This is a genomic window from Hymenobacter fodinae (assembly GCF_004745825.1).
GTDB classification, from domain to species: Bacteria; Bacteroidota; Bacteroidia; order Cytophagales; family Hymenobacteraceae; genus Hymenobacter; species Hymenobacter fodinae.
This window is the reverse complement of record NZ_SRLA01000005.1, coordinates 341880-456307: the sequence shown is the minus strand read 5'-3', so window position 1 is coordinate 456307 and position 114428 is coordinate 341880. Positions and strand designations below refer to the sequence as shown.

99 protein-coding genes (1 of these 99 only partly in view) are annotated in these 114428 nt (G+C 58.1%); 28 read left to right on the top strand and 71 right to left on the bottom strand.

The features are described from left to right. From EU556_RS22285 to EU556_RS22240, 10 genes are all read right to left on the bottom strand, one after another. Window positions 1-1644, bottom strand: the 5' portion of a protein-coding gene (locus EU556_RS22285; protein ID WP_135436400.1) for a sensor histidine kinase. 126 nt of this gene lie to the left of the window's left edge; the window shows 1644 of its 1770 coding nt (coding positions 1-1644); its start codon is at window positions 1642-1644; the stop codon falls past the left edge of the window. 255 nt (window positions 1645-1899) lie between these two features. Continuing rightward, complete coding sequence (locus tag EU556_RS22280) at window positions 1900-3267, bottom strand: sigma-54-dependent transcriptional regulator (RefSeq protein WP_135436398.1); 1368 nt, start codon at window positions 3265-3267, stop codon at window positions 1900-1902. Between the two features lie 107 nt (window positions 3268-3374). Beyond that, window positions 3375-4079 carry a hypothetical protein gene (locus EU556_RS22275; RefSeq protein WP_135436396.1) on the bottom strand — a complete coding sequence of 235 codons (705 nt, stop codon included), beginning with the start codon at window positions 4077-4079 and terminating at the stop codon, window positions 3375-3377. Window positions 4080-4189: 110 nt separating this feature from the next. Continuing rightward, a complete protein-coding gene (locus tag EU556_RS22270; protein WP_135436394.1) occupies window positions 4190-5011 on the bottom strand; it encodes an ATP-binding cassette domain-containing protein in 822 nt (273 codons plus the stop codon). A gap of 248 nt (window positions 5012-5259) precedes the next feature. Continuing rightward, on the bottom strand, window positions 5260-6036 hold the full coding sequence (locus EU556_RS22265) for an ABC transporter permease (RefSeq protein ID WP_135436392.1): 777 nt from the start codon (window positions 6034-6036) through the stop codon (window positions 5260-5262). Window positions 6037-6195: 159 nt separating this feature from the next. After that, window positions 6196-7974, bottom strand: a complete 1779-nt coding sequence (locus tag EU556_RS22260; protein WP_135436390.1) for an OmpA family protein — start codon at window positions 7972-7974, stop codon at window positions 6196-6198. 234 nt (window positions 7975-8208) lie between these two features. After that, window positions 8209-9198 carry a PspA/IM30 family protein gene (locus EU556_RS22255; RefSeq protein ID WP_135436388.1) on the bottom strand — a complete coding sequence of 330 codons (990 nt, stop codon included), beginning with the start codon at window positions 9196-9198 and terminating at the stop codon, window positions 8209-8211. A gap of 4 nt (window positions 9199-9202) precedes the next feature. Continuing rightward, a complete protein-coding gene (locus EU556_RS22250) occupies window positions 9203-9934 on the bottom strand; it encodes a hypothetical protein (RefSeq protein WP_135436387.1) in 732 nt (243 codons plus the stop codon). Between the two features lie 270 nt (window positions 9935-10204). Beyond that, on the bottom strand, window positions 10205-10894 hold the full coding sequence (locus EU556_RS22245; protein WP_245327830.1) for a spheroidene monooxygenase: 690 nt from the start codon (window positions 10892-10894) through the stop codon (window positions 10205-10207). A 169-nt stretch (window positions 10895-11063) separates the two neighbouring features. Then, on the bottom strand, window positions 11064-11573 hold the full coding sequence (locus tag EU556_RS22240) for a pyridoxamine 5'-phosphate oxidase family protein (protein ID WP_135436385.1): 510 nt from the start codon (window positions 11571-11573) through the stop codon (window positions 11064-11066). A gap of 96 nt (window positions 11574-11669) precedes the next feature. Here EU556_RS22240 and EU556_RS22235 point away from each other — a divergent pair, with 96 nt between their 5' ends. Continuing rightward, window positions 11670-12308 (top strand): acyl carrier protein phosphodiesterase, encoded by a 639-nt coding sequence (locus EU556_RS22235; protein WP_135436383.1) that lies wholly within the window; start codon window positions 11670-11672, stop codon window positions 12306-12308. A gap of 48 nt (window positions 12309-12356) precedes the next feature. Then, a complete protein-coding gene (locus tag EU556_RS22230) occupies window positions 12357-12731 on the top strand; it encodes a hypothetical protein (RefSeq protein WP_135436382.1) in 375 nt (124 codons plus the stop codon). Window positions 12732-12814: 83 nt separating this feature from the next. Here EU556_RS22230 and EU556_RS22225 read toward each other — a convergent pair whose 3' ends face one another. Then, window positions 12815-13480: an FKBP-type peptidyl-prolyl cis-trans isomerase gene (locus EU556_RS22225; RefSeq protein ID WP_317128728.1), complete on the bottom strand. Its 666-nt coding sequence runs from the start codon at window positions 13478-13480 to the stop codon at window positions 12815-12817. 92 nt (window positions 13481-13572) lie between these two features. On the opposite strand from EU556_RS22225, the gene EU556_RS22220 reads away from it, so the two are divergent. After that, the gene (locus EU556_RS22220; protein WP_135436380.1) at window positions 13573-14712 is read left to right on the top strand and encodes an SMP-30/gluconolactonase/LRE family protein; all 1140 of its coding nucleotides are present in this window, start codon (window positions 13573-13575) and stop codon (window positions 14710-14712) included. Window positions 14713-14942: 230 nt separating this feature from the next. Here EU556_RS22220 and EU556_RS22215 read toward each other — a convergent pair whose 3' ends face one another. Then, window positions 14943-15872, bottom strand: a complete 930-nt coding sequence (locus EU556_RS22215; protein WP_135436378.1) for an isoaspartyl peptidase/L-asparaginase family protein — start codon at window positions 15870-15872, stop codon at window positions 14943-14945. Window positions 15873-16089: 217 nt separating this feature from the next. On the opposite strand from EU556_RS22215, the gene EU556_RS22210 reads away from it, so the two are divergent. Then, window positions 16090-16641, top strand: a complete 552-nt coding sequence (locus EU556_RS22210) for a hypothetical protein (RefSeq protein ID WP_135436377.1) — start codon at window positions 16090-16092, stop codon at window positions 16639-16641. 90 nt (window positions 16642-16731) lie between these two features. Here the strand turns inward: EU556_RS22210 and EU556_RS22205 are convergent, their stop codons facing one another. The 3 genes from EU556_RS22205 to EU556_RS22195 form a co-directional block, all read right to left on the bottom strand. Further along, window positions 16732-18714: an AAA domain-containing protein gene (locus tag EU556_RS22205; RefSeq protein WP_135436376.1), complete on the bottom strand. Its 1983-nt coding sequence runs from the start codon at window positions 18712-18714 to the stop codon at window positions 16732-16734. An 86-nt stretch (window positions 18715-18800) separates the two neighbouring features. Next, window positions 18801-19307: a hypothetical protein gene (locus EU556_RS22200; protein ID WP_135436374.1), complete on the bottom strand. Its 507-nt coding sequence runs from the start codon at window positions 19305-19307 to the stop codon at window positions 18801-18803. A 1624-nt stretch (window positions 19308-20931) separates the two neighbouring features. Further along, window positions 20932-21300 (bottom strand): VOC family protein, encoded by a 369-nt coding sequence (locus EU556_RS22195; protein ID WP_135436372.1) that lies wholly within the window; start codon window positions 21298-21300, stop codon window positions 20932-20934. A 148-nt stretch (window positions 21301-21448) separates the two neighbouring features. Here EU556_RS22195 and mgrA point away from each other — a divergent pair, with 148 nt between their 5' ends. Next, on the top strand, window positions 21449-22441 hold the full coding sequence (gene mgrA / locus EU556_RS22190) for an L-glyceraldehyde 3-phosphate reductase (RefSeq protein WP_135436370.1): 993 nt from the start codon (window positions 21449-21451) through the stop codon (window positions 22439-22441). Between the two features lie 68 nt (window positions 22442-22509). Here the strand turns inward: mgrA and EU556_RS22185 are convergent, their stop codons facing one another. The 3 genes from EU556_RS22185 to EU556_RS26555 are packed head-to-tail and all read right to left on the bottom strand — an operon-like array spanning window position 22510 to window position 24254. Further along, window positions 22510-23220 carry an SDR family NAD(P)-dependent oxidoreductase gene (locus EU556_RS22185; protein ID WP_135436369.1) on the bottom strand — a complete coding sequence of 237 codons (711 nt, stop codon included), beginning with the start codon at window positions 23218-23220 and terminating at the stop codon, window positions 22510-22512. Then, window positions 23121-23999: a hypothetical protein gene (locus EU556_RS26915; RefSeq protein WP_449404975.1), complete on the bottom strand. Its 879-nt coding sequence runs from the start codon at window positions 23997-23999 to the stop codon at window positions 23121-23123. The genes EU556_RS22185 and EU556_RS26915 overlap by 100 nt, the downstream gene beginning before the upstream one ends. A gap of 51 nt (window positions 24000-24050) precedes the next feature. Next, window positions 24051-24254 carry a hypothetical protein gene (locus tag EU556_RS26555; protein ID WP_245327829.1) on the bottom strand — a complete coding sequence of 68 codons (204 nt, stop codon included), beginning with the start codon at window positions 24252-24254 and terminating at the stop codon, window positions 24051-24053. Between the two features lie 157 nt (window positions 24255-24411). Between EU556_RS26555 and EU556_RS22175 the strand changes: the two genes are divergently transcribed. Continuing rightward, window positions 24412-24807, top strand: coding sequence for a cupin domain-containing protein (locus EU556_RS22175; RefSeq protein ID WP_135436367.1), 396 nt, complete (start codon window positions 24412-24414; stop codon window positions 24805-24807). 246 nt (window positions 24808-25053) lie between these two features. Here the strand turns inward: EU556_RS22175 and EU556_RS22170 are convergent, their stop codons facing one another. The 5 genes from EU556_RS22170 to EU556_RS22150 form a co-directional block, all read right to left on the bottom strand. After that, entirely contained in the window at window positions 25054-28389 is a 3336-nt protein-coding gene (locus EU556_RS22170; protein WP_135436365.1) for a UTP--glucose-1-phosphate uridylyltransferase, read from the bottom strand. A 192-nt stretch (window positions 28390-28581) separates the two neighbouring features. Continuing rightward, window positions 28582-29541 (bottom strand): UTP--glucose-1-phosphate uridylyltransferase, encoded by a 960-nt coding sequence (locus tag EU556_RS22165; RefSeq protein ID WP_245327828.1) that lies wholly within the window; start codon window positions 29539-29541, stop codon window positions 28582-28584. Between the two features lie 286 nt (window positions 29542-29827). Beyond that, entirely contained in the window at window positions 29828-31597 is a 1770-nt protein-coding gene (locus tag EU556_RS22160) for a S41 family peptidase (RefSeq protein WP_135436363.1), read from the bottom strand. 94 nt (window positions 31598-31691) lie between these two features. Next, window positions 31692-32804 carry a VWA domain-containing protein gene (locus tag EU556_RS22155; RefSeq protein ID WP_210116349.1) on the bottom strand — a complete coding sequence of 371 codons (1113 nt, stop codon included), beginning with the start codon at window positions 32802-32804 and terminating at the stop codon, window positions 31692-31694. A 35-nt stretch (window positions 32805-32839) separates the two neighbouring features. Then, entirely contained in the window at window positions 32840-33391 is a 552-nt protein-coding gene (locus EU556_RS22150) for a CbrC family protein (RefSeq protein ID WP_135436361.1), read from the bottom strand. A gap of 244 nt (window positions 33392-33635) precedes the next feature. Here EU556_RS22150 and EU556_RS22145 point away from each other — a divergent pair, with 244 nt between their 5' ends. Both EU556_RS22145 and EU556_RS22140 read left to right on the top strand, forming a co-directional pair. After that, window positions 33636-36071: a zinc-dependent metalloprotease gene (locus EU556_RS22145; RefSeq protein WP_245327827.1), complete on the top strand. Its 2436-nt coding sequence runs from the start codon at window positions 33636-33638 to the stop codon at window positions 36069-36071. Between the two features lie 41 nt (window positions 36072-36112). Then, complete coding sequence (locus EU556_RS22140; protein WP_167855682.1) at window positions 36113-36727, top strand: DUF4304 domain-containing protein; 615 nt, start codon at window positions 36113-36115, stop codon at window positions 36725-36727. 56 nt (window positions 36728-36783) lie between these two features. Here the strand turns inward: EU556_RS22140 and EU556_RS22135 are convergent, their stop codons facing one another. From EU556_RS22135 to pxpB, 7 genes are all read right to left on the bottom strand, one after another. After that, complete coding sequence (locus EU556_RS22135) at window positions 36784-37146, bottom strand: Imm51 family immunity protein (RefSeq protein WP_135436359.1); 363 nt, start codon at window positions 37144-37146, stop codon at window positions 36784-36786. Between the two features lie 209 nt (window positions 37147-37355). After that, on the bottom strand, window positions 37356-37892 hold the full coding sequence (locus tag EU556_RS22130; protein ID WP_135436357.1) for a peptide deformylase: 537 nt from the start codon (window positions 37890-37892) through the stop codon (window positions 37356-37358). A 40-nt stretch (window positions 37893-37932) separates the two neighbouring features. Continuing rightward, the gene (locus tag EU556_RS22125; RefSeq protein ID WP_135436355.1) at window positions 37933-39369 is read right to left on the bottom strand and encodes an amidohydrolase family protein; all 1437 of its coding nucleotides are present in this window, start codon (window positions 39367-39369) and stop codon (window positions 37933-37935) included. Window positions 39370-39440: 71 nt separating this feature from the next. Then, window positions 39441-40634 carry an NRAMP family divalent metal transporter gene (locus EU556_RS22120; RefSeq protein ID WP_135436353.1) on the bottom strand — a complete coding sequence of 398 codons (1194 nt, stop codon included), beginning with the start codon at window positions 40632-40634 and terminating at the stop codon, window positions 39441-39443. Further along, window positions 40631-41410, bottom strand: a complete 780-nt coding sequence (locus EU556_RS22115; RefSeq protein WP_317128727.1) for a LamB/YcsF family protein — start codon at window positions 41408-41410, stop codon at window positions 40631-40633. The genes EU556_RS22120 and EU556_RS22115 overlap by 4 nt, the downstream gene beginning before the upstream one ends. Then, window positions 41407-42417 (bottom strand): 5-oxoprolinase subunit C family protein, encoded by a 1011-nt coding sequence (locus EU556_RS22110; RefSeq protein ID WP_135436352.1) that lies wholly within the window; start codon window positions 42415-42417, stop codon window positions 41407-41409. Before EU556_RS22110 ends, EU556_RS22115 begins: the two co-directional genes overlap by 4 nt. Continuing rightward, on the bottom strand, window positions 42407-43150 hold the full coding sequence (gene pxpB, locus EU556_RS22105; protein ID WP_135436351.1) for a 5-oxoprolinase subunit PxpB: 744 nt from the start codon (window positions 43148-43150) through the stop codon (window positions 42407-42409). The genes EU556_RS22110 and pxpB overlap by 11 nt, the downstream gene beginning before the upstream one ends. Before the next feature lie 50 nt (window positions 43151-43200). On the opposite strand from pxpB, the gene EU556_RS22100 reads away from it, so the two are divergent. Then, window positions 43201-45819 carry a M1 family metallopeptidase gene (locus EU556_RS22100; RefSeq protein WP_135436349.1) on the top strand — a complete coding sequence of 873 codons (2619 nt, stop codon included), beginning with the start codon at window positions 43201-43203 and terminating at the stop codon, window positions 45817-45819. Between the two features lie 102 nt (window positions 45820-45921). Then, a complete protein-coding gene (locus EU556_RS22095; RefSeq protein ID WP_135436348.1) occupies window positions 45922-46335 on the top strand; it encodes a response regulator in 414 nt (137 codons plus the stop codon). Between the two features lie 167 nt (window positions 46336-46502). On the opposite strand, the gene EU556_RS22090 is transcribed toward EU556_RS22095, so the two are convergent. From EU556_RS22090 to EU556_RS21990, 21 genes are all read right to left on the bottom strand, one after another. Continuing rightward, the gene (locus EU556_RS22090; RefSeq protein WP_135436346.1) at window positions 46503-48827 is read right to left on the bottom strand and encodes a DUF5682 family protein; all 2325 of its coding nucleotides are present in this window, start codon (window positions 48825-48827) and stop codon (window positions 46503-46505) included. 29 nt (window positions 48828-48856) lie between these two features. Further along, window positions 48857-49348 carry a DUF6985 domain-containing protein gene (locus tag EU556_RS22085; protein WP_135436344.1) on the bottom strand — a complete coding sequence of 164 codons (492 nt, stop codon included), beginning with the start codon at window positions 49346-49348 and terminating at the stop codon, window positions 48857-48859. A gap of 7 nt (window positions 49349-49355) precedes the next feature. Continuing rightward, a complete protein-coding gene (locus EU556_RS22080; RefSeq protein ID WP_135436343.1) occupies window positions 49356-50006 on the bottom strand; it encodes an SMI1/KNR4 family protein in 651 nt (216 codons plus the stop codon). 95 nt (window positions 50007-50101) lie between these two features. Continuing rightward, the gene (locus tag EU556_RS22075; protein WP_135436342.1) at window positions 50102-50674 is read right to left on the bottom strand and encodes an SMI1/KNR4 family protein; all 573 of its coding nucleotides are present in this window, start codon (window positions 50672-50674) and stop codon (window positions 50102-50104) included. A gap of 38 nt (window positions 50675-50712) precedes the next feature. After that, the gene (locus tag EU556_RS22070) at window positions 50713-51210 is read right to left on the bottom strand and encodes a hypothetical protein (RefSeq protein ID WP_135436340.1); all 498 of its coding nucleotides are present in this window, start codon (window positions 51208-51210) and stop codon (window positions 50713-50715) included. Window positions 51211-51259: 49 nt separating this feature from the next. Continuing rightward, window positions 51260-52357 (bottom strand): ATP-binding protein, encoded by a 1098-nt coding sequence (locus tag EU556_RS22065; RefSeq protein WP_135436339.1) that lies wholly within the window; start codon window positions 52355-52357, stop codon window positions 51260-51262. Between the two features lie 64 nt (window positions 52358-52421). After that, window positions 52422-54026, bottom strand: coding sequence for a DUF5691 domain-containing protein (locus tag EU556_RS22060; RefSeq protein ID WP_135436338.1), 1605 nt, complete (start codon window positions 54024-54026; stop codon window positions 52422-52424). 2 nt (window positions 54027-54028) lie between these two features. Beyond that, entirely contained in the window at window positions 54029-55456 is a 1428-nt protein-coding gene (locus EU556_RS22055) for an SWIM zinc finger family protein (protein ID WP_135436336.1), read from the bottom strand. Between the two features lie 57 nt (window positions 55457-55513). Further along, window positions 55514-55864: a hypothetical protein gene (locus EU556_RS22050; RefSeq protein WP_135436335.1), complete on the bottom strand. Its 351-nt coding sequence runs from the start codon at window positions 55862-55864 to the stop codon at window positions 55514-55516. A 402-nt stretch (window positions 55865-56266) separates the two neighbouring features. After that, window positions 56267-56827, bottom strand: coding sequence for a hypothetical protein (locus EU556_RS22045; RefSeq protein ID WP_135436333.1), 561 nt, complete (start codon window positions 56825-56827; stop codon window positions 56267-56269). Window positions 56828-56849: 22 nt separating this feature from the next. Next, the gene (locus EU556_RS22040; RefSeq protein ID WP_135436332.1) at window positions 56850-57710 is read right to left on the bottom strand and encodes a hypothetical protein; all 861 of its coding nucleotides are present in this window, start codon (window positions 57708-57710) and stop codon (window positions 56850-56852) included. 43 nt (window positions 57711-57753) lie between these two features. Further along, entirely contained in the window at window positions 57754-58554 is an 801-nt protein-coding gene (locus EU556_RS22035) for a hypothetical protein (protein WP_135436331.1), read from the bottom strand. A 298-nt stretch (window positions 58555-58852) separates the two neighbouring features. Further along, on the bottom strand, window positions 58853-61153 hold the full coding sequence (locus tag EU556_RS22030; RefSeq protein ID WP_135436330.1) for an efflux RND transporter permease subunit: 2301 nt from the start codon (window positions 61151-61153) through the stop codon (window positions 58853-58855). A gap of 289 nt (window positions 61154-61442) precedes the next feature. Next, a complete protein-coding gene (locus EU556_RS22025; protein WP_135436329.1) occupies window positions 61443-62321 on the bottom strand; it encodes a glycerophosphodiester phosphodiesterase family protein in 879 nt (292 codons plus the stop codon). Window positions 62322-62364: 43 nt separating this feature from the next. Continuing rightward, the gene (locus tag EU556_RS22020; protein WP_135436328.1) at window positions 62365-64815 is read right to left on the bottom strand and encodes an alkaline phosphatase family protein; all 2451 of its coding nucleotides are present in this window, start codon (window positions 64813-64815) and stop codon (window positions 62365-62367) included. A gap of 205 nt (window positions 64816-65020) precedes the next feature. Then, entirely contained in the window at window positions 65021-66520 is a 1500-nt protein-coding gene (locus EU556_RS22015; RefSeq protein WP_135436327.1) for a calcineurin-like phosphoesterase C-terminal domain-containing protein, read from the bottom strand. Between the two features lie 139 nt (window positions 66521-66659). After that, a complete protein-coding gene (locus EU556_RS22010) occupies window positions 66660-67934 on the bottom strand; it encodes a DUF5689 domain-containing protein (RefSeq protein ID WP_135436326.1) in 1275 nt (424 codons plus the stop codon). Window positions 67935-68062: 128 nt separating this feature from the next. Continuing rightward, complete coding sequence (locus EU556_RS22005; protein ID WP_135436325.1) at window positions 68063-69529, bottom strand: SusD/RagB family nutrient-binding outer membrane lipoprotein; 1467 nt, start codon at window positions 69527-69529, stop codon at window positions 68063-68065. Window positions 69530-69563: 34 nt separating this feature from the next. Next, entirely contained in the window at window positions 69564-73049 is a 3486-nt protein-coding gene (locus tag EU556_RS22000) for a SusC/RagA family TonB-linked outer membrane protein (RefSeq protein WP_135436324.1), read from the bottom strand. Between the two features lie 128 nt (window positions 73050-73177). Next, window positions 73178-74203 (bottom strand): FecR family protein, encoded by a 1026-nt coding sequence (locus EU556_RS21995; RefSeq protein WP_135436323.1) that lies wholly within the window; start codon window positions 74201-74203, stop codon window positions 73178-73180. A 109-nt stretch (window positions 74204-74312) separates the two neighbouring features. Continuing rightward, entirely contained in the window at window positions 74313-74891 is a 579-nt protein-coding gene (locus EU556_RS21990) for an RNA polymerase sigma factor (protein ID WP_135436322.1), read from the bottom strand. Window positions 74892-75111: 220 nt separating this feature from the next. On the opposite strand from EU556_RS21990, the gene EU556_RS21985 reads away from it, so the two are divergent. Next, on the top strand, window positions 75112-75351 hold the full coding sequence (locus EU556_RS21985; RefSeq protein ID WP_135436321.1) for a hypothetical protein: 240 nt from the start codon (window positions 75112-75114) through the stop codon (window positions 75349-75351). A gap of 55 nt (window positions 75352-75406) precedes the next feature. Here the strand turns inward: EU556_RS21985 and EU556_RS21980 are convergent, their stop codons facing one another. After that, window positions 75407-76072 (bottom strand): acyl carrier protein, encoded by a 666-nt coding sequence (locus tag EU556_RS21980; RefSeq protein ID WP_135436320.1) that lies wholly within the window; start codon window positions 76070-76072, stop codon window positions 75407-75409. A gap of 125 nt (window positions 76073-76197) precedes the next feature. Beyond that, window positions 76198-76806 (bottom strand): HD domain-containing protein, encoded by a 609-nt coding sequence (locus EU556_RS21975; protein ID WP_135436319.1) that lies wholly within the window; start codon window positions 76804-76806, stop codon window positions 76198-76200. Between the two features lie 193 nt (window positions 76807-76999). On the opposite strand from EU556_RS21975, the gene EU556_RS21970 reads away from it, so the two are divergent. Further along, the gene (locus EU556_RS21970) at window positions 77000-79714 is read left to right on the top strand and encodes a cyclic nucleotide-binding domain-containing protein (RefSeq protein WP_135436318.1); all 2715 of its coding nucleotides are present in this window, start codon (window positions 77000-77002) and stop codon (window positions 79712-79714) included. Window positions 79715-79955: 241 nt separating this feature from the next. Next, entirely contained in the window at window positions 79956-81023 is a 1068-nt protein-coding gene (locus EU556_RS21965) for an SDR family oxidoreductase (protein ID WP_135436317.1), read from the top strand. 69 nt (window positions 81024-81092) lie between these two features. Here the strand turns inward: EU556_RS21965 and EU556_RS21960 are convergent, their stop codons facing one another. From EU556_RS21960 to EU556_RS21945, 4 genes are all read right to left on the bottom strand, one after another. Beyond that, the gene (locus EU556_RS21960) at window positions 81093-82139 is read right to left on the bottom strand and encodes an adenylate/guanylate cyclase domain-containing protein (protein WP_135436316.1); all 1047 of its coding nucleotides are present in this window, start codon (window positions 82137-82139) and stop codon (window positions 81093-81095) included. Further along, a complete protein-coding gene (locus EU556_RS21955; protein ID WP_135436315.1) occupies window positions 82129-82524 on the bottom strand; it encodes a response regulator in 396 nt (131 codons plus the stop codon). Before EU556_RS21955 ends, EU556_RS21960 begins: the two co-directional genes overlap by 11 nt. 87 nt (window positions 82525-82611) lie before the next feature. After that, the gene (locus EU556_RS21950; RefSeq protein ID WP_245327826.1) at window positions 82612-84015 is read right to left on the bottom strand and encodes a sensor histidine kinase; all 1404 of its coding nucleotides are present in this window, start codon (window positions 84013-84015) and stop codon (window positions 82612-82614) included. A 117-nt stretch (window positions 84016-84132) separates the two neighbouring features. Next, window positions 84133-84429 carry a hypothetical protein gene (locus tag EU556_RS21945; RefSeq protein WP_210116348.1) on the bottom strand — a complete coding sequence of 99 codons (297 nt, stop codon included), beginning with the start codon at window positions 84427-84429 and terminating at the stop codon, window positions 84133-84135. 252 nt (window positions 84430-84681) lie between these two features. On the opposite strand from EU556_RS21945, the gene EU556_RS21940 reads away from it, so the two are divergent. Then, window positions 84682-85476, top strand: coding sequence for a thymidylate synthase (locus tag EU556_RS21940; RefSeq protein WP_135436313.1), 795 nt, complete (start codon window positions 84682-84684; stop codon window positions 85474-85476). A 468-nt stretch (window positions 85477-85944) separates the two neighbouring features. Next, window positions 85945-86142: a hypothetical protein gene (locus EU556_RS26185; protein WP_167855681.1), complete on the top strand. Its 198-nt coding sequence runs from the start codon at window positions 85945-85947 to the stop codon at window positions 86140-86142. A gap of 65 nt (window positions 86143-86207) precedes the next feature. Here EU556_RS26185 and EU556_RS21935 read toward each other — a convergent pair whose 3' ends face one another. From EU556_RS21935 to EU556_RS21920, 4 genes are all read right to left on the bottom strand, one after another. Beyond that, complete coding sequence (locus EU556_RS21935) at window positions 86208-87047, bottom strand: aminotransferase class IV (RefSeq protein WP_135436312.1); 840 nt, start codon at window positions 87045-87047, stop codon at window positions 86208-86210. 88 nt (window positions 87048-87135) lie between these two features. Further along, window positions 87136-88269 (bottom strand): DNA-processing protein DprA, encoded by a 1134-nt coding sequence (gene dprA / locus EU556_RS21930; RefSeq protein WP_135436311.1) that lies wholly within the window; start codon window positions 88267-88269, stop codon window positions 87136-87138. Between the two features lie 27 nt (window positions 88270-88296). After that, on the bottom strand, window positions 88297-88644 hold the full coding sequence (locus EU556_RS21925) for a hypothetical protein (protein ID WP_135436310.1): 348 nt from the start codon (window positions 88642-88644) through the stop codon (window positions 88297-88299). 63 nt (window positions 88645-88707) lie between these two features. Next, window positions 88708-89070 carry a MerR family transcriptional regulator gene (locus EU556_RS21920; protein ID WP_135436309.1) on the bottom strand — a complete coding sequence of 121 codons (363 nt, stop codon included), beginning with the start codon at window positions 89068-89070 and terminating at the stop codon, window positions 88708-88710. 367 nt (window positions 89071-89437) lie between these two features. Between EU556_RS21920 and alaS the strand changes: the two genes are divergently transcribed. The 7 genes from alaS (at window position 89438) to EU556_RS21885 (ending at window position 98412) form a co-directional block, all read left to right on the top strand. Then, window positions 89438-92122 carry an alanine--tRNA ligase gene (gene alaS / locus EU556_RS21915; protein ID WP_135436308.1) on the top strand — a complete coding sequence of 895 codons (2685 nt, stop codon included), beginning with the start codon at window positions 89438-89440 and terminating at the stop codon, window positions 92120-92122. Window positions 92123-92299: 177 nt separating this feature from the next. Next, complete coding sequence (locus EU556_RS21910; RefSeq protein WP_135436307.1) at window positions 92300-92992, top strand: energy transducer TonB; 693 nt, start codon at window positions 92300-92302, stop codon at window positions 92990-92992. A gap of 27 nt (window positions 92993-93019) precedes the next feature. Next, entirely contained in the window at window positions 93020-93778 is a 759-nt protein-coding gene (locus tag EU556_RS21905) for an energy transducer TonB (RefSeq protein ID WP_135436306.1), read from the top strand. 37 nt (window positions 93779-93815) lie between these two features. Next, window positions 93816-94784 (top strand): LIC11966 family surface protein, encoded by a 969-nt coding sequence (locus EU556_RS21900; RefSeq protein ID WP_135436305.1) that lies wholly within the window; start codon window positions 93816-93818, stop codon window positions 94782-94784. 207 nt (window positions 94785-94991) lie between these two features. Continuing rightward, window positions 94992-96449 carry an Asp-tRNA(Asn)/Glu-tRNA(Gln) amidotransferase subunit GatB gene (gatB, locus tag EU556_RS21895; protein WP_135436304.1) on the top strand — a complete coding sequence of 486 codons (1458 nt, stop codon included), beginning with the start codon at window positions 94992-94994 and terminating at the stop codon, window positions 96447-96449. A 97-nt stretch (window positions 96450-96546) separates the two neighbouring features. Beyond that, window positions 96547-97065 carry a peroxiredoxin family protein gene (locus EU556_RS21890; protein WP_135436303.1) on the top strand — a complete coding sequence of 173 codons (519 nt, stop codon included), beginning with the start codon at window positions 96547-96549 and terminating at the stop codon, window positions 97063-97065. A gap of 195 nt (window positions 97066-97260) precedes the next feature. Continuing rightward, window positions 97261-98412 (top strand): TlpA disulfide reductase family protein, encoded by a 1152-nt coding sequence (locus EU556_RS21885; protein ID WP_167855680.1) that lies wholly within the window; start codon window positions 97261-97263, stop codon window positions 98410-98412. Between the two features lie 78 nt (window positions 98413-98490). Here EU556_RS21885 and EU556_RS21880 read toward each other — a convergent pair whose 3' ends face one another. From EU556_RS21880 to EU556_RS21860, 5 genes are all read right to left on the bottom strand, one after another. Next, complete coding sequence (locus tag EU556_RS21880; RefSeq protein ID WP_135436301.1) at window positions 98491-99315, bottom strand: hypothetical protein; 825 nt, start codon at window positions 99313-99315, stop codon at window positions 98491-98493. A 70-nt stretch (window positions 99316-99385) separates the two neighbouring features. Continuing rightward, window positions 99386-99904, bottom strand: a complete 519-nt coding sequence (locus EU556_RS21875; protein WP_135436300.1) for an acyl-CoA thioesterase — start codon at window positions 99902-99904, stop codon at window positions 99386-99388. Window positions 99905-99986: 82 nt separating this feature from the next. Continuing rightward, window positions 99987-100379: a TlpA family protein disulfide reductase gene (locus tag EU556_RS21870; protein ID WP_167855679.1), complete on the bottom strand. Its 393-nt coding sequence runs from the start codon at window positions 100377-100379 to the stop codon at window positions 99987-99989. After that, on the bottom strand, window positions 100315-101046 hold the full coding sequence (locus EU556_RS21865; RefSeq protein ID WP_135436298.1) for a DUF4369 domain-containing protein: 732 nt from the start codon (window positions 101044-101046) through the stop codon (window positions 100315-100317). Before EU556_RS21865 ends, EU556_RS21870 begins: the two co-directional genes overlap by 65 nt. Before the next feature lie 73 nt (window positions 101047-101119). Next, window positions 101120-101773: a protein-L-isoaspartate(D-aspartate) O-methyltransferase gene (locus EU556_RS21860; RefSeq protein WP_135436297.1), complete on the bottom strand. Its 654-nt coding sequence runs from the start codon at window positions 101771-101773 to the stop codon at window positions 101120-101122. 189 nt (window positions 101774-101962) lie between these two features. Between EU556_RS21860 and EU556_RS21855 the strand changes: the two genes are divergently transcribed. The 3 genes from EU556_RS21855 (at window position 101963) to EU556_RS21845 (ending at window position 104363) form a co-directional block, all read left to right on the top strand. After that, entirely contained in the window at window positions 101963-103381 is a 1419-nt protein-coding gene (locus EU556_RS21855) for a sugar transferase (RefSeq protein WP_245327825.1), read from the top strand. Window positions 103382-103485: 104 nt separating this feature from the next. After that, on the top strand, window positions 103486-104076 hold the full coding sequence (locus tag EU556_RS21850) for a riboflavin synthase (protein WP_135436296.1): 591 nt from the start codon (window positions 103486-103488) through the stop codon (window positions 104074-104076). 74 nt (window positions 104077-104150) lie between these two features. Continuing rightward, the gene (locus EU556_RS21845) at window positions 104151-104363 is read left to right on the top strand and encodes a hypothetical protein (protein ID WP_135436295.1); all 213 of its coding nucleotides are present in this window, start codon (window positions 104151-104153) and stop codon (window positions 104361-104363) included. Between the two features lie 82 nt (window positions 104364-104445). Here EU556_RS21845 and EU556_RS21840 read toward each other — a convergent pair whose 3' ends face one another. Both EU556_RS21840 and hemF read right to left on the bottom strand, forming a co-directional pair. Beyond that, a complete protein-coding gene (locus EU556_RS21840) occupies window positions 104446-105024 on the bottom strand; it encodes a phosphatase PAP2 family protein (RefSeq protein ID WP_135436294.1) in 579 nt (192 codons plus the stop codon). Beyond that, window positions 105021-105980 carry an oxygen-dependent coproporphyrinogen oxidase gene (gene hemF / locus EU556_RS21835; protein WP_135436293.1) on the bottom strand — a complete coding sequence of 320 codons (960 nt, stop codon included), beginning with the start codon at window positions 105978-105980 and terminating at the stop codon, window positions 105021-105023. Before hemF ends, EU556_RS21840 begins: the two co-directional genes overlap by 4 nt. A 537-nt stretch (window positions 105981-106517) precedes the next feature. Between hemF and EU556_RS21830 the strand changes: the two genes are divergently transcribed. Next, on the top strand, window positions 106518-106727 hold the full coding sequence (locus tag EU556_RS21830; RefSeq protein WP_135436292.1) for a hypothetical protein: 210 nt from the start codon (window positions 106518-106520) through the stop codon (window positions 106725-106727). Window positions 106728-106730: 3 nt separating this feature from the next. On the opposite strand, the gene EU556_RS21825 is transcribed toward EU556_RS21830, so the two are convergent. Continuing rightward, window positions 106731-107252 carry a GNAT family N-acetyltransferase gene (locus EU556_RS21825; RefSeq protein ID WP_135436291.1) on the bottom strand — a complete coding sequence of 174 codons (522 nt, stop codon included), beginning with the start codon at window positions 107250-107252 and terminating at the stop codon, window positions 106731-106733. A gap of 225 nt (window positions 107253-107477) precedes the next feature. Here EU556_RS21825 and EU556_RS21820 point away from each other — a divergent pair, with 225 nt between their 5' ends. Continuing rightward, a complete protein-coding gene (locus EU556_RS21820; RefSeq protein WP_135436290.1) occupies window positions 107478-109583 on the top strand; it encodes an alpha-ketoacid dehydrogenase subunit alpha/beta in 2106 nt (701 codons plus the stop codon). A gap of 228 nt (window positions 109584-109811) precedes the next feature. On the opposite strand, the gene tamL is transcribed toward EU556_RS21820, so the two are convergent. Beyond that, window positions 109812-112433, bottom strand: a complete 2622-nt coding sequence (tamL, locus tag EU556_RS21815) for a translocation and assembly module lipoprotein TamL (RefSeq protein WP_210116347.1) — start codon at window positions 112431-112433, stop codon at window positions 109812-109814. On the opposite strand from tamL, the gene EU556_RS21810 reads away from it, so the two are divergent. Then, complete coding sequence (locus EU556_RS21810) at window positions 112424-113170, top strand: RNA methyltransferase (protein ID WP_135436288.1); 747 nt, start codon at window positions 112424-112426, stop codon at window positions 113168-113170. The two genes, tamL and EU556_RS21810, sit on opposite strands and share 10 nt — an antisense overlap. Before the next feature lie 96 nt (window positions 113171-113266). Here the strand turns inward: EU556_RS21810 and EU556_RS21805 are convergent, their stop codons facing one another. Then, complete coding sequence (locus tag EU556_RS21805) at window positions 113267-114412, bottom strand: porin family protein (RefSeq protein ID WP_135436287.1); 1146 nt, start codon at window positions 114410-114412, stop codon at window positions 113267-113269. Between the last annotated feature and the right edge of the window lie 16 nt (window positions 114413-114428).

Genomic DNA, 114428 nt, shown 5'->3' with positions numbered 1-114428 from the left:
CTTGTGCCCAGCAGGGTTAGGAACTTCGGCAAACCGCTGAAAAATCCGCTCGTGATACTCGGTGGAGATGCCGGGGCCATAGTCCTGCACGCTCACCTGCAACTGCTCCTGGTGTTGGGTGGCCCGCACCGTCACGGCCGAGCCGCGGGGCGAGTATCGGATGGCGTTAGCCAGCAGATTGATGAGCACCCAAGTGGTTTTTTCCAGGTCGGCGCGGGCGGCAGGTAGGCCCGCCGGCAAATCGGTTTCCAGCCGTAGCTCCTTGTCCTGCAGCTGAGCCTGCACGGTATCGGTGGCATATTCCACAACCTGGGCCAATGTCACGTGCTGCACATCAAGCCGGATGCCGGCGCCCGCGTCCAGCCTCGACACGTCAATCAACTGGCCTACCATGCCCAGCAGGCGCTGGGTTTCATCCCGAATGCCATCGGCGATGCGCAGGCGCTCCTCAGGGTCGGTGCGCTCGTTTTGCAACAGCATAAGACTGAGGTTGATGCTGGCCAGCGGCGTTTTCAGCTCGTGTGATACCGTAGCCAAGAAATTCGACTTCACTTGGTCGAGCTTCTTGAAGTCGGACACGTTGCGCAGGGAAAGAATGTGTCCCGCAAACTCGGTGTGACCAGCCTCGGAGTTAAAGGATACGATGTGGTTGAGCGAGAGACGATAGTACACATCCTCTCCGTTCTGCTGAAAGGTAAGCACCGGCGGCTGGCTCGTAGCATCTCCCGACTGCCCTTCCAGCAGGGGCCGGAACAGCTCCCGCAGCAACTCCGATTCTCGGCTTAAGTCCTCTGCCTGGTGGCCTACCAACTCGGCGGCCGAGCGGCCCAGCAAGGCCCGGGCCGTGGGGTTAGCCAGCAGCACGCACTGCGTTTCATCCAGCAGCAGCAAGCCCTCATCCAGGTGCTCCACAAGGCTCTCCAAGCGGCTGCGCTCGGTAGCCAGTGCCACGCGGGTTGCGCTGCGCTGGTCTTGCATGTATCCGAAAGCCCGGTTCAGGGCCAGGGCTACGGCGCCTACTTCGTCGTGTTTAGTGACGGGAACCTGGGTGGCTGGGCTCGGGCCGGCTACATCTTCCACGTCGGCCCGCAGCCGGCGGAGTGGCCGTAACACCTCCTTGGGCAAACGGATAACCAGTGCCAGGGCCACCAATGCGCTCAGCCCAATGAAATTGAGAACAGTACGCCGGGCGTGGCGAGCGTAAGTAGCTGCCCGCTGAGTTTTGGCAGTGAAAGAGCGCGTATTTAAACGGATGATGTGCTGGGTGTCGGTGCGCAACAAGCGCCGCACCTGGCCTAGCGCAGGGCGTGGAGCCTGCTCATCGACGAGGCGCTGATAATCGGTGAGGTGCTGGGTGAGCTCATCGACGGCGGTCAGTTCGCCGGGCTCCGTGATATTGGCAGTTTCCCGGGTGAGGGCCCGGCGGAAGTCAGCTAACAGCGCTGGGGCCGTGGGGGCATCTTCCAGCCTTTCCACCGCATTCAGCATGGCCACGCCGTACTCCACCGAGGCGAGGTTGGCTTGCTGTAACAAGCGGGCATTGCTTTCCAGTCGCTGAATGGTCAGGAAAGCGTAGCTCCCCAGGCCTAACAGCAACAGCAGCATGGCAATCAGACTGACGCGGATTTTATTTTTTAAGGTCATGGTGGGGGGAGTGCCGTCGAAGGCAAAACCACGGAGTAGAAAGGAAGCCAGGACGGGGCGCCTAGCATGCTAGCGCGAGTGGCCTAGGAGTGTGAAGCAGCAAAGAGGGGTATGCTGACACGTCATGCTTGATCTGGCATCCAAGCAGCCAAAGCACCTCTACCGCATTGTTGAATCGTCGCTAGGCCAGTAAGCCAGAGGTAGAGATGCTGGCTCACTAGGGTAAGATCAGACATGACGTTTAAAACAGGGGGTTTAGGCCTGTAGGCCATACTCCTGCAGCTTGCGGTAAAGGGTAGTGAGACCGATGCCGAGCTGGCGGGCGGCTTCGGTTTTGTTGCCCTGGGCTTTGTGAAGCTGCTGCTGAATGTGGCGGGCTTCTACGGCCCGTAGGGTGCAGTCGTCGGGGTTGAGGGCGCCGGAGCTGGTTGGAGCCAGCAGGGCATGGAACTCGTCGGGTAGGTAGGCGGCGGTGAGGGGCTGGTTGGCGGGGGCCAGAATGGCGGCGCGTTCCAGCACATTTTTCAGCTCCCGCACATTGCCGGGCCACTCGTATTGCTGCAGCAGGCGCAGGCATTCCGCATCGAGACCCGGGAGGCGCTTACTGAGCTTGGCCGCGAAGTACTGCAGGAAGTGCTCGGCCAGCGCGGGTACATCGGTTGGGCGCGCTTTGAGGGGCGGCACATCAATGGTAAAGACCGAGAGGCGGTAGTACAGATCGGGGCGGAAGCGGCCCTGCTCGGCCTCCTGGCGCAGGTTGCGGTTGGTGGCAGCTACGAGGCGCACGTTCACGTTGGTGGGCTTGGTGTCGCCGAGCTTGGTGAATTGCTGCAATTCCAGCACCCGCAGAAATTTAGCCTGCACGTTCAACTCTAGCTCTCCAATCTCATCCAGAAACAGCGTGCCACCGTTCGCTTCTTCCAGCAGACCGCGCTTATCAGTCAGGGCCCCTGTAAAGGCCCCTTTCTTATACCCAAACAACTCCGACTCCAGCAACTCGCGCGGAAAGGCGCTGCAGTTCACCGCCACAAACGACTTCAGCCGCCGCGGCGAGGCCTCATGGATGGCCTGGGCAAATAGCTCCTTGCCCGAGCCCGTAGGCCCCTCCAGCAGCACCGTGCTATCAGTAGCCGCCACTTGCTCACCCAGGCTCTGGGCCCGACGCAGTGCCGGGGAGGAACCAATCATTGAACCGAAGCTGTGGCGCTGGCCTACGCGGCGCTCCAGCTCCGTCACGCGCCGCCGCAGCCGTGCTTTCTCCGCGGCCCGGTCTACCACTACCACTAGTTGCTGCTCAAAGTCGCCCTTGGTCAGGTAATCGAAGGCGCCCTGCTTCATGGCCTTCACCCCATCCGGAATGGTGCCGAAGGCCGTGAGCAGAATGATTTCACAGTCGGGGGCTTTGGCCTTGAGGCGGGGCAGTAGTTCCACGCCGTTGGCGTCGGGCAGCTTCACATCGGATATTACCACCAACACCTCATCGGCGTGCTGCTCCAGTAGCTCGAGGCCACGCCGGGCATCGGGCGCCTGCAAAATGGTGTAGCCCTCCAGCTCCAGCACCCGCGCCAACAGCTGGCGCAAGCGCGGTTCGTCATCAATGAGTAGGAGTGTTCCAGAAGGCATAGTGCATTAAAGATTAGGAAGGTATTGGCTTGAGTGGTACAGAAGAAAATACAGCCCCAGTCATGAAAATTCAGAGAGGAACCATGCTGATACACTGTGCTGCTTGGCTACTTACGTGCTTTAGCGGCTGGTTTGCGCTGAGGTGCTGTGCGTCTGGGTAAATTCTCTCGGACCTCAGCCGCCGTAGCTAGCTCGTCTAGATAAGGACGAGGAGTTAGATCTTCTTTGTATTGAGGATATCCACTGCTGTTCTGCCCCACATAATTAAAAACGACCGTTCTATAGTGACTCTCACGCCCGTAAAGCCGTTGGCCATCTACCTCGATATGTGTGTTAATGTAGCTGCATTCCAGCAATGCCAGCAGCTCCTTTTGCCCATTCTGATCGACATCTGCAAAAAATAGAGAAGTCAAATAATTTCTATCAGGCATAGACGACATTAGCGGAATAATCTGTACCGCATAAGTATTGGCTTTGAATGGGTCTAATACGAATAGATCACATCCATATTCATTGTCTGCGCCACCCGGCACCGAGAAAAATAATTGTTTACCAAATACACTTGGCCGCCACGCATATGCAACTAAGTCGTCGCCGAGAGCGGGAAAGGAAACGGGTAAGACGCGTTTTAGAAAAGTAGTATCAGCTTCTCCAGGCTGACGATGAGCTAGTCCCTGTTGAATAGTTTGAGTTTCTATTTGATGCGCTGTTTGGCTGAACGCTGCTGGGAGGTAGAAAGAAACGCCCGGTATTCCTAGCAGTAAAAAAGTTACTACTACGAGCCAGCGACACATTAAAATTCGCAAAGACATAAGTTGATAGCTGGAAATAATAAGAGCGAAGGTAGAAGGAAGTCGTTTAGCTACTCCTAACTAAAACAACACATCACGCTGACATAGGAAGCAGCGCGTGCTGTTGCGCGTTACTGTCTAATTTCATCCTTGATGTGCTCTACAAAACGAGCGAATTCCGGCTCGGCTTCCACGTTTTCGTGCCAGGCCAGACCCATTTCGGCGAGGTTGTATTGGTGCTGTTGGGTGATGGTGGCGCCGGGGATGAGCTGGCCGTTAGCGTCACGCTCGTAGCCCAGGAGCCAAAGTCGGTCGCAGAGGGCGGTAGTAGTGGCAATGTCGTGGGAGACGATGACGACGGTGTTGAGTTCATCCATGGTCGTGACTTCGAGGATAATCTTTTTCACTTCGTCAATCATGGCCACGTCGAGGCCGGAGAAGGGCTCATCGAGCAGGATGAGGTGGTCGGAGCAGAGCAGCTGCTGGGCAATGGCGGCCCGCTGGCGCTGACCACCGGAGAGGTGAGCGGGGTATTTTTTGCGGTGCTTCGAGAGCTGAAAGCGCTCCAGGTAAGCGTCAACCTGCTGGGTCGCTTCTTCGGGCGCGTATTTACGACTAGCCGCCACAAGTAAATTGTCGTGGAGGGTGCGGTGGTTGAATAGAGGGTAGCGCTGTTGCACGAAACCCACCGCACCGGGCGTAACGGGCTCCTGCTGCTCGCCCACCAACACCCTACCGGTGGTGGGGGACACCAAGCCCGCCAGAATCCGGCACAGCACCGATTTGCCCATGCCCGAGCGGCCATAGAAGCCTACTACCTGCCCCTGTTGCATGTCAGGCCGGCACACATCCAGCACCTGGGCGTTGATGTCGCGGAGGATGACTTCACCGTTAAACGTCATGGAAATGCCTTCCAGTGTGAGTACCGGGGCTTTATAGAAATAGGGAGTCATGAGCGGTGAAGTTGTGAGTTGGTGAAATAGTGGGTTTGCACTCTGGCTGTCATGCTGAGCATGTGGCGCATCAAGCCAGTGATCGAAGCATCTCTACCTCTGGCTACCTACTGGCCTAGAACATCAGCAAGGAAGCGGTAGAGATGCTTCGGCAAGCTCAGCATGACAGGTAGTGTGGCAGCAACGTCAGCACGCGAGATGTCTCGACTGCGCTCGGTATGACGGGCTGATTTGAGCGGTATAAGTTTTTACCGTGCCGTGGTTAGTTCGGAGTAGGGGAAGAACACGCGGCGGAGCAGGCCGAAGAGGTAATCTTGGAGGGCGCCGGTGGCGAGAATGACCAGTTGAATGGCTACTACGCCATCGAGGTGGAGGTAGCGGTTTTGCTTGTATAGTAGCAGGCCAATGCCGCCTTCCGATTGGTAGAGAGTTTCCACCAAGGTAATCATCGTCCAGATGATGGCGAAGTTCTGACGCACCACTTCCAGCATGTCGTCGAGCTTGCCCAGCACCACTACTTCCCAGAAGCTGCGCCATTCGCTCATGCCCAGGGTGCGGGCGTGGTCCATTTCCTCTTGCGTAGTGGTCAGGATTACGCTGGTCATGCCGGTCACGAGATACACAGTAGTCGCGAAAATCAGAACCGTGAGCTTCACCTCATGGCCTGAGCTGAGCAGGATGGCCATGAAAAACGTGAGGCCCGTGAGGGTGAGGTAGCGCATCTTGGAGGCTGCGTAGGCAATGGGCCGGAAGAAAGGCAGCGCCGTGAGGTATGATATTAGCAGCGCTAGGCCAGTAGCCACGGCCAACGACTGCAGGGCCGTCGTCATGCTGGCCCACAGTTCCGGAATCAGGCCCTGGCTAGTGGTCAGCTCACTTAACGCCCGCAGCACCGCCCCCAGCGAAGGCAGCATCTGCATGGGGTAAAAGGCCCACAGTAGTATCAAGAGCATGAGTTGCGCGGCTACCATTGTGGTGAATACCACGCGGCGCGGCCGGGCATTCGGTGAGAAAAGCTCTTTCATGGTGAGGGAAGGTTGGAAGGGGAAGAGGAACCGCACCGGCGAAAGAAGCCCCACGAAGTGTGGGGCTTCTCGGTGGCTAAGCGGAATATTACACTAAGAATTAGCTGATAGGATAGGGCACATAGAAGACGATATCTGAGTGTGTAGCGGAATCAGGCGTTATTTGCCCAGCACAATCTCCACGCGGCGGTTTTGGGCTTTGCCAAGGGGCGTGTCGTTGGGGGCTACTGGCTCGGTGGCGCCGTGGGCATAAACCTGGATGCGGCCCACGGGGAAGGCGCTGGCGCTTTTTTGCTCCAGCCAGTGCTCCACGGCCAGGGCGCGGGCTTCGGAAAGCTCTTGGTTGCGCTGCGGGTCGCCGGTGTTATCGGTGTGGCCGTGCACTGCCACTTTCAGGCGGCCAGCTACCACTAGGTCGTCAAAGAGCTTGGATAGCTGACGCTCGGCGGCGGGGGTGAAGGAGCTCTGGCCGGTGTTGAACTCGATGTTCCAGGCGCGGCGGCTTACGCTCTGGCGGATTTCATCATCGGCGGCAAACTGCTGGGTTTCGGCCGGAGCCAGGGTTTTGCCCTGATACTGGCGCTGTAGCTTGCGGAGCACCGTCAGGTCCAGCATGTTGTCGAGGGGCTCATACGTCGGCAACTCTTTGGGGTAGAGCTTGCTTTGCACATCACCGAAGGTTTTGTACACCGAGGCGTAAATGTTGGTGCCGCCTTCGTTTAGGCCAAACAGGGCCAGGTTATCGGAGAAGTTGAAGGCCTTGCTGCCACCTAGCTCCACCACCTCGCCGTTGCGGTCGGCTTCGCTCACGCCTTTGTAGTAGCGCAGCCAGTAAGCGCCGTTTTTGTCCCGGTCGCCGTACACCTCTGCCGAGATGTCGGCGGCGCGCTCCAGGGCTTCGGGGTGAGCTTTCACCTGGTCGCCGGCTACGGCCAGGGCCGTAATTAGGGCTTCAACCTCTTTGGTGTGAGCTTGGTACCAGCGCTTAGTGGTCACCATGATGTTGGGCATCTGGTTCGAGTAGTCTTTGGTAGAAACGATGTTCACTAGGCCACCTTTCTGCTTGGCAATGTTCACGTCGCCGGGAGTCCAGGTGGCTACGGCATCGGCCACCACGTCTACTTTCACACCGGTGTTTTTGCCGTTTACCACTTTGGTGCGGGCTTCGGGCTTGCCGATGATGTACTTTTCGGCGGCGGCCAAGAAGTCGTTGGCGGCCATGAAGTTCACGGCCTCGGGGTCATAGGTGGTTTCATCGGGGTTTACTTTCAGGCCGTTGTCGGCGCACCATTTCAAGGCAATGTTCTGGTCGCCGTCGCGCAGGTAGCAGGCAATGGTTTTGCCGAGGGCGGCTTTCGGCTTATCGAGCCATTCCTTGGGGCCCATCAGCTTGTCTTCGCCGTATGACTTGCCCACGCTGTAGGGGATGATCTGTAGGCCAGTGCCAGCCTTTTCCAGTTGGGCCTGCACCGCCGAGAAGGCCGGCAGACCGTCGCCCATAATGCTCACCACCAGGCCCGGCGTGGTAGGGTTGTTCTGCAGATCGAGGGCGTTTTTCACCAGGTCAGCCTGCATCTTGGCCACGTCGTCTTGGCGCACAATCTGCATGTCGAGGCCGTTGGCGGCCATGCTGGAGCCTTGGGTAGTGCGGGGGCCACCGTTGGCTAGCATTCCGGCCATTTGGCTGTTCCAGGCCATTACTTCCCACACGATGGGCAGACCTTTACCAGTCGCCACCGTGCCGGGCAGTGGGGCCAGCGGCACCACCGTGGTAGAACGGGCCCCGGCCGTAGCCGCAGGCAGCTCAATGGAGTTCAGCAGCACCGACTCAGTAGCCGCTTTTTTAAAGACCAATCCACTCGACACCACCTTGTTAATGCCGAAGTAGAGCACCGCTATAATGAGGGCGCCTAGTACAATTTTACCGCGAGTTGTCATGATTATAATTGAGGGAAAGAGAGTTGAAAAGAGAAGAGGTGTATGCGGCCTTTAAGAAGGCTAGGTCTAGCTCCCCTCCTCAGATGAGGAGGGGTTAGGGGTGGTTGAAGTGGCCTAGAGCGGTCATTAAAGCTAGACTTAGTGGGTCGTTCAAACGCGTGGGTCAACCACCCCCAACCCCTCCTCATCTGAGGAGGGGAGATAGGTTATAGCCCTAGCTCCAGACTGCTAGCTCTAATCCAGCAGGTTGCTGTAGGCGTCGTTGGTGGCGGTGCGGGTTTGGGCGACGGTTTTCGTGGGGGCTGACTTGGAGTCGAGGATGGCGTTGAACTCGCCTTTCTGGTATTTCTCGAGTAGGCGCTGGCCTTTCTCGCTCATCACGCCGTTCTGAATGTCCATTTCCTTCACGAACTCCTGGCTGTAGCGCATGGCCTGCTTGATCTGACCGAGCTGCTGAGCCATATCCTGGGCTACGCGGTCGGTGGCCAGGTCGAAGAAGTACTTCTTGTCGGGGTCGCCGCGCAGGATGTTCATGGCGGCGCGCATGCCGGAGCTGGTGCGCTTCACGAGCTCGTACTCATCCTTGAGCAGATTTACCTTGAACTTGCTGCCGTCAATCTGGCGCAGCGCGGCCTTCAGGATCTGGCGCATTACCAGGCTCACGTTGGCCGTGGTGGTGAGCATGGGCGTGAGGCGCTGGTTGTACTCCTGAAGCTGGGCGGCGCGGGAGGCATAGCTTTCGGCGGCATCCTTTTCGCCCTGGCGGGTGGCGGAGTCGGCCAGCGCGAGGTACTCGTGCATCTGGTTTTGGTTGGCCGTCAGCTTGCGTTTTACCAGCTCGTGGGCGCCCTCAATGTGGCCTACCTCAGTTTCCATCTTCTTGGCCTCCTGCTCGGTGTTGCGGATGTAGTCCTGCATAATCCCGATGGGGTCGGTGTTGACGAAGATGCCGGCGGCCGTGCGGAATATTCGCTGCCCGGCATACCACAGGCCCGCCTGCAGGCGCTTATTGGTGAGCAGCAGAAACAGGGCAAACACGCAGCCCAGGCCAATGCCCAGCTTCACGGTATCAAACACGATATCAACGAGGTAGGGCACTATCACACCCCAGCTGTAAACGCCGGCGGCCACTAGGCCACCGAGGAAAATCCAGCCGGCTACTTTTTCGGGCTTTTGCCACTTGGGCAGGCCAGAAGTTGGTTCGAAGGGAAGAAGCGTGTTCATAGCATTAACGGGTTGGAGTGGTGGTAGAAGGGCCAGACTGGCCTAGCAGGAAAGATTGAGTGGCTTGACGGTGGGCCTGCAGTTCCGCGGCCGCCGAGGTGTTGGCCAGCTCGTAGGATGCCAGCGCCGTTTGCGCCTTTTGCCGCTCGGCCTGGAGTTGCTGCTGAGTGGTTTGCAGCTCCTGGTGCTTCTCATCCAATTGCCGGGTGAGCTCGGCCAGCGTGTTCTGGAGTTGTTGCTCCTGTTGCTGCAGCTTGACTAGGGGGCTAGCCGGCTCTTTGCCCGTGGGCGTTTCCCCGATTTTTTCGCGGTGGCGGGCCAGAATCTTCTGGTGATCGGCGGAGAGAGTTTGCTCAAACTGATCGGCCGAGTTTAGCAGGGCAGGCAGGTCTAGGCCAGTCACGGCGGCAAAGGCGTTGAAAGCCGTTTGATACAGTACCGGTCCGCTAAGACCGCTGGCCGCCATGCTCTTCACCATTTTGGTATAGGCCACGAAGTCCTTTCCGTTGCCCGTCAGCAGTTGCTGAATGTGGTCGAGGTGGCGCTGCTCGGGCTGGGTTAGCAGGGGTGGAACTGGTGGTACCGACTGGGAGCCTCCGAAGGCTGGCGCGGTGGGTTGATAAGCCGGCGGACTAGCGGGTAGTGGCCTATAAGTGGTGGGGTTGGTGGGAGCAGCCTCGTCGGGCTCCACAAAGAAGTCTTTGGCCGCTTTGGCGAGGTTGTCGAGAATAGCCATGGGGTTGAAGTGGTGGTTGGTCTGCGCCGGTAGGTGAATGGCGATGTAGACCAGATTCCAAGACGGGTGCCTACTTCAGAAAGGCGACAATAGTTATCTGGTAAACATTTGATAATCAATTGATAAAAATAAAATACCCCATCGGATACTATTTCCGATGGGGTAGCAACCATTCCAAAATGATAGGGTATAATTTCCGAAACGATAGGTTGAAAGGAGGAGGCAGTATAACACTCCCCGCTTCTGCAGTAGAGCAGCCAACCGGGTGCGTTAGGACGTCAGTAAGTTGCGACCATCCCAGGTGCCCTGCGCCCGAATCACCCGGAACCGGGCAAACAGCTCCTCGCCGTACCACTTCTCCTGGCGGGTGAGCTTGATGACTTCCTTGTGCTTCTCGCTACGGTAGGCGTAGTCCTGCATGGCCTGCGCCGATTCCCAGAGGCTCACGGTAGCCTGCCGCACCACCGGTAGCTCGCCTAGCCCTATGGCGGCCCGCACACCAGGCGCGTGGGCCACGGTGGCGCTAGTCGGAGCTACGTAACGCCAGAAGCGGGGCGTTTTCCGCCACCGGATGGAGGCGCGAGTCAGCACGGCAATAGGTTCGTCTAAAGCTGCGCCTTCTGTCTCGTAGTCAAATGGGTTTACGCCATCCCACAGCCCGTGCGACTTAATAGGGGCGAGTTCCGCCGTCCAGATTTCTTGGGTGCGCTGCTGATACTCCCGCCACAACGGATGCGTGGTGAAGAACGCCTCGGCGGCGGCGGGGGAGTCCCACACTGCCATAAACCCGTAGCGGTGCACGTTAGGCATAAAACCGAAGCCGCCGGCACCGCTGCCCAGCAGCTTTTGAAACCGTAGGCCAGGTACCCGTTGCAGGGGCCGTTGGGCCGTGCCCATCTGGGCCAGGCCCCACCGCACATTGCCCGGCTTCAGTGTAAGTATAGAAAGAGTAGTAAGCAAGTGATTATGAATTAGTAAAGAAGAAGTCCGCACCCTCTGCGCAAACCTCCGCGCACCTCTGCGGGAACCAGCACCAGAAGAAAGCAAGAACCATCCCTTGCCCGAAACAACAAAAAAGGGCCGGAACTGCTTCCGGCCCTTCTCAAAACTTTATGTAGTGGCCTAAGGGCTACTTGGGGTTCACCTGGGCGTGCTCGTCGCCGGTAGGCTGGTACCGCTCGCCGGTAGCCACGGCTTTCACGTAGCCAAAGGCGCGCACCAGCACGCTGCTGGGCTGGTCCCAGTACTCGCCGCGGTCGATGTTGATTTTCAGCAGAGCAATATTGGGGTCTTCGGGGCCCTTTGGGAACCAGGCGCGCAGGCCTTCGCTCCACAACTCCTTGATTTTGGCCTGATCGGTCAGGATAGAAGCAGTGCCCGAAATCGACACGTACAGGTTATCGTCGGGTTTGGAGTAGCCCAGGTTTACGTGCTGATCTTTGCGCACTTCGTAGATCTTGGCCGAATCTTTCTCGGTGAAAAACCACAGAATGCCGTCATTCTCGGGCTTGTGGGTATACATGGGCCGGCTGTGGAGGCCACCTTCCGCGTCGGCGGTGGTCAGCATGGCAATCTTGATGTCTTTAATTCTATCGATTAGCTTGGTCACGTCGTGACTTTGGGCAACTTGCTCAGCCATTGTCTTCGGGTTTTGGTGGTATAGGATGGAGGTAGGAAATACGGCCGGGGCGCCTGAAGGTTCAGCTAGCGTATTTTTGCCGACCTTCCGCTGCCCATGAATTTTCTAGCTCACCTGCTGCTCTCCGGCTCACCCGCCACCACCCCCGACTACGAGGACATCGTAGTGGGCAACTTCGCCGCCGAAGCCGTGCGCGGCCGGGCCGGACTACTGGCCTACCCGCCCGCCGTGCAGCGCGGCATCCGGCTCCACCGCCTCATCGATACCTTTACCGACGCCCACCCGGCCGTGCGCCGCACAACAGCCCGCCTGCGCGAAGCCGGTCTCGGCAAATGGGCCGGGGTAGTATCCGATGTGGCCTACGACCACCTGCTGGCCCGCGACTTCCCCCAGTATCACACCAACCCCACCGAGCCGCTGCCCGCCTTCGCCCAACGCATGTACGCCCTGCTCCAAGCCCGCCGCCATGAGCTGCCAGAGCGCCTGCAACAGATGTTTCACTACATGCGCCAGGACGACTGGCTCACCGGCTATGCCCACCCAACTGGCCTAGAGCAAGCCCTGCTAGGCCTATCGCGCCGTGTGCCCGCCGCGGCAGTGCTGGCCACAGGAGCAGCGGCGTTTTTGAAGGAGCTACCGGCGTATGAAGCAGATTTCGCGGAATTCTGGCCGGAGCTGCGGACGGCGGTGGAGGCAGATGGGTATTTAGCAGATAATAATATTTTAACGTTGTGACCTCTACATATTGTAGAGAATTATGAGGAAAATGAATTAAAGTAAAGCATGGGGAAGAAGGAGCATTTGATTAATATTTTAGGCGTAAAGGTTAGTCTATATGATTTTATAGTTACTGTAGCTCTAATGTCACTTGTTGTATGGGGTGCTAAAAGCTTTGTTTATCAAAGAATTATGATGCAAAATCAAGCACATATAAAAGCAAAAGTTATTCAGCTAAGAAATTCTACTGGTAAAAACTTGTCTTTATATCCCTATATAACTTATCAGTTTGTAATTAATGGGCGAGTTATTGAAAGGGGACAAAAATCGCAATATGGATTGTCACCTGTTGTAGGTGATTGTATAGACGTGATTTATAGTACCAAAGATGTAACTGTATCGGAAATAGATTTTGCTAGTGGAGTAGTTTCCTGCGATTAATGAAGGCTTGTTGCAGTTGAGACATAAACAAAAAACGGGGCCAAGTGGCCCCGTTTTTCTTAGTCAATTAAAGCGCAAGAGGCCTAGTGATGATGGCCGCCTTCGCCATGTACGTGGCCGTGGTCTAGCTCTTCGCGGGTGGCTTCGCGAACGTCGGCTACTTTGCCGTCGAAGTGCATAACCATGCCGGCGAGGGGGTGGTTGAAGTCCATTTTCACGGTGTCGGCGCCGATGTCAACGATTTTGCCTTGCATGTGGTGCCCCTGGTTGTCGGCCATGGGCAGGAAGTTGCCCACTTGCACCATCTCGTCGTCGATTTTGCCGTCGATTTCGAATACGTTCTTCGGAATGTCTACCACGGCTTGCTGGTCGTAGTCGCCGTAGGCCTGCTCGGGGGTGAGGGAGAAGTTGAACGTGTCACCGGCCTGCTTGCCGTTGAGTTGGTTTTCAAATTCTTCGGGTAGGCCACTCTGGCCGAACAGGAAGACCATCGGCGCATCTTCTTCGGCCGATTCTACGAGAACTTTCTCTTGGTTTTCGTCGGTCACACTTAGGTCGTAGGTGATGGTGACGACTTTGTTGGGGCTGATCTGGGCCATAATGCTGGAGGGGACGCGGGCGTCCGGAGGATGGGTGAGAAATAGGTTCGGCTGGCTAGTTACGGAAATGGCCGCTAAAAACGAGCCCCCGAACAACCTGTCATACTGCAACCCGGCCGGGGGAGTTGTGGCTATGTAAAATTTTGGCATTGGCTAACAGGGTTATCCGCTGGCCGTTAAGCTCCAGCATATACCTCTGAGCTTAACACATACGGCCTGTTTGGCCCTTCCCTCATTTTCCCATGAAAACTATCCTTCCGGCCCTCTTGGTAGGGGGCGCGCTGCTGGCCGGGTGCCAGTCCAACTCCACCAACACCGAGAACAGCACCCCCGCCACCCAGCCCAGCGGCGACTCTACCGCCACCGCGCCCGCCACTTCCGATACCGTGGCCAACATCGGCAGCCCCAAGCTTCTGCACACCCTCGATGAGGCCCACAATACCCCCGATGGCCTGGCGCTGGCGCCCAACGGTAGCCTTATTCTATCGGTGCCCAACCTGGCTAACAACTCCTATCCGGCGGTGCTCATGGAGATGACCGATACCAGCCTTAAGCCTTACCTCACCAACCTGCCCTTGGAGCCCACCACCAAAAAGGCTGCACCCATGGATCTGGCCTTCGGGCCCGACGGCAACCTCTACTACGCCGAAAATCAGTACGAAAACAGCAAGGATTTTAAATCTCGGCTGATGCGCGTACGGGTACAGAACGGTAAGCCCGGCGCCGTGGAAACCGTGGCCGATAATTTCGCGCTGGCTAATGCGGTGCTCTGGAAAGGCAACACCCTCTACGTAACCGACAGCCAGTGGGACATGCCCGACAACGATAAGGGCAGCGCCATCCTGCACTTCACGCTGGCGGAGCTCAGTAAGGGCCCCATCCATCTGAAGCCAAAAACCAAGGACCCGCACGTGCTGGCTATGTTCACGACCACCGTAAACGAAACCGGCGTGGACAACGGCGCCGATGGCCTAGATTACGACAGCCAGGGACGCCTCTACACCGGCTCCTTCGGCGACGGTAAGTTCTACCGCGTAACCCTGAAGCCCGATGGCAGCCTGGACAAGCAAGAAACTCTCACGCTTACCGGCAAGCAAATCCCCTGCATCGACGGCCTGATCATCGACCGCAAAACCGATAAGGCGTACGTGTGCAACTCCCGCGAAAACGCCATTGAGGTTATCAACCTTCAAGACAACTCCGTGACCACCCTAGCCCAGAATGGCGACACCGACGGCGCCGGTGGCCTACTAGATCAGCCCGCCGAAGTGCTGCTCAAAGGCAACCGCCTCTACATCTCCGATTTCGATAAGCCGGAGAAGAACTTCGTCAACAAGAAGTCCGACGCGCCGCACACCATGTCGGTGATTGATCTGCAATAGGCCTAGCGAGTCAGTCCTGCATAACCAAACGCCCGCACGTCATCCTGAGCGCAGCGAAGGATCTACTCACGCAAGAACGACTGGCCTAGCGCCTCGTGCTACCGTGGGTAGGTCCTTCGTGGCACTTAGGATGATGTGCTTTGGTGATGTTCTAGAGTAGTTGATTACTACTGCACCGTCAGCACGCGAGATGTCTCGGCCAACTTGACATGATGGTCTTCTTTATCGTTCTAGGCCTGTTTATCCAGCTCTTCGCGCCACACGGCCACGAATGGTTCCGCTTCTCCGATGCGGTAGGCGCAGCGCATGATGTTGGTGTTCGTCTCGATGGCCACGTTGCCGTCTTTGTCGATGGCTATGAAGCCTTTGTCGCCCTTGAGGTCTTCGTCGCGGAGCTTGACGGCTTCACGGCAGGCTTCTGAGGCGGTGAGGCCTTTGTATTTCACCAGGGCATAGACTTCGTGGGCCAGCGCACCGCGCATAATTACTTCGCCGTCGCCAGTGCAGGAAACGGCGCATGCCTCGTTGGCCGCGTAGGAGCCGCCACCCACAATGGGACTGTCGCCGACGCGCCCTTTCAACTGGCCTTCAATGCCGCCTGTGCTGGTTGCCACGGCCAGATTGCCGTCCTGATCGAGAGCTACGGCTCCAACGGTGTCGTGCTCTTGGGGCTCTTTCTCTTCCTGCTGAATGATTTCCAGCCACTCCTGCCGGGCCTTTTCCGTCTCGAAGTAGTGAACGGCTTCCATTTCTAGGCCATGCTGCAGCGCATACTCTACGGCTCCTTCTGAAGCAAGAAAGACGTGCTTGCACTTTTCCATCACGGTCCGGGCCAGCGTAATGGGGTTTTTGACGTACCGCACGCTGTTCACGGCACCTGCCCGGAGAGTGCGGCCATCCATAATAGATGCGTCCATTTCAACCTCGCCCTGCTTATTGAGGCTGCTGCCGCGGCCAGCATTAAAGTGCTCGTTATTCTCGAGGCTACGCACGGCGGCTTCTACCGCATCAAGGGCACTGCCGCCACCGTGCAGCACTTCCCAGCCGGCTTGCAGGGCTTGCTGGAGGCCTTCACGAATGGAAGCTTCCAGATCAGGAGTCATTTTGCTGGGGTCCATGGTGACGGCCCCGCCGTGAAGTACAATGGAATAGGTTGGCATGGGTAGAAGGCTAGCTAGTGATGCTAGCAGGTACGCAACAAAACCGTCCCCGTTCCTCAGAATCGGGCTTTTCAGTGTTTTTACGCGGCCTCGAATAAATACGGAGGGTAGCGGCGCCGTGAATGCGAGACAAGCCTTGGTATGAAAGGAGATGCGAAAAAGAAAGGCTCTAGAACGTCAGGGTAATCCTATATTTATGGTTTAAAGCGAGAGTATTATGCGTGAACTTATCACCTCTTTACTAGTAACCGGGTCAATTGCATTGCTTGGTTGTAGTGCGCATCCTTCTGCAAGTTTGTCTGCCGGCAAGGAGTTAGTTGGTACTCAAGATGCCGTACAATGGCAGCTTATATCAGCTGACTCTGATCAGGCTAAAATGTTAGGACCAGATCCAACAGTTGCTTATCAGGAAGTGCAGCTGTCGGATGTGGTGGCGACAAACTCAGCTTATACAGCCACGATACGTTGCAACCAGGATTCACTAGGGACTTTGCGCTTGCAAGTGCAACTAGATCATCAACGACTCACTATCAAAAAGCTGCAATTGTTATATGCTGGCAATAGCCGCAAGTACAAGGTCAACCAAATCGGCGATGGTGTTGGGCACTACGACGCAACGGACCAACGATACTACTTCACTGTGGCCTACCAAACAATTTCGGAGCTGCCACAAAACATGCGTTACGGTAGTGGTCTATACCAAATCAATGGCTGGATTTCTACTGAAACAACTACCGCAGGGCTACAACCAATAAGCCTCGCTGATTGACAAAACGACACCGCCAGTATCTACATGCAAACTTTAGTGAAGCATGTAGATACTGGCGGTGTCTACTATTAGGCCTAGGTGGCTAAGCCATTATTGCAATTCCCACGCGGTGCGGTAGGCGCCGATGCTTTCCACGTAGTCCAAGAAGGCTTTGTAAAAGGGGTGGGAGCCTAGAGTGCTAGAGTCGCCTACCAACAGCAGCTTGCGGCGGGCCCGGGTCATGCCAACGTTCATGCGGCGGATGTCGGCGAGGAAGCCGATATCACCGTGCTGGTTGCTGCGGGTGAGGCTGATGGCAATGATGTCGCGCTCCTGCCCCTGGAACGAGTCGACGGTGCCGATGCTGAGCATGCGGTGCTCCATGAGGCCTACCAGCTCGTCGTTTTCCTCCACCGCATCCTTCAGGTAATTAATTTGGGCGCGATAGGGGGCAATGACGCCGATGGTGAGCAGGTCGGCTTCGTGGTCGGCCTGGTCGTAGGGTTCTAGCAGCTGGGCGAGACGCTTGAGCAGCAGGTCGGCTTCTTCAGGATTAGCAGTGGAGCGGCTTTCCTCAATGGTCATCTCCTGGAAGCCGAAACCGGCCGTATCCAGGAATTCCACGGCCATGTCGGGGGCGAAGCGCAGGTCGTAGTCGGGCAAGTCGGCGTGGGCCACGCTGGGCGCGGCTTTCAGACGGCCTTCGTAAAACTGCTCCGAGCTGAACTCCATGATCTGCTCGTGCATGCGGTACTGCACCTCCAGCATGCGGGCCGTGTTGGGCTGCCGCCGGATGCACTTCTCAAACAGCGTTTCGCGTAGGCCACCCTGCGCTGCTTTCTCGCTCTTCACGGTGGGGGGTAGCTGCTGATGGTCGCCGGCCAGCACCACGCGGTTGGCTTTGGTAATCGGAATCCAGCAGCCGGGCTCCAGGGCCTGGGCAGCTTCATCAATGAACACGGTTTCGTAAGTCAGGTGGCGGATGGCACGGTTAGAAGCGCCCACCAGTGTGCACGTAATCACCTGCACCTGCTCCAGCAGATCCTCCGTGATGTAGCGCTCCAGTTGGTCCGACTCCTGCAGCAGCATGTGCGCCTGCTCTTTTAGGTGGCGGCGCTGCTCACGCTCCTCCCAGCCAAAGTGGCGCTTGAATTTGCCGGCCTCCTCGCGGTATTGCTCGGCGGTTTGGCGCATGCTTTTCAGCTCGGCGTAGCTCTTGTGGTTCATAATCTGGGCATCCAGCGTGTGCTGGAGCAGCAGATCCGACACCCGCGAAGGGTTACCCATCCGAATCACGTTGACGTTGCGCTCAGCGAGCTTTTCCGTGAGCAAGTCCACGGCTGTGTTGCTGGGGGCGCACACCAGCACCCGCCGCTCCCGCCGAATGGTTTCCAGAATGGCCTGCACCAGCGTGGTCGTTTTGCCGGTGCCGGGTGGGCCGTGGATGATGGCTACATCTTGGGCGGCCAGCACGTGGCGCACCGCCGCCAACTGGGAGTCGTTGAGCGGGGAGGGGTAATAGAGCTGCACTTCACTCTCGGGCTTGTAGCGGGCGGGTTTGGCACCCAGCAGCACGTCGCGTAGCTCCGCCAGGCGCCCGTCATAGGCGCCCATTACTTTGCCCAGAGCATACTCCATCTCGCGGTAACTCACCTCGTCAAAGGTCAGGTCCACGCCCAACTTGCCCTCATCCACCCAGTCGGGGAGGTCTTCCTTGGTGGTGGCCAGCGTAATTTTGTTGCGCTTTACACTGGTAATTACGCCGTTAAGCGTAGGCCTGTCGGAACCCGAGCGGCCGGGAATATTGCCGAACAGCGCGGCGTTTTTGCCTACCTGAAACAGGTGTAGGCCACCCTGGCTGGCGGGGCGCTCCAGTTCCAGCACGAGCTTTCCTCCAAAGCCGATATCTTCCTTGGTTATTTTGACGGGATACCACGTCAGGCCGCGCTGCTGGCGCTCCGCAATGGAGGCCTTGGCACTCTTGATTTTAAATTGTTCCAGGTCCTCCTGCTGCTCGAGCTTCATGAGGGCCTCCACCTTGCGCAGCTCTTTCTCTAGCGCGTAAGGGTCGGTATACGTAGGTTGTTCAGACAAAAGAAGGGAGTATTTGTAGATTCGTTGATAACAACGAAACAGGCAAAAGAGTGGCCGAAGGTCGGGGAGATTTTTGAGAATGGAGATTACTCAATACCCGTCCCACGCATTAGTTGAGCAAGTATAATGGCTGCTTTTTGATGCGCTGGAATATCGACTCGGCGGAGTTGTATATAAAACGCGACTAATTCAGGCAAAGGCAGAGGCAAATAACGCCGCAGGGTTGCAAGAGTAATAGGATTGCGAGCTAGCTGAACAGCTAAAGCTTGATTTCGCTGCCAAAGAGCCGACTGCTCTGGAAGTTGGGGCAACTCGCTCCAAGAAATAGTCTTAAGCAACCCATTTTTTCGATTGACCACAAAGCCTGGTGCTCCTGTGAACATGGACCATTGATCCTGAGACAATTCAAATTTGTACTGTACTTGGTAATCAAAGTAGTAGCAGTGCACATACTGAACAGGCGCACCCAAAACATACTTATAGTCATCTGGGGCCTGCAAATTTTGGTTTATATGCTCTACGTGTGCCTGGGCCAACGCAATAGCTTTATTGAGATTTATATAAGATAATATTTCAAGAATATGCTTGCCCATTTAAGAGTCTATTTTTTTAGCATAAAGCCATAAATAGGTAGCAAGATAATATTGCCAGAACCTAGTCAAGGCCAAAGGTGGTACTACAGGGTCGAGTAACAATATTTTTTATTACTAGTCTTGTTACGATTTCTGCCTTTCTCAACGATATAAATTGAAGCTTGATAGCCGCGATACTGAATATGAAACTGCTGAAGCTCGTTGATTCCATTCTTATTGCTGGTCCGCAATAGCAGGGATTTGAGTACACTCAAAATTATAGCTAGCGTCTGGTCTGGGATTCTTTTCTGAGGGAAGATATCATACTAGAAGGCAGGCAGAAAGTTGCTATGTGTTTAAATGCATAAGGTGCATTGTTATAATTTTTTTCAGTGTCTATAATAACTAGCAATAATTGTATTATAAAGAATAACTATGTATTACAATCGTAGTTTAAGCTTTGATTTTTAGATTTTAAAAACAATAAAGTATCACCAGATACTGTGTTCTTTAATATTACACTGTCGCTAGATAGTAGTATTATTCTTTTGAAAAATCCTTGTATGTAAATAGTATCATTATGTTTGAGAAACCAAGTATTTGGATAAACAGCATCACCTGTATGCCATTTGCATCTTTTATGATACCTGTTATAAAAGTACAATTGTAATGTTCCTTTTTTATGCAGCGCATATGAACCATACAAATACTTTTTTCCTCTATGATATTTGTATACATCCCAAAATTTATAATTTCCATTAGTTAATTTGTATTCACTAGTTTTGTTTTTGCAACCAAATAACAAAAAGAATAGCAAGTAATATATTATATTTATTGTGAATATTGGGTTACTATTCATGTCTTGTTTTTTATAGTTTAACATTTGTTAAATAAATATAGTGTATGTATGATGAATGATTATGGTGGTGTTATTATTGTGTAATATAACATTTATATAAATATATACTTCGTTATTATTAAAATAAATGTTATGTCCGACGTGTCATTGGTGTCATATGTATTATTAACATGGTTCAAAATATTTTGTCCTAAAGATCCCGCAATATCCAGCTGAAATCTTGTAGTAGGAGACCGAAACGTTTCATCTAGGTAGTAAAATCATGGTGCCTTTTTATGTATGGAAACGGAGTAAGCATCGTTCAATCTACCATCGGTTGCAGCTATAAAGCTGACCAAGCCGGCGGGAATGTTCGCCACGTTTGCCGGCTCCTGGCGTTTTGAAGAGCTAAGCGCTGGCACTACCAAGGCAGCTTTTACCTATGCCTTTGCGCTGAGACAGCCTTTGCAGCTGTTTTCCGCTCTAGAGAAATACATCCTGGCGCATAATGTACGTGGCTGCTTGCGCGACCTAAAGGCCACACTGGAGCAGCAATTGTAGTAACTTGGTTTGCCTTGATATAGGAACCTGAAAGTCGAGGAGGTTTGAGAGGATATGTTCTTAATCAAAGTTGACTAATTGTAATTAATGAACTGTGAATAACACTGCTGTATAGTAGTGCCATTGGCCCTTTTGGCCTAGGCATAGCCGGTTGACCAAAATCTAAAATAGGAGCCAATGCCAGAGCAAAGGCAAAGAGAAACTTCATGTGCGATAGTCTACTCAGCTACGAGCGGCGTATGAAGGCTATTCACTTTTGAACTCGCCAATGTGCCAGAGCACGCCGGCGGGGTCGTGCACGAAGCCTTCTTTACCCCAGTCCTCGTGCCGGATGGGCAACACCCGCACCCCGGCGTAGCGGCCGGGCAAATCCAGCGCCGTAAGCTCAGCCCAGTATTTCTCCACGTCTTCCACTTCCAGAAACAGCATGGTGTTGTCTACCCATTCGGGCACGTAATAATTCTGCAGGTAAAAGCTTACGCCCTCGCGGGAAAAGAGAGACATGGCCGGCGACAGCACCGTTTCAACGAATCCCCAGGCTTGGTAAAAGCTGCGCGAAACGGCAAAATCTTTGGCGCCAATGAAAGGACGGAGGGAGCGGATTTGAGGGGTCATCACGTTCGGAAGGAAGTAGAGCGGATTGCCTGAAAGATGTTCGGCGGAGAAAGATAGAGCACTACGTGTGAAAAATTGGCTGCGGTTGAGCTTGCATTGCACTGGTTCCTGCGTACTTGCTGTCTCTATCCAACTACATACTTTCTAGATGCCCTACCAACCAAACCCCTCCCGCTATTCCTCCATGCTCTACCGGCGCTGCGGCCGGAGTGGCCTTAAGCTGCCAGCCGTGTCCCTAGGCCTCTGGCACAACTTTGGCGACGTGGATGTGCTCAGTAACTTTCGCGCCATTTTGCACCGGGCCTTCGACAGCGGCGTGACGCACTTCGATTTGGCCAACAACTACGGTCCGCCGCCCGGCTCTGCCGAAACCAACTTCGGCCGCATCCTGAAGGAAGATTTCTACGGCTACCGCGACGAGCTGATTATCTCCACCAAAGCCGGCTACCACATGTGGGAGGGGCCCTACGGCGAATGGGGCTCCCGCAAATACCTCCTCTCCAGCCTCGACCAGAGCCTCAAGCGCATGAAGCTGGACTACGTGGACATCTTCTACTCGCACCGTCCCGACCCGGACACACCCCTGGAAGAAACCATGGGCGCCCTCGACCACGTCGTGCGCCAGGGCAAAGCGCTGTACGTTGGCATCAGCAACTACCAGCCCGAAGAAGCCGCCCGCGCCATGCAGATTCTGCAGGAGCTAGGCACGCCTTGCCTGATTCACCAGCCCAAATACTCCATGTTTGAGCGCTGGGTAGAAGGTGGCCTATTCGACCTGCTAGGCCAGGAAGGCGTAGGCTGCATTCCGTTCTCGCCCCTGGCCCAGGGCCTGCTCACTGACAAATACCTGCACGGCATTCCTGACGACTCACGGGTGGCGAAAGGCGTCGGCTTCCTCACCGAAAACCAGCTTACTCCGGAGCGCCTAGGCCAGATTCAGCAGCTGAATACGCTGGCTCAGGAGCGTGGCCAGAGCCTCGCCCAAATGGCGCTTTCCTGGATTCTGCGCGATGAGCGGGTAACGTCAGTGCTTATCGGAGCCAGCAAGCCCGATCAACTCACGGACTCGCTGCGCTGCTTGGAAAACATTCAATTTAGCGAAGAGGAGCTGAGTCGCATTGAGCAGATTCTAGGCTCATAAGAGGGGATTTCACTGAAGTAAACCACCCCACCACTAGCAAATGCGCTAGTGGCGGGGTGGTTTAGTGTTTACCAGGGCAATACGGCCGTGGCGGAAGAGCTTGTGCCGGTAGGACCATCCGGGGGTAGCAAGGCTAGCCGGATGGCCTCCGCGGCTCCTTGGTCGGGGGTGTCGGTGCCGGCAAAGCCGTTTAGGTCGGTGGCCGTGTAGCCGGGGTTGGCCGAGTTTACTGCGATGGTCGTGTCGCGTAGTTCGTAGGCCAGTTGCACGGTGAGCATGTTCAGGGCCGCTTTCGAGGCCGAATACCCCAGTAGGCCCCAGTCGTTTTGCCTGCTGAGGGTGAGGGAGCCCAGCGGACTGGATACGTTGACAATGCGCCCCGCCGCGGCCTGCCGCAGCAGCGGCAAAAAGGTTTGAGCAACTGCCAGCGTGCCCACAAAATTGGTCTGCATGACTTGCGCTACGCTCCGAACATCTGCCAGGCTCGCGTGGCCATCACCCGGTACGTTGATACCTGCGTTGTTCACCAGAATATCGAGGTGGCCTACCTCGCGCTGCAGGTGGGCCGCGGCAGCCGTCAGCGTTTCTGGGCTGTTCAGATCTAGCTCAATTACCTGTACGTCGCCTTCTGCCGCTAGCTCCGCGGCGGCTTGCTGACCTTTTGCTACCTCGCGGGCGCCTAGGTAAACCCGGCAGCCTGCCCGTAGTAGCCCGCGTACAATGGCCAAGCCGATACCTTTATTGCCGCCGGAAACCAGCGCAATTTTCTTGTTTCCCATATTGCCTGTTCGTGTTTGCTCCGCACCAGAGAGGTGAATGAATACCTCGCAAAGGTGCGGCCGACAGGCCTAGGGTAAACTTCGCCAATCAAGCCAATTGCTTTAGATTTCAAACACGGCTGCGCTGCGGAAGTCTCTCGGCGTTTGGGCAGTGTAGCGCTTGAAAAATGTGCAGAAATGCGCCACATCGGCAAAGCCCAAGCTATCGGCAACTTCCGAGATGCTCCAGCTCGTTTGCCGCAGCAACAGCTTGCCTCCTGCAGCAGGCGCTGGCTAATGAGAGTGGTAGTGGTGTGGCCGGTGGTTTCCTTCAGCACCCGGTTGAGGTGGTTGACGTGCACGGCCAGTTGGTCGGCGTAGTCGGCGGCGGTGCGCAGGCGCAACGGGGGCTGCGGACTCTGGCGCGGAAACTGTTGGGCCAGCAGGTCGGCGAACTGAGTGGCTACCCGTTCGGCGGCGCTGTGCGTGGCCAGTCGGGCCGGGGCAGGTTGCAGTTTCTGCACCAGATGAATCAGCTCCCACACGTAGGTGCGTAACAGGTCGTGCTTGTAGGCGTAGCCCGAGATAAGCTCGTGCTGCATCTTCTGAAAAATAGCTTCCACTGCTGAGCATTCGGCCTCGGTGGCTTCCCACACCGGGTAAGCCTCGGGCTGAAATATGGGGAGTTCCGCTACGGTTAAACCAGAGCGGGCGGGAAGCAGAAAGGCGTCGTCGAAAAGGCAGCAGTACCCCTCAGGCGTTTCCGTGGGCAGCCACCGGTAGGGCACGCGCGGCGTCACGAGAAACAAGGTGTTACGGGCGCTGTGCGTGGCGCGGTCGGCGTATTCTACCTAGCTGCGGCTGCGACAGAGCACAATTTTGTGGTAGGACCGTCGGGTAAAGGGCATGGGCGGCGCCTGGCGCAGGTCGGCCAGCGGAAACACGTTGAAATGCCCGACTCCCTGCGCCATGTCCGGCGGTGGTAAAATGCTGGCTCCCGTTTCCGGAGTGGGGGCGCAGGCGGCGTAAAAGGCGGCGAGGGAGGTTGGCTTCATACAACTACGGGTTGGCCCCAAAACAACATCATTTAGCTTATTGTGTTGGTGCTGGCTCTACTTGATACCTGTGCTTGTAGGAATTGCGCTCAGAATGCGCTCTAGCCCTATCACCTGCTAAATTGCCTCGCTTTCGCACGAACCTTCATTCTTGATCATGCACGTATTGTCCTTTCTTCCGTCTTTGCACCAAACGGCGGCATCCCTGACCGAGTACTGGTCACCACGAGTAGTGGCTGAATTTGAAGACTCCTATGTGAAAGTTGCCAAAATTCAGGGCTCACTGGCCTGGCACAGTCACGACCAGGAAGATGAAGTCTTTTTTGTTCTGAAGGGCCACTTGCGCATCGAACTTGAACACGGGGCCGTCGAGTTGCCAGAAGGGGCCTTGTACGTTGTGCCGAAGGGCGTCCGTCATAACCCGGTGGCCGAGCAAGAATGCCACATCATGCTAATAGAAAAAAAGTCAACCTTGCACACTGGTAATGAGGTGACCGATAAAACCCGTTCCCTGGCAGATCAGCTACGGCCATTAGACGGCGGGAGCCTTTAATATACTAACCGTTAGGGCCCGCTAGGCCTGTCCATAAGGCCCTCTACATTTAGGCGTAATCTGACAAATAAGTTACTCGAGGCCCTAAGCTTTGCCTACTCTTGGCTACTTACCGAAGAGAGGGAAGCGACTTAAGTAAGCATTAGAAACAGCTAGGCCAGTTGAATACCAAACATTGGTGTTCAACTGGCCTAGCTGTTTATTTATCAGTCATTCAGAGCAAAGCACCGAACGACGATTTGCTACTTACTCAAACGAGCCTAACGACTCCACGTGGGCTTTGCTGCCATCCGTTACCCAAGAATCTAGCTGGGCGGGGTCCTTCATCTGCTGACCGCGGCTGCGGGGCACTACCACGTAACCGCACTGCACGTCCGGCAGGGCCGACATGTCGCTCCAGAGCTTCTCGATCTGCGCCACGGGGTAAATATCCTCCTGCCCGTGGCCCCAGCGGTACTTCACATCTTTGATGGTAACATAGGTGGGGATGCGCTGGGCCACGCTGCGCACGGCGCGGGCCAGTTGGGCTTCGTCGCCGGTTTGCAGGTCTTGGCGGGTGAGGCCGAACAGCGCCAGCAGCGGGTCTACTTGGATCCAGGTGGTCATGGAGTTGTAGTAGCTCAGCGCCAGCTCATCTTCCTCGTGGGGTTGGGCCAGGCCTTCTAACAGGCGCACGTGCCCGTTCACGCGGGCCAGTCCGCCGCCGCGGTCCTCGATGCGGCGCGGAATCACCTCAAAGGTGAGCACGTTGCGCGAGGCCAGGTGGTAGCCCAGGGCCGCCGCGTGCACATCAGCACCCAGTGTGTCGATGTTGTGGAGCATGAGGGTTTCCACCTGCGGGTTCTCGCGCAGCAGTTGGGCCAGCGTGCCGTTGCGCAGTAGGTTTGATACCTCGTACCAGTGGCCTAGGGGCGAGAAGCGTTGGGCCGCAATGTTGTCAACGTAGTCGGTGCCTTCGCCCTTGCCTTTGGCCCAGTTGATCATGCTGCCGCGCACGGCGTCGCGCACTTTCTGCTTGTTCTCGTCGAGGGTTTCCTGGGGCATTTCCTCCCACATAAAGCGCAAATCGCGCTCAGTAGGCACGAAACGCTGCCCAATGCTGCGGCCCTCTGAGAGGTACACCGGCCCCGAGTACCCGAAGTTGCCGGTGGCGGCCAGCTGTTTGCGGATAGGCTCGTGGGTGAGGTAGCTGGTGGCCACCACGTGCGGAATAGTAGAGCTGTAGTGCTGGGCTACGCGGCGCGTTTTGGCCAAGTGAATCTCCAGGAAGCTGCGGTGGCGGCCATTGAACTCCACGAAGGGGTTCAGGGCCTTAATTACGCCCGCGCCTTTAGTCCAGCGGCTACCCACACCGGCCGCAAGGCTCAGCACGGCAACCTTGCCGCCCCGAATAGCTTCTTCGCCGGTGGCTTCATACTGGCCTAGCGTCTCAAACGGCACCACGTCGGCGGTTTGCACATCCTCGATGGTGGTGTCTTCGGAAAGGCGGTTGCGCGAGAGGCCGATGCGGCCTTTCTGCAGCTCCTCCCGAATGTCTTCGTGCTGAATGTAGTCGAAGCCGTTTTCCTGCTTGATGCGCTCGGCCTTTTCGTTTTCCACGCTGCGGTTACCCTGGGCCGTGGGGTCGGAGACCTTGAATAGGTTGCTGACGATGGTGCGCAGCAGGGGGTAAGCCAGGTTGTTTTGCTCGCAGTGAGTCGTGAAGAAGTCGATTTCGGCACGCCGGATGTAGGAAATTGACTCGGGCTCCTGTTTCACCAGCTGCGACACGTGGATGGCGTAGTACTGTTCCGGCATCAGCGCCTCGGCGCCCTGGTGCAGACTGCCCCACGAACCGCGCTTATTAATGCTCCAGTTGTACACCACCGGCTCCATGGCAAACGGCAGGGAGGCCGACAGCTCCTGCTTGGTCTGGCGGAGCAGCTCCAGCACCCGCCGCTTGTAGTCCTCGTACTTGTCGGGGTTCACGAACATGCCCATGCCGCCGCCCGACATGCCGCCCAGCATCAGGAAACCGTAATAATCGGCCCCGAACTCCTTCTTCGCCTTGGCAATCAGCTGCTCGGTGAAGTAGGTAGTGGCCCAGGGAATAATGGTTTTGATGGGCCCCTCGAAGTTGCGGGCCGTGTTGGCGCCCAGCTTCTTGATATCGCCCTCCCGGATGGCGGCCAGGATGTTGTCGAATACCTCGTTGGTTTGCTGGCGAGCGGCAGTTTCCTGCTCGCCGCGAAGCAAGTACTTTTCGGTCACCATCTCCAGGATGGGGCCCACGTTGGAGGCCATGCCGCCGTGCATGAGCACTAACGACTTCATGATGCGCTCCTCCATTTCAGGGTGCACCTCCTCGCCCTCCAGCACCCGGTGGCGGGGCAGCAAGGTGCCGCGGCTGATGTCGTACTCGGGGTCGCCGGGCTGGGCAAACGTGCCCTGAATGGCCTTGATGCCGGGCCACACGCCGCCCGAATCCTGCCAGCCACCGCCCGAGCCGCCAATCCACTCGCCCAGAATAGCGCGCGAGGCCACCAGGCGCCGCTCACTTTCCTGTAGGCCACCCGTCAGCTGCTGAGTCTGGCCGGTGGCGCGCATCAGCAGGCTGATGATGGAGCCAAGCAGGTTGGTTGACACCGCAAAGCGCGAGCCTTTCGGAATGTCGTTTACCTTGGTTACCAGCTCAATACCCATGCCCGGCGCCACAATGCGGGCCAGAATGTCGGGCAGGCTCTGATTGGTGCCTTCGAAGGAAGGCGGAATCAGGCCGGAGGCAATTACGCCGGCCTTCACCAGGCTCAGGTAGTCGTTGCCGAAGTTGAACAGGTCGGCCAGGTCGTGCACGTCCTTGGTGGTGTTCAGGTCGATGCTGGTGAGGCGCAGCACCGGGTCCGGAATCACGCGCACGTAGGCGTGCAGGGGCGGCAGAATGTCTTTGTCGCGCCCAAACACGCCCAAGTCGATGGAGAGGTTCACCACGCGGGCGCCCTCGGGGTAGTCCATCCCCAGGAAGAAGATATCCGACCAGCCGCTGTGCGTGAGGTCCATGCGCACGGACGTGCTCTCGTGTAGGACGGGGTAGAACAGGCTGCCTTCCTGGCGCTGCAAGAGCTGGGGGTGAATGCGGATGGGGTGCTCTTCCTGATGGCCTACGCGGAACATCCACTGGTTGCCTTTGCTGGAGCGCACGCTCTTGCGCACCTGGTCGGCCAGAATCTGGAAGGAGAGGTGGTGGTAGCTTTCGGCCAGGGCGCTGAACAGCGTGGCGTTGGGCCCGTGCGCGTCAAGCTCCTTTAAGAAGGTGCTGATGGCGTGCTCAAACCGGCGGCCCAGCAGGTCCTCAAAACCCGCGTACGGGATATTACCCACGGGCGCAATTTCGGGTGACTCCTGCAGGAAAAACCGGAAGCCGGCGTACAGAAACAGAATGGCCCGCACCTTGTCGTAGAGGTTGGGCGTGGCCTTCCGGAACTCATCCAGCTCCCGCAGGTGCTGCAGCAACGTCCGCGCCGACAACCCACGGCTCAGGTCGTAGAACGACCGGTTCCGCACGGCAGGGTCCGTGGAGGTAATGGTATCTATGAATGCATTCATGCAGATGCGTGATTTAATAGGGCGTTGGCCTATGGGCGAGTGGCCTAAAACGACTAAAAAAGGTCGTCATGTCGAGCTGGTCGAGACATCTCGCGTGCTGATGTCTGATTAATATAGCAACGTCAGCACGCGAGATGTCTCGACCAGCTCGACATGACGTTCTGGAGTGTTATTCCAGCCTACCTCCGCTGTCTAGCCTAGCTGTGGCTTGCGGGCGTTGGCTTCGGCCAGCAGTTCTACAAGCGTGGTGAGCGTTTCGTCGTGGGCTTCGCCGGCTAGGCCCAGCGCAATTTGGGCCCGGAGCAGGCCTTGCTTACGGCTGAGGTCGTAGCGGCTGCCGCGTACTTCCAGGGCCAAGTATTTATCAGAAGCGGCTAGCTCCTGCAGGGCGGGCGTGAGCAGCACGTTGGCTTCACCCTGGGCCACCTGCGACTCCAGAATGGTGAAGATGGAAGGCGTGAGCACGTGCATCCCGAAGAAGCACAGGTAGTAGCCAGCGCGTAGGCCAGAGGTCTGCAGTTCCAGCTCGGCCAGGCTCAGGGAAGGCTTCTCGATGATCTTATCAATCTGGTAGATGCCCACCTGGCCTGCTACGTGCTTGCCGGTAACGGTACCGTAGCGGCTTACCTGGTGCTCAATTGTGGGGTTTACGGCCGACACAGCGCATCCTTCCTGGGCTGCCAGCTCCAACAGTTGGGCAGCGCAGCGCTGCTGCGGCAGGTCCGAAACGTAGAGGTAGTCGCCCAGCATGAGCAGGAACGGCTCGCCGTTTACGAACTCCCGGGCGCAGTACACGGCGTGGCCGTAGCCGCGGGGCTCCTGTTGCTCGGCAAATTGCGTGCGGCTGAGCAGGTGGTCGATTTTCTCGGCTTCTTGCTTGGCCCAGTCAATGCCTTGGTACGACTTCAGCAGGTTGTCGCGCAGGGAATGGAAGGCGGCCAGGTACCGTTCGCCGTCGCCGGGGGCGCACACAATGCACAGCTCCTCAATACCGCTGCTGAACGCTTCCTCGGCAATAATTTGAATCACTGGCTTGTGCAGGCCATCCACATCCACCACGGGCAGCATAGATTTCTGAATGGTATCAGCTACTGGGTAAAGCCGCACCCCGCGGGCCGCCGCCGTAATTACGGCCTTTTTAATCTTCATCATAAGGTGTTTGTAGTCAAGCGTAAGTGGCCTAGCGAACCAGTAAAACGCGTGTTTAAAGCGCTGATTAGCTCGGCCAGTTCCTGTCCAGAAAGGAATGGTTTCACTGATGGGAAGTGCACAAAGAAACACGGAAAATGGAAGTGAAACCTAAGGGTACAGCATCTTATTATGGGGTAGTAGCCCAACCGTATAACGCAAAGAACGAGCGAGTTGCTACCGGTATCGATACCGGTAGCAACTCGCTCGTGGGTCCATCCTGCCGTACTATTGACTAAAGCCTAGGCCACTAGTACGGCACCTGCTGCAGCCACTCCACGGCTCGGTTCACCTCGGCATCCTGACCCTGAGCTAAGGTGGATACAGTAGGCTGCACCACAACATCGGGGGCTAGACCAGTGCCCTGGTATGTACCACTGCGGCTCACCACGCGGCGGCCGGTCCAGCTGAGTTGGTAGGCCCGGCCGATGGCAGCAAAATTCATTTCGCCGTTGGTGCCGCCGGTGGTCTGGCCGAGTAGTATGCCCAGGCGGTGCCGCCGTACCAGCTCAGCCACCGTTTCGCCGTAACTGTAAGTGTGAGGGCCCGTCAGGAACACCTTAGAGGCTGGAAGGAAGGGAAGCTGAGCAGGTAAGGGCCGAGACGTTGACCCTACTAGCTGTGCTTGCTGAAAGTCAGGCTGGCGCAGCAGCGGCGTAGCCGTACTGTCGGGCAAAAGGGCGGTCGGCGAAAAATGCGGCAGCACCCGCAGTAGGTCGTAGGAAGGGCGCTGGCGCAGGTCAATGATCAGGCCCCGCGCGGTTTGTAACTGCGGAAGGGCTCGTTGAAAATCAGAGTAGCGCAGGCGGGCGGCATCCAACAGATAGAAGCCCGGCGCCACCTCCCTCACCGCTGCCGGCTGGTGGCGCATGTTGCCCCGTAGCTCCCGGAAAGCCAGGACCTGCTCAAGCTCCCGGCCCTGCGTGTTGCGAAACGTTAACCGGGCCGAAGGCCCCACCGCCGCCAGATGCGTCAGCAACGACTCCGCGGCCAATTGGCGGGCAACTGGCGCAGAGGTTGCCGGAATAATTGCCTGTAACTGCTGAAGCAGTGCGGCCACTGGCTGACCGTTTACCTGCGTGAGCACCATGCCCAGCTGCAACTGCTGAAGGCTCTGGGGTACCTGTTGCACCATCACTTGCTCGTCTACTAAACGGAGCTGGAGACCCCAGGGCGGCGACACGATGCGCAACCCCGTGCGCGTTTTAGGGCTGATGCCTACGTGGCGGTCGGGCAGCCGGGCCAGCATGGTGCGGCAGGCAGTAAGCAGCTCGGTGTCTGTGGTGGCGCGGGCCGCGGCCTGCAGAGCCAGGGGCAGGGTCTCCGTCCATCGGGCACTGTCCAGCACGGCTCGGTAGGGGTAAAAATGCTGCACAATATTCCAGCTGAGCAGTACCGTGGTCAGGCGCTGGGCTGAGGTGGCGGCGTTTAACCGGTGCACCGAGCGGCCGCGTTGCCGGGGCAGTCGTTGTTGATACTGGGCCTGCGTGAGCAGCAGAGGAAACGTGAGGTGGAGACTATCCAGCAAACGAACCGTATACTGCGGCTGACCTTGGAAGAGCTTAACCGCTTCCGGCACTGGTGCTGACTTAATAGCGCTGGAATACGAAAGACCGCCCAGTTTAAACATAGCCCGCACTACCGGTAGCCCCTTTTTGTCAAGCGCTAACCCGTGATGTTCCCAGTAGTAGTAAGGGCCGGCCTCCGTATGCGCTAGGCCAGTATTAGGCACGGAGGACTGGCCTAGCGCAACGCGGGCTGCGGGGGCCAGGGGGTGAAAGAGGCTATCAAGGGTTACCGCTAAGGCGGCGTCGGTACGTGCCCGCCTAACTGCCGGAATGCTCCGTACGAGAACCGTTTCCCAGCTAACCTGGGCCGTGTGGCGGTTTGGGTAGAAGTACTTGATGGCTCCGGCAACCTGGCCTAGAGCCGTGAGGTTGCGGGTTTCGCGCGGCGTAAGCGTATCTGGCGCAGCCGGTGCCAACACCACCGATGTGAGAAGGAAAGCAGATAAAAGCACAAGCAATAAAAGGAGAGTAAGCTAGCAGTAGGAGCCAAGCGCAAGCCGGTTCGTTGCATAATACACCCGCGGCCAGGCTCGTGTAGCGAGTGGCCTAGAGCTTAAGTTCCTGACCCTGAATGGCGGCTGCCATAAGCTGCGGGAACTGTCCCGGCGTGCAGGCAAAGCTTGGGATGCCTAGGGCGGCAAATTTCTCGGCTACACGTCGGTCGAAGCTCGGGGCGCCGTCGTCGGCGAGGGCCAACAGGGCTACCACGGTTACGCCAGCGGCTTTCAGAGCGGCGGCCCGTCGGATCATCTCCCGCTCATTACCACCCTCGTATAAGTCGCTGATGAGCACCAGAATGGTATCGGTAGGACGGGTGATGAGCTGCTGACAGTAGGTGAGAGCCAGGTTGATATCGGTGCCTCCGCCGAGCTGCACCCCAAACAGCAAATCCACGGGGTCTTGCAGATTCTCTGAGAGGTTAGCTACGGCCGTGTCAAACACCACCATGTGCGTTTTCACGGCTTTGATGGACGCCAATACAGCCCCGAATACGCCCGCGTACACCACCGAAGAGGCCATTGAACCGCTCTGGTCTACGCAGAGCACAATTTCCTTAAGCGCCTGCCCGCGCCGCCCGTAGCCAATAAGTTTTTCGGGCACCACCGTTTTGTACTGCGGCTGGTAGTGCTTGAGGTTAGCCCGAATAGTGGCCGCCCAGTTGATTTCGGCGTAGCGAGGTCGGGGGTTACGCACCGCCCGGCTTAAGGCCCCTTGCACAGCTTGGCGTAATGGGTTGGCCAGTTTTTGCTCTAGCTCGTGCACCACCTTGCCCACCACCTCGTGGGCCGTGTGCTTCACCTTCTGCGGCATCACCCGGCTCAGCGACATAAGGGTGCCCACCAAGTGCACATCGGGCTGCACGGTGCGCATGATTTCGGGCTCCAGCAGCAGCTGGTGCAGGCCTAGCCGATCCATGGCGTCTTGCTGCATTACGGCTACCACCGAAGACGGAAAATAGGTCCGGATGTCACCCAGCCAGCGGCTGACTTTGGGCGCAGAGCCGCCTAGGCCAGCTTTCCGCTCACCTTCGTGGCCGTCGTAGAGCTGGGTTAGCACTTCATCCATGCGCCCGTAGTCCGCCGACATAGGGATTTCATTGGCCGCATCAGCGGGCGAGCCTAAAACCAGTTTCCAGCGGGCAGCAGAGGAGGAAGACACAAGCAGAAGGGTAGAAGGTTAAACCGAAAGCTACGTTAATCACAATCAATATGGAGCCGGTGCTGCCCGCAGTGGCGACACTGAAACAGGTACCCGGTCAAGCTCCCATCCGCTGAGAGGCTCCGGAGCAAAAAAACCTCATTGGGCCAGTCCTGCAGATCGGGGCGTAGTTCTGGGAGAAATGGGCGAATATCGTCGCCGCCCACGTAGCCCAGGAACATGCACAGGTCCTGGCAATGCGTCAGCCAAACGCCCTGCTGCCAAGAGTTGTAGCCGGGTGAGCGAGAAACCACTTCCTCCAAGGAGGCAGGGTTGAGGGGTGCCGACGCTTCCGCCGGATCAGGCGAGTGGCCTTCCACCGAGGCCCAATCCTGAAACTCGGCGTCCCATTTCGCGGCTGCGCTGCCATCGGCGATGCACCACGGGCACAGGTCATCCACATCGGCCTCGCAATATATGGGACCAGTATAGCTGTAGGCGCGCGGTTGGTGGCAGCACTCACAGACGATATCTTTTTGCTCGAAGAGGCCTAGGGCGTAAGCGTTGGGGTTGAATGTAAAGTGCGGTAACGGACTGCTGACGGACATAGGCAGTAGAAGTAGCAACGCAAAATAGACCTTGGGCTGCCAATATACAGGCGGTGTTTGCCCTGCAACCACTTCAAAACGTTTGAGCAGAGCAAGGAGGGCTTAAAATAACGAGGCGCGGATGGTTCCAACCAAATAGTAGTTGCGCACAAAGAGACGCTTTCTGCGCACTGGGTGCGGTGAGTTATGCTGAAAAGTGGGTATCCCTCGCTACCTTCCGCCCACTCCACTACCTCTCCACTGCATGAAGAAACTCTACTCTTTACTGGTTGGCTCTCTGTTGGTCAGTTCGCATCTGGTTTCGGCCCAAAGCCTGGCTGAGAAAACGAAAGGAATGCAGAAGTTCTCGGGCTTCTTTCCATTTTACTGGGACGAAAAAGGGGGGCGCATTCTGCTCGAAATCGACAAGCTAGACCAGGAAATTCTGTACGTCAGCACGCTGCCCAACGGCGTAGGCTCCAACGACCTGGGGCTTGACCGGGGCCAGATTGGGCAAACTCGCATTGTGAAGTTCGTGAAGAGCGGGCCCAAGATTCTGCTGCTGCAACCCAACTACGACTTCCGGGCCGTGAGCCAGAATGCCGAGGAGCGGCAGTCGGTTGAAAATTCCTTTGCCCAATCGGTGCTCTGGGGCTTTAAGGCCGAAGCCCAGGAGGGAGGCAAGGTGCTGGTTGACCTGACGCCTTTTCTGCTGCGCGACTCCCACCAGCTCGGCGATAAGCTCGACGACCTCAAGCAGGGCTCTTACAAGGCCGAGGAAAGTCGCTCCGCCGTGTTTCTGCCCAACACCAAAGCATTTCCGCTTAACTCAGAGTTTGAGGCCGTGGTAACGCTTACGGGCAAAGCCAAAGGCCGCGAAATCAGCTCGGTAACGCCCGACCCCACGGCCGTGACGGTGCACATGCACCACTCGTTTATTCAACTGCCCGATAATAACTATCAGCCTCGTGCCTTCGATCCGCGAGCGGGCTACTTCGCCAACGAGTACATGGACTATGCCGCCGCCATTGATCAGCCCATTGTGAAGCGGCAGATTGTGCGGCACCGCTTGCAAAAAAAAGACCCCTCGGCCGCCGTAAGTGAGGCGAAGGAACCCATTGTGTACTACCTCGACCGTGGCACGCCCGAGCCCGTACGCTCGGCGCTGCTCGAAGGGGCCGCGTGGTGGAACCAGGCCTTTGAGGCGGCCGGGTATCGCAACGCCTTTCAGGTGAAGATGCTGCCCGAAGGCGTTGATCCTATGGACATCCGCTATAACCTGATTCAGTGGATTCACCGCTCCACCCGCGGCTGGTCGTACGGCGCTTCTATCACCGACCCGCGCACCGGCGAAATCATCAAGGGGCAGGTGTCGTTGGGCTCGTTGCGGGAGCGGCAGGATTACCTGATTGCTGAAGGCCTGCTGCAGCCCTATGAAGAAGGCAAGCCCACCAGCCCCGAGATGCTGCGCGTGAGCATGGCCCGCCTGCGCCAGCTGGCCGCCCACGAGGTAGGCCACACGCTAGGCCTGTACCACAATTACGCCGCCAGCACCAAAGAACGGTCGTCGGTGATGGATTACCCGGTGCCCCGCATCAAGCTGCGCCCCGATGGCACCGTGGACCTGAGCGAGGCGTACACCACCGAAATTGGCACCTGGGATAAGCGCGCCATCTTGTATGGCTACAAGGATTTTGGTTCGCAAGCCAACGAGGCGGCCGGCCTCAACGCCATCATCGCCCAGACGCTCAAGGATGGCTACCTGTTTATGGCCGACGCCGATGCGCGGGCCCAGGGCAGCGCCCACCCGCTGGCTCACCTCTGGGACGATGGCACCAGCGCCGCCGATGCGCTGAACCACGTGATGGACGTGCGCAGGGTCGTGCTAGACCGCTTCTCCGAAAAAGCTATTGCGCCCAATCAGCCCATGGCCACCATCGAAGAGGTGCTGGTACCCATGTACCTGCTGCAGCGCTATCAGGTAGAAGCGGCCTCTAAGGTGTTGGGTGGCCTCTACTACACGTACGCCGTGAAGGGCGACGGCCAAACTGTAACGCGCTTGGTAGAGCCCGCCGAGCAGTGGAAGGCCTTCGACGCGCTGATGCGCACGATTTCGCCCCGCGAGTTGGCGTTGTCGGAAGAGCTGCTGGCCAAGATTCCGCCGCGGCCCGTGAACTACCCGCGCACCCGCGAAACCTTTACTGCCCGCACCGGCCTTACGTTCGACCCCACCGGCGCGGCCGAATCGGCCGCGGCAACAACGTTGGAGTTTCTGCTCAATCCTCAGCGGGCCGCCCGCCTGGAGGAATACCACGCCCGCCACAACGACCAACCGGGCCTAGCCGCCGTGCTCGACCGACTGGTAAAGCAAACCTGGCAGGCCAAGCCCGAAGCTGGCTATGCCGGCGAGCTGCAGCGCTTAGTGAACACGCTCACCCTGCAAAAGCTGTTGGCCCTGGCCGCCGCTCCGCAAGCGCCCGTCAATGTAAAAGCCCAGGCCACTATGAAAGTGGAAGAGCTGAAAAAGCAGCTTCAGAAAGAGCAGAAGTCGGGTAAGGATGAAGGCCGCCGGGCCACTGCCTTCGCCGCAGTGCGCATGATTGAGCAATTTGAAGCAGCTCCCGAGAAGTTCCAGGCTGCACCCGCCCTGCCCATGCCCGACGGCGCCCCGATTGGGGATGATGGGTGTGCTGGGTTTTGATAGGTACTTGGTATAGGGATTAGTACAGCGAGAAAATGAGTGTGAGTAAAACAGAAATCCAAACTCAGTTCGATACGCTGGTATCAAAAGTCATTTGGCCTGAATTCAAGAAACGAGGCTATAGTAAAACAAAGAATAACTTTCGATACTATGATTCAGCTGGTTGGGGCAAAATTTTAAGTATTCAGAAAAGTGCTTATGGAGACCGAAGCAACATTCGATTTACACTCAATACAGGCATATACTTACCTGAAGCAGAACGCCTCTGGACAAGAGGTAGAAGCATATCCAATGAAAGGTTTCTGGAACCAGCCTGTTTGATTCGAAAGCGAATTGGGCAACTGAAAGGCTCTGACGACCTTTGGTATGAGTTAACGGACCAATCGGAGTTTGATAATTTATCTCGATTAGTAGAACAGGATATAACCACCAGAGTACTGCCGTATCTGGACCGCATAGATGGGGTTGAAGCTATCATGCAGCAATTAATACAAGTAAAAGAACCCAACTCAGAGCTTGCTATCGAAACCCTATTTAACTATGGTTATCAGAATGAGGCTAGGAAATGGATTGAGGATGAACTAACCAAAACCATTTACCGAACGCAGCGACAGAAAATGCTGGAGTTACAAGCAAGGCTAGCTCATTCACTTTAGCCATTGACAAGAACTTTGCGCAACTGAATTTTTGACCTGCTATGCTCTAGGCCAGCCTACTCAAAAAAATCCCCCGGGTCGGTTTGGCTAAGGTATTTGCTTAAGCTGCCTAGGTCGCCGAAGATGGGGTGGACTAGGCCTAGGAACTGCTGGGCGCTGGCGCGGCTATCGGCGTAGGCACGGAAGATTTCGCCCTCGCCCGCTAGCTCAATATGATCGAGCAGTTCGGGGGCGTGTTCTTCCACAATAGTTTCAATGTGCTCGGCCCAGGAGGCGCCGCTGCCACTGAAGCCGTGCCGCTCAAACACCGTGTAGTAATCGTCCATCTCCGACAAATCAACCACAATACGGTACTGCCGTTCCGGGGTGGCGTGCTCTTGCAGGTCGTAAACAACGAAGGGGTGGTATATATTGGCCATCAGCCCAAAGGTACGGGACGCAACACGAAGCAGATGGTACGCACTTAAAGGCTGTCATGCTAACCCAGCACACTGGCGGCAGGCCTAGCCTAGCTTTAGTTGGGTCAGCAGGTTGCGCTAGGCCACTGGGCAGGCGCAAAAGAGCTTTACTTCATCAGGATGACGTGCGGTAGTGGGTCAAATCCTCACTGAATCACTACCGAACCATTTTACCGCCCATAGGGGCTGTCGGCGCGGTGCTGGCGCTCAAACTCTTCGCGAGAGCACAGCGACTTTACATCCACCATGCGGTCGATGGAGAGGATGCCGTCGAGGTGGTCGATTTCATGCTGGAGCAGTTCGGCGAGGTCGTCTTTGGCGCCCGCCTGAGTTTCGTGCCACTGGCCTAGCAGGTCTTGGTAGCGCACAGTAATCCACTCGTAGCGCTCTACTTGCATAAAGATGGAGAGAAAGGAAAGGCAGGCATCCCACACCACCATCTTCTCGGGGCTGTGGTCGATGATGCTGGGATTGATAAGCGGCCACACCGGCTGGCCCGGCAGGCGCAGCAGAATCACGCGCTGCAACTCCCCAATTTGGGGCGCGGCAATGGCCCGACCGTAGCCAGTCGTTTCGCGCCAGTGGCCTACGGTATCGGCCAAGTCCGTGACAAGACTGGCCACGGCTGGTGCGGTTGGGTCAGGAATGGGTTGGGCTATCTGGCGCAGCACGGGGTGGCCTAGCTGCAGAATTTCACGAACGGGCATCTGGCTGGTATGATGAATTGAGTGACATTTGATTGTGCCCTCAGTGCTTTACTGCCAGCAGCATCTGGCGCAAATCGGCGGCGGTATACACGTGGCCGTGAGCAATAACGGTGTTGATCTGGCGCAGGCTGCTGATGTTAGTTAAGGGATTTTGGTCTAACAGAACAAGGTCAGCCGCTTTGCCAGCTTGGATGGTGCCGGAAAACTTGTCGGCTTTCAGGAAGCGGGCCCCGTTGATGGTGGCGGTTTGCAAGGCCTGAGCGGGCGTGAGGCCGGCCTGCACCATCAGTTCCAATTCACCTAGCAGCGAGGTGCCCGGGTACACGTAGGAGTTGGACGCACCGCTGTCGGAGCCGGCCAGCAGTGTTACCCCTGCCTTGTGCATGGCCGGCACCAGGGACATGAACTTGGCACCAAGCTGCTTATTGAAGGCCTGCATGGCCGCTGACTGGCGGCGGGCCCCGTTCAGGCGCCCGGCGTAGGTACGCTGAATTTTAGGGTCTATGTAGGTCAGGAGAGAGTCGCGGGAGTGGTCGGTTTGGGGCAGTTCGGCCAGCAGCTTCTGGATATAGAGCGTGGGCACCACCGCCGTTTTGTTTTTCACCAGTGTTTGGTAGATGCGCGCCTCGGCGGTGGGGTCAAACGTGCGGTAGATGGCCGGCAGCACCGCAAACAGGCCTAGCGGCTTAGCCGTGCCCTGGCTGCGTTGCACCGCCGTGGTGATGCTGTCTTCCTTGCTTGAGCAAGCCTTGAACACGTAATACAAGTGCTCCGAGGCATCCAGGCCCCGGTCGGAGGCCTCGCGCAGCGTGGCAGTGTAGGGCATATGGCCCGTTGTAGTCATGCCGCGCTTCTCCGCCGAGGCCACGGTGTTTAGGAAGGCATCCCGCGAGATGGTGCTTTCATAAATCTTGACGTAGTCGACCTTCAACGCCTGCAAGGAGTCGAGGGCCTTATCAATATCTGCTTGCGTCACGACCGGAAGGGAGCCAGCCCAGGTGGGTTCCGGCCCGTCAATCTTGGGACCGGAGGTATATATAGTGGGCCCCGCCAGCTTACCGGCCCGAATTTGCCTCCGCCAGTCGAAAAGTGCAGGTGTCAGGTCGCCGCCCGCATCACGAACTGTAGTGATGCCGTGGGCCAGGTAGAGCGGGAGCAGGTTGCGGTTGGCCGTAATCAGGGAGTCGCCGCCGCGGAAGTGCACATGCATGTCCCAGAGTCCCGGAATCAGGTATTTACCCTGGGCGTCGAGGGTGCGGGTGGCGGGTAACGGCCGACCGTTTGCCTTTTCCAGCCGCCGGATCTGACCATCGGCAATGGCCAGGGTCTGATCGGGCCTGATCTGGCCGGTTTCCACGTCTACCACGTTGGCATGCGTGATAACAAGGTCGTAGGCCTTTTGGGGTGGGTGGTGGCCAGCGCAGCCCACTGCCAGTAGAGGAAAAGAGCAGGCAAGAATTCGGGAGAGTAACTTCATACACGACTAGTTAGGGCCTGATGCCATCATCTTCATGGCAGCTAGATTTACCGTTCGGGCAGGCTCCATCTTTATGCAAAGAGCCCAGCTACCTGCTGCACCAGCACGGTGCCGCTCATCCAGGTCATGAGGAGTACCACCAGCAGCCCAAATGCCGCCAGCCAGAGCGGGTGGCGGTACGCAGTACCAACCACGCTGGGCCGGTAGGCAGCCACGAGCAATGTGCCGAGGGTAATGGGTAAGATAAACCCATTGAGTGCTCCGGCCCATACTAGCAATGCCACGGGTTTGCCAATAGTAACGAAGACCACGGTGGATAAGGCAATGAACCCGATAATCCAGCTGTTTTCGTGCTCAGCTACGCGCGGCAGCATCGATTTGAGAAAGGAGATGGAGGTGTAAGCCGAGCCGATAATAGAGGTAATGGCCGCCGCGAACATCACCACCCCAAACAGCTTATAGCCCACCTGCCCGGCGGCCAGCTGAAACACCGAGGCAGTAGGGTTGTCGGCGTTAATGGCCAATCCCTGGCCGACGACGCCCAGCGTGGCCAGAAACAGCAACACCCGAATCAGCGAGGCCACCGACACGCCCATAATGGCGCTTTGCGTTACCTGGGACAAAGCGGCGGGGCCCTTCACGCCCGCATCAAGCAGGCGGTGGCCACCAGAAAACGTGATGTAGCCCCCTACGGTGCCGCCTACCAGCGTGATAATGGCGGTAAAATCAATAGTGTCGGGGGCAATGGTGCGCAGCGCAGCTTCGGCAGCCGGCGGATGGGTGGTAACTGCCACGTAAATAATAGCCCCAATCATAACCAAGCCCATAAGCTGAGCAAATCGGTCCATAAGTGGCCCCGCTTCGCGCACCAGGAAGATAGCTATGGCCATGGCTGCGGCTAGCCCGGCGCACACCGTTACCGGTAGCCCCGTCAGCACCTCCAGGCCCAGGCCGGCCCCACCCACGTTCCCGATGTTAAACGCCAGCCCTCCCGCCACAATCAGGGCTGAAATAAAGCCGCCTAGGCCAGGCAGTACCCGGTTGGCAATGTCGGGGGCGCGCATTTCTGACATGGCAATAACCCGCCAAATGTTGAGCTGCACCCCAATATCCATGAGGATAGAGGTGAGAATCACGAAACCAAAGCTCGCCCCCAACGACTGGGTAAAAACGGTGGTTTGGGTCAGGAAGCCGGGGCCCACCGCCGAGGTAGCCATCAGGAAGGCCGCGCCGAGCAGCACCCCCCAGTTGCGGGTTGGCCTCATGCAGTAGTCTGGTAAGGAGCCTGAATCGTAATGCCCGCTTGCTGAAGCGTAGCCCGAATGCGCTGGGCAAATTCCAGGGCGTGGGCGCCGTCGCCGTGAATGCAAACAGTATCTGCCTGAATAGTCACGTCCTCACCCGATAAGGCCTGCACCTTGCCTTCCTGCACCATGCGCACTACTTGGGCAATAGCCGCGGCGGGGTCGGTGAGTAGGGCGTTGGGCTGACGGCGGGGGGTGAGGGTGCCGTTAGGCTGGTACGTCCGGTCGGCGAAAACCTCTTGGGCAACGTGCAGGCCTAGCTTTTGGCCCGCACTAATGAGGGCGCTGCCAGCCAGGCCATAAAGGCAGGCTTCGGGGTGCACCTGGTACACGGCTTCGGCCAGGGCCTCAGCGAGAGTAGGGTTTACGGCGGCCATATTATAAAGGGCGCCGTGGGGTTTTACGTGGTGCACGGTGCCGCCCTCAGCCCGCACGAAAGCAGCCAGCGCCCCCAGTTGATACACCGTCATATCATAGGCCTCTTCGGGAGAAACCGCCATTTCGCGCCGACCAAAACCCACTAGGTCGGGCAGGCCGGGGTGGGCCCCAATGGCTACTCCGTGCTGCAAAGCCAGGCGCACGGTACGCTTCATCACGGCTGGGTCGCCGGCGTGGTAACCGCAGGCAATGTTGGCGGAGGTGATACTGGGCAAAATAGCTTCGTCGTGGCCTAGCGAATAAGCCCCGAAGCTTTCCCCCATGTCACAGTTCAGGTCGACGGCGTACAGTTTATTCATTGATAGTAGCGCAGGGCTAGGGCCCGTTGAAGTTGCTGGAGTTGTTTTTCCTGGCGTAGGGACCAGTAGTGGGCTTCCGAAAGGCTGACTTCCTGAAAGCGCAGCCGACCACCCGGCGGCACCTGAGCCAGTTGGGAAAAGTCGGCCGAGATGACCTGCCCGATGCGCGGGTAACCGCCGGTGGTTTGGTGGTCGGCCATGAGCACAATGGGCTCACCAGAGGCTGGCACCTGCACCGTGCCGAAGGTAACGGCCGAGGAGAGAATTTCCCGCTCGGTGCGGCGGTCCAGCCCTGGCCCCGCCAGCCGGTAGCCCATGCGGTCGGAGTGGGGCGTTACCAAGAACTCTTCCCGCCAAAAGTTCTGCTGGCTTGCTGGCGTAAACAGCTCATACTCCGGCCCCCGAATAGCCCGTATCGTTATGGCATTGCCGCCGGAAGCAAAGGCAGGCTCCACCGCTGGGTACCACCGCGCCGCCACCCAGTTTTGGCCGGGGTACTGGCCTAGCAGTTGCTGATGCAGCCGTTTCCCCGCAGGAGTAGGGCCGGCTGCTGGTAGCACGTTGCCGGCTCGCAGGGCTCGGCCTTCTAGACCACCCAGCTGGGCCCGCAAATAGGTTGATTGACTGCCGAGGACCGCAGGCACCGTGAGCCCACCCGAAAACGCCAGGTAAGTCCGGCAGCCCATACGCGCCGCCCCAAAAGCTAGTGTGCTGCCTTGCTGCACTGCCACGGGCCGGTTCAGAGGCAACTGCTGCCCATCGAGCGTAGCGGATAAGTCGGCCCCACTCAGGCAAATCAGGTGGTCGGCTTCAAAGCGAATGGTAGGGCCCAGCAGCGTGATTTCCAGCCCGGCGGCATTGGGCGGGTTGCCCACGAGCAGGTTGGCCAGGCGCAGCGCCCAAGGGTCCATCGGGCCACTCACAATAACGCCCGCCTGCTGGTAGCCGAAGCGCCCGGCATCCTGAATGGTGGTGAGCAGACCGGGCCGAAGAATGCTACTGCTCATGCGTCAGCAGGTGTTCGTACGTATCCTCCGTAATAGCCACGAACCGTAGCCGCTGACCCGCCCGCAACAGGCTGGGGGAGGCGCCCTCGGGCGTGAACAGGCGGAGCGGGGTGCGGCCAATTAGCTGCCAGCCCCCGGGCGTAGGCAAGGAGTACACGCCGGTTTGGCCCCCGGCAATGCCCACCGAGCCCGCGGGTACCAGCGGGCGGGGATGCGCTTTGCGCGGAGTGGAGAGCTGCTCGGGCATGCCGCCCAAGTACGGAAATCCGGGCGCAAACCCAATCATGTAGACTAAGTACTCCGGCTCGGTGTGCAGCCGAATGACCTCTGCGGGTGCTAGGCCAGTATGCTCGGCCACCAGGGCCAGGTCGGGACCGTAGCGGCCTCCGTAGCACACCGGTATTTCCACAACGGGCTGAGGTTCGCTTGCAGAAGCAGTGGGGAGGTTGTGCAGCAGCGAAAACAGCCACTCGGCTACAACTTGGTTGGGGTCATGCTGGCCGCGTTGGCTTACCACCCACGGGTCGTAATACACGGTGAGGGTAGTGAAAGCCGGCACGTATTCGCGCAGGCCGGGGAAGGTGGCATGATCGAGGGAGTGGCCTAGAGCCTGCAGCGTGCGGTGGGTAGCTTCGCTGATAGTGTCGCCGAGCTGCAGCACCACGGCCGCATCGCCGAGCGGGTAGATCTGGGCGGGCGGTAGCAGATCGGTGGGGGAAGTAGGCTGTTCCATCGGTGGGTTTGCTTTACCTTGGGTGTTCGACCTGATGGAATTCCTTTCGAATGAAGCTTCAATATAAGAATGGAGCGCGCACTAGCGTGTTTCTGCTGAGCCTAGGCCTGTTGTCGTGCTCTAAAAAACTAGTGGTTGCTGATACGGCCGCGCCTGCCATTACACCCACCGCGCCGCTAGCCGTGGTGGCCGGCGTGAGTGAGGAGCTGGCCCAAGACCGCGCCCGCCGCATCTCCCGCCTGGCCTACGCCCTGCACCTGACTATTCCGGTCGGCAAAGCCAGTCCCATTGCGGCCACCGAAACGGTTCGGTTTCACCTCTCCGATGCCGCCCAGCCCGTGCAGCTCGATTTCAAGGAGCAAACTTCCAACCTGAAACGGGTGGCGGTAAATGGCCAGCCCGTCGCCATCGACCACCACGATGAACACTTGGTGCTGCCGGCCCCTAGTCTGAAAACCGGCTCGAATGAGGTGCAAATTGAGTTTACGGCCGGCAACCAAAGCCTCAACCGCAACGAGGACTTCCTGTACACCTTGCTGGTGCCCGACCGCGCCCGCACCGTGTTTCCGGTGTTCGATCAGCCTAACCTCAAGGCTTCCTTCGGCCTGACGCTCACCCTGCCAAAAAGCTGGCAGGCTCTGGCCAACGGTCCGCTGCAAGATTCGACGGTGGCAACTGAGAGCAAGACGTACCGCTTCGCACCCTCTGATACTATCAGCACGTATTTGTTCTCCTTCGCGGCCGGCAAATTCACGCGGGTTGCGCGCACGCTAGGGGGAAGGCCGATGCAGTTTCTGCACCGGGAAACCGACCAAGACAAGGTGCGGCTAAGCCTGGACCCCATCTTCCAGATTCATGCCGACGCACTCAAGTTTTTGGAGCAGTACACCGCCATTCCGTATCCGTTCCACAAGTTCGATTTCGTGGCCCTGCCCGATTTCCAGTACGGGGGCATGGAGCACGTGGGCGCCATCGACTACAAAGCCAGCACCTTGTTCCTGGACGAAGGCGCCACCCAGGACCAGAAAATAGCCCGCTCCAACCTCATCGCCCACGAAACCGCCCACATGTGGTTTGGCGATTTGGTGACTATGCAGTGGTTTAACGACGTGTGGATGAAGGAGGTGTTTGCCAACTTCATGGCCGATAAAATCACGCAGGTGGCCGTAGCCAACTCCAACTACGACCTCAAGTTCGTCATCGACCATTACCCCGCGGCCTACGGCGTCGACCGCACTACTGGCGCTAACCCCATCCGGCAGGAGCTGGATAACCTGAAAGATGCCGGCTCGCTCTACGGCAACATCATCTACCACAAAGCGCCCATTATGATGCGGCAGCTGGAGCGCCTGATGGGTGAGGGGCCCTTCCGCCTAGGCCTGCAGGAGTACTTAAAGAAGTACAGCTTCGGCAACGCCACCTGGCCCGACCTTATTCAGATCCTCGACGAGCGCACCCCCGCCGACTTGCAGGCCTGGAACCAGGTGTGGGTAAACCAGCCCGGTCGCCCCATCTTCGACTATCAGCTGCAAACCAAAGACGGCAGCAGCACTGAGGTGGTCATCACCCAGCAGGCCGAGGATAAGTCGGATAGGCTGTGGCCCCAGCTGTTTGAGGTGCTGCTGGTGTACCCCAATGGCCGCACCAAGGAGGTAACCGTGAATATGAACCAGCGCCAAGTGGTACTGCCCCAAGTAGAAAGCAAGGTGGCCCCGGCGTTTATGTTGTTCAACTCTACCGGCCTGGGCTACGGGGTTTTTCCGGTTGATAAGCAGCTGACCACTGGCCTAGGCCAGTTGCAGAACCCTGTGGCGCGGGCCGCCGCCTACGTGAACCTCTTTGAGAACATGCTCCTGGGCCGCAGCCTGGCACCCCGGCAACTGCTGGAGGTGTACCGTAAAATGTTGCCCCAGGAGAAGGAGGAGTTGAACATCAAGCTGTTGACCGGCCAACTCACCGATATCTATTGGAAGCTGCTGAAGCCTGCCGACCGCCTAGCCCTGGCACCAACCCTGGAACGCGAGCTGTGGCAGATCATGCAGCAAAACCCGGCCGCTAATTCCAAAAAGCTCTTGTTCAAGGCCTACCAATCGGTGGCCCTGACCAAGGAAGCGCAAACGCGCCTCTACCAGATCTGGAACAAGGAGCAGGCTCCCGCGGGCGTAAAGCTCACCGAGGATGACTACACCGCCCTGGCCTTAGCCCTGGCCGTGCGCGACTACCCGGCCAGTACGCCCATCCTGCCCAAGCAGCTCACCCGCATCCAAAACCCCGACCGCAAAAAGCGCATGGAGTTCCTGATGCCGGCTCTTTCGCCCGATGTGCAGACCCGGGACACCTTCTTTGCCTCGCTCAGTGACGAGAAAAACCGCGAAAAGGAAGCCTGGGTAACGGCCGCCCTGGCCTACCTGCACCACCCATTGCGGGCCGCCACTGCCGAGAAATACCTGCCCCAGAGTTTGGCCCTGCTCGAAGAAATTCAGCAGACCGGCGACATCTTCTTCCCGTATTCGTGGCTGCAGGCGACGCTGGGCTTCTACCAAACTCCCTCCGCCGCCCATACCGTGCGGGAGTTTCTGGCGGCCCACCCTGGCTACAACCCTAAGCTGCGAGCCAAGCTGTTGCAAGCCGCCGACGATGTGTTCCGGGCAGAGCGGCTGGTGCTCTAAAAGTGGCTTTAAGCTCGACAGAGGGCCTTTTGAGGGGGTAGTACTACCTTTGGACTTGCTTTATTTTCTACGCAAGTCCCCAGTGAACTTCCTCCTTATTTAATGGCAAAGCTCTCCAGCATCCTGTTAGTTGACGATGACAAGACCACCAATTTCCTTAACCGCTTACTACTGGAGGGCTTACACATAGCCGATAAGATTCTGGTGGCCCAAAACGGCCAGGATGCCCTGCGTGTAATTAAGCAGCAAAGCCAACAGGAGGGGTATCCGCAACTTATTCTGCTCGACGTGAATATGCCGGTGATGAATGGGTTTGAGTTTCTGGAGGCCTACGCGTCACTTCAACATCCCACCAAACAATCGGTAATACTTGTGATGCTTACTACCTCCTTGCACCCCCGCGATGTGGCTCGGCTCCAGGAATACGCAATCCAGGGGTTTCTGAATAAGCCGCTGACCAAGCAGATGGTTGGGAAGTTGCTGCTGGAGCATTTTCAGCGGGAACTACCTGCTTAAGGGGTAGGTGCCAGTAAGCAGTAGTAGGACAACGGATAGCCCTTTCGTAGCGCCTATTGTCTCTGAAACGACGCATCTGAAGCAATTATCATAAAGAGGCACACTGCAGCAGTAACCCAGTGGGCCACTTCTGCGGCGTGCCTACTTCGTTTCTTCGCAGTATTGTGTCACACGGGTTGTAAGCCCAGTAGCTCCCGTAGCATCGGTAGCACCCGCAGGCCACGCTCCAGGTCAAATTCTGCTTCCGGTGCGACTGTAGCCGCGGGGCCACCCTTAGCCAGAGCCAGCACCTGCTGGCGCTCAGGCTGGCTAAACTCGGTGAAGGAGCGACGCAGTAGGGGCACAGTTTCTTGAAACACCGATTCTTCTAGGCCAGTAAGCCAAGCGTCCAGCAAGTCGAACAGCACCCGATTATGAATAAGTAGCAAGCCGCTCCCCCGCAGGAAGCCCTCAATCCAGGCGGTTGCGTAATCGGTGGGCTGCGCTGGGGCCAGCGCTAAGCCTAGCTGAGTGGCCGTTTCGTCGGGGCCGAGCTGCTGCGTGTCAAAGAGCAGGCGCGTGGCCACGCCGGCTAGTAGGCCACTGCTGGCAGGCTGGCGCGCAATAAGGTGCAGGGCCGCGTACCAGTGCGCCTGTTGGTCTTCCTCGGGGAGCAGACGAATGGCTTGATGAGCCGCTTCTATTTGCTCCAGGAGCTGGCTGGCGGCGTCTCGGTCGAGGCCGGTGCAGGCCAGGGGCAGGGAGATGCACAGGCGCGGCACCAGATGGTGCACTACCTTGGCTACCTGGGCGGTTTCGGTACGGCGCACGTTGCCGTAGCGTAGCACGTTTACCAGCGGGGGCAGAGCCGTGAGCAGGTGGGCTACGTCGCGGGTGCCGGCGCTCAGGGTTTCGAGGCGGGCTACCAGGCCGGGCAGAGCGGGGGCGAGGTCGGCGCGCAGCGCTTCTTCCAGCAGCTGGCTTACCTGGCCTAGGTCGGTGGCCTGGTCGGCGCGGTGACGGGCGGCTCCGCTGGCGGCGGCCAGAATGGTATTGCCCCAGCGGCCCGCTTCCAGCACGCCCAGCACCATTTCCGGCCGCCACTGCAGCTCCCACACCTCATGGAAAGTGCCGCTTTTGCCCTGTACACGCTGCGGCTTGCCCCACTTAATACCTAATAGCTGCAGGCGGTGGAGCAGGTGGCTGCGGCCCAGGTCGAGGTCTTTGCGCAGGTCGAGGGCCAGGGTTTTGTGGGTGGCTTCAGGCTTGAGGCGGAGGGCTTTTTGCTGCTGGGCCAGGTCTTGCTGCAGGGGCGAGGCGGGTAACTCTTCGGGGACTTCACCCAAGGCTTCGCCAATTACCAGCTGCTGATGCACCAAGTCCAGGGCCTCGGCGTAGCCACCCCCGAAGATGCTCACGGCCGCTTCTTCCAGTTCCTCAATGCCGGGCAACGCCAGTCCGCGCACGGCGGCCAGGGCCTCGGCCAGGCGCACGGCCTCAATGGCGTGGGCCGACGACGCATCTATCTGCTGGGCGCGTAGCAGGTGAGCCGCCCGCACCATCCAGTGCGTGACTACCCGCTCGTGGGGCTCTTGAAACAGCAGCTCGTACCAGGCCGGCGACAACACCCCCGCCCCGTAACCCGATTGCCGGGCCAGGCGCTCGTAGGTCCAGGGTACCCAGGTGGCTTCAGTGGGCGCTTTCTTCAGGCCTTTGAGGCGGGCTTTGTCGTCTTTGGCGTAGGTAGGGAGTTCTTCGGCCCGCAGCACCGGCGCGTGCCAGGCCCCGCATACCACCGCCACCCGCTGATAGCCCTGCTTGAGGGTAGCGCGCAGGGTTTCGCGCATGTAGGCCTCTCGTAGCAAAGTCTCCTCAGATTCAGGCTGAGCCAATTCCTCGCGCAGGGCCGTCATCATCTGCAGTACTACCTCGAAGGTATCGGCGTGGCCGGCGCTATGCTCAATGCGGGCTTCCCACCACCGTTCTCCATCGGTGTAACCATCTAGGCGGGCCAAGTGGGCAATGGGGTCGAGGTGCAGCGGGGCTTCTTCGGGGGCTGGGTTGTCGGCAGTTTCTGGGTTTGTAGCGGGTACTTCTGTATCCGTCGGCGCAGTATCGGGGGGAGGAGCGAGTGTTGTTTCGGCGGCTACTTCAGCAGGGGGTAGCGGCTCGTGTTCCACGGCATCCGGGAGGGCAAAGCGCAGCGTCATCGGCAGGTCGAAGCAGCGCAGGTGGGCGCCGTGCTGCTGGCACCACTGCGCCGCCTGCCACTCTGGCGAGAAGTGGGCGAAGGGCAGAAAAGTGGCCTGGGCGTGCTGCTTGGGGTTGTAGATGAGCAGGGCCACCGGCGGCTTTAGCTCCGGGGTGGAGGCAAGCGCCAAGGCCTTTTCCCCATCGGCGGGGCACTCCAGCAGCACCATGTCGGGCTGGTAGTCGTCCAGGGCTTTCAGGAGGCTGGCGGTGCTGCCGGGGCCGTGGTGGCGGATGCCGAAGAGGCGGAGTTCGGAAGGCATAAGGGGGGTAGGACTACAATAGGAGTAACTCAGGTTTCGGCAATGCCGCCCATTTCGGCCAGCTGGTTCGCCTCAAACCTGATTTCCAGGCCGTGTTCCGGATCGAGGCCGTAGCGAATAGACAAGCGGAGCGTTTGTTCGTCCGTAATACGGAGGTAGGCCACGTCCTGCAAATAAGCAAAATGCTCCTCGGGCGTGCGCAGGTACAGTGCCGGGGCTCCCGACTGAGCCGAGTCCTCATAAAAGGAAGCATACAGATCCTGGTAACGGGCAAAGGTCTGCTGCTGGAGTTCTGGGAGCAGGCGCGGCGCATCTGCAACGAAGGCCTGGAACGTAGCCGCATACTCGTCGAGCTGCGCCGGGGAAAGGTCGTATTCCTCGTCTTCCTCGTCTTCCTCAAACAGTTCCTCACCTAAGAACACCTCAATGGGTTGTTCAAAGCCCGGCAGTACAAACTTTTGTTGCGGCGCCATGCCGGCCCAGCTTTCCTCCACAATTCCCCAGAACGGATGCGTTAGCATAGACAGGTTAGTTATAAGCTGAGGCCGGTAGCACACCCTGCCATCGCGCCGCTTGGTGCCAGTTTACCATGTCAATGCTTGCCGCGGCCGCTAGAAACTCATTGCCGTCTTCCAGGGCGTCGGGCTCTAAGAAGTAGCGCCCTTGCTCCAGGTCATCCGCAAATTGAGCAAGCAGGGCCGCCACAGAATCGGCCACCTGAAAAACGGATTCGTTTACCTCATCCACGAAAATAACCTGCCCGTATCGGCCTGCCGGGGCCGGGTCAAGGTCCACGCACAGCCACGTGTGGGAACCGTCGAAGCTGAGTTGGAGCCAGTAAGGATTCAACACGTTATCGGCTTTTACTGAGGCCTGCGCATACACCGGCGGACACAGTTCGGAGTCTTTAGCGCGACTCTGAAACGCAGCTGCTACCCTCTCCAGGGGAATAAAGCTAAGGCCGTAGAACAGGCTGCCGAAGTTATCAGCGTCTTCATCTAAGCCGTTGCGCCAACGGTACAAGGCCTTGTAGTCTTCAGGCAGCGGCTTGCCAACGGCAGTCTCTAGGCCACTCAGCTCGCTTTCGGCAGCGCCATCGTTCAACGACTCGGTCAAAATGCGAGGCGCGTTGGCGGCCAGCCAGGTTTCAATTCGGCGGATAGATTCAGATGGGCTCATGGGGTAGGGAAAGAGTTGGCCGGGCTACCGGTTTCCGGTTCGGGAAATCGAGTGGGGTAGGACGCGGCCATAGGCAACGACGCGCCGAGAGCGGCCTACCCCGCTTCAAATTCCTGCGGAAACCCTTTTGGATGCTCTGGTTCCAGTTCCTCTAGTTGCTCATCGGTCAGCAACGCAGACTCGGCGCCGGCTTGTTCATAGGCCTGTACTACGGCGGCCAGCCAGGCGGTTAGGTTGGGGAACAGCACCGTGCGGGCTTCCCAGTCGTGCCAGTGTTCCATAATTTGCCCGGCCTGGCCAGTGAAGGTGCCGTGCAAATCCACGCAGACATGGTCGCCGCCGCCGTTTTCGAGAAATGGCACCCAAGCCGGATGCCACCAGTTCGTCACGAAGTCGCCATCGGCCAGCAGCTCGTTGTTGATGCGCATGCTTTCGGCCGCGCCGTCCAGCGACTGAAGGCAGTTGTTCTGGAAGAAGCTGTCGTAGCCTTCCTGCCCATTGTGCCAGCCAAACCACTGCCGTAGCTCCGCTGGCAATACTAGGTTAAATTCCGCCTCAAAAGCGGCCAGCTCCGCCCCCGTAGCCGGTGGGCCCAGGGTAGCGTAGTACTCCGGTCGATGCTGTTGGAGCAGGGTATCGAGGCGAGTAAGTAGTTCGGGGAAAGTCATGTACGTCAAAGCTTTAGACTATCCTATTTATAATTTTTTCAAAATCGAAAAAAAGACCAGAGTCGAGCCAGAAAACCTTGTGTTTTGTCGGATTCTTCATTAGCCATGGGAGAGCTTTCTACAAACTTCGTTTTATAGTTCTGTTGCCAATGCGGTATTGCTTGGCACATCGTTTCAGCTAGCTCTTTCGTGAGTGAGTCTATGCGACTGTTATTGCAAGGTGGTATAGGGCGATAGTGTTCTTTGAACTTGGCAATTGCGGTAGGATTGTAGCAGACTTTAGGGCGAAGATTCTCCACCAGTCGAACATCTATTGATATAGTTATCAAACGTTTGGATTTGCGGTGAAGTCCGACTACTACAATACTTTGGCACATTCCAGGATACCAATCAATGATGTACACCTTAGTGCCCGGCGCAAAATGCTTTGTGCCGTAGCGTATTTCAGCCCCGCCCGGCCCGTAAGGACGTTCCCTAATGATGTTGCCAACAGCTGTCCAATAGGATTCAGCAGTAGGATCTTTATTAGCATCCATAATTCAAATTACGTCCACTGTAACCAGCATGAGTTATAGTAAATAAGTGCTATTCAACTACCTCCCGGCAGGCGCGGTAGAGGTCTTTCCAGCCGGCGCGCTCTTTTACTACGGTTTCCAGGTACTCCAGCCATACTACACGGTCCTGCACGGGGTCTTTGATGACGGCGCCGGTAAGGCCGGCGGCGAGGTCGGCGGCTTGTAGGGTGCCGTCGCCGAAGTAGGCGGCTAGGGCTAGGCCACTGTTAAGCACGGAAATGGCCTCGCCGGTGCTGAGGGTGCCGCTGGGGCTCTTGAGCTTGGTTTTGCCGTTCTCCGTCACGCCCGAGCGCAGCTCCCGGAAAATGGTCACGAGGCGGCTGATTTGCTCCAGGGCCGCCGTGGTTTCGGGCAGTTGCAGGGCCCGGCCGGTTTTCTCCACCCGCGAGTGCACAATCTGCACTTCCTCAGCAATGGACGTTGGTAGGGGAAGCACCACCGTGTTGAAGCGACGACGCAGGGCGCTGCTCAGCTCATTCACGCCCTTGTCCCGGTCGTTGGCGGTGGCAATGACGTTGAAGCCGCGGGCGGCCTGCACCTCGGTGGCCAGTTCGGGCACGGGCAGCACCTTTTCGGAGAGGACGGTGATGAGCGTGTCCTGCACGTCGGAGGGGATGCGGGTAAGTTCTTCCAGGCGCACCATGCTGCCTTCCTGCATGCCTTTGAGCAGGGGCGAGGGCACCAGAGCGGCGGGCGAAGGACCTTCGGCAATGAGGCGGGCGTAGTTCCAGGAGTAGCGGATGGCATCCTCGGAGGTACCCGCCGTGCCCTGAATCAGTAGGTTGGAGTGTCCGCTGATGGCGGCCGTGAGGTGCTCTGACACCCAGCTTTTGGCCGTGCCAGGTACGCCAAGTAGCAGCAGGGCGCGGTCGGTGGCCAGGGTAGCCACGGCAATTTCCATCAGCCGCCGCTGCCCGATGTACTTGGGCTCGATCACGAAACCATTATCCAGGGTGCCGCCCAGCAGGTAGGTCACCACGGCCCAGGGCGAGAGCTGCCAGTTGACGGGCTTGGGCCGGTCGTCGAGGGCTTTGAGGGCGGCAAGTTCTTCGGCGTATTGCACCTCGGCGTGGGGCCGCAGGATATCGGAGGACGGATTGAGCGACATAGAAAAACTTATTGCTGGTAGTTGGGATGCAAGGTGGGAGGAAGAGACAATATTGTGGGACGGGTTAGCCTAGGCCAGGTGGCTCAGTTAGCGCCTCTGCCAACTGCTGACGGAAATGAAGCGTGCCAAGCAGGCGAGTGAGGCTGTTATGGATGTAGGGCACATCGTGCAGAAGGGGCTCCAGGCCTCGGGCGCACAGCAGGTATTGGCTGGCTGGTACCGCGCGGGCCATATGCTCAAAAAGCTGGGTGGCCGCGTACTGCAGGCGGTGCAACTGCTCGGGCCGACTAAGAGACCCGAGCAGCACCTCTATCACGCGGCGCGTCAGGCTTTCCGGCCAGGGCCCGTAGCCTTGTAGGAGCAGGGGTAGCCAGCGGACGTCGGGGCTGAAGTTTGGGGCGGCCGCCAGCAGGGGCAAAAGCAAGTTGGTGAACTGCGCGGGCGAGAGTTGCCACACCAGCCCACCCAATGACTGTAGTGCAGGGAGTTTGCGCGGCTTCTCATAAAACCACTCCAGCAAGGCCGCGGCCCACTGACCGTCTCGGTGCAGAATAGCCCCCTCAGCCCAGCCAGTAAGTAGCAGCGTGGCCCACTCCGTTTCAGCTGCCAGATCAAGCAGCTTAGCAACAGAAAGGTTGAGGTGAGTTGTCCACCGCTGGGGTGGAATGAGGGCCAGCATCTGGCCTAGCAGCGTGGCCCGGTCGCCCTGGAAGCGGCTGTCGTGTTGCTCCAGTCCATCGGCCAGCCAGGTTCTATCCCACGGCTTGTCAGGGAGCTCCACCAGTAGCTTCTTGGAGAGTAACGAAGCCTTCACCCGCACCAAGGGCTCAGCGCGTTGCCAAACACGCTCTACAAGTGCGCTGCTGGGTACCTTGGCTAACAGTGGCCGTACCACCTGGCGCACCTCTTTGTTTTTCGACGTAAGGTACTGCTCTAATAATGGGGCGTCGGCGGCCGTGAGCCCGGTTTCGAGGGTTTGCAGCAGTTGCTGCTGGTTTTTGGCCGGCTCTTGGGGCAGGGTTGCAGCGAGTAGCTCCCGGGCTTCAGCCGGCGTGGTGGCCCGCAGTAGGTACAGAAACGTAACCCGCTCACTGATAGAACCGGTTTCCCAGGTAGTAGCATCAGGCCCAACTGCAGCAGCCGCCAAAATGAGTTGCCAGCTGGGGTTTTGCGTGGCCAACCAGGTACCGCGCTGGCCTAGTACCAGAGCAGCGGGTCCCTGCAGGTCGCGGCGGCTGCGGGCTACTTCCAGTAAGGGTACCAAGAATTGGTGAGGAACCCGGCGGCCATGGTTGTGCATCTCGTGCAGAAATCCCGCAAGCAGATACTGATGGGTACCTTCAAGCAGTTGCTGTAGTAGCTGTGCTCCCGTAGTGCCCAGGGGCTGAGTTGTTTCGGCGGGAGCTGGCAATGTTGTTGAGTTTGCCAAAACTGCTGGGGCAAACTGATAACCTGCCTTGCGCACGAGTGACAAGGTGCCCGCCGCCAGCAGGGCTTGCTTTTCGCGGTAGTCGGGGTCAGTAGGTTCTTCTGCTAGGGCTAGGCAACCAGTGGGTAGGGCATCGGGGGCTTGGCGGGTGCCTAGCAACGCGACGCGCAGCAGCCGTTGCCAATCGGCGCTCGGCTGAAGGGGTGAGCTAGGAGAAAGGGCGGTCTGGGGCTCCGGCATAATCAAGCAGATGGCGTTAGGGCAACGGGGCTAGGCCAGTGGGTCAGGGGGCGAAAGGCGGCCCCCGTCCATTCCCCAAAAACCGTGAGAGGATGGCCACCGCTCACGGCACGTAGCGCCCAGCCATGCAGCTCGTCGCAGGCCAAGGGCAGTGAGACTTCCGCGGGCGTGTCAGTTTCCGCAGAAGTGACAAGAGCGGGTGACGTACTGGTAGTTGCTTCGCTTAACGGGAACTGAAGCACCCAAGCGCCAGTAGTGGTTTGCTGCGGTACCCCGCCCGTAAGCAGCACGGGCAGCTCGCGCAGCCACGGCTGCCGGGCCAGCCCGGTGGCGTAGGCCTCTAGCAGCTCAGCGGGCATGGTGCCGCCCACCGGAGCCAGACTACTAGTGCCAAAGAAATTCAGCTGGCCAGGCACCGCTCGCAGCGGGAGTAAGCCAGGGTAAAAGGTAAGACTACCGGCATAGCGCCCGGTCGGTATCAGGGGGGTGGGAAAGGCCTGGCCGCCGAAGGAAAACTCCACAACCAGGGCAAACCGGTCTGTTTCCTGACCCTGCAGCCAGGAGCGCCGCACCAGCAGGCGTTCCTCCTCGGTAGTCGTTTGGCTGAGCACCAGCCACTGATCCGTAACGGCGGGTTGCGTAGCCAGTACGTCTTCTTTCTTCACGTTTACGCCGAGCTGCTGCAACACTTCCTGGCGGATTTCGGGTGGAAGGTGCTCTAGGTTGCGGGCCGTACGGGCCAGCAAGTACAGCTCGCCTACCTGGCCTAGCATGCGTTCCGGCCAAGTGGGCCCCTGGTGGCGCAGCGTGGGAAGCTCGCGCACTACCGAAGCCAAGCCCGGCAGTTGATTGTCTACCAGCCGGGCAGCTTGATTTTCCCAGAAGCTCAGCGGCTGGCCTTCGGCCGCGGCCAGGCCTGCCCGCATCAGGTCGATAAGCCAGGTTTCCAGCTCTGCGGCGCCTTGCTGCATACGGCCTAGGCGCTGCGCTTCGCGTTTTTTACGGGCGACTTCGGCGTCGGAGGTGGCTACGGGAGCTGACGCGGGCTCCTCGTCTGGGAGTGTAGTTTCCGGGGCTGATTTTGGCGGTTTTTTGCCCTGGGTTTGCTGACGCTTGTTCAGCCACTCTCTCAGCCAGGGCGGCGGGGTAACACCGCTGAGCAGCTCAGGTTGGCGGGCTAAGAGCAGGAGCAGGCCCGCACCATGCTTGCACGGAAACACTCGGCTAGGGCATGAACACTTAAAAGCGGGTTCGGTAAGGTCGATGCCGGTTTGGTAGGGCTTGCTGCCGCTGCCTTTGCATTCGCCCCAGGCGGCGGTGTCGGTTTGGCCGAGGTTGCCCCACTTCGTAGGTGAGGCCAGTTCCTGACCCCGTTTGAGGGTGCCAGCATCGGTGATAAGGGCGCGGGCCTGTGCTTCAGTCCAGGTCAATTCTTCACATAGTTAGGCCTGGATAGAGCAGGCCGGATACCGCGGCAAAGTAGTAGTTCAGGCCGGGAATTCCTTGCCGCAAGAGGTACATTTATGCAGGGTAGTGCCAGCGTAAAACAAGCGTTTCCACCACGCTACACCCACTACGGGCAATGGGCCGGGTGAGCCGCACTTGGGGCAGCGCAGCTCCGGCGCCTGGGTCCGCTGCCGGGCAAAGGTCTCCAACACTTCGCGGGCCTCCACCAGGGCATTTTCATCCAGCAGGAGTTGATAGTACATGCCCTCCCCGAAGGGAAAGGTGGGTGGGCCACAGGTTTTTACCAGCGCAACGAGCCCCAGCTCGCGGAGTTCAGCATACAGAGCTACTGCCTCGCGGTACGTTAGAAACTCGGCAGCAGCGACTAGCATTTTCAATAAATTTTCAGGTCACATTTCCAGGCAAAACTTACGCGCTCATCTGCCGCGTGGCTGGACAAAAGCACGTTCATGCTCTGGAAAGACAGGTGGATGGCAGGCTGTAATGCAGATGCAAGGCTCAGGCTCGTCGGTAGGGCGTGTCACAAACTGGGCGGGTTCTTCCTTTACAACGAACGCCAAAAGTTGTCTCTTTGAAAAGAGTTCTTAACTTCTGCACTCGTGCTAAAGCTCGGCTGTATCACCCGGCAGTTGCTATTGTTGCACCCTTTGGAGAGCCAGCTGAGTGACTGGTTCTTCATTACAAAAAGCCCCTTTCTGCAAGAAGGGGCTTTTTACTTGGGCCACACTGTTCAGGCAGGGCGTAAGAAAGGCAACCGGCCTAGGATTAGGTGCTTACTTCCGGCGCCGGGCTGGCGTAGCCAAGCGGCCGCGCAGCTTCAGCACGTAGGCCAGCAGCCCAACGGAGAGCAGGGCCAAACCGGCAGCCAGCAGCTCGCGGCTGGTGCGCGCCTGGGTAGCCTCGGCCTCGGAAGCCTGCAGATCTTGTAGTTTCTTCTCCCGTTGCTTGTCACGAAGCTGCAGGTTGGCAATTTCGTTCTCCAGGTCGTAGAAGCGCTGGCGGGTGGCGCTCTGGTCGGTTTGGGCCACGGTTACCTGTTGCTTAGCCTGCTGGTTTTCGGCTACGATAGTGGCCGTGCGCCGTTGGGTGGCGTCTTGCACGGCCCGCACAATCTCGGTGTCTTTCCGGATAATGCCCTTCAGGGCATCAACCACTTCCTGTAGGTCTTTCTTACTGGGCTTGTTGGCCAAGAAGGCATTGCGCTGGGCATTAGCCGTCTCGTACTGGCGAATGAGGGCTTCCCGTTCCTGAATCAGGCGTGGTAGAGGGTCAGGAGCCGTTGTACTGGGCGGGGTAGGTTGGGTCTGGAGGAGTAGCAGGAGCAAAAGTTTCATAAGGCAAAGATGGCAGCAGATCCTACAACTCGCCGTTGCGCATGAGCAATGTGGCAATGGTGGCCGAGGTGAGGAGCCGTAGATTGGGGTCTATCCCGTCGCGGACCCACACGTGCAGGACCTGATCGGGAGAGATGGTTTCAAAGTCAAGGAAGCAGATGCGCTGGCCGTCGTGCAGGATTTCTATGCCGCCGGGCCCGGCTAGGTGAATCACCTGGTGGGCCAGCTTACCGGCGCTTTCGGGCAGCGGGGCGCGGGCTACCAGCCGGATGCGCAATAGCACCTGGTCGGCGTCGCCAACCAGCCCAATTACGGGCGTTTGGTTGTCGCGTTCAAAACCAGTTTTGTTTGTCGTGGTCATCAGCAGATTCCAGGCGTTGGTTTGCCCCAGCTGCGGACCTACAATAATGGCATTAAAGGTTTCGGTGGTGCGGCTGCGCAGCTCGGGGTCAATCTCACCTAGCAGGGGTTCCTTCGAAACCACCGACTGGGTTAGGGCTTGCCGGGAGCAGTACACATCGGCGGCCTGTTGCGGATCTTGGCTGTTAGCTAAATGGAACTCCATCTTGCTATCGGCAGTACTCACGCGATGCACGTAGGGCAGGTGAAGAATATCAAGCACGGGCGAGCCGGTGGTGCCTGGGCGCAGGTAGCCCAGGTCGCGGGTGCGGGTGGTAGTCCAGTCGCGGTGTACGTCGGAAACTTGGTAGGGCCCCAGCGCAAGCTTGCGCCCCGGCCCTAGTTTGGTAGCCGGTACAGTCAGCAGGGTGCCGGCCGCGCCCCCAAAAGGATTGGCCGATGTGCGAGGAATGTTGGCGGGCACTGCGCAGCTGGTCAGCAGCAGGGCTAAGGCCGCTATATTAGTTCGGATTAAGAGCAACATAAGGGTGGAATAGGTAGCAAGATCAGGCAGAAGTAAAAGCAGGCTATTTCAGGTCGGGGCGGAGCAGTAAAGCCGTGCTCATACTGGCTACCACGGTCTGCAGGGTGGGCTCAAGGTCTTTGCGCAGCCAGAAGATGTTGCGGGACCGGCGGTTCAGGTCAGTCAAGGAAAGAGCCGCAATGACTTTGCCCTGGTGGAGAAACAGGAAGCCGTGGTGTACCTGCGCCGCCAGTAGGGCCGCCGCCATCCCGCCTTGGTCGGCATAGCTAAGGGCGTCGTCAATTACCTCAGCAAATTGAATTTCCTGCACTCCATTGCTGACCGTGCCCCGCAACGGAGCTTTCGTAATCTGCTGGGCATTCTCCACCGCAAATTGCCAGATGGGCTCCGTGGGAGAGTGGCCTACCAAGGAAATAGCGCCCACGAATACATCAGTATTGTTGTTTTTCGGCCGTAGCGTGTCGCGGCTGGGAAACAGAATGCGGTCTAGGTTGCTCAGGGCATTGCCGCGCAGCGTCAGGTTGGCCAGGGCAAATACCTGGGCTTCCTGGTGCTGGGCCTTGTTTTCCAGCACAAAGCGCAGCTGCTGCTTGCTCTGGGTTTGGTAGGCTACTACCACCGGCGGCAGCGCAATGCCATCGGGCAGGGTGGTGAGCCAGTCGCCGTTGCGGTGCAACTCCAGCAGCCGAAACTGATCAAAGGACAGACCCCGGCCCAGGCCGCCATACTGCACCGGCATGGGCCGGTAAGCTGAAAGGATAGTAGCCGGAATTTGCTGGGCGGTACTGAGGTGAGAAAAGGCCACTAGTCCGAGGAGGCAGAGCCAGCGGATAGAATAGCGCATATAGTAGGTGCGGGGTAAAAAATCAGTAAACTAACTGATCAGCTGCCCTGAAAAAATAATGCCGAAATATAGCGGGTATCCTATGCCTGAAACTGGCGCGGCGCGTTACTGGCCTAGTAGCAACCTCTCGCGCTACGGCTGGCTGAGGTGACGAGTGGCTTCCTTTTAAGGCGAAAGTAGCTGCTGCTAGGCCTCTAACTAACTACTCCTAAAAAATCAATCTCCCGCCTCTAAGCCAGCTTGTGTAGCTGCTCATGAAGCGGGAGATTAGGTAGCCTAGCGAAGGGCAGCAGCAAGGTTAGCCGCCCAGCGCCGGCACGGGTTGGCGGATTTCCTTGGGGCGGTGCTTGTAGAAGGCCAGAATCAGGATGGGCAGTAGCGTCAGCTCGGCCACCACGCCAAAGAGCAGGGTGAGGCCAATGAGCAGCCCCACGTAGAAGGTGCCGTCGAAGGAAGAGAAGATGAGCGTGGAAAAGCCGCCCACCAGAATCAGGGACGTCACGATAACTGCTTTGCCGGCCATCAGGTAGGTTTTGCGCACGGCCTTAAATAGGCTCTTCTCCTTCAGGAGCGTGAGCTTCAGTTTGCTGATGAAATGAATGGTGTCATCGACGGCAATACCGAAGGCAATGGTGAAGATGATGCTGGTGCTGACCTTCATATGCACGCCCGCCAGACCCATTACGCCCGCCACAATCAGAATGGGCACCAGATTTGGAATGAGCACAACTAGTGTCATGCGCAGGCTCCGGAACAGGGCCAGCACAATGAGCGTGACCATCACAATGTCGATGCTCATCCCCGTAATCATGTTCAGGGTGAGGTTTTCATTGTTCTTGTCGATGAGGTTGGCCGAGCCGGTGAGGCGGGTTTGCAGCACCGTGGAGTCGTTGTGCTTGCGCAGGAACTGGCGCAGGTCGGCGTTGAGCTTATCGGCCCGGATGCTGCCCACGTCGGGCATGCGGCCGGTCAAGCGGCCCTCCCTGGCATCGGGCAGCACCAGGGCCCGGAACTCCGGTTTCTTGCGGAACAGCTTAATCTTGGAAACCAGGCGCTTCAGCTCGGCATCTGACTCCGGCAGGCGGTATTCTTCCAGTAGGCCACCATTGAAGGCCTTGCGCACTGATTTTACCAGCGTCACGGGCGAGGCCACGAAGTTGAGGCCGTATTCTTTGGTGAGGTAATTCTCAATCTGCTCGGTCTGGCGCAGCACCTGCAGGTCGTAGATGGTGCGGCCGGGAGCGGGCTTCAGGTCCAGCTCGAAGGGCCGCACGCCGGCGAAATGCTTTTCAAAAAAGCGGAAATCCAGCTTTACCGGGTCGTTTTTGGAGAGGTCGTCGAGCAGGGCCGAGTTGATGCGGATGCGCGAGGCCGAGGCCACCGAGCCAATCAGCAACAGGGCGCTGATGGCTACTACCCACTGACGGCGGGCCAGCACCGCCCGGAACATGCGGCCCAGCACCCCATCCCAGCTGTGGCCCTCCTGGCGCGGAATGCGCAGCTGGGGCTTGCGCAGCAGCATGAGCATGGCCGGCAGCAGCGTAAAGCTGAGCACGAAGGTGAGTAGCACGGCAATGCCCGTAAACAGCCCGAAGTTGTAAATCGGGCGGATGGTGCTGGTCATCAGGGTGAAGAAGCCGATGCTGGTGGTCAGGGCCGACAGCCCCGAGCCGAAGCCCGACTCCTTAAGCGTAATCACCAGCGAATCGCGCTTAGAGGTGCCATAGCCCAGTTCCGTGACATAGCGCGTGATGATGTGTATGGTGTCCGACATGCCCACCACGAATAGCATCACCGGCAGCAGAGCCGTCATCAGGTCGATGCTCACCCCGCAGGCCGACATCAGCCCTAGCCCCCATAAAATGGCCCCTAGCACTACCACCAGCGGCAGCACCACACCCCACCACGTCCGGAAAGTAAACCACAAGAGCCCCGTTACGAGCACCACTGACAGCGACATAAACACCATCAGCTCCCGCTGCAGCCGGTCTACAAACACCGACTGCGCCACTAGCTTGCCCGCCAGGTGGTAATCAGCCTCCGCGAAGCCCTGGCGACTCAGCTCAGTGCGCACCGCAGCCAGCAGGGAGTCGCCGGGTGGTTTGCTGAGGTTGGGAGAGGTTTGCAGCAGAATGGTAACGGCGCGGGCGTCCTTGGCAATGAGGTTGCCCACCAGCCCCGGCGTGCGGTACACCAGCGCCGAGTCTTGGGCGCGGCGCTCGGGCTCTTGGGGGTGGAGGTACGGGATGTTGAATACGCCTAAGCCCTCCACCACAGGGTTGGTGGCGTTGGTGGGCGAAGTGACGTGCACCACGTGCGGCCGCGCCTGAATAAAGCGCGTGAGGGAGTCGACGCGGGTAAGGAACTGCGGCTCAAACACGGTGCGCCCGGCCGGAGCTTCCAGACCCAGCAGCACGTAGTCGTTGTCGTTGCCGAAGCGCGCGGAGTACTGCTCGTAGTAGTCCAGGTCCGGGTCGCCGGCGGGGTAGAAGTCGTTGAAATTGTAGTTGAAGCGCAGATGCGCTACGGAATACACAGCCAGCCCCGTCAGGATGCCGAGCGCCAAAAGGATAAGGTGAGCGAGTTTGCGAAGGGGCATAAGCAGTAGCGCAGATCCAGGGGGGGCGCTGGCGGGGAAAGTAGATCAGGGAAAGGTGGCCTAGGCCAGTCAGCTGGAAGACGAAAAGCTGCCGTTTCCGGGTTGAGTGGCCTAGCGCTTACCGTAACATTTCTGGGGGTAGAAAGGTGAGAAGCGCCGCAAAAGTAGTTGCTCCGTCGTCCGGTACAGGCCGCCGCGCTCCGTATCTAAGCAGTAATAACAAAAGCCCGAAACGTGGAGTTTCGGGCTTTATAGATATGTGGAGCCGGTAGGCCACCTTCCGAGGCGGTTACTTCAGCGGGAATAGGTTCGGGTAATCGGTAATGATACCATCGACCTGCAGTCCCAGCAAGCGCCGAATATCAGCGGCTGAGTTAACCGTCCAGGGAATCACCTGGATGTTCTGGCGGTGGCAGTCGGCTACCAACTCGGCCGTGACCAGCCGGTAAGCGGGGCTGTAGATGGTGGGCCGGAAGCTCAGGCGCTGCAGGTTGGCCGTAAGCCCCTGCAGGTTCTCGACTAGCAAGGCCGTGGATTGCGTAGGCAAGGCGCGGTGCACCTCTTCCAGAGTGCGCGGGTCAAACGACTGAATGGTAACCCGGTCCAGTACTTTTTTGCTGGTCAGCACCGCCAGCAGGAGCCGCACGAACTCGGCCGGGGCGGGGTGCAGCACATTGTCGCCAGCCTCGGTGGTTTTCGTCTCGATGTTGTAGTGCGGCGCCGGCAAGTGTTTGCGGCGGGCGTAGGACTCCGCCGAGTCGATTACCTCAGCCAGCAGCGGCTTATAGGTGCGCAGCTTTTGCTGGCGCGGAAACTTGGGGTTGCCGTGGCTGCCCACATCGTAGCGCCGGATTTCCTGGTAGGGCAGGCCGTACAGGCGCAGCGCCTTGCCCTCAGCAGTGGTCAGCGGTTGCCCGTTGGGTTTGTGCACGAAGTCCGCGTTCATGTACGGGTCGTGGGAGAGCAGCACCTGCCGGTCTTGGCTGATGGCCACGTCCATCTCCAGGGTAGTCACGCCCAAATCCTGGGCTTTGCGCATGGCCGGAATGGTATTCTCGGGCATCAGGCCGCGGCTGCCCCGGTGGCCCTGCACATCGAGCGGGCGCGACTGTTGGGCAGTGGCACTACTGGCAAAGAATAAGGAAACAAGAAGCAGGAGCTTGTGCATAATACGAGTGAGTTGGGTGGGGAAGTCGCCCACTACGCTAGGCCTAATCGTCGTCATCCTTGCGCTTTTGCTCCATCTTTAGGAAAGCCCCGCGGCGCGGCGCCGGCGCCACGGCATTTTCACCCTTGATGAATTTCCAGATGACCTCGTTCAGCTCCAAATCCGGAATGGCATCTTCGCTGGCCAGGTTAAAGCGCTCCGACTTTTCGGCGCTCTTGTTCCAGGCCACGTTGCGGGCCTCCAGGTTTACCCGCGCGGCGCGAGCCTGGTAAGGCGACAGGTTGGGGGTGCTGGTGAAGCAGTCGTAAAGAGGCAGGGCAGCCGCGTCGTATTGGCTCATGGGCGGCAGGCCTAGCAGTAGCTCCATGGTTCGCAGCGCTCCCGAGGTGGAATACATGGTGTGAATGGCCGTGCCCCGGCGGGTGTAGGGACTAATCACGAAGGCCGGGGTGCGGTGGGCATCCACGTGGTCGGGGCCGTTCTGAGCATCGTCTTCTAGCACAAACACCACTGATTCTTTCCAGATGGGGCTTTGCGAAAGGTGCTCCACCAACTGGCCTAGGGCCAGGTCGTTGTCGGCCATGGCGGCAATGGGCGTGTACTTGCCGCGCCGCTGCCCGCTGGTGTGGTCGTTGCTGAGGCGAATGGTGCTGAACTGCGGCACGGCCCCGGCGGTTAGCAGCGAGTCGAAGTCGTGGCGCCAGATACGCACCCGCTCCACATCCTTGATGTCCATGTTAAAGCCCGGCGACTTCACGCACATATGGCCTTGCAACGATTTCAGTGGCGTTTTACCCAGGTCGGCAAACTCCCCGTAGGTGCGGTAGCTGAGGCCGGCGCGCTGGCAGTAATCCCAGATGTAGCCGTCGCGGGGGTAGGCAATTTTGCGGGTGCCCTCGTAGTCGTAGGTGCCGCCGCGGTTGCCGTAGCTGGTAGGCCAGGTCTTCTCGGTGTAGTCGGTGGCGTAGGCGGCCATGCTCCAGTTGTGGCCATCGGCGCTGACCTCAGCATTGACGTAGAAGTTGTCGAGCAGCACAAACTCCCTGGCCAGGGCGTGGTGGTTCGGCGTCACCTTCTCCGGAAACACGCACAGCGTCGAGTCGCCGTTACCTTCGGCCATGTCGCCGAGCACCTGGTCGTAGGTGCGGTTTTCCTTGATGACGTAGAACACGTACTTAATGGGCGACTTCTCGCCGGCCTGACCCGGCACCGGGTGGCCTACCGAGCGCGCGGCACCGGTGCCGGCCTCGCCTGTGAAGGGCGTGTTAGCGTACACCTGCTTGGAGTAGGAGCTCAATAGGGCATCATCGGGCCGCTCAATAAACGACAGTGTGCCTTTAAACAGCCCGCCAATGTACTGCACCGGCTGCCCCGTAACGCCGGTGTGCGAGCCGCTATTATCGGTGGGTTTCACCGGCTGGGGGCCCTGAGGGTTGGCCAAGGAGGAAAAGCCTTTGCCGTTGGCCACCAGAATGTGGCGGCCCAGGGTTTTCACGCTGGTGGGGTACCAGCCCGTCGGGATAAAGCCCCGGGCCGTGCTTTTGCCCGGCGTCCGCACATCAAACACGGACAGGCAGTTGTTGTCGGCGTTACCAATGTAGAGCGTTTTCTCATCCGGCGACAACGCCAAGGCGTTGGTGGTAGAACCGGTGAGCTTGGTAGGGTGGAGCGCCGCCGAAATAACCTCCAGCACCTTGCGCGTGCGCGTATCCACCACCGACACCGAGTTATCGTTGGCGTTGGCCACGAACAGGGTCCGGCCGTTGCGGGTCAGTAGCAGCTCGTTGGGGTGACTTTCGGTGGCTATTTCGCCCGTTAGCTTACCGGTTTGGGTGTCAAACAGCGCCACTTTGTCGCCGCCCCAGAGCGAGATGTAGAGCGTACGGCGGTCGGGGGACAGCAGGCAGGCGTAGGCCTCGTGGCCTAGCGGCACCTTCTGCACCGTGGCCTTGGTCTGGGTGTCCAGCACGTAGAGGGTGTTGTCCTCCTTCGTGACGGCGTAGAGGCGGTGGCGGGCGTCGTCGAGGGCTAGTCCAGTGGGACTGATTTTTTCCTTGGTCCAGGGCTGGCCTAGCCGCAGCGTGTCGGGCGCGCCAAGGCGGCCCCCGGCCGTGCCATACCGCAGAATGATGTTGTCGTTGCCGCCCGAGGCGTAGAGCTGCCGGCCATCGGCGCTAAACTGCAGTCCGTACCACGACTTGGCAATGGTCTTCTCATCGAGCAGCTTTTCGGTTTTCGGGTCAATCAGCTGAATGGTCTGGGTGCTCTGCCCGTTGTTGGTGACGGCCAGCAGGCGGCCATTCCGGGAAAGCTGCATGTTCAAGGGCAGGTCGCCGAGGGGCAACGACCGGCCCACCGGGCTCAACGACCAGCCATTAGGCAGCAGAATGTGACTAGCCTGCGGCGTGTTGGTGGGCAGTTGGGCCCGCGCTTCGGTAGCGAGAAAAGCGCCAAACAGGCCAAGCCCGGCGGCAACAGTACGAGAGGTGAGCATACGTGAGGGGAAGAAGGCCGATAGATAAAGATAGCCAGCGGGCGGGCGAGGGAAGAGGCCTAGATGATGTATAAAGCCCGAAGCCCGTCATGCTGAGCGGAGTCGAAGCATCTCTACCTCTGGCTAATCACTGGCCTAGAGAAGCCGTACAGATGCTTCAGCTACGCTCAGCATGACGTTCTTTTTTATTTGCTGTCCAGGCAGCCTAGACGCTCACGGCCTCCGTGTACTTCTGCCCAAACCGGTCCGTCACTTCCACCCTGATGTCTTTGGCACCGGCCGAGGGGCGGGCATAGAACATATGGTCGGCTAGGGTGGGCTCCACCCACTTGTGTTTGGCGGGGCGCTTGTCGCCGGCCTGCAGCTTCACGGCCATAGGGTCGAGGCTGGTTTGCTGGTGCATGGGGCCCTGGCGCTGCCCGTTCTCGTACCAGGTCACCTGCCACTCGGAGTCCCAGTTCCACACGTTTACCACAATATCGTCGGGGCGGTCAGGGTTGGCGCCCTTGGGGTAGGTCCGGAACTGGTGCTGCCGGTCGTGGCCGATGGACTTGTAGTACCACTTGATGTTCGGGCCATCTACCTCGTACACGCCGTAGCCGTTGGGCGAGCCGTCGGTGCAGATGGGGCCCGTCCACCAGGCCCCGCACACGGCGCCATGGGTGTGCTCAATGGTGTTTTCGTGGAAGATTTTCTCGCACACGTGGGTGTGGCCCGACATGATGTGGGCCGTGTAGGGCTTGAGCAGGCGGTAGAGCTCGTGGCGGTTCGATACCACCCCGCCCAGCGACTCTTCCTTGAGCTGGTTGCGCCGCTTGTCGCCGCTGTTCACCGGAATGTGCAGGGCCACTACTACCGTCGTGCCCGGCTTCACGTGGCTCAGGTCCTGCTCCAGCCACTGCAGCTGGGTTTCGGTGAGATACCCGATGTACTTCTTGGGCGGGCCGATAAAAAACACGTCGTCGAGCACCACGTAGTGCACCTCGCCCCGGTTGAAGGAGTAGTACGTAGGCCCGAACAGGCTCTTGAAGGTCTGCCCCGAGCCCTCATCGGCGCGGGCCGTGAGGTTCATGTCGTGGTTACCGATAACCTGAAAGAAGGGGATGCCGGTCACTTCTACTGCCTTCTTGTAATCATCGAACAGCTCGAGATGGTCCCACACCAGGTCGCCGCAGCCAATGGCGAAGGTGCTGGGGTTGTTGTATTGAGCTGCAAGTGCCTTCAGGTCAGGGGCCGATACGGTAATCAGTTCGTTGGTGTCCTTCTTATCAATCATCTGCGGATCGGCCCACACCATAAACGTATGCTTGGTGTCGTCGGTAGGCAGCTTCTGCAGGGCAAAGTCGGCCGTCATGCGCGTCTGGCCGGGCTTAATCGGCTGGTAGAACCGCGCCACGCCTTTCTCGTGCGGAATAGCATACCCGCGGGGCAGCGTGAGGTACACAAACTCGGCGGTGGAGTTGCTCAGCAGCTCATAGCGGCCCGCCTTGTCCGTCAGCACCATGTTATAGCCATCGGTCACGGGCACGCCGGCTAGGCCAGTGCCACCCGCGTGCACGCGGCCTTTAATGGTAAGGGGCGTGAGGTTGAGCTTGTGCGGTGTGGCCTTAGGCTCCGCTATTTCGGCCAGGGCCGCCGGGGCCAGGGGGATGCTCACGCCCGCGCTCAGCAGGCCGATGCTTTGGAGGAATTTTCTTCTGAACATATTCTGGAAAGGCTGTTCGTATCCGTCGTGCTGAGCTTGCCGAAGCATCTCTGCCGCTTCTTTGCAGTTCTAGGCCAGTTGATTAGCCAGCGGCAGAGATGCTTCGACAAGCTCAGCATAACGAGCAGGAGGGCAAGGCTTAGTTTTCGTAAATGGCGATGTCGTCGAGGCCCAGGCGGCCGTTCAGGACGGTAGGCGGGTTGCTCGTGCCCAGGCCCAGCTTGTTGATGCGGAAGCGCACCGGGCCGCTAATGTTGAGCAGGAAGGTGATGGAGCGCTGCCAGTTGCCGGCATCGGTGATGGTTTGGCCGGTTTGCTTCCAGGTCTTGCCCTGATCTTGGGAATACTCCAGCTTCCAGGAACTGGACGCATCGGTATAATAGGCTCCGTAGAGCAGGGTCACTTTGCTGGCTCCGTTGGGTACATCAAATTTCATTTCCACAAAGGCTGATTCCGAGAGCCCCTGCTGCATCCGAATGCCCTGGGCGCCGGTGTACCGGTCGCGGCCGGAGGTGTTGCCGAGAATGGACTGGTACAGCTTCCAGGGGCCCGTTCCGAAGTTCACGGTGTTGTCGGGCACGGCGGCGGTATTCATGTTGTAGCTGCCCTTAGTGGCCTGGGGCACGGCCTCGAAGCTCTCGGGGAAGCCTGCGTACACGGGGCCGCTGGGGTCAATGGCATCGGAGGGGTTGCGCAGCCAGAGCTGGAGTGCGGGCGTGGCAGTGCTACCCACCGCAATGCCTACAAAGGTGGCGCTGGCGGGCATCCGGCGGGTAGCAAAGCTGGCCGTGGCCTCGGTGTGCAGCCCAATGCGGTTGTCCGACCCATCGGCCAGCACCTTGTCGCCGCCGTAGGTGTCGCCCGATACGGGTAGGGGCGTAATGTTGCCGCCCGTCACGCGCACCAGGGTACCTTCGTAGGCCTCGGGCGTAGCCAGCAGATCGGCAATGGTGGTTTCGCGCACCACCGGCGTTTTGCCGCTGCTTACTTTGGTGACGTTGGCTGGCGTCAGGCCCTCAATGCGTAAGGCGCCGCTGCCTTTGCTGAGCGTGGCCCCGGTAATGTCTACCACCACAGAGTCACCGACGGCGAAGGAGGTAGCACCGGCGGCGGGCAACGGCAGAATCATGCCCCGCACCAGTCCGCGCCGCTTGTTCTGGATTACCAGCGCGTGCTGGCCGCCGGGCACGTTGCCCCCAGCCGCATCGGAAATAACTACACCCACCAGCTGATGGGCCCCGGCGAGCTTCTGGTTGTCCAGCACCACATCAGCGCCTTGGTAAAGCCGGCGCACGTCGTCGATGGAAGCAATGGGACTGAGCATTCCTTCGGCGTAGTTCGGGTTTTCCTCCAGGCAGCCGCTGAAGCCAAAGGCACTTAGCAGGGCCAAAGGGAGGAGTTTTTTTATGGTCATGAGTTGATAGGCGGTTGTTTTTGGTGGTGCTGCTCATTCTCCAACCTCACACTGATTAAGGAACAGAAAGGAAGAAGAGAGCCACCGCAGTTTGGGACTTAGGTTAGCGGCAGTGGCCTACCGCAGGACTAGTTCTGCCACCACACTTTGGTGTTGATGTCGTCGGGACCCTGGTCGGCAATGGCCGCCTGGTAGCTTTGCTGGTTGAGGCTCTGCACGTACACGGGGTAGTTGATGCGGGCGGGCATGCGGCCGTTGTTGCGCACACCCGAGCCGATGGGCAGCACCGGGTGGCCCGTGCGACGATACTCAAACCACTGCTGGAAATCGGTGAAGAACAGGGCGTAGTACTTCTGCAGATGAATCTGGTCGAGCTGGCGCTCTGGGTTGCTGCCCGGCTCCCACTTCAGGTCAGAGTTGGTGAAGTAGTTGGTGGGCACAGTGTAGCCCCAAAGGGTAATGCCGGCCCGCGTGCCCGTTTCGTAATAGGTCTGGGCGCTGCCCGAAATCCAGCCGCGTAGGGCGGCTTCGGCTAGCAGCAGCTGCACCTCCGGGTAGTTGAGAATGTTGCCCAGCAGCGGCTCCGTCATGAGCGTGGCGGGGTAGGTTGACTTGGCAGCCTGCATCTGGGTAGGGTCGTAGCCACTCGGAATGCCTTCGTAGGTGCCGTTCGACACGGTGGCCCACTTCGGCAGGCGTGGGTCGTTCCACTCGGTCAGGTTGTTGATGAAAAACTCGCTCATCGAGCTGAACGAGCTGAAGTCGGCGGTGCGCCAGGTCTGGAAGGGCGACTGGTAGGGCGCCGTGCCCGTCCAGCGCATAATGGCCGACTCCTCGTTGCTGGCAATGAGGGGGTAGGCCGTGGCGTTGGTGTTCACCATGTCGCGCAGCTTGTCCTGGGGGCTCATGCCGTTAGCAATGGCGTCGGTGCGGTTCGAGACGCGCATGAGCAGTCGCAGGTACAAAGAGTTGCCGAACTTGCGCCACTTCAGGGCATTGCCCTGGTAGAGCGGGTCGAGCTGGGACTGGTCGGGCGTGAGGTTGGTATTGGCTTTCAGCAGCTCGTTGGCTTCCTCCAGCTTCGTGAACAGGTCGCGGTAAATGTCTTCCTGCTTATCAAATGGCGGCTGTAAAATGCCTTCCCGGCCGGCCGTGGCCTGGGTGTACGGGACATCACCGAAGGTATCCGTGATTAAGGACACCGTCCAGACCTCGCAGATGCGGGCAATGGCCATGAAGGTGGGGCTGTTCACGCCCTGGGCGCTGCGGTACATGTCGCGGAAGTCGGTGAGCTGGGTGTACCAGCCGGTCCACATGTAGTCGGCTTCCGAGGGGCGGATAACGTAGCGGTGGATGGCGTCGCCGTCGTTGCGTGTCACGTGCACCTGCATCAGCTCGTTGGTGATGCGCCGGGCGCGGTCCATGTTGCGCTTTACCAGGTCCGTCAGGGCCGGGGCCAGCAGCGTTTCGGGCAGCACATTGGGGTTCTGGTTGGGGTTGACGTTCATCTCCTCAAACCCATCGGTGCAGGCCGAAAGCGTAGCCGCACTAGTAGTAGCTAGCAGCAGCCAGGCAAACAGTTGTATCTTTTTCATGAGGTGTTGCTTCGGGATAGAGCGGGCCAGGTTACTAGATTCCTACCGTCAGATTGAGGCCAATGGTGCGGGTGCTCGGGAACTGGCCTAGCTCAAAGCCCAGGTCCACGGAGTTGTCGTTGAGGGTGCCGAACTCGGGGTCGAAGGCGGGCCATTTGGTCAGCGTGTACAGGTCGCGGCCATAGACGCCGATGGTAGCCTGGGTCAGCTTCAGGCGCTGCAGCAGCGCGGCGGGCAGGGAGTAGTCGATGCGTGCTTCGCGCAGCTTGATAAAGTCGGTGCGGAAGAGGTTGGCTTCCACGTTGTCGCGGCCGTAGTGGCTGGTGTAGTAGGTCGGGATGTTCTCGGCCACCACGTCGTTGGGGCGGAAGGTGCCGTCGCCGTTGCTGATCACACCCTTACCGATAATGCCGTTGTAGCGGCCGGGCAGCGTGTTCTTGGTTTTGCCCTGCTCGGCCAACACGGCGTGGGTCATGGAGTAGGCTTTGGCCCCGAACTGCCCGTCAATCAGCACATTCAGGCGTACCGGTCCGTAGCGAAACTCGTTGCCGATGCTGCCCTTCCACTTGGGTAGGGCGCTGCCCAGGTACATAGCCTGGTTGGTGAGCAGGGGGTAGCCCTTGTCGTAAATGATCTGCCCATCGGGGGCGCGTTGGTAGCCGCGGCCGTAAATGTCACCCATGTTGCCGCCGGGACGGGCCTCCACGGTGCCGCGCCCACCGGGCCCGCGCTGAAGCTGGTAGGTGAACACGCTGTCGGCTAGCTCAATTACCTTGTTGCGGTTGGCCGTGTACGTGCCGAATATCTTCCAGCCAAAGCCGGTAGGGTTCGACAGCACCTGGGCGTTGGCCTGAATTTCCAAGCCCTGGTTGCGTACTAGGCCTGCATTAAGCGCCGCATAGTCGTAGCCCGAGGAACGGTCCAGCGGCACCTGCAGAATCTGGTCGTAGGTGTTGTTGCGGTACACGGTCACGTCCACGCCCATGCGGTTTTGCAGGAAGCGCAGATCGGCGCCCAGCTCCACGCTGCGGGTGCGGCGCGGCTTCAGGTCGGCGTTGGCAATGACGTTGGGGTTGCTCAGGCCCGAGGGGAAACCCGTGGCCGTAGCGTAGGTGTAGGAGGTGAGGTAGGGGGTAGTAGAGCCGCTACCCACCTCAGCATAGGAGCCGCGCAGCTTCACAAAGGATATGGCTTCCGGCAGCTTCACCAGCTCCGATATAATGGTGCTTAGGCTAGCCGAAGGGTAAATGCTGATCTTCTCGATGCCGTTCGGGCCGGCCAGGGTGCTGCTCCAGTCTTTGCGGGCCGTGAGGTCGAGGTACAGGAACTTGTTGTAGGCCACCGTCGCCAGTCCGTAGAAACTGTTCACGCCAAACTCGGCCCGGTAGGGCAGCGTGAGGGGCAGGTCGCGGCTGTTAGAAAGGTTGAATACGCCCGGATACAATAGGCGCTCAGCCCGTAGCTCGTTCTTGTCGTAGCGGTTGTTGAGGCGGCTGCCACCCCCGGAGGCCGTCACGTCGAACTTGCCGAAGGTGTGGCTGTATTGGAGCAGAAAATCGTGGTTGATTTCCTGGGAGAAGATGTTCTGGGTGCGGTACATGCCCTCCTTATACTTCTCGGTGTCCTTGGGGCGCTGCTGGGAGCGGGCCTCGTAGGCAAAGTCGATGGCCGAGCGCAGCATCAGGTTCCAGTCCTTGGAGAAGCGGTAGTTCACCTGCACATTACCCGTCACGGAGTGCCGATTGGCCTTGTTTAGCATCTCGTAGGCAATCAGGTAGGGATTGTCTACGAGGCTGCTGAAGGGGTAGCGCTGGGTGATGCCCTCCGCGCCCGGCACCCAGTAGGGCCGCAGCCAGCCCAGGTCGGCGTTGGGCAGCTGGAACATGTTCCAGTACATAATCGTCTGGTTGTTGTAGCCAGTTGAGGGGAGGTTGTCGCTGTAGCGGTTGGTGTAGTTGATCTTGCTGGAAACCTGCAGCTGATCCGTGATTTTGTGGCTGGCCGACAGCGCCACCGTGTTGCGCTTATAGCCCGTGTTCGGGATAATCCAGGTGTTCTGCAGGTTGGTGAGCGAGAGGCGCAGAGACGTGCGCTCATTGCCGCCGTCGATGGCAATTGTGTTAGTGAACGTCTTGCCCGTCTCAAAGAAATCCTTGCGGTTGTTCTTGTAGGGTACCCAGGGGGTACGCTCGGTGCCGGCCGCGTTGGTAGTGGGGTCGTACTGGAAAAACGACTGGCCTAGAAACGGCGCGCCCCAGGCCGAGCTGGTGCTGCGGGTACTGGCCCCATCGGCCGTATTACCGAAGGAATAGTAGTTCTCACCCGCCGCACCCTGCCCAAACTCATACTGGTAGTCGGGCGTGCGCGAAATAGACTCGATGGCGGCGTTGGAGTTGAAGGTAACGCCAATGCCGCGCTTGCGCATCCGGCCCGATTTGGTGGTGATAATAACGGCCCCGTTACCGCCCCGCGCGCCATACAAGGCTGTAGCTGCCGGTCCCTTCAGCACCGATACCGACTCAATGTCTTCGGGGTTGATGTCGTTGAGGCTGGTGCCAAAGTCCACCGGCGACTCACTCTGCAAGTAGGCCGAGCTGCCGTTGCCGGTGTTGCGGCTGCTGCCGCCCAGCACCACGCCATCCACCACAATTAGGGCGTCGTTGTCGCCGGCCAGGGAGCTTTCCCCGCGCAGAATAATGCGGTTGGTACCGGCCGGTCCGCCACCCGAGCGTACCAGGTTTACCCCGGCCACCTTGCCCGACAGCGCATCGGTCCAGTTGTTGGATTTGGCCTCGGTCAGTTGCTCATTGTCGAGCTTGGTAACCGCGTAGCCCAGAGCTTTTTCCTCGCGCTGGATACCCAGGGCCGTTACTACTACCTCGTCTAGTTTCTTAGAGTCTTCTTGCAGCACCACGTCGTAGGAGCTGGCCGGGCCGCCGGTGGTTACTTGCTGGGTGGCGTAACCGATGTAGGAGAAAACCAGCACGCTGCCCGGCTCCACGGCCAACTGGTACGCGCCGTCGGTGTCGGTAGTGGCGCCCACGTTCGTGTCCTTCACCCGGATGGTCACGCCCGGCAGGCCCTCACCCTTGGCATCGCGCACGTGGCCCCGTACCAGGGTGGGGTCGGGAGCGGCGGTAATGGCCTGGGCGCCGGGACCGGCCTTCACTACAATGCGCTTGTCTTGCTGTGTGAACTGCACTTTGGCCTGCGTGGCCAACAGCTGCAGCACCGCGCCCAGGTTGCTGTGCGGCGCGTGTACCGTCACGCGGCGACTGAGCAGCGCCGCCTGGTCGACGAGCAAAAACCGGTAGCCGGTTTGTTGCTCTAGGCTGCCTAGCACGTCTGCGAGGGGCTGCTGCTGCACCGTTAGGGCGCAGGGCACCGTGGCCAGGCTGGGCGCTATTACCTGCTCGGTGGCAGTGGCCGCGGCTGCGGGGGCGCTCAGCGCCGTCAGGCCTAGGCCAAGCACGACGGGCCATTCAGAGCGGCGGTGCCAGGAGTACCACGTTTTTCTCATAAGTTTGGGCGTGAGCGTTGTTAAATGACACAAGGTTTAAGAGCACTCCAACTAGCCCGCAGTTCGCACCTGCGGGCTTCTCAATCGGAAGCCGGCGTGTTGGCGCACGTCGGCTTCTTCGGGTAAAATCACAACTCGTGCGGCGCTTTTGCCGCCTGATGCTTGAGGTAGATGACTTGGCCTTCGCGGCGGTAGGAGATGGGGCCGGCCAGCTCCAGAGCCTCCAGCACGGCCGTCAGGGGCTCATTCTCGAAAGTGGCCCAGAGCTTGACCTCGGCGGTGGCGGAGTCGGCAAACACCAGCTTCACCCCGTACAGGCGCTCAATCTGACTAGCCACGTCGGCCAGCTTCTCATTCTTGAAAATCAGCTTGTTAGTGCGCCAACCCGTTACCTTGGCTTCATCGAAAGCCTGTCGGTAGATGCGGCCCGTGCTGCGGTCGGCGAGCAGCTCCTGGCCGGGCGTCAGCAGGTAGGTGTCATGGGCATCCTGCACCCGCACCTGGCCTTCCACCAGCGAAACCGCCGTTTGAGTAGCCTGCGGAAAAGCCCGCACGTTGAACTTGGTGCCCAGTACCTGCGTGACCCAGGTGCCGCTGTGCACCCGGAAGGGCCTGCGGGCATCTTTGCTTACCTCAAAAAACGCCTCGCCCTGCAGGTACACCTCCCGGCTTGCGCCCGTGAAGTGGGCCGGGTACCGCAGTTGGCTTTGCGGGGCCAGCATCACGAGGGAGCCATCGGGCAGATGAATGGTTTGCCGCTGTCCGGTCGCCGTACGGTACTGTTGGTAGGCCACCTCCGGGCTAGGTGCCACTTGGAAATGCCATAGGCCTACTAAGGCCATCAGCACCGCCAGCGCTAGGCCACCTACCAAGTAGGTGCGCCGCTGCATTTTCCGCCCGCCGGCCAGTACGGGCTGCGGGGCGGCGGGGGCAGGCGTGGTGGCGAGGCGGGCCTTCACGGCGCGCAGGGCGGCGGCGGTTTCGGGGGCCGTGGTGGCGGGCTTGCTGTGCTGCCAGAGGGTTTTCAGCTGCTCAAAGGTCCGCTCGTTTTCCGCCGACTCGGCCACCCACGTAGCGAGCCGCTCGTTTTCCTCCGACGATGTTTGCCGGGCCAGATAGCGCGTAATGAGTAAGTAAAGCTCCTGCTGTTCCAAGGTGGGAGAGGTCCTAAATAGCGACCTTCCCTACCATGACGCCCACCGCCGCCGACCTCGTGACACGCAAAATCAGGCTTAACAGAAGGGTAATAGCCGTAACAGTGGCTTAACCTGACCACTGGGAACCCGACACGTACAGGGACTCCTTCAGGAACCGAATGGCCCGGAACATGTGGGTCTTCACGGAGTTCAGGGAAATGTCGAGCAGCGCCGAGATATCCTCGTAGGTAAGGTTACCGTCGCGGTGCAGTTGAAACACCATCCGGGAGCGGGGCGGCAATTGCTCAATGAGCTGCAGCAGCCGCTCGCTGAGTTCGTGGTAGGCCAGTACTTGGTCGGGCTGCAAGTAGGCCGCTTCGGGTTGTTGTTCCAGCACCTCCTCCTCGGGCGCGGGGGCCAAGCGGCGCTGCTGCCGGAGCCGGTCGTAGCAGCGGTGCTTCACGGCGGTGTAGAGGTAGGCCGCCACGGCACCTTGCACATTCAGTTCGGTTCGGTTCGTCCAGACTGCACAAAACACGTCGGCGGTTACGTCTTCGGCCGCATCGGTGGGGTAGGGCAGCAGCGTTTTGGCGTACCGCAGTAGGCCAGCGTAGTAGCGGGTGAATAGAGCATCAAAGGCAGCCTCGTGGCCGCTTACAAGCGCCTGCAGAAGCTGCTGATCGGAAGAACTAGTTGCCGTCGCCATATCAGCAGGCAAAGCTACCGGCCCCCATATTGGCTCTGGGTTACTCTTTTATTACCATAAAATGACCGAGGCGGGGCAGGGTCTCCCGCGCAGCAGGCCGCTAGGCCAATCGGCGGCGACAAACCCGGCGCGCAACTGGCCTAGTTTGCCAGGCATGTGCTATCTTGGAGACGGTGGCGCCCGTGCTGCCAGTCTCCTTCACTTACTGATTATCCTAGCCATGAAAAACGCCCTGCTTGCTCTTGCCCTGTTTGCTTCCGTTGGTACCGCTGCTGCCCACGAGGGTCACAACGGTGATAAAGCCAAAAAAGGCAAGAAAGAAGCCTGCACCTCTGAGATGCAAGCCAGCTGTGCACCCGGCAAAAAGATGGCCGCCGGCGGCTCCTGCTGCATGAAGAAAGGCGCTAAAACCGCCGCAGTAACTCCGGCCCCGGCCAGCGCGGCCGTGAAGTCGTTGTAGAGTGCTATCCTGTAAAAGCAAGAAAGCTGCTCTCTTAGAGGCAGCTTTCTTGCTTTTACAGGATAGCGTCCGGTGTTAATTCATGTAATTCGATACCATAGTCTTTGTTAAAAAGCTGCCGCATTAGCTCAGGTATTTCCTGCGGATTTACGGTTTGCGGAATTCTGCGCGAGGCTTGATAATGCCGGGTACTCATGCGCTCTGCTAAATCGCGCATGGTATGAATGCTCAGGCTAGTTCCGAACTGGCTTGCTAAATTCACCCAGACTACGGCTACCATTAAGCCTACTAATGCCAGTAGCGGATTAAAAAACAAACACCCAAGCGAAACCAATACAGCCAAGCAGCCCACATTCGTCTGCCAGGAGGTCATTCCCAAAATACCGAGCCTCATTTGCAGGTCCTGCTCTATGTTAGCGGCAACCTTTCGACGTTGGCGCCCAGAAGGGAAAATGTCAACCAGAGCCGTATCTGGAGAAATGTGTTCTGCCGCTGTATATTTCTTAATTGCCTGCCGGGCTTTGTAGAAAGCCTGCTGGGAAGTGCAGTCGTTGGCAAGCCTTCTCGTAAGCTTGGCTTGCACCGCCGCGCAAAGCTGCCCGAAAGTGTGAACACCCGCCAGATCAGCTTGCTGAAACGAAATTCCAAATGATTCTTCCAACTGAGGAAGAATACACATGCTGAATTCCTCGTGGTCGATTCCTAGATTCTGAGCTTTCATGAAAGTAGAAGGGTGGGTGAAGACAGGTCGTTTCTTAATTTATGCAGTGACTTCGCACCCTAGAAGAAGCAACCACGAAGCATAGACTTAACTAAGCTAGGCCTCATTATTTCTGAGACACTGCGCTAGGCCACTCCATCACCGCCTAACTGGCCTAGCCGTACTTTGACTTCCGCTAATCTGGCTTGTTTTTCGGCTTCGCGGCGGGCCAGGGCAGTGGGCGTCCAGTAGCGGTGGGCGCTGAGGAAATTTACCTGAATCTCGTACCAGTGCCGCTCATCGCGCACCATATTGCGGGCTTGCCACTCTTCACGTAGAGTGTTGCTGATAGTCCAGAAGTCGGGGCGGCCGAGGTAGTCCAGGTCGGCATCGCAGAGAATTTGGGCCAAGTGCAGGTCGTCGGGGTTTTGAGGGACCTGGGTGGCCATAATCATGCGGCAGATGAGCTCCACTTCGCTGGGAGAGTAGTCCATGTCGGGCAGCACTTCCCGCACCAGCTCACAGCCGGTGGCCTCGTGGTCCTGGTAGGTTGTCAGGAAGCCAGCATCGTGGTAGAGGGCCGCCGTGCGCAGCAGCGCGAGGTCGTCGGGGTCGGTTACACCTTCGGCCGCGGCCAACGACTCGGCCTGCTGCACCACATCGAGGGTGTGGTGCACGCCATGATAAAACAGAGTGGGCGACAGGTGCTGGCCCAGTTGGTCGAGCACGTAGGTTTCGGCGCGTTGAAGGTCCATGGGTGGGGCAGATAGGGTTATGCGGTGTAATTACAGCAAAAAACCCGTGCCATGCCGAGCTAGGCCACTATCTTGCGGCTTCTCATTTTAGTTGCCGGGGGTGCTTGCTGCTTGTTATTTGTTGGCTGCTAGTTTTCAGGCCATATCGCATAACAACTAACAACCCTCCGCAACCAGCAATCAACAACCAAGAATGACACTACTTGAGCGCTGGCAACAATTGCTGGGCATTCGGCCGGATGAGGGGCGTACGGTGGGGCTGTTCTTCCTGCACAACTTCCTGCTGGGCATCGGCACCATTCTGGTCTACGTATCGGCCAACGTAATTCTGCTGGAAAACAACCCCGAGCGCAACCTGCCCCTAGCCTACGGGGTGGCGGCCCTACTAATGATTGGGGCCGGTAAGGTGTACGCGCATTATGAGCACCACCTGGGGCTGCAGCGCGTGGCCGTGCGGGTGCTGCTGGCGGTGGTGGCCCTGACTGGGGTGCTGGGCGTGCTGGTAGCCGTAGGCCAATCGGTAGCGGCGGCTATAGCCATCATGGCCGGCTACCGCATCATCTACCTGCTCACCAACCTGGAGTTCTGGGGTGTGTCGGCGGTGGTGTTTGATGTGCGCCAGAGCCGCCGTCTGTTCAGCGTCATCAGCTCCGGCGACATGCCCGCCAAGGCCCTTGGGGCCGTGCTGGCTATTCTTATTCACCATCATACCGAGCTGCTGTGGCTGCTGCTCACGGCCTTTGGGGCCTATATGGGAGCCTTGCTGGTGCTGCAAGCCACCGGGCGCCTACACACCGTAGAGGCCCGCTCTGCCGCCCGCGCTCAGCGCACCATAGCCGTAACGCCGGGCCTGCAGCGCTGGTTTGGCAGCAGCCGTTTAGTGCTAGCCATGTGCTTGAGTATGCTGGCTATTGCGGCCGTTACCACGGGCATTGAGTTTTCCTTTTTTGTCAACGTCAAGCACCGCTTTCACGATCAGTCGGTGGTGATGCGCTACGTGGGCAGCGTGCTGGCCCTGACGTACTTGCTTGCCTTGGTATTCAAGCTCCTGCTCACCAGCCAAACGCTGGATAGGGTAGGCTTCCGGGGCACGCTGCTGGCGCTGCCCGGCACGGTGCTGGTAGGCCTAGGCCTGTACGGAATTCTGCAAAACACCGGCTCCGCCGACAGTCTGATGCTGTATTTCTGCGGGCTGTTTCTGGCTTTGGAGGTGCTGCGCCGGGCCGTGTTCGATCCGGTTTTTCTAATTCTATTCCAGCCATTGCCCGCCACCGAGCGCCTGCAGGCCCACACCCTGGCCAAGGGCGTATACGAACCCTTGGGTATGGCCCTGGCCGGCTTGCTGCTGTTTGCATTTCATAATCAGCCTGAGCTGAGTGAGCCGCTTACCTTTGGGTGGATGGGGCTGCTGGCGTTGCTGGCGCTGATTCTGCTTTACCGCACCTACGGCCACTACCTGGCTGAGCTGCAGCACGCCGTAAGCCGCCGGTTTGCACCCGTAGCCGATCCTTTCGCATCCGCAAATGACTCGGCCACTGCCAGTAGCCTAGGCACCGCCGTAATCCCCAATTCGGGCGCAATTCAAGCCCTGATTATGGGCTTAACTGATAAAGCTACCCGGCCCCACGCCACCGACCAACTCCTGCAACTTGGGGCTGCTGCGCTGCCGGAGCTCATCAATACCCTGCGCACCAGCGCCGATGAAGCCCTAATCCGGCGCGTGGCCCAGCTCTGCGGGCACGTACTGCAGCCCGCAAGCCGGCAGGCCCTGGTAGAACTGGCTCGGCAGCCAAACCTGTTTCGGCGCGAGGCTGCCCTGCGCGCCCTACGAAACTTCGAGCCCGTGCCCGCTGAGGCACCCATCTTTCAGGGGCTGGTGCAGGAGGAAATGCGCTTAGCGCACCAACTACTGCTAGGCCAGGCGGCTACTGCCAACCAGGCGTTGATTACCAGCCTGGAGTATGAGCTTACCCGGGTGCAGCAGCGCCTGTTTGGGCTACTGCTGCAACTGTATCCGCCCCAAATCATTGCCGATGCCCAGCGGGGCGTGGCCCACGCCGCCCGGGAGCGGCAGGCCAATGCCCTCGAAATGCTTGACAACCTGATTCCTAGGCCGCTCTACCAAGGCCTGCAAACCTTGCTCGATGTTGTGCCGGTGGCCGAGAAGGTGCGCCGCTTCGATGCGGTACTCGGGCCCTCGGGTGGCGGTTCCTCGCTCGTACCTGGCATTATTGAGCGGGGTGAAGTGGCCTACACTGACTGGACTATCAGCATGGCGCTGGAGCAGTGGCGCCCCACGCCCTACACGGTGGGCCAGGTGCTGCCCCTGTTGCACAGCGCTAATCCGCTTATTCAGCAAAGTGCCGTAGCCGTGCTAAGCCGGTTTGCCCACGATGCCCCCGAAGACTACCAGCACCTGCTGGCCGCCCATCCTCACTTACTTTCTCTGCTCATGAGCCACCACGCCACCACGTCCCGCATCTCGGCTACGGAGCGGGTTGCCCTCCTGAAAAATACCGCCCTATTCGCGGAAACCCCCGAAAATGTGCTCAGCAGCATCGTGCCCATTATGAAGGAAGTGGCCTTCCACGACGGCGAGCAGATCTTCGCCAAGGGCGACCTGGGCACCTCGCTCTTTATTGTGCAGGAAGGGAAGGTTAACATCTTCAGCGGCACCCAGCAGTTGGCCACCTTCCGCTCTGGCGACTTCTTCGGGGAGTTAGCCTTGCTTGATGCGGAGCCCCGCTCAGCCTCGGCCGTGGCCCACGGCGCCGTAGTAGCCTTCCGCCTCGATCAGGAAGATTTCTATGATGTAATGGAGGAGCGCGGCGAGGTCCTACGCAACATTCTGCGGGTGCTGTGCCAGCGTCTGCGCCGCCAGAATGAGAAAATGCACCTGCCCCAATAGAGAAAACTTGGCTTTCTAACGGTCGGCCAAATGTTGCTGACCACGTGAGGCTTGCCTTTTGTCTGGCGCAACTTTCGGGTCTTAGAGCTCAACAAGCAACCAACAACCGTAAAACAAAGCGGTAGTTGGTTGCTTGTTTGGCGTATAGACTGATTCCAATCTGGTCGCTAGGCCAGTCGGGAGCTGCCATTGCAAGCAAAGCGGCAGCAACTCCATCAGCTGCATAAAATCCGTGAATCATATGAACAACATTGCCCTAGTAGTAGGCGCCAGCGGCATCATTGGCGGCAACCTGGCCCAGGAGCTGCTCTCCAACGGCTGGACAACCTACGGCTTGGCCCGCCGGCCCAGCACTGATATACCTGGCCTCCAGCCCGTAGCCGCCGACCTGCTCGACGTTGCTGGCCTGGAAACCGCCCTGCAAGACCTCGCCCCAACTCACGTGTTTATCACAAGCTGGATGCGCAACGACACCGAGGCGGAGAACATCAGGGTGAACAGCGCCATGGTCCGCAACCTACTCACGGTGCTTGCCCCGAAACACTCGGTGCAGCACGTGGCGCTGGTAACGGGCCTGAAGCATTATTTGGGCCCGTTTGAGGCCTATGCGAAAGAAGGCGTATTACCGCCTACTCCCCTGCGTGAGGAGCAACCGCGCCTGCCCATTGAGAACTTCTACTACGCCCAGGAAGACGAGGTGTATGCCGCCGCCGAGCGCGACGGGTTTACCTGGAGCATTCACCGGCCCCACACCATCATTGGCAAAGCCGTGGGCAACCAGATGAACCTGGGCACCACTCTGGCCGTGTATGCCAGCATCTGCAAGGAAACCGGCCGCCCGTTCCGTTGGCCCGGCTCCAAGGCCCAGTGGGAGGGCCTTTCCGACGTTACCGATGCCCGCATTATTGCCAAGCAGCTGGTATGGGCTGCCACCACTGAGGCCGCCAAGAATGAGGCTTACAACATCGTGAATGGCGACGTATTCCGGTGGAGCTGGCTGTGGGGTCGCATTGCCGATTGGTTCGGTGTAGAAGCTGCCGGCTTCGATGGCACCATTTACCCTCTGGAAGCCGAAATGGCGCAGTATCCCGACGTATGGCGCGACATTGCCACCCGTCACCAGCTCGCCGAGCCCAACCTAGACCGGCTAGCATCCGCCTGGCACACCGACCTAGACCTGGGCCGGCCCATTGAGGTAATGACCGATATGGCCAACAGCCGGCAGCGGGGCTTCACCGCCTACCAGCGCACGGAAGACTCGTTCTTTGACCTCTTTAAGCAACTGCGCCAAGACCGGCTAATTCCATAACGAGCCACTAAAAAAGCCCCGCCGACTACGCTAGTCAGCGGGGCTTTTTAGTGGTGCCAAGCGAGGCGGCTAGGCCACTACCTCATAAATCATAACGGGCTGTACCTTGTTTTTTAGGGTTACCTCCTTGATGGGACGACACTGAAACGATTCTTTCACACGCTCATAGGTGGCCTCCGTAATGATTATCTGGCCGGGCTGGGCCGCTGATTGCAGGCGCTGGCTCACGTTCACGGTGTCGCCGATAACGGTATAGTCGAGGCGCTTGAGGGAGGCCGAGCCAATGTTGCCCGACACCATCTCGCCGGTATTTACTCCGATGCTTACCTGGGGTTTATAGGGTTTACCATCGGGGAGGGTGTGCTCGTTGGCCTGCACTACGGTGCGCACGGCCAGGGCGGCATCAATGGCACGGTCGAGGTGGTAGTCGCCCCGAAATACAGCCATAACAGCGTCGCCCATGAACTTATCCACGTAGCCGCCCTGAGCAATTATTTCCTTCACCATCTGGTCGAAGTAGGTGTTGAGCATACCCACCACTTCGGCCGGAGCCAGCACCTCGGACAGCGACGTAAACCCGCAGATGTCAATGAATACGACGGTGGCCTCCACGGTTTCGCTGGCCATAAGCTTGTTCTCGAAGCCTGGCCGACCCATGAAGTTGAGCACGGTCTCGTCCACGTACATCTTAAGGATGTTGTTTTCCTGAATGGCCTGCAGGGTTTCTCGCAGCTGGCGCACCTGCTTAGCCGTCTTCTCCATGGTCAGCTCCAAATCCTGAAAGTCCACGGGCTTGCACACGAAGTCGAAGGCCCCGCGGTTCATGGCCGTCCGGATGTTTTCCATGTCGCCGTAGGCCGATACCATCACGGTTTTCACCACGGGGTTGGCCTCTGGTACTTTGCTCAGCAGCGTCAGGCCATCCATTACCGGCATGTTGATGTCGGAAAGGATGATGTCTAGGTCGGGGTTGGCCTGCACTGTATCTAGGGCCTCCTGCCCGTTGCTGGCAAACACAAACTCGTACACGTTCTCCCGGATTTTACGCCGGAACTTCTGCTTGATGAGCAGCTCCAAGTCTGCTTCATCATCTACCACCAATATTTTAGTTTTCATGGCTCGCGAGCAAGGTCAGTTTTTCTTTGAGGGCCGCAAAGTCAACAGGCTTGGTCAGAAAATCGTTGGCGCCAAGCTGCATGGCCTGCTGATAGCTGTCGTCGTCGCCGTAGGCGGTAATCATCATTACTTGCGGCGGCATGGGAGGGGGAGCGTTGTACTGCTGCTTGATCTGCTTCAGCAGCTCTAGGCCACTCATACCGGGCATGTTGATGTCGGACAAGATCAGGACCACCTCCGAGGCGTGGTCGTGCAGGTAAGCTAGGGCATCCTCGCCGGAGTACGCAAAGGAGAAGGAAAACTGCCCGCTCCGAATTTCCCGCCGGAAGCGCTGCTCAAACAGCGTGCGCACGTCGGTTTCATCATCTACAACCAATATCTTCATCGGGCTACAAATCTAGTTGAAATAGGACGGGGGAGAGGAAAAATAGTGATTGCGCTAGGGGAGCAACTCAGCTAGCGGCCAATGGTGTCAGTCTTTCGGGGCTTCAGCGCCGTCGGTTTGGGGCAGCGTGATGATGAATTCGGTGCCTTCGCCCTCCTGGGTTTCTACGGTAAGCGTGCCATTGTGGCCTTTGGTGATGATGTCGTAGCTCAACGACAGGCCTAGGCCAGTGCCCTCACCAGTGGGCTTGGTAGTGAAGAAAGGCTGAAAGATTTTTTTCTGCACGGCCTCCGGAATGCCAGTGCCGTTGTCGCGTACTCGCACCTCTACATCGCCATCGGGTAGGTGGAGGGTGCGCACGCTAACGGTAGGCGTGTAGCCCTCGGGGCAGCGCTCTTTCTTTTTCTGCACCGCATAGAAGGCATTGGTAAACAAATTCAGCAGCACGCGGCCCAAATCCTGAGATATGGCCTGCACGGTGCCCAACTTCGGGTCGAAATCGGTATTGAGGGTGGCATTGAAGGTTTTGTCTTTGGCGCGCAAGCCGTGGTAGGCCAGGCGTAAGTACTCGTCGGCCAGCACGTTTAGGTCTACGGGCTGACGCTCGCCGGTGCTGGCGCGGCTGTGTTCTAACATGCCCCGCACTATGCTGGCCGCCCGCTGTCCGTGGTGGGTTATTTTCTGCAGGTTTTGCTTTAGGTCAACCAGTAGTTCGGCCTCCAACTCCGGGTCGCGGTCGGGGCGTAGGCGTTCCTCTTCCAGCTCCTCAATCAGCTCCGCCGAGACATCAGAAAAGTTAGTAACGAAGTTGAGCGGGTTCTGAATTTCGTGGGCAATGCCGGCCGTGAGTTCTCCCAGCGAAGCCATTTTCTCGCTCTGGATAAGCTGCGTTTGCGTAATGCGGAGCTCCGTCAGGGCCTCGCGCAGCTCTTCGGCCTGCTGAGTGAGGGAGGCTGTGCGTTCGGTTACCAACCGCTCCAATTCGGCGTTTTGGGCCTCAATCAGGCGCTTGGCTTTTTCCTCTTCTTCCCGCTGGATGCGCTCTTTCTCCAGCTGCTTCTTCTGATTGCGGGCAATCAGGATGAAGGTAAACAGCCAGATGAGAGCAAACCCCTGCGAGGTATCGAAAGCGTCGTCGTATTCTTTCAGAAAAGCGCCCCCCGTTAGCTCCAGCTCTAGCTCAATGGCTGAGTAGAGCACGTAGGGCACCATGGCTAGTAGCACCGTGCGAGCCGGGCGGTAATTCTGCAGCCGCAGTAACACTACCAACACCACCCCGAAGACCAGCAGCAGGTATATCTCGTCCAGCTGATCTGTTTTCCACTGCAGCAGCAAGGCAATAACGTACAGCGCCACCCCCGGGGCCCAAATCCAGTTGAGGGCATGATTCAGGCGGGGCAAGCGGGCCGGAAGGTCAAAAAAACGCCGCATTGACCGCACAATCAGCATTGCGACGGGGATGGTAAAGAATATAGTAGTGTTAACGCTCATAAGCTGAGTAGGCGCAACGGGAAGCGAGAGTGGGAGAAAGAACAGCAGCGGGAGTAAGGGAGTAGGGGAAGTGAGCGAACAGCGGGGTCCGGGCCGGTGGCCTAGCGCCGCAGAAAATTAGTTTTTTTCGTCGCCGTTTTCACGCTTCTTGTTGCCCCAGCCCTTCGGAAGATCAATGGTGAACTCCACCACGGGGTTGCTGGTGCGCGACTTGCGCTTCGACGTCAGGGTTTTGAGCTTGTCGGGGTTGCTGGAAAGGATGCCCCGAGCATAATCGCTCAGCACGGCTACCACCGTGGGTAGGGTTACTTGTACCGTCATTTGCTGGCGGGGCGGGTCGGCAGGCGCAGAACCAGTTTTAGACTGCGCGTGGCTGCTCACGGCCAAGAGCAACAACACAGTAAGCACAGACACTGGTTTAGAAATATTCATCGGATAACTATTGATGGCCTAAAGATGCTACTATAAAGTAGTTCTGAAAAGCTTTTTGCCCGGCCCAAAAGGCTAGAGTACTTCCCGGCCGCTGGGGTTGCCTGGCTTGCCTGGGCTAATCCCATCTGAAAGCCAGAGCTGGTGCAGCCGCCAGCTTTTCCTACTTTTGACTTCGTACTGCGCGCCGCCGGCTTTGGGCAGCAGCGCGCTTAGTTATCTTCAGCTTACCACCTCATGCGCCAATACCTCGACCTCGTTCGCCACATTCTTGACCACGGCACCCAGAAAACTGACCGTACCGGCACCGGCACGCTCTCGGTATTTGGCTATCAGATGCGGTTTAATCTGCAGGACGGCTTCCCGCTGGTAACTACCAAGAAGGTGCACCTGCGCAGCATTATCCACGAGTTGCTGTGGTTCCTGCGCGGCGACACCAATATTGCCTACCTCAAAGAGCATGGCGTGAGCATTTGGGATGAGTGGGCCGATGAGAACGGAGAGCTGGGCCCCGTGTACGGCCGCCAGTGGCGCGCCTGGCCCGACGGCCACGGTGGCACCATCGACCAAATCAGCGAGGTGGTGCGCCAGCTGCGGGAGCAGCCCGACTCGCGCCGCATCCTCATCTCAGCCTGGAACGTGGCCGATTTGCCCCTCATGAAGCTGCAGCCTTGCCACGCGCTGGTGCAGTTTTACGTGGCCGATGGGCGGCTCTCGTGCCAGCTCTACCAGCGCTCCGCCGACGTGTTCCTTGGGGTGCCTTTCAATATTGCCAGCTACGCCCTGCTCACGCTCATGCTGGCTCAGGTGAGTGGCCTAGCGCCCGGCGAGTTTATCTGGACGGGCGGCGACACTCACCTCTACAGCAACCACCTGGAGCAGGCACGTTTGCAGCTTACCCGAGAGCCGCGCCCCTTACCCCAAATGCGCCTCAACCCAGCCGTTAAAAACATCTTTGAGTTTCAGTTTGAGGATTTTACGCTCGAGAACTATGAGCCCCATCCTGGTATTAAGGCTCCCGTAGCTGTGTAAGTAAAGCACCGTCCGGAGGTGTATCATCTGCAGGTAGGCCCCAAGGCCGTGTTATGTTGCTGCGCGCAACTTACCATGGTCTTGGGGCCCACCTGTTTATGGCGTATCAGCGACGGACAATCTGTATAAAGGAAGCCATCTTATGCTGTTAACGTATCTGTTAAGCATCATCGCGGGTAAAAGTTAGGTAAGTTGAATTTGTCTTTTTTTAAGACGTATGGAGATTTATTGATCAGCTGTATTTTAAGGATAGGCTAAGAAATGTCATATTGGGTGCATCTGTAAATAACTAGCCTTATAACTTAGTAAGGATAAATTGCATTATTTATAAAAGTTTAATGAAATTTAGATGAAATGGTAATAGTTAATATGCTGTATAGTAGAGATATGGCATATTTTATTGTGCCACGGTAAAATTAAATCATCAAGCAAAAATCTAATTTATAGCGTAGCTTCGTATACGCTACCATGACATCCGCACCTGTTCCTACACTCACTGCGCCTAAGTTGCCTCTTCGCCATCGGGCCTGGATTGCTTTGTACTCCATAGCCAATAATCCAGTTGACCGGGCAGAGATTATGCGCATTAATAATGTGACGGAAACGGATTTGCAGGAGTACGAGGAAAGCTGGCGCCGCATGCGCCGACGGGTACCACCAGGCTAGTGGTATCTATATTAGTAAATGCGTCTTACACAGCATACTATCCGTAAGAGCCGGGTCAGTTCAGATCAACGCCTAACTTCTGCCGCTCGTAGCTGCTGGAGCACTGGGTGTACTTCTGATACAAACCTGATACCGGCAACTTCCTCTACCGCTCGAATTCCGGCAATATTCGCCGTAAATACAGCCTCAGCCGCCAGTAAATCGGCGGGCAAGTACTCACCCTCATGCCAGGAGAGGCCTAGCGACTGGCTTATGGTACGCAAATGAGCCAACCGAACACCGGCAACGCAGCCGGTGCTGAGAGCCGGGGAGTAGATGGCTCCTTCTTTAATCCAGGCTACGGCTGCAGAAACGGCCTCGGCCACATACCCGTGGGGTGAGGTCAGGAATACCTCATGAAGCTGGCGCTGGTCACGCTCCCGCGCGGCCAGCACGTAGGTTAGGGCATTAGGCCCCTTGCAAAAAGAAAACGCTGAGTATTGCGTATGCACCGACTCTGCAAAGTCGGCCCGGTGGATCGGGTTCTGGAGGGGGGAAAACGGCTGACAGGTTGCTAGCCATTCGCAGTCGGAGGTGGGGGGAGCGTACAGGCCGCCGCCGCGCCGCCAGAGTTGTACACGCAGCCTCGCGAGTGGCGCATCATTAGCGGCTGCTAACTGGCCGAGCGTGTGCTGCAGGTCTTTGGGGGTAGCTAATTGCTGGGGCAGAACCAGCCGAAGCGCGGCCGCTGCTCGGTGTAGTCGTTGCAGATGCAAAGTGCAATAGCGGAGGCTAGATTCTGCCCACACCAAGGTCTCAAAGAAACCATCATTAAAAAATAGCCCCCGGTTTGGTAGCGGTAAGGCGAAGTCCTCGGCCGCATGCAGCTGTCCATTATAAAGCAAGTGCGTGGAGCCTGAAGTCATGGGCGTAATACGGGGGCGTAGGCTGTTTAAAGAAGGAAGGAAAGCGTGATTGTCCGAGCTACCAAGCCAGGGGAGGTGCTAGGCCACATCAATTCAAGACAAAGCGTTTGCCTGGTAAAGCTTTCACTACACCTTTAAACTCTAGACCCAATAAGCAAGTGGCTACCTGGTGAACGGGCATCTGGGTTTTCCAGGCTATAGTATCTATGTGTTCTTCCTTAACGCTCTGCAGCACTTCAACAATGTGAAATTCTTCCGGGCTGAAGTCGGTGGCGTCATAGGAGGTGGGGCCTTTAAATTTGCCATTCAGCTGTAAGGCTGCATCCCAATTCAGGAGCTGCTCCAAGTCCTGCGGTTCGGAGTAGAGGGCCGCTCGGTTAGTCTTAATTAGCTCGTGGCAACCCTCCGACGCCGCGGACCCCAACGGGCCAGGTATGGCCAGCACGTCGCGGTTGTAGCCTAAGGCCAGGTCGGCAGTGATGAGGGCGCCTCCTTTACGAGCCGCTTCCACTACTACTGTGCCATCAGAGAGGCCGGCAATGATCCGGTTGCGGCTTGGGAAGTTATACTTGTCGGGTTGGGTGCCGAAGGGAAACTCGGTGAGCAGACCACCCTGGGTCAGCATCTTCTCGGCGGTTTTGCGGTGCGCGGCGGGGTAGAGCACGTCTAGGCCAGTGGCCATGACGCCCACAGTTTCTAGCCCTTCCTGCAGCGCAGCGCGGTGGGCGGCAATGTCAATGCCGTAGGCCAGTCCGCTCACAACTAGCGGGCGGTGGGCCGCAAAGCCTTTTACCAGCTTTTCGGTTTGCTCGCGGCCGTAGTCGGTGGCTTGGCGGGTGCCCACAATGGCCACTGTTTTGGGGTGGTTGAGGTCGGCAGTGCCCTGGTAGTAGAGCAGTACGGGTGCGTCGGGGAGCTGCTTGAGCCGCGCCGGAAACCGCTTGCTGGTGTAAAACAGAATCTGCACGCCTTCCTTCTCGGCTTTACGCAGGCTGTCTTCGGCCTGCTTCAGGGCCTTGGTGCGCTCTAGGCCAGTCAGGATGGCTACCGTGGCCGGCCCCACGCCCGGAATCTTGCGCAGCTTGCCCGGCGGCAGGTGCAGCACGTTCTTGGCCGAGCCCCCGTAGCTCATCAGCTGCCGCGTCAGCTGCGGCCCGATGTTAGGGAATAGGGTAAGGGCGACTTCGTAGAGGAGGGTATCGTTGAGGGGAGGAATAGACATAGAAGATAACAATTACACGAGACTAAGTTAGACGTCATCAAACCAATGCCAGTTCGGCTCTTGCTTAATCTTTAGCATAAACTCATGCCCTGGCAGCAATGTGCCACAGTCGTTGTCGACCAAGAAGTCGGGGGAATCTGCGATGTGGACAAGAACTTGTTTGATAAACTCTAATCCTGAGTAACTGAGGCTATACACATGCCTTAAGCAGGGGAAATACTCCTCAATGAATGCCAATTCCTCCTCATCCCAGCCGATCTGTTCAATACTGCCGTAATACTCAAAAAATACTCTTTGATTGGATGGTAGCATCGCAGCGAATTCTCCTGCGCCTGCCATCGGATGGAAAGTCGCCTGCGAGAAGTGTCGTTGCATTTGCTGCTCAAAGTGGGGCAATAGGCTACCACTGCCTGCCACTAATATTACGGCCTGCATTTTTTACCCCTGTTGCGCTTTGCCAATAGCATCCAGCTCCTTCTTCATCTGCACCAGAAAGCCGCGCACTTTCTCCAGGCTCTGAATGACGTCGATTTTCTCCTTGAGCTGGGGGCCTTTCTGCTTGAGCATGTCGCGGGCACCGGGAATGGTGTAGCCGCGCTCCTTCACCAAATGATAAATGGTGCGAAACGTGTCGATATCCTGGGGCGTGTAAAGGCGGTTGCCCTTCTTGCTTTTGCGCGGGCGCAGCTCCTCAAACTCAGTTTCCCAGAAGCGAATCAGGGAAGGAGCCACATTGAATTGGGCTGCCACCTCACCAATAGTGAAGTACTGCTTTTCGATGTCGCGCTCTTTATAAGGCATAAGAAGGAAGTAAAATGCACGTAGGAGGCGAGCTTCGCCCAACTATATTGAGTTGGATTGGCTCATGAAAGATGCAAGCTAAGGCTTACGACGTAATTCAGCAGGAGGAACAGCTTGCACGGCGGAAAAACCAGCTGACCTTAAATTTTTTGTGTATTTCATCCAATAAGAACAGAGTTATGGTGGCCTAGGAGGGTCGACTTTCTACGTGGCGGTTTCTCTCTAGTGTTGGGTTGTATCGACTTCCGGGTGAACTGGCTACCTTTGCAGAAATGCCTTCTGGCCCGGTTATTTGGGTTTCTGAAGTTACAAAGTCGCCAACACCGCTACCGCCGCCAGCTCTATGGCGCGGTCTTATATCTCCTGCATGTCACTCCCCACCGCCAGCCACGTCCGCCAGCAGTTCCTGGATTTTTTCGCTTCCAAAGGCCACCACATTGTGCCCTCGGCGCCCATTGTAGTGAAGGACGACCCCACGCTGCTGTTCATCAACTCGGGCATGGCCCCATTCAAGGACTATTTCCTTGGCAACAAGCCCGCCCCCTTCAAGCGCATTGCTGATACCCAAAAGTGTCTGCGCGTCTCGGGCAAGCACAACGACTTGGAAGAGGTAGGCTACGATACCTACCACCACACCATGTTCGAAATGCTCGGCAACTGGTCGTTTGGTGACTACTTTAAGAAGGACGCCATTGCCTGGGCTTGGGAGCTGCTCACGGAAGTGTACAAGCTGCCCAAAGACCGGCTCTACGTTACCTACTTTGAGGGTGACAAAGGGGACGGCCTAGGCCCCGACACCGAAACCCAGGACCTGTGGCGCCAGTATGTGGCTGAAGAGCGCATTCTGCCCGGCAATAAGAAGGACAACTTCTGGGAGATGGGCGACACCGGCCCCTGCGGCCCCTGCACCGAAATCCACATCGACCTGCGCGACGAAGCCGAGGTAGCTCAGAAAGGCGGCGCCGAGCTGGTCAACGCCGACCACCCCCAGGTAGTTGAAATCTGGAACAACGTGTTCATGGAGTTTGAGCGCCGCGCCGATAAGTCGCTGCTAAAACTGCCTCAGCAAAACGTTGATACGGGCATGGGCTTCGAGCGTTTGATGATGGCCGTGTCGGGCGTGAAGTCGAACTACGACACCGATGTATTCCAGCCGCTCATCCAGTTCATTGCCTCGCAGGTAGGCCTGCAATACCACGGCACGGCCCCCGCCACCGTAACCGACCAGCCTACCACGGAGAACGAGAAAACGGACATTGCCATCCGCGTAATTGCCGACCACATCCGGACCATCAGCTTCACCATTGCCGACGGCCAACTGCCCAGCAACGTAAAAGCCGGCTACGTGATTCGCCGCATCCTGCGCCGGGCTGTGCGGTATGCCTTCTCGTCGCTGAACCAGAAGCAACCCTTCCTCTATAAGCTGGTGCCCGTGCTGGCCGATCAGATGGCCACGATCTTTCCCGAGCTCAAGCAGCAGCAGCAGTTTGTGCAGCGTGTGATTGAGGAAGAGGAAATTGCCTTCCTGAAAACGCTGGAAAACGGCCTGCGCCGCCTCGACGCCCTCGAAGAATCTGCCCGCGCCAACGGCAACCGCATTGATGGCAAAACAGCTTTCGAACTGTCGGATACCTTCGGTTTCCCACTAGACCTCACCGCCCTCATTGCCCGCGAGAAAGGCCTGACGGTGGACGAGGAAGGCTTCAAGAAGGAGCTGGAGGCCCAGAAAAACCGCTCCCGCAACGCCCAGGAGGCTGAGCAGAGTGACTGGACTATCGTAACCGAGTCGGAGGAGCAGCCCGTGTTTGTGGGCTACGACCAGGAGGAGGCCTCGGCCCGCATCCTGCGCTACCGCCGCACCGACCGCAAAGGCAAAACCGAGTATCAGGTGGTGCTTGACCAGACGCCGTTCTACGCCGAATCGGGCGGACAGATCGGGGATACCGGCTATCTGGTGTCGCCGCTGAGCAAGGTGCGCGTGCTCGATACGAAGAAGGAAAACGACCTCATCGTGCACACTGTGCTGGACCTGCCCCAGGATCTGGACGCCGACTTTAGCGCCGAAGTAGACCATGCCCGCCGCGACCAGATTCGCCGTAACCACACGGCCACTCACTTGCTGCAGGCCGCCCTGCGCGAGGTGGTGGGCACCCACGTGGCCCAGAAAGGCTCGTTGGTAAACGAAAAGCTGCTCCGCTTCGACTTCAGCCACTTCACTAAGGTTACCGACGACCAGCTACGCCAGGTGGAAACCATCGTGAACCAGCGTATCCGTCAGCAAATTCCGCTGGATGAGCGCCGCAACGTGCCCATCGACGAAGCCAAAGCCCTAGGCGCAACCGCGCTGTTCGGTGAGAAGTATGGCGAGTTCGTGCGCGTTATCACCTTCGACCGCGACTTCTCGGTGGAGCTCTGCGGTGGCACCCACGTGCGTACCACCGGCGACATTGGTTTCTTCAAAATCACCTCGGAAAGCGCGGTAGGCGCGGGTGTACGCCGCATTGAAGCTGTAACCGCTGAGGCTGCCGAAGCCTTCGTGAATCAGCAGTTAGACCTGTTAGGCCAGGTGCGCGAGGCTCTGGGCAACCCCCAGCACCTCATTCCCAGCATCGAGAAGCAAACCGAGGAAATTGCCAACCTGCGCAAGCAGATCGAGCAGTTCGCCCAGCAGAGCATCAACCAGCAGAAAGACCAGCTGGTAGGCCAAGTGAAACCACTGAGCGGCATCAATTTTATTGCCGCGCAGGTGCAAGCTACATCGGCCGATGGCCTCAAAACCCTCGCCTTCAACCTGCGCCAGTCGGTACCCAACCTGGTGGCCATCCTTGGTGCTGAAATAGATGGTAAGCCTCAGTTGGCTGTCATGCTCGACGACGAGCTGGCGAAAGGCGGCAAGCTTAACGCCTCCCAGTTGGTGCGCGAGCTGGCCAAGGAAATACAAGGCGGCGGCGGCGGCCAGCCTTTCTTCGCCACGGCTGGTGGCAAGAATGTAGGTGGCCTAGGGGCAGCCATTGATAAAGCCGAAGAATTAGTCAGTAAGACGCTGGCCTAAACTTGTATTTTATACGGTAGGCGGTATTTTTGACCGTTCATGCGACTAACGTAAAACGGGCGTTGTGAGGCAGTGAATTCACTACCGCACAACGCCCGTTTTACGTATTACAACTGATTATTTTTTGTGAAGCACATAGGAATTACCCTAGGCCTCTGTTTGGCTGCCTGCTCAGGTATGGCGCAAATACAGCCGACCAAAACAGTGTTTTATCAAGCTTTCCCCGATTCAGCCGCTCAAGTGGAAGAAGCGGTGTACCGGGTAGTACGAACAGAAGTATCTGGCCAAAACCGGCTAGACAGCTTGTTCTATACGAACTCTAAACGGCTGGTACATGTACGGTCCACCACGTGGCAATCTGCCGGTGACACGTTGGTGACTACCACGCAATGGCGAGCTAACGGGAAGAAAGCCGGAGAAACTACTAGCCTGGGCAAGCGCAGCGAACATACAACGTATGATGAGGAGGGGCATATCTCCCAAAAATCAGTGTGGGAGCGAGGTAAAAAGATAGCTGCCGTATGCTATTCTGATACCGGTGCGCTTATCCCATGCTCAGAGTATCAGTATGTAGAGAAAATGCCCGAATACCCAGGCGGCCCCCAGGCTCTACTACAGTACATAGGTAGCTCAATACAATATCCTAAGTCCGCACTTAAACGCAGGCAAAAAGGAGTGGTTATCATCACTTTTGTGGTAGATGAAACCGGGCAAGTACGTTACACAAGGGTAAAAAAAGGTATTTCACCTGAGCTGGATGCCGAGGCCTTACGGGTAATAAGCGGGCTGGCCAAGTTTGAACCAGGCCAGCAGAATGGGGAGACGGTACCCGTCCATTATACCGTGCCCGTCACATTCGCTATCAAGTAATTCCTCTTTCTCCCTGCCCCAGATTCTATGCGCATTTCTACCTTTCTACTAACTGTAGGTCTGCTACTAGGGCTTACAATATCTGCTCAGGCTCAGCAACCGGGTCAGACGCTTAACGACTTTTACCGGCAGCAGCCTAACAAAAACACGCTAGGCTTTGGGCCTGGATTTCTATTTCGGGCCGATACAGTGCGAGCCGCCAATACGGTTGGCGCGGTTGTAAAGAAGTATTACCCGTCGGGGCAAGTGTACGAACAGACCGCCGTTTCCGACTTACGAAAAGGCACACTTAATGGTGAGCATACCCGATGGTATGAAAACGGGCAGGTGCACATTCAGGAAAAGTATCAGGCCGATGAGTTAGAAGGGGAGCAGATCACCTACTACCCCAGTGGAACTGTAAAAACCCGCCGCCAGTATCTGCACGGCAAGCTTATTCAATCAGCTGGCTTCGCGCCCAATGGCACGCCGCAATCGGCCCCCGAACTGCTGCTATTCCCGGAGTATCCGGGTGGCTTACTACCGCTACTGACGGATATTCAAAAGCGCACGAACTATCCCCGGCCGCTTATTCGGCAACATGTGACGGGCAAAGTGGTAGTGAACTTCCTGGTAGATGCGCAGGGTCGCGTACAGCAGGCCTGTGTAAGGCAAGGTGTTCATCCGCAGCTGGATGCGGAGGCACTGCGCGTAGTTAACAGCCTACAAGGTTGGACGCCGGGGCGTCTGGACGGCGACGCCACCGACGTTATGTTTGGCCTGCCTGTTACGTTCGCAATTCGATAATTCAGCCTTTACCATTCACCTTCATATCAAACAATTTATGCGCATTTCTACCCTTCTGATTACGGCTAGTTTACTGACTGGCCTAGCCTACACCACCCAGGCACAAACCTTTACGGACCCGGGCGCCTACAACAACTTTATTGTGGCTGAGCAGCGGGCCATGCTTAAGAAAAACCTGCGTTACATCAGTAAATCGGCCCATTCTGATAACGAAAAGAAGATCGACGCCAAGCGCCAGGACCTAATCAAGCAAACAGAATTGTCGCTGAACAAAGTGGCTAAAATGCCGGCTTTCCAGGATGATAAAGGCTTCAAGGAGCAGACTACGGAAGCGTTGTATCAACTGCTAAAAGTGTATTCGGAGGACTACAAGGCCGTGGATATGATGGCAGCTACCCGAACGGCCACCGTCGAGAACATGGAGCAGTACTTCAAGCTTCAGGAAATTGCCGAAGCCAAAATGCAGGTGGTCAATGACTCAGTGGACGCGGCGCAAAAGCGGTTTGCCCAGCGTCATAAGATGACCATCTCGGAAGACCCGGAAGGCAAGCGCCTGGCCAATTATATGCGCCAGGTGTCGGAAGTAAATAGCTACCAGCACAAGGTGTACCTGGCGCAGTTTCGAATTGAAAAAGCTAATGCCCGCCTCACCGATGCCCTAAATGCCCAGGATGCAGCAGCATTTGAGGTAGCTCGCCAGCAGTTGGTGCAAGACGCCCAGACGGCCACCAAGGAACTGACGGCCATTGCGCCCTTCCGCGGAAAAGACGCTCAATACCGGGATGCGGCCCGCAACCTGGTGAAGTTCTACGGGGCTTTTGCCACCAACCAGGCCGCGCAAATGAAAGCGCTGATGGAGCACAAAGACCGCCTCACCAAAGTAGAGGCCGACAAATTCAACGGCTTTATCAATTCTTACAACTCGCAAAGCCAGAGGCTGGTAGCCAGCTACAATCAAGCCGGCAACAACTTCCAATCGAGCTATATTCCGGTTTTCAACGACTAAAAGCAGTATGCCTGCGGGCGAGTGGCCTACCGAGAGTTGTTGCTTGGGCAGCGGCTTTTGGTAGGCCAATTTTTAAGCAAAAGGCTTGTTGGGTGGTAGCAGGATGATTCGTTGCGGAGTAAAAAGTAAATAGAAACGTCGGCATCGAGTACCTTAGCACCCAAAATCAGCGCAATCAGCTGTAAAATCAGCGAAAATCTGCGATTCATGGACGAAAGCATTAAGTCGAAATACCAGCCCGTAATTGGCCTCGAAGTACACGCTCAGCTGCTCACGCGCAGCAAGATGTACTCTTCTGATGAGAACGAATACGGCGCGCTTCCCAATAACAACCTCAGCGTTATCACGCTAGGCCACCCCGGCACCCTCCCGCGTGTAAACTACACGGCCGTGGAGTATGCCATGAAAATGGGCTTGGCCACCAACTGCCAGATTCGTCGCGACAACCTATTCGCACGCAAAAACTACTTCTACCCCGACCTTCCTAAGGGGTATCAAATCACTCAGGACAAGACTCCCATCTGCACGAACGGCCACGTAGAGATTCGTCTCTCGGATGGCTCTACGAAGAAAATCGGTATCACCCGCATCCACATGGAGGAAGATGCGGGCAAGTCGATGCACTTGGCAGGAGAGGTAGAGACCCTGGTAGACCTGAACCGCGCCGGCGTACCCCTGATTGAGATTGTATCGGAGCCCGATATCCGGAACGCCGAAGAGGCCTACGCGTATCTGAGCGAAATCAAGAAACTGGTGCAGTACCTCGATATCTGCGACGGTAACATGGAGGAAGGCTCGCTTCGCTGCGACGCCAACATCTCGGTGATGCTGAAAGGCGCCGATAAGTTTGGTACCAAGGTGGAGGTGAAGAACATGAATTCCTTCCGCAACGTGCAGCGCGCCATTGAGTACGAGATTGAGCGGCAGATTGCTATGGCCGAGGCCGGCGAGGTAATCGACAGCGAGACCCGGGGCTTTGATGCGCAATCTGGTACCACCAGCGGGCAGCGCAGCAAGGAAACCATGAACGATTACCGGTACTTCCCGGAGCCCGACCTGCCCCCAGTAGTAATCGACGATGAGTGGCTGCACCGCGTGCAGGCTGAGTTGCCGGCTCTGCCTCAGCAGCTCTACGCCCGCTTCACCGGCGAGCTAGGCCTGTCTGACTATGATGCCAACGTGCTGACCGCCGACAAGGAAGTGGCGCTGTACTTCGATGAACTGACCCGCTTGACTACGAACGCCAAAGCGGCGGCCAACTGGGTGACGGGCCCTGTAAAGGCGTACCTCAATGAGCGTGCCCTTACCCTCGACCAATTCCCTCTCACGCCTCAGCACCTGGCCGACATCATTGGGCTTATTGACGAGAACAAGGTAGGCCACTCAGTAGCCAGCAAGCAGCTGTTCCCGTACCTGCTGGAAAACCCCGCGCAAACGGCCGCCGCGGCCGCCGAGGCGCAAGGCTTGCTGCAGCAGTCAGATGCGGGGGAACTGGAGGCTAAGATTCAGCAAGTGCTCGACGCCAACCCGGCGAAAGTAGCTGAGTACCGCGCCGGCAAAAAGTCATTGACCGGCATGTTTATGGGCGAGCTGATGAAGCTGACCGGCGGCAAGGCCGACCCTAAGCTGGCCAACCAATTGCTGCGTCAGAAACTCGACGCATAAGCTTTGTTACCTCTGCTAAAAACCACCGGCCCAGCAGCCGGTGGTTTTTCGTTTATTTAAGGGCAAGCCTACTTATCCAGTTGAATTTACTACCCCTATGAAGCGTCACATCCTTATCGGTATATGTGTTTTGGTAAGCAGTGTAAGCTGTCAGCGGCCAGGGAGCACTACTGCTCCGGCAGCCAAAGTAGCACCCCGTGCCTCGGAAGCGCCCGATATCAACCTGCCCCAGCCCAATGGCAGTAAGCTGGCCCTGAGTAGCCTGCGCGGCAAGTATGTGCTCGTCGATTTCTGGGCTTCTTGGTGCGGGCCGTGTCGGGTCGAGAGCCCAAACCTGCGTAAAATCTACGGGCAGTTTCATAGCCGCGGACTTGAAATTTACAGCGTGTCGCTGGACGTAAACCTGGCCCGATGGCACCAGGCCATTGCGGCGGATGAGCTAACGTGGCACCACGTTTCGGACCTGCGTGGCTGGCAGAGCGCGGGCGCCAGGGCATATGGGGTTCATTCTATTCCGTACTCAATGCTCTTAGACCCCGAAGGCCGCGTACTGGCCTACAACCTGCGCGGGCGGGCCCTGGGGCAGAAGATTTCGGAGTACATTCCGCTGGACTGATTGCGCAAACAAGGAGCAGGAACTGAAGCAGCCAGCTTAGGTGTATAGGAGGGGATAAGGCTGTCTGGCAAGTACAGAATCTGGTTCGTTTCCCGAGAATGCGCAGGGAAATTGGCAACTTGCCACCTCAATGCTTGTCTATAGCCAAACGGTACGCTAGCCCGAAGCTGGCGCGCACCTCCGAAGATGCACAAAATGAAGAGTTTCCTGTTTATGGGCGCCCTGCTAGGCATGGTCAACGCCTGCAACAAAAACACCACTCCTACCACGGGCGCGGCCGACTCGGCGGCCGGGAGCTACCAAATCAATGGCCAGCTACAGAATGCCTCGGCGGGCTCCAAGATCTATCTGGCAGAACTAGGCGACACGCAGTTTGTATCCCGTGATACCGCTACAGTAGCGGAAGACGGCAAATTTACGTTCTCCGGAACAGTGCCGGAGGCTGGCATCTACCAGGTAAAGACCAACGACAAAAACCAAGTCCTGCTTGCATTGAGCTCGAACACCCGCGTGCAGCTGACAGGCGATGCGCAGAAGCTTGGCGAAACGTATACCGTAAAAGGCTCTCCCGACTCGGAACTGTGGCAGCGCATCAACCAAGCCCTGCAGACTGGGCAGCAGCAGATGCAGCAGGCCATGCCGCGTTTAGAAGAGCGCTACAACCGAGCCGCGCAGGCCGGCCGCACCGACTCGATGCTGGTGATACAAACGCAGGCGGAGCAGTTGGCCAGCAAAAGCCAGCGGCCGGTGCAGCAGCTGGTACGGCAGAATCCGCGGTCCATTGTGTCGGCTTTTGTGGTGACGAGCATTCTAAACCCAGAGGAGAACTTCACACTAGCCGATTCAGTAGCCACCCAACTTAAGGCTGCGCAACCTAACTCGCGTTACACGAAGAGCTTAGTAGCCCGACTGGAACCCCTGCGGGCAACGGCGCTTGGGGTACAGGCTCCTGAAATCAACCTTACCGCCCCTGATGGCAAGCCTGTTAACCTAAGCAGCCTGCGCGGCAAATACGTGCTGATTGACTTCTGGGCCTCATGGTGCCGCCCGTGCCGCCAGGAAAATCCCAACGTGGTGAAGGCGTACAACAAGTTCAAAGACAAAGGCTTTGAAATCTACAGCGTCAGCTTCGACCAGGACCGTGACAAGTGGCTCAAAGCCATTCAAGCCGACGGCCTAGCCTGGACCCACGTGTCTGACCTAAAAGGGTGGGAAAGCGCAGCGGGCCAGACGTATGGTATTAAATCTATTCCGGCTTCCTTCCTGCTTGACCCCCAGGGCCGCATTATTGGCAAAAACCTGCGCGGCGATGCTCTAGCTGCTAAGCTGGCGACGGTACTCAAATAGTGGCCTAGCGTAGGTATAACTGATAAAAAAAGCCCGGCACCTTACGCAAGGTGCCGGGCTTTTTTATGGACGATGCACCTACAAGAACATCCGTTGCATGGCGTGCCAGAGCTGTTTTTTGCGGCCGGCATCATACTCCAGCATGCTGATTTCGCCGGCTCCCAGGAAGGCAGTATCGCCAAACAACAGCACGGGCTCGTAGGGTTGGGTCGTGTACACGGCCACATCGAGCAGGTTTTTACCAAACGCTAAGAACTGCCGCGCCCCAAGTGTTTGCCGCAGGCTGCACAGGGCCACCGGGTAGCTGGGATGCTCTACATTTACCAGCACTACATCTTCCACAATGAGGCGAATGGCCTTGAGGATGTTGTTGAGAAATACATTGCGCGGCAGCTTCCGGAACTCCGCCTCGGGCAGGCGTACCAGAATAATCAGGCCGTTAGGATTGCTACCTAGCGTAGAGAACGGAATATGCGCTACCGGCGACTGGGTAGGCGTGGGCTGCACGCGTCCGGCCGGAGCGTCGGCAGCGGCTGGCAGCTGGGCCAGCGTAGGTACCACGGGCTCGCGCGTGGGGCTAACCGGGGCTGCGGGCGGTGGTGGGGTAGGCTGCGCCCGCAGCGAGGCAAGAGAGGGAAGCTTGGTAGCCGCCACGGGTGGTGGGCTTACGGGAACGGGTGGGGCAGCTGGCCTAACCACGGGGGCAGGCACCGCTACCGGTGGAGTACTCACCATGGGTGCTGGTGCCGGCACCGGAGCAGGAGCTACAGCGCTTGGGCTGTCTGCCTGAGCCGCAGGAGTTACTTCGGTGGGTACTCCTGCTGGGGCAGGCTCAGGCACCACGTACAGTGAAACCCCATCGTAGAGGTTCTGAAAAAAGGCAAGGTCAGCGGCAGGATTCATAGTGAGGGCGCGGGGCTGAACGGCAGATAAGAGAAGTAAGCAATAGGAGTGGCCTACGCCTCTAGGCCAGTTAAGCTAAATCAAACAGCGCCTTAAGCTCAGTAGCTTCGGATGGTTTGAGGCGGCCAGCCAGCACTAAGCGGAGCTGACGGCGGCGCAGCGCCCCATCGTATAACTCCTGCTCGACGGGCGTTTCGGGGAGGGCGTCTGGTACGTCAATGGGCCGGCCGGACTGATCAACCGCGACAAAGGTGAAGAATGCTTCGTTGGATTTCACTTTCGTGCCGCTCGGAATGTCCTCTGCCCACACGTCAATGTGTACTTCCATGGAGGAGCTGAAGGCGCGGGTTACTTTTGCTTCTAGTGTTACCACGCTGCCCAAGCGGATGCCTTCCCGAAAGGATACGTTATCAACGGAAGCCGTAACCACAATGCGGTTGCTGTGACGTTGCGCCGATACAGCGGCGGCAATGTCCATGAGGTGCATCATGCGGCCGCCCATTAGGTTATTGAGCGTATTGGTATCGTTCGGCAGCACTAGCTCGGTCATGCTTACGAAGGATTCTTGAACGGGCTTTTGTTTGCGCATCTGGCGGCAGGGTAAGAGTGGCAATAGAGGCGCAAAGATAGCACCGCGCCGCCCAGCATGCAGTATGCTACCAGTCGTTGCACTACGGGCGGGCCAACAGACTTTTCAGCTTTTCCTCAACCGGACCAATAGACGAGGTCATTACCAAGAGGTTGCCTTCTTTGTCAAGCAGCATATAGGTGGGAAACTGCTCTACATTTAACTGTTCAATTACCCCTTTATCAGCCTTCAGCTCTGAGAGCTGGGTCCAAGTAAGTTGGTGTTTGCGAATAGCTTTCAACCAGAGCGGCTTGTCCTGCGCTGCTTCCATGCCAATACCCACAATGGCCAGGCGCTGGGCATACTGGGTTTGCAACTGCTTAAGGTGAGGCATGGAGCTGATGCAAGGGCCGCACCAGTGGCCCCAGAAATCAAGCAACACGTACTGCCCCCGAAAACGAGCCAGCGAAACAGCCACACCGGCGGTATCGGGCATGCTGAAAAGTGGGAGCGGGTGGCCTACCTGCGGCTGCTTGCGCAACACCGCCAGGCGACGCGCCACGGCTTGGCCTTGTGCACTGGCCTGCACAGCGGGGGGAAAGATTCCGGAATAATTTCTCATACTCACCCACGGGCCTGTCGTGGTGAAACTTTGCCTGCTGATACAGCAGGTCGGCGCTGGTACGCGCCTTGGGGTGCGCGGTTATAAATGCTCGGGTTGCCTGGCCTAGCAGCTTGCCAAGAGTCGCTATAGAATCGGGGTTGCCCTTGGCACGGTGTTCAAATTTCCACTCTATCTGCTGGTTGTACTGCGTGCTAAGCGTGTTTTCGGGAGTCCCCGTAACGGTGAGCTCAGATGGCTCAGCTATGTTGCCGGCTACCGTCACCTGTCCGGCCTCGAACCAAACGGGAGTAAAACGACTCGGAATGATCTTGAGGTTGAACTGCCCATCATCGCTGGGGCGGGCAGTGTAGCTGAATTGGTCATTGTGGGCGTGCACCGTATCGCGGCGCTGCTGGCCTTTCCAATCATAGAAAACCACAACAGCTTGGTTGCCTAAGCCCTTTATATTGCCCTCAACCTGGCAGACAGTCTTGGTTTGCGCCTGCGTGAGGGAGGTTGAACCGCTCAGAAGAGCCAGTAGGAGGAGAGGTAATTTCACAAGCTGATACTATAAAGTCTAACTAATGCAGACAATATAGGCCTTTGAGTGAAAACCCCTGCTGGCTAAGAGGTTATTCGTTCCAGCCGGCCTGGCCTAGCAGCGGCACAAAGCGGAACTCCTCGAAAACCTCCCTCGAAAATTCTTCCTCACTTTCCCGCACCACGCGCATCATGCGCTGGGTGTGAGCATCGCCAACGGGAATTACCAAGGCGCCCCCCACCCGCAGCTGGCGTAGCAAGGGCCGCGGAATAGTGGGGGAGCCTGCCGTCACCAGTATCTTATCAAAGGGCGCGTACTGGGGGAGGCCTAGTGAACCGTCGCCGCAGAATAAATGCGCGGCGCGGTGCAAGGCAGCCAGCCGCTTGCGGGTACGCTCAAACAATACGGGCTGGTACTCAATACTAAACACCTGCGGGGTCAGCTCCAACAATACGCAGCACTGATAACCCGAGCCGGTACCAATTTCCAGCACCCGGTCGTGGGGCCGAAGGCGCAGCAACTCGGTTTGGTAGGCCACCGTGTAGGGCTGGGATATGGTTTGGCCCTCACCAATCGGAAAGGCCTTATCTTGGTAGGCATGGGCCTGAAAGGCCGGGTCGAAAAACAGGTGCCGCGGTACGGTGCCAATGGCCGCCAGCACGCGCTCATCGCGGATGCCTTTGCGGCGTAGCTCTTCCACGAGGGTGCGGCGCAGGCCACGGTGCCGGTAGCTGTCAGTGTGCATGAGCGTAAGGAAGGCGGTAGGAGCCTCCCGCAAACCAGACCTTTCTGTGAAATGCGGCTAATCCCTACCTTTGCTCGGCTATAAAACAGGCCCGAAAGAGCTTGTAAAGCCGAAATAAAGCACGAAACTACGGCTTCGTGACCATAAAACCGCCCTTCCTCACCTCCTAACCAGTCAGCCAGTTCCCTCTTGATCCGCACCTTCCAAAAACTGAAGCTGATAGCTGCCGATTTTCTGGCCGCTTTATTGGCGTGGGTCTGCTTTTTCTTAGTGCGTAAGTACCTGCTTCAGGAAATTACGGAAACGTATCACTTCACCGAGGGCGCACTTTTCTTTCTGACGGGCTCGGCCCTGATGATTGCCACGTTCTGGACCACTCTCTACGCGCTCATTGGCGAGTACCGCGATATTTTTCGCAAGTCACGCCTGGCCGAAATCATCCGACTGGGCCGGGTATCCTTTCTAGGGGCCGTAGTTATTTTCTTCGCCCTGCTGCTCGACGATGAAGGGGTGCGAAACTACCAGGCCTACTACCTCACATTTCCGGCGTACTTCCTGATTCATTTTTCCGTGACGGCGGTGCTGCGTACCTGGGCCGTAACGAGCGTGCAGCGCCTGGTGCGGGGTGGGGTAATTAGCTTTAGCACGCTGCTGGTTGGCTCCAATGCCCTGGCCCGCGATACCTACTACGAACTGCGGCGCACGGGTCGGCACCTGGGGCTGAAGATCGTGGGATTTGTGCCCACCAGCGAAACCGTAGACCCGGGGTTGGCCGCTGAGCTTCCGGCCCGGGGCACCTACCGGCGCCTGCCGGCCCTCATACGGGCCATGCACATCGAGCAGGTTATTATTGCCATTGAGCCCGCGGAACATCGTCTTACCGAAGAAATTCTGGCCCTGCTGGAAGGCACTCCCTCGCGCGTGAGCATCCTGCCCGACCTCTACCAGATGCTGCTGGGCTCGGTGAAAGTAACCCACGTGTTCGGCACGCCCCTGATTGAAATCAAGCAGGATTTGTTGCCCGTTTGGCAGCAGGTCTCGAAGCGGGCGGTAGATGTAATGGCCTCCATGCTATTTCTGCTGCTGGCCTGGCCGGTGTACCTGGTTACGGCCATTATGGTGAAGCTCTCTTCGCCGGGGCCTGTTTTTTACTCGCAGGAACGTATCGGGCGGTATGGCCACCCGTTTCGCATCTATAAGTTTCGGTCGATGTACGTGGATGCCGAGAAAATGGGGCCCGCGCTCAGCTCCGACCATGATCCTCGCATCACCCCATGGGGAAAGTTTATGCGCAAAGTGCGCCTTGATGAGCTGCCCCAGTTCTGGAACGTCATAAAGGGCGACATGAGCATCGTGGGCCCGCGCCCCGAGCGCCAGTTCTTCATCGACCAGATTATGCGCGTGGCGCCTCATTACCGCCACTTGCATCGGGTGCGGCCCGGACTTACCAGTCTAGGCCAGGTGAAATACGGCTATGCTGAAACGGTAGCCCAAATGGTGGAGCGGCTCAAGTTTGATATCCTCTACATCGAGAATATGAGCCTGTCCATGGACTTCCGGGTGCTGCTCTACACCCTCAAAATCATCATAGAAGGCCGAGGCAAATAGGTGTTCACGCGCCGTGGCACCGTACGGGAAGAATATTCCTGGCGCGGAGCTACCAAATGGGCTCCGTACTTGTTGATTGTACTACTTCATCTCTCACTGAGAATATGTTCACTGGAATCATAGAAACCCTGGGTACCATCCAGGATGTGCGCCGCGAGGGCACCAACATTCATTTCACCGTCGCCTCGACGTTTGCGCAAGAGCTAAAAATCGACCAAAGCGTAGCGCATGATGGGGTGTGCCTGACCGTGGTGGCGGTGGATGGGCACGCCAATACGCACGTAGTAACCGCCATTGACGAAACCCTCCAGAAGACAAACCTGAACTCATGGCAGCTGGGACGCCGCGTAAACTTAGAGCGGTGCCTTGCCGCTAATGGTCGTTTTGACGGTCATATTGTGCAGGGCCACGTGGATTTGACGGCCGTGTGTGAGTCGGTGGAAGACCAGAACGGCTCCTGGCTGTACCGGTTCCGCCACGAGGCTGGCCCCGGCCGCGTAACCGTGGAAAAGGGCTCAATCTGTATCAATGGTACCAGCCTGACGTGCTTTAACAGTACCGATGACGGGTTTTCAGTGGCTATTATTCCGTACACCTATGAGCACACCACGTTCCAAGACCTCCAGCCCGGCGACCAAGTAAATCTGGAGTTTGATATTGTGGGGAAGTATGTGGCAAAGCTGTTAGGCCGGTAACAAGCGCAAAGGCCTGGGCAACGCGTTGGGAGTAAGCTGCGTAGCAGAAATATCCATCAAACTGCACCTGAGCTATGTCTAAACGCCAATTAATAGAACCCAACCCAGGCGATAAGCGCTACGTGCGCCGCGATAAAGACGGGAAGTTTACCAGTTCCGTCGACATACACCGCTCTCTCTCCGGTGACGACCGGGTGAACTCCAAAGTAACCAGTAAGCCCGGCCAAGGAGACCGGGGCGACGGCCATACCGGCAGCCGCGCGGCTGCTTCCAGCAAAAAGAAATAGTAAGCCTGCCTACCAAACAGCAACGGCCCCGGTAACCCGGGGCCGTTGCTGTTTTAATGCTACCGTGGAAAATGCTGTGCCGCTAGGCCACTACCGAAGGCCACCAATACTCTGCGCCCTTTCTAAAGAGCACGGCGCAGCCCCACGCTAGCAAGCTCCCGAGCATGGCTCCGGCCAGCACATCGGAAGGGAAGTGAGCGGCCAGGTACATGCGGCTATAGCTGACAATAGCTGCCCAGAGAAACAGCAGCAGTTTAGCCAAGCGGTACCGATGGGGTAGCACCAGAGCAATAAATACTGCCAGCGCAAAGGCATTGGCCGCATGTGAGGAGATAAAGCCAAACTGCCCGCCGCACCCGTTTGCCAAGTTCAGCACGGCGGAGAGCTGCGGATCGTGGCAGGGGCGCAAACGGGCAAAGTACGGCTTGAAGAAGCGGCTGGAAATGATATCTGCCAGGGCAACACTCAGGCCCAGCAATGGCAGCAGCAGGAAGGCCCGGCGCCGGTAGAGGTAGCCAAGCATTACGATCAGTACGAAATACGCCGGAAACCATACCAAGCGCTCGGAGAAGAAAATCATCCAGGCGTCGAGGGTGCGCGTGTGGTGGGTGTTGGCCGCCACCAGCAGGTGACGGTCGAGAGCTTGCAGATATTCGATCAAGAGGGAACAGACGGGGCAGGCACCCAGTCAATGCCCTTGCGCAGCCACTGCTGGGTGGCGGCTTCGGGCGAGCCGGGCTCGGGTTGGAGGTTATAGTGCCACTCAGCTTGGGGTGGCAGACTCATCAGAATGCTTTCGGTGCGGCCGCCGGTTTCGAGGCCGAAGCGGGTGCCCCGGTCGATGGCGAGGTTGAACTCGGCATAGCGCCCGCGGCGGACGAGTTGCCACTGCTTTTCGCGCTCGGTGAAGGGAAGGGTGGCGTTCTGGCGCATTAAGTGCGTATAGGTGCGGCCATAGACTTCCCCCACGGCCCGCACAAATGCAAACAGACTATCTCGGTCGCCGTCTTTACCTACCGTGAGGCGGTCGAAGAAAATACCACCCACCCCGCGGGTTTCCTGGCGGTGAGGCAGGAAGAAATACTCGTCGGCCCACTCCTTGAAGCGTGTGTAGTACATGGCGTCGTGCTGGGCGCAGACTTCCGCAATCTGCTCATGAAACCAGCGTGCCTGCGCCTCATCCACGTAAATAGGAGTCAGGTCTAGGCCACCTCCAAACCAAGCTTCACCGTTGCCCGCTTCAAAGTAGCGCACGTTCATGTGCGAAATTGGCACGCGGGGGCTGCGCGGGTGCTGCACTACCGAAACGCCGGTGGCGAAGTACTGGGGGTTGGGCATTAGCAGCACGCGGGCGGCCTGCTCGCTCATGGTCCCTTCCACTGCTGAGAAGTTAACGCCACCTTTTTCGATAACGTGGCCGTTCGTCAGAACGCGGCTGCGGCCTCCGCCGCCACTGTGGTGCTGCCAGGCGTCCTCCTGGAACTGGCCTAGGCCATCGGCCGCTTCAATCTGCTGGCACAGCCAATCCTGAAACTGGCGCATCCAGGCCTCTACGCTATGGCGAAAGGTGGGAGCCGCGCTGGCGGTGGGAAAAAAGGTAGGTTCGGAAACAGACATGGGTAGCATAGCAGCGGAGGAAAAGTGCATGGCAAACTTCCACCGGGAAGCATTGCCGGCAACTGACAAAAATCAGGCCCGCCGCTGTTTTTTGTTCTGCAAAGGTAGGGGTTTGGACATTTAGCTGCAGTACAGGCCTAGCCAAGGTCAACTGAACTATTAGCAGCGCCGCAGTGGCCGCTTAGCAACTTTTATCTTCTACCTTTCTCGCCATTATTCAAACGAGCATTACACAGCACTACTCGCTTTGGGGTGCTAACTGCAAGTTGATCTAGCTTCCATACCTCTATGAAGAACTATTATTACCTGATAACGGCCGGGTTGGTGATGCTTAGCGCAAGTGCTTTTACTGGGCTAAAAACCACTGAAGGTATCGGGGAAAGCACAATTAAGATGCTAAAAATTAATTAACTGCCCTGCGCTACTCTCTCAGCAAAGTCGTTGCTGAAGGTTAAACTGGCTTATCGTATTGCCGACACGAAGCAGTCTGAGTATGGGTTTGCGGTATCCATCAAATTTCAAAGCACCAGACCAGGCATGACGTTCTCTGATGGCAGGGCAGGCGAGGTCACGGTAAAGTGCAAGCAAGACACGCTCACGCTCAGCTATCCCATGTCAGCCCTTCGGCAGAATGCCATGCTGAAGCGCCCAATTACGTGCTACTTCTACCTGCATCGCAACACCGCTCCCGGCAGGAGCACTGTTATTGCCAAAACCGACCCAGTAATCTTTCAGGAGTGCCAATAGTGGCTACAGTGCCTTGCGCAGCAGCAGGAGTTCTAAGGGCTGCTTAGGTATTCCGAAGCGCGTGTCGGTGGGGAAGGCGACGGTTTCGCCGGTGCGCTGGAAGCCATGGCGTTCATACCAGGCGAGTAGCTCGTGGCGAACCGAAATGACCGAGATTAATAGGCTGTTACAGCCAACTTGCCGTGCGTGCTCAGCCACGGCGGCCATCAAGCGCTTGCCAAGGCCTGTGCCTTGAAGCAGCGGCGATACAGACAGCATGCCCATGTACAAATCGGGCTGCTGCTCCTGCATGTACACGCTGCCTACTAGCTGCCCAGCCTCATTGCGAGCTAATAGAATGGCCCCGCCGGCACCTTGAAGCAGGGTGCGAATATCTTCAGCATCGGTGCGCTGGCCGTCAAGCAGGTGGGCTTCGGTGGTCCAACCCTGGCGGGAAGTGTCGCCCCGGTAGGCGCTATTGACTAGGGCTACCACTTCCGCAATATCTGCTTCAGTGGCGAGAGTAATGGATACAGGTGAAAGCATGCGGCGAAAGTACGAGGCAGTGAACAGGGTTGGGGCTCCTTCTGTTAAAATGTACAGCCTCTTGGGCTGCTAGTCACCATCAACCCTGGCCGCCCTACAGGCACTGCGTCAACTGCCAGCACCCCGTACGGGAGGTGGCCTAGAGCCCTAAATTATTTAGACGCCCCACAAACTTCGCATTCCCTTGCGAACCCGTAATTTCGCCGCATAACCCACCGCCCCTGCATGTCAATCTACTCCACCCCGACGACGCTGGAAACCGAGTTTACCACCCCAACCCCCACCCGAGCAATGCTCCAACGTGCTTATCGCCTGATGCGTACTGCTGCGGAGCTAGCTCGTTTATACGAAGAAAATAAAGCCGTAACGGCCAAGTACGTGCACGCCACGGCCCGGGGCCATGAGGCTATTCAGCTGGCGGCCGCGTTTCATCTGCGGCCCACCGACTACGCCGCACCATACTACCGCGATGATGCCATGCTGCTGGGCTTCGGCCTGACGCCCTACGAACTCATGCTGCAGCTCATGGCCAAGCGCGACGACCCGTTCTCGGGCGGCCGTACATACTACAGCCATCCTTCCTTGCGGCGGGCAGGTTTTCCCGTTATTCCGCACCAGAGCTCGGCCACCGGTATGCAGGCCATACCCGCTACGGGCATGGCCCACGCCATCAAGTATCTGGAAAGCCAAAACCTACTGCCCGAAGCCGAAGAACAGCCCGTGGTGCTGTGCTCCATCGGCGACGGAGCCATGACGGAGGGGGAGGTAGCGGAAGCGCTGCAGATGGCCGTGCTGCACCAGTTGCCCATTATTTACTTGGTGCAGGATAACGATTGGGGCATCTCGGCTACGGGGCGCGAGATGCGCGCCATGGATGCGTTTGAGTTTGCGGCTGGCTTTAAAGGGCTGCACCGCCTGCAATTTGATGGGGCTGATTTTCTAGCGAGTCATGCGGGGATGGAAGAAGCCTTCGACTACGCTCGCCGAACCCGCGGCCCCGTGCTGGTACACGCCAAATGTCCGCTGCTAGGCCACCACACCAGCGGCGTACGCCGCGAGTGGTACCGCGGCGACAACCTCGCTGCCCATACTCTCAACGATCCGCTGCCCCGCTTTCATCAGCAACTGTTGGAGTTGGGCTACTCCGAGGCACTGCTGGCCGAACTCGGAGAGGAGGCCCGCGCAACCGTAGAAGCCGACTACCAGCGGGCCTTGGCTGCCCCAGCACCCGACCCCGCCACCTACGCCGAGCATGAGTTTGCGCCGCCTGCCGTAACAGAAGAGGCTGGCGAGAGAAGCCCCGTAGGGGCTGATAAGGTGCTGATGGTGGATGCTGCCCTGCACGCCGTTGATGAAATTCTGCAGGAGTTTCCGGAGGCCTTGTTTTACGGCCAAGACGTGGGCGGCGAGCTAGGTGGAGTTTTCCGCGAAGCAGCCCTGCTGGCCAAGAAATACGGCGACGCCCGTGTGTTCAATACTCCCATCCAGGAGGCCTACATTGTGGGCAGCACCGCGGGCATGAGCGCAGTGGGTGCCAAGGCCATTGTAGAAATTCAGTTTGCCGACTACATCTGGCCTAGCCTAAATCAGTTAGTGGAAGAGCTGAGCAAGTCCTGCTACCTCTCCAATGGGAAATTTCCGGTACAAAGCCTGATTAGGGTGCCGGTGGGAGCTTATGGTGGGGGCGGACCTTACCACTCCGGTTCAGTAGAAAGTACGCTGCTCACCATCCGGGGCATCAAGGTGGTGTACCCCAGCAATGCCGCCGATATGAAGGGCCTGCTGCGGGCCGCTTTCCTCGACCCAAACCCCGTGGTGCTGCTTGAGCACAAAGGCTTGTACTGGAGTAAAGTGCCTGGTACCGAAGATGCCAAAACCGTGGAGCCAGAGCCTGGGTACGTTATTCCGTTGGGCAAAGCCGCTGTGGCCCAGCAGGCCGACCCGGAAAAGTTACGCTCCGGTGAAACCTGCGTGGTTATTACCTACGGTATGGGAGTGCACTGGGCCAAAACGGCCAGCAAGCGGTTCCTAGGCCAGGTAGAAGTGCTGGATTTGCGTACTCTCAACCCCCTCGATTATGAAGCGGTGGAAGCTGCCGTACGCCGCCATGGCAAAGCCCTGGTACTGACCGAGGAGCCCCTAATGAACTCCTTTGCCGAGAGCTTGGCCGGGCGTATCCAGCGTACCTGTTTCCGCCAGCTCGATGCGCCAGTTTTCACCCTAGGTGCCGCCAATTTGCCCGCCATTGCTCTCAACGTAGAGCTGGAAAAGCAAATGCTGCCGAGCGCTGAAAAAGTAGCCGCCGCGCTGCAGGAGCTGTTAAGCTATTAGTGCTAATACAGCGAGCATCTGGCCTAGCCCACTAGCCCAATGCATTCTAGGCCGTAGGCGCAAACCCCCAAACAACCTAAAGCCCCAGTGGGGCGACACCGACCATCTAGTGTGCGGTGTCGCCCCACTGGGGCTTTAGGTTGTTTGAGTGTAAATGGATTAATATTAAGGCGTTAGTACTAAGTTAATTCTGGGACTAGGCCACTCCACGTGCGCTCAAACCGTCACTTAGAATGGATAACCGATGCCTAGGTTGAAGGCAGTTTGGTCCTCCCTGAGGCTAAAGCGCCGAATGGCCCATTTGTCGCTTGGCGCCGTGGGGTCGTAGACCTTCGTGGCAATGTCGAGGCGCAGAATCAGGAAGCTAAAATCTAGGCGCAGACCAAAACCCGACCCGACCGCAAACTGCCGATAAAATTTATCGAACTGGAATTGCGCACCTGGGCGAGCGGGGTCTTTCTGCAATGACCATACGTTGCCAAAATCTGTGAACAAAGCCCCCTTAATAAAGCTGTAGATCGGGAAACGGTACTCTACGTTGCCTTCGAGCAGTAACTCGCCGGGCTGCTCTAGGTCGTAGTTCCGCTCACTGGTTTCATTGCCGTTCTCGTCTCGCTGATACTGCGTATAGCTGCCCGTGCCCAACCGGCGGGGTTTCCAGGCCCGCACGCTGGAGCTACCCCCGGCGAAGAGGTACTTGTCGTAGGGCACCAGAAACTGGCTGGCTTGGCTGTTAGGAATGATCTTTCCATCCTCCCCACGCTGCACTGTTTTGGTGGCAGTCAGTGACCGGACAGCGCCCCCCGCTAACCGGTACACGAAGAACGTTTGAGGGGTGAGTTTGTGGTACCGGCGGTAGTCGGCTGTGAACTTGGCGAAATCGTACGTTTTCAGTCGGTCACTGCGCTCTGGTCGCAGACTGAGAACCACGGGCTGCTTTCGGTATAGATTGCGGGTTAGGCCACCTACCTCAGCAAACAGGCGCAAGTATTTGCCGTCACGGGTTTCGTTGAAGTCGTTGGAGTTATAAAGCGAAGTAGCACTGAAGCTGGGCACAAACAGGTTGTCGAAGCTGCGCAGTACCGGCGTGTTCTGCGTTAAGGCTAGCTGCTGCAGCAGGGCAAAATATGGGTCCGTAATGGCAGCCGTCCGGACAATGCTCAGGTCGAAGGGGGTGAGCACGTACTGATGATACGTGGAGCGCTGCCAGATGTAGTCTAGCGTGCCTTCCACGTTGGTTCTGGTGTACTGGGCCGGGCGTTGTACGTAGGTATAGCTGGCGTTGAAGCGCGTGCGGGGGTTATACTGATTCAGGTAGCGGTTGGGGCGCCACGGAATCAGAAACTGCGGCAGCACCAGGTTAACGTTGGCGCCTAGCTGGGTAGTCAGCAGACTTTTCTGCTGATCGTCGTTTGTCTGCCCCGCAATGTTCAGCTGCCCTTCAAATCCCGCACGCAGGCCAAATTCCAGCACCTCAGCGCCCCCGAATACATTCCTGACTTTCAGGCGAACGTTGCCAAACGGGCCCAGCTTTTCTGCCACGTAGGTACCCCCAAACTCAGAAGTTTCCTGGTATTTCTTGGCCGGTGAGGCATTAATAGTGGCATCCAGCAGGCCCCGGGTAGAGTCAGCGGGGGCGTCATCACCACGGAGCCGCCGGTACGTAACCGTACTGAACCGGAACATATCCAGGTTGGCTAGTTGGCGTTGCGTAAGCTGAGTTTTGGTCTGACTGAAAGGTTCGCCGGGGCGCACTGCCACTTTACGGTCGAGAGTACGGGTGCTGAATTTGTGCTTGTAGGCCAGGTAGTAGACCGAGTCACGGATCAGTGTGTCACGGTTCTGACCAAAGCGCACCAAGCCGGCATCTGTAATGAAGTTTACCCGCCGAACGGTGTACAGCCGGTGGTGCTCCCCCCGGGTCGGTTTGCTGATGATGGTCCGCAGGCGCACGGTGGTGGGGGCAAAGCTGGTATCGGCCTCCAGCGTAATGTACTGCTGGCGAAAATCGTAGTAGCCCTGATTTTTAAGCAGATCTTCAATACGGTTCCGCTCGCCGCCAATAGCTTCTTCATCGTATTGGTCGCCAATGTGCAGCAGGCTTTGGGGCAGACTCAGCAACACCCGGCGAGCCACGGCGGTGTCCTGAATATCGTAGTCGAGTTGGCTGTAGTGAAAGGGCTGATTTTCCGTAACGCGGTACACCACCGTAACCCGGCGCGGCTCACTGTGGAAGGGACTCCGGAAAGTAAAGATCCTGAAGGGCGAAAACAGCCGCGTCGGCACAGTATCCGTAGCCGTCACGCCGCTGCGGAAAAAACCCTTCGATTTCAGGAAGGTGGCCATCTGATCGGCGCTGGCCTGGGTGAGGGAGGAGTCGTATATAACGGGAGCCTCCCCAATGCGCATGATGGCATTGCCCTTGTCGAGGGCCAGCTGGTGGCGCCGGGTGTGCCGCTCCCGCTTGGTGAGCAGTTTACCTACTTCCACCGAGTCAGTACCGGCCGCCTGAATCAACTGGTCGTAGTGCGTGCGGTCTTCGTCGAGCTTGCGCTGGAGCTTTTCCGGGTTGTAAAACTTACGGCCTAGCTGATAGATTGCTAGCTTTGGCAGCGGAAACGTGCTATTGGGCTTTTGCTGCGCTAGCGCCTGCAGCCGCTCGGGGTCGGCTTTCTTTACCCCCTCTATTTTTACGCGGCTCAGCAGGCGCTGCCCCGGCTGGAGCAGCCGCAGCGGTGAGCAGCCCGCTAGGCCACTGAGTAGCAGCAGGCTGCCCATGGCGGCCCGCGTTTTCTTTCCCGAAAAAAGACCTCTGGTTGAGGCCTTGTTAAACAGCGTATATGGTTTCAAAAGCAGTAGCGAAATACGTGCACGCGCTGCACCTGAAGAAGTATCGACTTCGGCACGCCGCTTTCCTGGTAGAAGGCGGCAAAAGCGTAAAAGAGCTGCTAAGTTCCGGACTTCTAACGGAACGGGTGATTGTTACGGCTGATTTTGCGGAGAAAATTCAGGCGCAGCTACCGCCCGCCGTGCCTGTTGACATTGTCACGGAAGACGAACTTACGAAACTCGGCACGCTAGCCAACAATACTACCGCCCTGGCCATTGCCCGCCTGCCCCAGGAGCGGCCCCTGCAGCCTAGGCCCGGTAGCCTCCTGCTGGCCCTCGATCAGGTGCGCGACCCAGGCAACGTAGGCACCCTCATCCGCCTCGCCGACTGGTATGGCCTAGCGGGGGTAATCTGCTCCGAAACCTGCGCTGACCCATGGGCACCAAAAACGGTGGCCGCCACCATGGGCTCTTTTACGCGGGTGCCCGTGTGGCAGCGGGAGCTGCCCGGGTGGTTGCAGAGCCTGCCGCCCGAGCTACCCATTTATGGCGCCGACCTGCACGGGGAAAATGTGCACCGGCTTACCTTGCGTCCCACCGGCGTACTCATCATGGGCAGCGAGTCGCATGGCCTCACTCCAGACGTAGAAGCCTGCCTGACCCAGCGCCTGCACATCCCCGGCCGGGGCCAGGCCGAAAGTCTGAACGTAGCCGTATCGGCCGCTATTCTGCTGGATAACTTCTACCGGAATGAGTAATAGTTGAGTATAGGAAATTAGACTAGACAACTAGCTAAAAACAAGAGGCCTAGCAGCATTGCTAGGCCTCTTGTTTTAGGCAATGAGGAGAGCGGGTTAGTCTAGCAGCGAGATGCCGAAGCTCAGGGTTTGGGCTTGGGGGCCGCGGTTGTTCTTGAAGGTATCGTTGAGGTTGTACTTCACGAACAGATCTAGGCCGCGGATGCCGATGGTGCCCTGCAAACCGTACTGAAAATCAGAGAGGTTGTAGCTGCCCCGGTCTTTGTCTTTACGGGTGCGGCCTTCTTCCTCGTACTTAAGCTTAGTGTGGGAACCGAGGCGGTAGCCCGCAAACCCACCTGCGCCAATGTGGAACCCATCCCGGTCGTTTTTGCCACGGAAGCGGAGCGAAGCCATCAGGGGCAGGTTCAGCGTGGTCATGGTGAGCTTGCTCTTTTCCAGGCTGCGGGTATCGGCTACTACTCGCGTGATGTCGTTGTCGTCGGCGAAGCGGTAGTTTTTATCGAGCATGAAGTTGTTGAAGGAAAGCTCCGGGCCCGTGATGAGGTGGAAGGGAGAGCCTTTCTTCCCCACCCGAATATCGTAATTGTAGTTTAGGCTTAGGTAGCGGGAGCCAATGGGGCGTAGGTCAAGCTCGTTTTCGCCGGGGGCGGTTGATTTATTGACCAGCGTGTTCAGACCCAGGTCAACGTTGAAGTTGGTGTGCACGGCGCGGTTGGCGCGCTCCTCCTGCTTGGCCTTGCGCTGGGCCTGCTTCACCGAGTCGGGAGTGGAGCTGATGCGCACCGAAACGTGGTCATCATCCTTGCCATCCTGCTTATCGTACACCGTCACCCCAAACACGCGGCCCATCACCACATCGGTACGAGTCATGGTTTTGGAGCTGGTCTTGCCATCCTCAGAGCGCACGGTGATGCGAATTTGCTCGGGCACTTTTTTGCCGGGCTGGTCTTTGGCGGGGTAAAACTCCATAGTCACCTGGTCTGACTTCGAGTTCTTGCCAGCTGCCTCAGCCTGCGTGATGTAGCCATCGAGCAGGACGAGCAGCGAGTCGAGCTTGTAGTTGCGCATCTCACGCAGCTGCGCTTTATTTTTCACGAACAGCGTCATGGTAGCCTGGTTAGGCAGCTTCACAATAATGGTGTCGTCGGGGTGAGTGGCAGGCCTAGCAGAGGCGTGCAGGCGGCCAGGCAGCAGAAGCACTAAGGCCAACAGGGCGAGGAGAGAGGATATACGTTTCATGACGTAAGGGAGAAAA

What these genes read in the sequence shown, in the direction of transcription:
- EU556_RS22075 (WP_135436342.1), bottom strand. Translation starts at nt 50,674, where the DNA reads ATGACTTTCCCCGAACTACTTACTCGCCTCGATACCCTGCTCCAACAG.
- EU556_RS22165 (WP_245327828.1), bottom strand. Translation starts at nt 29,541, where the DNA reads ATGATGAAGATTAAAAAGGCCGTAATTACGGCGGCGGCCCGCGGGGTG.
- EU556_RS22085 (WP_135436344.1), bottom strand. Translation starts at nt 49,348, where the DNA reads ATGCTAACGCATCCGTTCTGGGGAATTGTGGAGGAAAGCTGGGCCGGC.
- EU556_RS22035 (WP_135436331.1), bottom strand. Translation starts at nt 58,554, where the DNA reads ATGCGCTATTCTATCCGCTGGCTCTGCCTCCTCGGACTAGTGGCCTTT.
- EU556_RS22225 (WP_317128728.1), bottom strand. Translation starts at nt 13,480, where the DNA reads ATGCCAAAATTTTACATAGCCACAACTCCCCCGGCCGGGTTGCAGTAT.
- EU556_RS22050 (WP_135436335.1), bottom strand. Translation starts at nt 55,864, where the DNA reads ATGCTAGTCGCTGCTGCCGAGTTTCTAACGTACCGCGAGGCAGTAGCT.
- EU556_RS26555 (WP_245327829.1), bottom strand. Translation starts at nt 24,254, where the DNA reads ATGAAGCCAACCTCCCTCGCCGCCTTTTACGCCGCCTGCGCCCCCACT.
- EU556_RS21940 (WP_135436313.1), top strand. Translation starts at nt 84,682, where the DNA reads ATGCGCCAATACCTCGACCTCGTTCGCCACATTCTTGACCACGGCACC.
- EU556_RS22100 (WP_135436349.1), top strand. Translation starts at nt 43,201, where the DNA reads ATGAAGCTTCAATATAAGAATGGAGCGCGCACTAGCGTGTTTCTGCTG.
- EU556_RS22135 (WP_135436359.1), bottom strand. Translation starts at nt 37,146, where the DNA reads ATGGCCAATATATACCACCCCTTCGTTGTTTACGACCTGCAAGAGCAC.
- EU556_RS26185 (WP_167855681.1), top strand. Translation starts at nt 85,945, where the DNA reads ATGACATCCGCACCTGTTCCTACACTCACTGCGCCTAAGTTGCCTCTT.
- EU556_RS21825 (WP_135436291.1), bottom strand. Translation starts at nt 107,252, where the DNA reads ATGCTTTCACCTGTATCCATTACTCTCGCCACTGAAGCAGATATTGCG.
- EU556_RS22130 (WP_135436357.1), bottom strand. Translation starts at nt 37,892, where the DNA reads ATGCCCGTTCGTGAAATTCTGCAGCTAGGCCACCCCGTGCTGCGCCAG.
- EU556_RS21920 (WP_135436309.1), bottom strand. Translation starts at nt 89,070, where the DNA reads ATGCCTTATAAAGAGCGCGACATCGAAAAGCAGTACTTCACTATTGGT.
- EU556_RS22235 (WP_135436383.1), top strand. Translation starts at nt 11,670, where the DNA reads ATGAATTTTCTAGCTCACCTGCTGCTCTCCGGCTCACCCGCCACCACC.
- EU556_RS21985 (WP_135436321.1), top strand. Translation starts at nt 75,112, where the DNA reads ATGAAAAACGCCCTGCTTGCTCTTGCCCTGTTTGCTTCCGTTGGTACC.
- EU556_RS22240 (WP_135436385.1), bottom strand. Translation starts at nt 11,573, where the DNA reads ATGGCTGAGCAAGTTGCCCAAAGTCACGACGTGACCAAGCTAATCGAT.
- EU556_RS22110 (WP_135436352.1), bottom strand. Translation starts at nt 42,417, where the DNA reads ATGAGCAGTAGCATTCTTCGGCCCGGTCTGCTCACCACCATTCAGGAT.
- EU556_RS22230 (WP_135436382.1), top strand. Translation starts at nt 12,357, where the DNA reads ATGGGGAAGAAGGAGCATTTGATTAATATTTTAGGCGTAAAGGTTAGT.
- EU556_RS22120 (WP_135436353.1), bottom strand. Translation starts at nt 40,634, where the DNA reads ATGAGGCCAACCCGCAACTGGGGGGTGCTGCTCGGCGCGGCCTTCCTG.
- EU556_RS22270 (WP_135436394.1), bottom strand. Translation starts at nt 5,011, where the DNA reads ATGACTCCCTATTTCTATAAAGCCCCGGTACTCACACTGGAAGGCATT.
- EU556_RS22010 (WP_135436326.1), bottom strand. Translation starts at nt 67,934, where the DNA reads ATGACCATAAAAAAACTCCTCCCTTTGGCCCTGCTAAGTGCCTTTGGC.
- EU556_RS21880 (WP_135436301.1), bottom strand. Translation starts at nt 99,315, where the DNA reads ATGAATCCTGCCGCTGACCTTGCCTTTTTTCAGAACCTCTACGATGGG.
- EU556_RS21955 (WP_135436315.1), bottom strand. Translation starts at nt 82,524, where the DNA reads ATGAAGATATTGGTTGTAGATGATGAAACCGACGTGCGCACGCTGTTT.
- EU556_RS22020 (WP_135436328.1), bottom strand. Translation starts at nt 64,815, where the DNA reads ATGCTCACCTCTCGTACTGTTGCCGCCGGGCTTGGCCTGTTTGGCGCT.
- EU556_RS21875 (WP_135436300.1), bottom strand. Translation starts at nt 99,904, where the DNA reads ATGCGCAAACAAAAGCCCGTTCAAGAATCCTTCGTAAGCATGACCGAG.
- EU556_RS21860 (WP_135436297.1), bottom strand. Translation starts at nt 101,773, where the DNA reads ATGCACACTGACAGCTACCGGCACCGTGGCCTGCGCCGCACCCTCGTG.
- EU556_RS21805 (WP_135436287.1), bottom strand. Translation starts at nt 114,412, where the DNA reads ATGAAACGTATATCCTCTCTCCTCGCCCTGTTGGCCTTAGTGCTTCTG.
- EU556_RS22215 (WP_135436378.1), bottom strand. Translation starts at nt 15,872, where the DNA reads ATGCCAACCTATTCCATTGTACTTCACGGCGGGGCCGTCACCATGGAC.
- gatB (WP_135436304.1), top strand. Translation starts at nt 94,992, where the DNA reads ATGGACGAAAGCATTAAGTCGAAATACCAGCCCGTAATTGGCCTCGAA.
- EU556_RS22065 (WP_135436339.1), bottom strand. Translation starts at nt 52,357, where the DNA reads ATGTCGCTCAATCCGTCCTCCGATATCCTGCGGCCCCACGCCGAGGTG.
- EU556_RS21970 (WP_135436318.1), top strand. Translation starts at nt 77,000, where the DNA reads ATGACACTACTTGAGCGCTGGCAACAATTGCTGGGCATTCGGCCGGAT.
- EU556_RS21960 (WP_135436316.1), bottom strand. Translation starts at nt 82,139, where the DNA reads ATGAAAACTAAAATATTGGTGGTAGATGATGAAGCAGACTTGGAGCTG.
- EU556_RS21925 (WP_135436310.1), bottom strand. Translation starts at nt 88,644, where the DNA reads ATGCAACGACACTTCTCGCAGGCGACTTTCCATCCGATGGCAGGCGCA.
- EU556_RS22070 (WP_135436340.1), bottom strand. Translation starts at nt 51,210, where the DNA reads ATGGATGCTAATAAAGATCCTACTGCTGAATCCTATTGGACAGCTGTT.
- EU556_RS22030 (WP_135436330.1), bottom strand. Translation starts at nt 61,153, where the DNA reads ATGCCCCTTCGCAAACTCGCTCACCTTATCCTTTTGGCGCTCGGCATC.
- EU556_RS21870 (WP_167855679.1), bottom strand. Translation starts at nt 100,379, where the DNA reads ATGCCCGATACCGCCGGTGTGGCTGTTTCGCTGGCTCGTTTTCGGGGG.
- EU556_RS21990 (WP_135436322.1), bottom strand. Translation starts at nt 74,891, where the DNA reads ATGGCGACGGCAACTAGTTCTTCCGATCAGCAGCTTCTGCAGGCGCTT.
- EU556_RS22265 (WP_135436392.1), bottom strand. Translation starts at nt 6,036, where the DNA reads ATGAAAGAGCTTTTCTCACCGAATGCCCGGCCGCGCCGCGTGGTATTC.
- mgrA (WP_135436370.1), top strand. Translation starts at nt 21,449, where the DNA reads ATGCCCTACCAACCAAACCCCTCCCGCTATTCCTCCATGCTCTACCGG.
- EU556_RS22250 (WP_135436387.1), bottom strand. Translation starts at nt 9,934, where the DNA reads ATGGCTATTCTCGACAACCTCGCCAAAGCGGCCAAAGACTTCTTTGTG.
- EU556_RS21850 (WP_135436296.1), top strand. Translation starts at nt 103,486, where the DNA reads ATGTTCACTGGAATCATAGAAACCCTGGGTACCATCCAGGATGTGCGC.
- EU556_RS21950 (WP_245327826.1), bottom strand. Translation starts at nt 84,015, where the DNA reads ATGAGCGTTAACACTACTATATTCTTTACCATCCCCGTCGCAATGCTG.
- EU556_RS22195 (WP_135436372.1), bottom strand. Translation starts at nt 21,300, where the DNA reads ATGACCCCTCAAATCCGCTCCCTCCGTCCTTTCATTGGCGCCAAAGAT.
- EU556_RS22280 (WP_135436398.1), bottom strand. Translation starts at nt 3,267, where the DNA reads ATGCCTTCTGGAACACTCCTACTCATTGATGACGAACCGCGCTTGCGC.
- EU556_RS22220 (WP_135436380.1), top strand. Translation starts at nt 13,573, where the DNA reads ATGAAAACTATCCTTCCGGCCCTCTTGGTAGGGGGCGCGCTGCTGGCC.
- EU556_RS21905 (WP_135436306.1), top strand. Translation starts at nt 93,020, where the DNA reads ATGCGCATTTCTACCTTTCTACTAACTGTAGGTCTGCTACTAGGGCTT.
- EU556_RS22170 (WP_135436365.1), bottom strand. Translation starts at nt 28,389, where the DNA reads ATGAATGCATTCATAGATACCATTACCTCCACGGACCCTGCCGTGCGG.
- EU556_RS22115 (WP_317128727.1), bottom strand. Translation starts at nt 41,410, where the DNA reads ATGAATAAACTGTACGCCGTCGACCTGAACTGTGACATGGGGGAAAGC.
- EU556_RS22025 (WP_135436329.1), bottom strand. Translation starts at nt 62,321, where the DNA reads ATGCACAAGCTCCTGCTTCTTGTTTCCTTATTCTTTGCCAGTAGTGCC.
- EU556_RS22260 (WP_135436390.1), bottom strand. Translation starts at nt 7,974, where the DNA reads ATGACAACTCGCGGTAAAATTGTACTAGGCGCCCTCATTATAGCGGTG.
- EU556_RS21810 (WP_135436288.1), top strand. Translation starts at nt 112,424, where the DNA reads ATGGTTTCAAAAGCAGTAGCGAAATACGTGCACGCGCTGCACCTGAAG.
- EU556_RS22080 (WP_135436343.1), bottom strand. Translation starts at nt 50,006, where the DNA reads ATGAGCCCATCTGAATCTATCCGCCGAATTGAAACCTGGCTGGCCGCC.
- EU556_RS22060 (WP_135436338.1), bottom strand. Translation starts at nt 54,026, where the DNA reads ATGCCGGAGCCCCAGACCGCCCTTTCTCCTAGCTCACCCCTTCAGCCG.
- hemF (WP_135436293.1), bottom strand. Translation starts at nt 105,980, where the DNA reads ATGTCTGTTTCCGAACCTACCTTTTTTCCCACCGCCAGCGCGGCTCCC.
- EU556_RS21900 (WP_135436305.1), top strand. Translation starts at nt 93,816, where the DNA reads ATGCGCATTTCTACCCTTCTGATTACGGCTAGTTTACTGACTGGCCTA.
- EU556_RS22000 (WP_135436324.1), bottom strand. Translation starts at nt 73,049, where the DNA reads ATGAGAAAAACGTGGTACTCCTGGCACCGCCGCTCTGAATGGCCCGTC.
- EU556_RS22095 (WP_135436348.1), top strand. Translation starts at nt 45,922, where the DNA reads ATGGCAAAGCTCTCCAGCATCCTGTTAGTTGACGATGACAAGACCACC.
- EU556_RS22175 (WP_135436367.1), top strand. Translation starts at nt 24,412, where the DNA reads ATGCACGTATTGTCCTTTCTTCCGTCTTTGCACCAAACGGCGGCATCC.
- EU556_RS22045 (WP_135436333.1), bottom strand. Translation starts at nt 56,827, where the DNA reads ATGAAACTTTTGCTCCTGCTACTCCTCCAGACCCAACCTACCCCGCCC.
- EU556_RS22210 (WP_135436377.1), top strand. Translation starts at nt 16,090, where the DNA reads ATGCGTGAACTTATCACCTCTTTACTAGTAACCGGGTCAATTGCATTG.
- EU556_RS22015 (WP_135436327.1), bottom strand. Translation starts at nt 66,520, where the DNA reads ATGTTCAGAAGAAAATTCCTCCAAAGCATCGGCCTGCTGAGCGCGGGC.
- EU556_RS22275 (WP_135436396.1), bottom strand. Translation starts at nt 4,079, where the DNA reads ATGTCTTTGCGAATTTTAATGTGTCGCTGGCTCGTAGTAGTAACTTTT.
- EU556_RS22200 (WP_135436374.1), bottom strand. Translation starts at nt 19,307, where the DNA reads ATGGGCAAGCATATTCTTGAAATATTATCTTATATAAATCTCAATAAA.
- EU556_RS22090 (WP_135436346.1), bottom strand. Translation starts at nt 48,827, where the DNA reads ATGCCTTCCGAACTCCGCCTCTTCGGCATCCGCCACCACGGCCCCGGC.
- EU556_RS21980 (WP_135436320.1), bottom strand. Translation starts at nt 76,072, where the DNA reads ATGAAAGCTCAGAATCTAGGAATCGACCACGAGGAATTCAGCATGTGT.
- EU556_RS21975 (WP_135436319.1), bottom strand. Translation starts at nt 76,806, where the DNA reads ATGGACCTTCAACGCGCCGAAACCTACGTGCTCGACCAACTGGGCCAG.
- EU556_RS22145 (WP_245327827.1), top strand. Translation starts at nt 33,636, where the DNA reads ATGAAGAAACTCTACTCTTTACTGGTTGGCTCTCTGTTGGTCAGTTCG.
- EU556_RS22255 (WP_135436388.1), bottom strand. Translation starts at nt 9,198, where the DNA reads ATGAACACGCTTCTTCCCTTCGAACCAACTTCTGGCCTGCCCAAGTGG.
- EU556_RS22150 (WP_135436361.1), bottom strand. Translation starts at nt 33,391, where the DNA reads ATGTCCGTCAGCAGTCCGTTACCGCACTTTACATTCAACCCCAACGCT.
- EU556_RS22185 (WP_135436369.1), bottom strand. Translation starts at nt 23,220, where the DNA reads ATGGGAAACAAGAAAATTGCGCTGGTTTCCGGCGGCAATAAAGGTATC.
- EU556_RS21935 (WP_135436312.1), bottom strand. Translation starts at nt 87,047, where the DNA reads ATGACTTCAGGCTCCACGCACTTGCTTTATAATGGACAGCTGCATGCG.
- EU556_RS21830 (WP_135436292.1), top strand. Translation starts at nt 106,518, where the DNA reads ATGACGTTCTCTGATGGCAGGGCAGGCGAGGTCACGGTAAAGTGCAAG.
- EU556_RS21910 (WP_135436307.1), top strand. Translation starts at nt 92,300, where the DNA reads ATGGCGCAAATACAGCCGACCAAAACAGTGTTTTATCAAGCTTTCCCC.
- EU556_RS22125 (WP_135436355.1), bottom strand. Translation starts at nt 39,369, where the DNA reads ATGAAGTTACTCTCCCGAATTCTTGCCTGCTCTTTTCCTCTACTGGCA.
- dprA (WP_135436311.1), bottom strand. Translation starts at nt 88,269, where the DNA reads ATGTCTATTCCTCCCCTCAACGATACCCTCCTCTACGAAGTCGCCCTT.
- alaS (WP_135436308.1), top strand. Translation starts at nt 89,438, where the DNA reads ATGTCACTCCCCACCGCCAGCCACGTCCGCCAGCAGTTCCTGGATTTT.
- EU556_RS21965 (WP_135436317.1), top strand. Translation starts at nt 79,956, where the DNA reads ATGAACAACATTGCCCTAGTAGTAGGCGCCAGCGGCATCATTGGCGGC.
- pxpB (WP_135436351.1), bottom strand. Translation starts at nt 43,150, where the DNA reads ATGGAACAGCCTACTTCCCCCACCGATCTGCTACCGCCCGCCCAGATC.
- EU556_RS21885 (WP_167855680.1), top strand. Translation starts at nt 97,261, where the DNA reads ATGAAGAGTTTCCTGTTTATGGGCGCCCTGCTAGGCATGGTCAACGCC.
- EU556_RS21845 (WP_135436295.1), top strand. Translation starts at nt 104,151, where the DNA reads ATGTCTAAACGCCAATTAATAGAACCCAACCCAGGCGATAAGCGCTAC.
- EU556_RS21820 (WP_135436290.1), top strand. Translation starts at nt 107,478, where the DNA reads ATGTCAATCTACTCCACCCCGACGACGCTGGAAACCGAGTTTACCACC.
- EU556_RS22005 (WP_135436325.1), bottom strand. Translation starts at nt 69,529, where the DNA reads ATGAAAAAGATACAACTGTTTGCCTGGCTGCTGCTAGCTACTACTAGT.
- EU556_RS22040 (WP_135436332.1), bottom strand. Translation starts at nt 57,710, where the DNA reads ATGTTGCTCTTAATCCGAACTAATATAGCGGCCTTAGCCCTGCTGCTG.
- EU556_RS21890 (WP_135436303.1), top strand. Translation starts at nt 96,547, where the DNA reads ATGAAGCGTCACATCCTTATCGGTATATGTGTTTTGGTAAGCAGTGTA.